This is a genomic window from Streptomyces sp. TG1A-8, assembly GCF_030499535.1.
Classification (GTDB): Bacteria; Actinomycetota; Actinomycetes; order Streptomycetales; family Streptomycetaceae; genus Streptomyces.
The window spans coordinates 6,355,964-6,468,725 of record NZ_JASTLB010000001.1; the positions used below are offsets into that span (position 1 = coordinate 6,355,964).

General features: G+C 74.8%; 103 protein-coding genes and 4 pseudogenes (1 of these 107 only partly in view). 62 read left to right on the forward strand and 45 right to left on the reverse strand.

Annotated elements, in window-relative coordinates:
• Positions 1-40: 40 nt before the first annotated feature.
• Positions 41-2,134 (reverse strand): SpoIIE family protein phosphatase, encoded by a 2,094-nt coding sequence (locus QQY24_RS28120; RefSeq protein ID WP_301975515.1) that lies wholly within the window; start codon positions 2,132-2,134, stop codon positions 41-43.
• Positions 2,135-2,406: 272 nt separating this feature from the next.
• Here QQY24_RS28120 and QQY24_RS28125 point away from each other — a divergent pair, with 272 nt between their 5' ends.
• The 4 genes from QQY24_RS28125 to QQY24_RS28140 all read left to right on the forward strand — a co-directional run bounded on the left by QQY24_RS28125 (position 2,407) and on the right by QQY24_RS28140 (position 6,626).
• Positions 2,407-3,285, forward strand: coding sequence for a hypothetical protein (locus QQY24_RS28125; RefSeq protein ID WP_301975516.1), 879 nt, complete (start codon positions 2,407-2,409; stop codon positions 3,283-3,285).
• 90 nt (positions 3,286-3,375) lie between these two features.
• Positions 3,376-3,744 carry a hypothetical protein gene (locus QQY24_RS28130; protein ID WP_301975517.1) on the forward strand — a complete coding sequence of 123 codons (369 nt, stop codon included), beginning with the start codon at positions 3,376-3,378 and terminating at the stop codon, positions 3,742-3,744.
• Positions 3,745-3,958: 214 nt separating this feature from the next.
• On the forward strand, positions 3,959-5,974 hold the full coding sequence (locus QQY24_RS28135; RefSeq protein WP_301975518.1) for an NADPH-dependent 2,4-dienoyl-CoA reductase: 2,016 nt from the start codon (positions 3,959-3,961) through the stop codon (positions 5,972-5,974).
• A gap of 31 nt (positions 5,975-6,005) precedes the next feature.
• Positions 6,006-6,626 carry a PadR family transcriptional regulator gene (locus QQY24_RS28140; protein WP_301975519.1) on the forward strand — a complete coding sequence of 207 codons (621 nt, stop codon included), beginning with the start codon at positions 6,006-6,008 and terminating at the stop codon, positions 6,624-6,626.
• A gap of 210 nt (positions 6,627-6,836) precedes the next feature.
• On the opposite strand, the gene QQY24_RS28145 is transcribed toward QQY24_RS28140, so the two are convergent.
• Both QQY24_RS28145 and QQY24_RS28150 read right to left on the reverse strand, forming a co-directional pair.
• Positions 6,837-7,376, reverse strand: coding sequence for a hypothetical protein (locus tag QQY24_RS28145; RefSeq protein ID WP_301975520.1), 540 nt, complete (start codon positions 7,374-7,376; stop codon positions 6,837-6,839).
• Between the two features lie 194 nt (positions 7,377-7,570).
• Complete coding sequence (locus QQY24_RS28150; protein ID WP_301975521.1) at positions 7,571-8,548, reverse strand: fibronectin type III domain-containing protein; 978 nt, start codon at positions 8,546-8,548, stop codon at positions 7,571-7,573.
• 382 nt (positions 8,549-8,930) lie between these two features.
• On the opposite strand from QQY24_RS28150, the gene QQY24_RS28155 reads away from it, so the two are divergent.
• Positions 8,931-9,635, forward strand: a complete 705-nt coding sequence (locus QQY24_RS28155) for a glycoside hydrolase family 75 protein (protein ID WP_301975522.1) — start codon at positions 8,931-8,933, stop codon at positions 9,633-9,635.
• A 55-nt stretch (positions 9,636-9,690) separates the two neighbouring features.
• Here QQY24_RS28155 and dhaM read toward each other — a convergent pair whose 3' ends face one another.
• From dhaM to dhaK, 3 genes are read right to left on the reverse strand one after another with little or no spacing between them, the layout of a single operon-like run.
• Positions 9,691-10,098, reverse strand: a complete 408-nt coding sequence (dhaM, locus tag QQY24_RS28160; RefSeq protein WP_301975523.1) for a dihydroxyacetone kinase phosphoryl donor subunit DhaM — start codon at positions 10,096-10,098, stop codon at positions 9,691-9,693.
• Positions 10,091-10,699, reverse strand: a complete 609-nt coding sequence (gene dhaL, locus QQY24_RS28165; protein WP_301975524.1) for a dihydroxyacetone kinase subunit DhaL — start codon at positions 10,697-10,699, stop codon at positions 10,091-10,093. The genes dhaM and dhaL overlap by 8 nt, the downstream gene beginning before the upstream one ends.
• 47 nt (positions 10,700-10,746) lie before the next feature.
• Positions 10,747-11,739 (reverse strand): dihydroxyacetone kinase subunit DhaK, encoded by a 993-nt coding sequence (gene dhaK, locus QQY24_RS28170; protein WP_301975525.1) that lies wholly within the window; start codon positions 11,737-11,739, stop codon positions 10,747-10,749.
• A 1,284-nt stretch (positions 11,740-13,023) separates the two neighbouring features.
• Between dhaK and QQY24_RS28175 the strand changes: the two genes are divergently transcribed.
• The gene (locus QQY24_RS28175) at positions 13,024-13,440 is read left to right on the forward strand and encodes a DUF3040 domain-containing protein (protein WP_301975526.1); all 417 of its coding nucleotides are present in this window, start codon (positions 13,024-13,026) and stop codon (positions 13,438-13,440) included.
• A 194-nt stretch (positions 13,441-13,634) separates the two neighbouring features.
• On the opposite strand, the gene QQY24_RS28180 is transcribed toward QQY24_RS28175, so the two are convergent.
• The 3 genes from QQY24_RS28180 to QQY24_RS28190 all read right to left on the reverse strand — a co-directional run bounded on the left by QQY24_RS28180 (position 13,635) and on the right by QQY24_RS28190 (position 15,185).
• A complete protein-coding gene (locus QQY24_RS28180; RefSeq protein ID WP_301975527.1) occupies positions 13,635-14,198 on the reverse strand; it encodes a hemerythrin domain-containing protein in 564 nt (187 codons plus the stop codon).
• Positions 14,199-14,292: 94 nt separating this feature from the next.
• Positions 14,293-14,661 carry a polysaccharide pyruvyl transferase family protein gene (locus tag QQY24_RS28185; RefSeq protein WP_301975528.1) on the reverse strand — a complete coding sequence of 123 codons (369 nt, stop codon included), beginning with the start codon at positions 14,659-14,661 and terminating at the stop codon, positions 14,293-14,295.
• Positions 14,658-15,185, reverse strand: coding sequence for a hypothetical protein (locus tag QQY24_RS28190; RefSeq protein ID WP_301975529.1), 528 nt, complete (start codon positions 15,183-15,185; stop codon positions 14,658-14,660). Before QQY24_RS28190 ends, QQY24_RS28185 begins: the two co-directional genes overlap by 4 nt.
• A gap of 304 nt (positions 15,186-15,489) precedes the next feature.
• Here QQY24_RS28190 and QQY24_RS28195 point away from each other — a divergent pair, with 304 nt between their 5' ends.
• The 13 genes and pseudogenes from QQY24_RS28195 to QQY24_RS28255 all read left to right on the forward strand — a co-directional run bounded on the left by QQY24_RS28195 (position 15,490) and on the right by QQY24_RS28255 (position 30,182).
• On the forward strand, positions 15,490-16,488 hold the full coding sequence (locus QQY24_RS28195) for an NAD-dependent epimerase/dehydratase family protein (RefSeq protein WP_301975530.1): 999 nt from the start codon (positions 15,490-15,492) through the stop codon (positions 16,486-16,488).
• Positions 16,489-16,520: 32 nt separating this feature from the next.
• A complete protein-coding gene (locus QQY24_RS28200; protein ID WP_301975532.1) occupies positions 16,521-18,155 on the forward strand; it encodes a carbamoyltransferase C-terminal domain-containing protein in 1,635 nt (544 codons plus the stop codon).
• Positions 18,152-19,153, forward strand: a complete 1,002-nt coding sequence (locus tag QQY24_RS28205) for a glycosyltransferase family 2 protein (RefSeq protein WP_301975533.1) — start codon at positions 18,152-18,154, stop codon at positions 19,151-19,153. Before QQY24_RS28200 ends, QQY24_RS28205 begins: the two co-directional genes overlap by 4 nt.
• Positions 19,150-19,677 (forward strand): annotated as a pseudogene (locus QQY24_RS28210) (D-glycero-alpha-D-manno-heptose-1,7-bisphosphate 7-phosphatase); the annotation flags it as partial. The gene QQY24_RS28205 and the pseudogene QQY24_RS28210, both read left to right, overlap by 4 nt.
• A 371-nt stretch (positions 19,678-20,048) precedes the next feature.
• Entirely contained in the window at positions 20,049-21,059 is a 1,011-nt protein-coding gene (locus QQY24_RS28215; RefSeq protein ID WP_301975534.1) for a glycosyltransferase family 9 protein, read from the forward strand.
• Positions 21,056-22,018: a glycosyltransferase gene (locus QQY24_RS28220; RefSeq protein WP_301975535.1), complete on the forward strand. Its 963-nt coding sequence runs from the start codon at positions 21,056-21,058 to the stop codon at positions 22,016-22,018. Before QQY24_RS28215 ends, QQY24_RS28220 begins: the two co-directional genes overlap by 4 nt.
• Entirely contained in the window at positions 22,015-23,247 is a 1,233-nt protein-coding gene (locus QQY24_RS28225) for a glycosyltransferase (RefSeq protein WP_301975536.1), read from the forward strand. The genes QQY24_RS28220 and QQY24_RS28225 overlap by 4 nt, the downstream gene beginning before the upstream one ends.
• Positions 23,248-23,303: 56 nt before the next feature.
• Positions 23,304-23,831: pseudogene (locus tag QQY24_RS28230) on the forward strand (SIS domain-containing protein); the annotation flags it as partial.
• A gap of 332 nt (positions 23,832-24,163) precedes the next feature.
• The gene (locus QQY24_RS28235; RefSeq protein WP_301975537.1) at positions 24,164-25,609 is read left to right on the forward strand and encodes a PfkB family carbohydrate kinase; all 1,446 of its coding nucleotides are present in this window, start codon (positions 24,164-24,166) and stop codon (positions 25,607-25,609) included.
• Entirely contained in the window at positions 25,606-26,598 is a 993-nt protein-coding gene (locus QQY24_RS28240; protein ID WP_301975538.1) for a glycosyltransferase family 9 protein, read from the forward strand. Before QQY24_RS28235 ends, QQY24_RS28240 begins: the two co-directional genes overlap by 4 nt.
• A complete protein-coding gene (locus QQY24_RS28245; RefSeq protein ID WP_301975539.1) occupies positions 26,588-27,526 on the forward strand; it encodes a glycosyltransferase family 2 protein in 939 nt (312 codons plus the stop codon). Before QQY24_RS28240 ends, QQY24_RS28245 begins: the two co-directional genes overlap by 11 nt.
• Positions 27,523-28,443, forward strand: coding sequence for a glycosyltransferase family 2 protein (locus tag QQY24_RS28250; protein ID WP_301975540.1), 921 nt, complete (start codon positions 27,523-27,525; stop codon positions 28,441-28,443). The genes QQY24_RS28245 and QQY24_RS28250 overlap by 4 nt, the downstream gene beginning before the upstream one ends.
• A gap of 212 nt (positions 28,444-28,655) precedes the next feature.
• Entirely contained in the window at positions 28,656-30,182 is a 1,527-nt protein-coding gene (locus tag QQY24_RS28255) for an ANTAR domain-containing protein (protein WP_301975541.1), read from the forward strand.
• 292 nt (positions 30,183-30,474) lie between these two features.
• Here QQY24_RS28255 and QQY24_RS28260 read toward each other — a convergent pair whose 3' ends face one another.
• Positions 30,475-30,840 (reverse strand): DUF6479 family protein, encoded by a 366-nt coding sequence (locus QQY24_RS28260; protein ID WP_301975542.1) that lies wholly within the window; start codon positions 30,838-30,840, stop codon positions 30,475-30,477.
• Positions 30,841-30,982: 142 nt separating this feature from the next.
• On the opposite strand from QQY24_RS28260, the gene QQY24_RS28265 reads away from it, so the two are divergent.
• From QQY24_RS28265 to QQY24_RS28280, 4 genes are all read left to right on the forward strand, one after another.
• On the forward strand, positions 30,983-31,357 hold the full coding sequence (locus QQY24_RS28265) for a ferredoxin (RefSeq protein WP_301975543.1): 375 nt from the start codon (positions 30,983-30,985) through the stop codon (positions 31,355-31,357).
• Between the two features lie 99 nt (positions 31,358-31,456).
• Positions 31,457-33,016 (forward strand): NAD(P)/FAD-dependent oxidoreductase, encoded by a 1,560-nt coding sequence (locus QQY24_RS28270; protein ID WP_301975544.1) that lies wholly within the window; start codon positions 31,457-31,459, stop codon positions 33,014-33,016.
• A 69-nt stretch (positions 33,017-33,085) separates the two neighbouring features.
• Complete coding sequence (locus QQY24_RS28275) at positions 33,086-34,582, forward strand: acyl-CoA synthetase (protein ID WP_301975545.1); 1,497 nt, start codon at positions 33,086-33,088, stop codon at positions 34,580-34,582.
• A 237-nt stretch (positions 34,583-34,819) separates the two neighbouring features.
• On the forward strand, positions 34,820-35,062 hold the full coding sequence (locus QQY24_RS28280; RefSeq protein WP_301975546.1) for a DUF397 domain-containing protein: 243 nt from the start codon (positions 34,820-34,822) through the stop codon (positions 35,060-35,062).
• A gap of 227 nt (positions 35,063-35,289) precedes the next feature.
• On the opposite strand, the gene QQY24_RS28285 is transcribed toward QQY24_RS28280, so the two are convergent.
• Both QQY24_RS28285 and QQY24_RS28290 read right to left on the reverse strand, forming a co-directional pair.
• Positions 35,290-36,492, reverse strand: a complete 1,203-nt coding sequence (locus tag QQY24_RS28285) for an IS110 family transposase (RefSeq protein ID WP_301970849.1) — start codon at positions 36,490-36,492, stop codon at positions 35,290-35,292.
• 288 nt (positions 36,493-36,780) lie between these two features.
• Entirely contained in the window at positions 36,781-37,983 is a 1,203-nt protein-coding gene (locus QQY24_RS28290; protein ID WP_301970849.1) for an IS110 family transposase, read from the reverse strand.
• A gap of 378 nt (positions 37,984-38,361) precedes the next feature.
• On the opposite strand from QQY24_RS28290, the gene QQY24_RS28295 reads away from it, so the two are divergent.
• Positions 38,362-38,859, forward strand: a complete 498-nt coding sequence (locus tag QQY24_RS28295; RefSeq protein ID WP_301975547.1) for a hypothetical protein — start codon at positions 38,362-38,364, stop codon at positions 38,857-38,859.
• A gap of 10 nt (positions 38,860-38,869) precedes the next feature.
• Here the strand turns inward: QQY24_RS28295 and QQY24_RS28300 are convergent, their stop codons facing one another.
• The gene (locus tag QQY24_RS28300) at positions 38,870-40,843 is read right to left on the reverse strand and encodes an N-acetylmuramoyl-L-alanine amidase (protein WP_301975548.1); all 1,974 of its coding nucleotides are present in this window, start codon (positions 40,841-40,843) and stop codon (positions 38,870-38,872) included.
• A 270-nt stretch (positions 40,844-41,113) separates the two neighbouring features.
• Positions 41,114-42,262, reverse strand: coding sequence for an aminoglycoside phosphotransferase family protein (locus tag QQY24_RS28305; RefSeq protein ID WP_301975549.1), 1,149 nt, complete (start codon positions 42,260-42,262; stop codon positions 41,114-41,116).
• Between the two features lie 270 nt (positions 42,263-42,532).
• Here QQY24_RS28305 and QQY24_RS28310 point away from each other — a divergent pair, with 270 nt between their 5' ends.
• Positions 42,533-44,023, forward strand: a complete 1,491-nt coding sequence (locus QQY24_RS28310; RefSeq protein ID WP_301975550.1) for a hypothetical protein — start codon at positions 42,533-42,535, stop codon at positions 44,021-44,023.
• A gap of 29 nt (positions 44,024-44,052) precedes the next feature.
• On the opposite strand, the gene QQY24_RS28315 is transcribed toward QQY24_RS28310, so the two are convergent.
• The gene (locus QQY24_RS28315) at positions 44,053-45,408 is read right to left on the reverse strand and encodes a SpoIIE family protein phosphatase (RefSeq protein ID WP_301975551.1); all 1,356 of its coding nucleotides are present in this window, start codon (positions 45,406-45,408) and stop codon (positions 44,053-44,055) included.
• 348 nt (positions 45,409-45,756) lie between these two features.
• On the opposite strand from QQY24_RS28315, the gene QQY24_RS28320 reads away from it, so the two are divergent.
• The gene (locus QQY24_RS28320; protein WP_301975552.1) at positions 45,757-46,170 is read left to right on the forward strand and encodes an SsgA family sporulation/cell division regulator; all 414 of its coding nucleotides are present in this window, start codon (positions 45,757-45,759) and stop codon (positions 46,168-46,170) included.
• A 56-nt stretch (positions 46,171-46,226) separates the two neighbouring features.
• Here the strand turns inward: QQY24_RS28320 and QQY24_RS28325 are convergent, their stop codons facing one another.
• Positions 46,227-47,249 (reverse strand): Gfo/Idh/MocA family protein, encoded by a 1,023-nt coding sequence (locus tag QQY24_RS28325; protein ID WP_301975553.1) that lies wholly within the window; start codon positions 47,247-47,249, stop codon positions 46,227-46,229.
• A 482-nt stretch (positions 47,250-47,731) separates the two neighbouring features.
• Here QQY24_RS28325 and asnB point away from each other — a divergent pair, with 482 nt between their 5' ends.
• Positions 47,732-49,573, forward strand: coding sequence for an asparagine synthase (glutamine-hydrolyzing) (gene asnB / locus QQY24_RS28330; protein WP_301975554.1), 1,842 nt, complete (start codon positions 47,732-47,734; stop codon positions 49,571-49,573).
• On the opposite strand, the gene QQY24_RS28335 is transcribed toward asnB, so the two are convergent.
• Positions 49,566-50,087 carry a DUF4232 domain-containing protein gene (locus tag QQY24_RS28335; RefSeq protein WP_301975555.1) on the reverse strand — a complete coding sequence of 174 codons (522 nt, stop codon included), beginning with the start codon at positions 50,085-50,087 and terminating at the stop codon, positions 49,566-49,568. The genes asnB and QQY24_RS28335 overlap by 8 nt on opposite strands.
• 128 nt (positions 50,088-50,215) lie before the next feature.
• Positions 50,216-51,832, reverse strand: a complete 1,617-nt coding sequence (locus QQY24_RS28340; protein ID WP_301975556.1) for an alpha/beta hydrolase — start codon at positions 51,830-51,832, stop codon at positions 50,216-50,218.
• Positions 51,833-52,112: 280 nt separating this feature from the next.
• Here QQY24_RS28340 and QQY24_RS28345 point away from each other — a divergent pair, with 280 nt between their 5' ends.
• The 3 genes from QQY24_RS28345 to QQY24_RS28355 all read left to right on the forward strand — a co-directional run bounded on the left by QQY24_RS28345 (position 52,113) and on the right by QQY24_RS28355 (position 54,870).
• Complete coding sequence (locus QQY24_RS28345) at positions 52,113-52,826, forward strand: chaplin (protein WP_301975557.1); 714 nt, start codon at positions 52,113-52,115, stop codon at positions 52,824-52,826.
• 343 nt (positions 52,827-53,169) lie between these two features.
• Positions 53,170-54,024 carry a GNAT family N-acetyltransferase gene (locus QQY24_RS28350; RefSeq protein WP_301975558.1) on the forward strand — a complete coding sequence of 285 codons (855 nt, stop codon included), beginning with the start codon at positions 53,170-53,172 and terminating at the stop codon, positions 54,022-54,024.
• 111 nt (positions 54,025-54,135) lie between these two features.
• A complete protein-coding gene (locus QQY24_RS28355) occupies positions 54,136-54,870 on the forward strand; it encodes a GNAT family N-acetyltransferase (protein WP_301976374.1) in 735 nt (244 codons plus the stop codon).
• 2 nt (positions 54,871-54,872) lie between these two features.
• On the opposite strand, the gene QQY24_RS28360 is transcribed toward QQY24_RS28355, so the two are convergent.
• Entirely contained in the window at positions 54,873-55,136 is a 264-nt protein-coding gene (locus QQY24_RS28360; protein ID WP_301975559.1) for a GlsB/YeaQ/YmgE family stress response membrane protein, read from the reverse strand.
• Positions 55,137-55,366: 230 nt separating this feature from the next.
• On the opposite strand from QQY24_RS28360, the gene QQY24_RS28365 reads away from it, so the two are divergent.
• The gene (locus QQY24_RS28365; protein ID WP_301975560.1) at positions 55,367-56,809 is read left to right on the forward strand and encodes a hydrolase; all 1,443 of its coding nucleotides are present in this window, start codon (positions 55,367-55,369) and stop codon (positions 56,807-56,809) included.
• A gap of 84 nt (positions 56,810-56,893) precedes the next feature.
• The gene (locus tag QQY24_RS28370; RefSeq protein WP_301976375.1) at positions 56,894-57,391 is read left to right on the forward strand and encodes a GNAT family N-acetyltransferase; all 498 of its coding nucleotides are present in this window, start codon (positions 56,894-56,896) and stop codon (positions 57,389-57,391) included.
• Between the two features lie 145 nt (positions 57,392-57,536).
• On the opposite strand, the gene QQY24_RS28375 is transcribed toward QQY24_RS28370, so the two are convergent.
• The gene (locus QQY24_RS28375) at positions 57,537-59,045 is read right to left on the reverse strand and encodes an SDR family oxidoreductase (RefSeq protein ID WP_301975561.1); all 1,509 of its coding nucleotides are present in this window, start codon (positions 59,043-59,045) and stop codon (positions 57,537-57,539) included.
• Between the two features lie 191 nt (positions 59,046-59,236).
• Here QQY24_RS28375 and QQY24_RS28380 point away from each other — a divergent pair, with 191 nt between their 5' ends.
• The 8 genes from QQY24_RS28380 (at position 59,237) to QQY24_RS28410 (ending at position 65,370) form a co-directional block, all read left to right on the forward strand.
• Complete coding sequence (locus tag QQY24_RS28380) at positions 59,237-59,413, forward strand: hypothetical protein (protein ID WP_301975562.1); 177 nt, start codon at positions 59,237-59,239, stop codon at positions 59,411-59,413.
• Between the two features lie 289 nt (positions 59,414-59,702).
• The gene (locus QQY24_RS34880) at positions 59,703-59,783 is read left to right on the forward strand and encodes a putative leader peptide (RefSeq protein ID WP_367658057.1); all 81 of its coding nucleotides are present in this window, start codon (positions 59,703-59,705) and stop codon (positions 59,781-59,783) included.
• Positions 59,784-60,064: 281 nt separating this feature from the next.
• Positions 60,065-60,619: an NADPH-dependent FMN reductase gene (gene ssuE / locus QQY24_RS28385; RefSeq protein WP_301975563.1), complete on the forward strand. Its 555-nt coding sequence runs from the start codon at positions 60,065-60,067 to the stop codon at positions 60,617-60,619.
• A 423-nt stretch (positions 60,620-61,042) separates the two neighbouring features.
• Positions 61,043-62,185, forward strand: a complete 1,143-nt coding sequence (locus QQY24_RS28390) for an LLM class flavin-dependent oxidoreductase (RefSeq protein ID WP_301975564.1) — start codon at positions 61,043-61,045, stop codon at positions 62,183-62,185.
• A 256-nt stretch (positions 62,186-62,441) separates the two neighbouring features.
• Positions 62,442-62,813, forward strand: coding sequence for a BlaI/MecI/CopY family transcriptional regulator (locus QQY24_RS28395; protein ID WP_301975565.1), 372 nt, complete (start codon positions 62,442-62,444; stop codon positions 62,811-62,813).
• Positions 62,810-63,739 carry a M48 family metalloprotease gene (locus tag QQY24_RS28400; protein ID WP_301975566.1) on the forward strand — a complete coding sequence of 310 codons (930 nt, stop codon included), beginning with the start codon at positions 62,810-62,812 and terminating at the stop codon, positions 63,737-63,739. Before QQY24_RS28395 ends, QQY24_RS28400 begins: the two co-directional genes overlap by 4 nt.
• 117 nt (positions 63,740-63,856) lie before the next feature.
• Complete coding sequence (locus QQY24_RS28405) at positions 63,857-64,264, forward strand: VOC family protein (RefSeq protein ID WP_301975567.1); 408 nt, start codon at positions 63,857-63,859, stop codon at positions 64,262-64,264.
• A 35-nt stretch (positions 64,265-64,299) separates the two neighbouring features.
• Positions 64,300-65,370, forward strand: a complete 1,071-nt coding sequence (locus QQY24_RS28410; RefSeq protein ID WP_301975568.1) for an adenosine deaminase — start codon at positions 64,300-64,302, stop codon at positions 65,368-65,370.
• Here QQY24_RS28410 and QQY24_RS28415 read toward each other — a convergent pair.
• Both QQY24_RS28415 and QQY24_RS28420 read right to left on the reverse strand, forming a co-directional pair.
• Complete coding sequence (locus QQY24_RS28415) at positions 65,352-65,867, reverse strand: DinB family protein (protein WP_301975569.1); 516 nt, start codon at positions 65,865-65,867, stop codon at positions 65,352-65,354. The genes QQY24_RS28410 and QQY24_RS28415 overlap by 19 nt on opposite strands.
• 27 nt (positions 65,868-65,894) lie before the next feature.
• Positions 65,895-66,821 (reverse strand): LysR substrate-binding domain-containing protein, encoded by a 927-nt coding sequence (locus tag QQY24_RS28420; RefSeq protein WP_301975570.1) that lies wholly within the window; start codon positions 66,819-66,821, stop codon positions 65,895-65,897.
• A gap of 110 nt (positions 66,822-66,931) precedes the next feature.
• Between QQY24_RS28420 and mgrA the strand changes: the two genes are divergently transcribed.
• The gene (mgrA, locus tag QQY24_RS28425) at positions 66,932-67,924 is read left to right on the forward strand and encodes an L-glyceraldehyde 3-phosphate reductase (protein ID WP_301975571.1); all 993 of its coding nucleotides are present in this window, start codon (positions 66,932-66,934) and stop codon (positions 67,922-67,924) included.
• A gap of 324 nt (positions 67,925-68,248) precedes the next feature.
• Here the strand turns inward: mgrA and QQY24_RS28430 are convergent, their stop codons facing one another.
• On the reverse strand, positions 68,249-68,632 hold the full coding sequence (locus QQY24_RS28430; protein ID WP_301975572.1) for a nuclear transport factor 2 family protein: 384 nt from the start codon (positions 68,630-68,632) through the stop codon (positions 68,249-68,251).
• Between the two features lie 345 nt (positions 68,633-68,977).
• Between QQY24_RS28430 and QQY24_RS28435 the strand changes: the two genes are divergently transcribed.
• Together QQY24_RS28435 and QQY24_RS28440 are read left to right on the forward strand one after the other, a co-directional pair.
• On the forward strand, positions 68,978-69,388 hold the full coding sequence (locus QQY24_RS28435) for a hypothetical protein (RefSeq protein WP_301975573.1): 411 nt from the start codon (positions 68,978-68,980) through the stop codon (positions 69,386-69,388).
• A gap of 302 nt (positions 69,389-69,690) precedes the next feature.
• Positions 69,691-70,143, forward strand: coding sequence for an ATP-binding protein (locus QQY24_RS28440; protein WP_301975574.1), 453 nt, complete (start codon positions 69,691-69,693; stop codon positions 70,141-70,143).
• 150 nt (positions 70,144-70,293) lie between these two features.
• Here QQY24_RS28440 and QQY24_RS28445 read toward each other — a convergent pair whose 3' ends face one another.
• Positions 70,294-71,181 (reverse strand): RNA polymerase sigma factor SigF, encoded by an 888-nt coding sequence (locus QQY24_RS28445; protein WP_301976376.1) that lies wholly within the window; start codon positions 71,179-71,181, stop codon positions 70,294-70,296.
• Between the two features lie 219 nt (positions 71,182-71,400).
• On the opposite strand from QQY24_RS28445, the pseudogene QQY24_RS28450 reads away from it, so the two are divergent.
• Positions 71,401-71,689: pseudogene (locus QQY24_RS28450) on the forward strand (helix-turn-helix domain-containing protein); the annotation flags it as partial.
• A 112-nt stretch (positions 71,690-71,801) separates the two neighbouring features.
• Here QQY24_RS28450 and QQY24_RS28455 read toward each other — a convergent pair.
• Positions 71,802-73,028: an epoxide hydrolase family protein gene (locus tag QQY24_RS28455; protein WP_301975575.1), complete on the reverse strand. Its 1,227-nt coding sequence runs from the start codon at positions 73,026-73,028 to the stop codon at positions 71,802-71,804.
• Positions 73,029-73,361: 333 nt separating this feature from the next.
• On the opposite strand from QQY24_RS28455, the gene QQY24_RS28460 reads away from it, so the two are divergent.
• The 6 genes from QQY24_RS28460 to QQY24_RS28485 all read left to right on the forward strand — a co-directional run bounded on the left by QQY24_RS28460 (position 73,362) and on the right by QQY24_RS28485 (position 79,508).
• Complete coding sequence (locus tag QQY24_RS28460; RefSeq protein WP_301975576.1) at positions 73,362-74,051, forward strand: ribonuclease H; 690 nt, start codon at positions 73,362-73,364, stop codon at positions 74,049-74,051.
• A gap of 221 nt (positions 74,052-74,272) precedes the next feature.
• Positions 74,273-75,481: an FAD-dependent monooxygenase gene (locus QQY24_RS28465; protein WP_301975577.1), complete on the forward strand. Its 1,209-nt coding sequence runs from the start codon at positions 74,273-74,275 to the stop codon at positions 75,479-75,481.
• Positions 75,482-75,578: 97 nt separating this feature from the next.
• Positions 75,579-77,072 (forward strand): MFS transporter, encoded by a 1,494-nt coding sequence (locus tag QQY24_RS28470; RefSeq protein ID WP_301975578.1) that lies wholly within the window; start codon positions 75,579-75,581, stop codon positions 77,070-77,072.
• 104 nt (positions 77,073-77,176) lie between these two features.
• The gene (locus QQY24_RS28475) at positions 77,177-77,791 is read left to right on the forward strand and encodes a TetR family transcriptional regulator (RefSeq protein WP_301976377.1); all 615 of its coding nucleotides are present in this window, start codon (positions 77,177-77,179) and stop codon (positions 77,789-77,791) included.
• Positions 77,792-77,948: 157 nt separating this feature from the next.
• Complete coding sequence (locus tag QQY24_RS28480) at positions 77,949-78,932, forward strand: aldo/keto reductase (RefSeq protein ID WP_301975579.1); 984 nt, start codon at positions 77,949-77,951, stop codon at positions 78,930-78,932.
• 84 nt (positions 78,933-79,016) lie between these two features.
• Positions 79,017-79,508: a DUF6328 family protein gene (locus QQY24_RS28485; protein ID WP_301975580.1), complete on the forward strand. Its 492-nt coding sequence runs from the start codon at positions 79,017-79,019 to the stop codon at positions 79,506-79,508.
• A 494-nt stretch (positions 79,509-80,002) separates the two neighbouring features.
• Here the strand turns inward: QQY24_RS28485 and QQY24_RS28495 are convergent, their stop codons facing one another.
• The 7 genes from QQY24_RS28495 to QQY24_RS28525 form a co-directional block, all read right to left on the reverse strand.
• Entirely contained in the window at positions 80,003-80,701 is a 699-nt protein-coding gene (locus tag QQY24_RS28495; RefSeq protein WP_301975581.1) for a DUF2238 domain-containing protein, read from the reverse strand.
• A 75-nt stretch (positions 80,702-80,776) separates the two neighbouring features.
• Complete coding sequence (locus QQY24_RS28500; protein WP_301975582.1) at positions 80,777-81,205, reverse strand: SsgA family sporulation/cell division regulator; 429 nt, start codon at positions 81,203-81,205, stop codon at positions 80,777-80,779.
• Positions 81,206-81,318: 113 nt separating this feature from the next.
• The gene (locus tag QQY24_RS28505) at positions 81,319-82,290 is read right to left on the reverse strand and encodes an LLM class F420-dependent oxidoreductase (protein WP_301975583.1); all 972 of its coding nucleotides are present in this window, start codon (positions 82,288-82,290) and stop codon (positions 81,319-81,321) included.
• Between the two features lie 127 nt (positions 82,291-82,417).
• Positions 82,418-83,380, reverse strand: a complete 963-nt coding sequence (locus tag QQY24_RS28510) for a pyridoxal-phosphate dependent enzyme (protein WP_301976378.1) — start codon at positions 83,378-83,380, stop codon at positions 82,418-82,420.
• Between the two features lie 161 nt (positions 83,381-83,541).
• Positions 83,542-84,573, reverse strand: coding sequence for a polyprenyl synthetase family protein (locus tag QQY24_RS28515; protein WP_301975584.1), 1,032 nt, complete (start codon positions 84,571-84,573; stop codon positions 83,542-83,544).
• Complete coding sequence (locus QQY24_RS28520) at positions 84,570-85,610, reverse strand: tetratricopeptide repeat protein (RefSeq protein WP_301975585.1); 1,041 nt, start codon at positions 85,608-85,610, stop codon at positions 84,570-84,572. The genes QQY24_RS28515 and QQY24_RS28520 overlap by 4 nt, the downstream gene beginning before the upstream one ends.
• A gap of 154 nt (positions 85,611-85,764) precedes the next feature.
• Positions 85,765-86,442, reverse strand: a complete 678-nt coding sequence (locus QQY24_RS28525) for an AIM24 family protein (RefSeq protein ID WP_301975586.1) — start codon at positions 86,440-86,442, stop codon at positions 85,765-85,767.
• Positions 86,443-86,868: 426 nt separating this feature from the next.
• Here QQY24_RS28525 and QQY24_RS28530 point away from each other — a divergent pair, with 426 nt between their 5' ends.
• Both QQY24_RS28530 and QQY24_RS28535 read left to right on the forward strand, forming a co-directional pair.
• A complete protein-coding gene (locus QQY24_RS28530; RefSeq protein WP_301975587.1) occupies positions 86,869-88,653 on the forward strand; it encodes a M4 family metallopeptidase in 1,785 nt (594 codons plus the stop codon).
• 383 nt (positions 88,654-89,036) lie between these two features.
• Complete coding sequence (locus tag QQY24_RS28535) at positions 89,037-89,903, forward strand: universal stress protein (protein ID WP_301975588.1); 867 nt, start codon at positions 89,037-89,039, stop codon at positions 89,901-89,903.
• Position 89,904: 1 nt separating this feature from the next.
• Here QQY24_RS28535 and QQY24_RS28540 read toward each other — a convergent pair whose 3' ends face one another.
• Both QQY24_RS28540 and QQY24_RS28545 read right to left on the reverse strand, forming a co-directional pair.
• Entirely contained in the window at positions 89,905-91,140 is a 1,236-nt protein-coding gene (locus tag QQY24_RS28540) for a DUF4032 domain-containing protein (RefSeq protein ID WP_301975589.1), read from the reverse strand.
• A 30-nt stretch (positions 91,141-91,170) separates the two neighbouring features.
• On the reverse strand, positions 91,171-91,917 hold the full coding sequence (locus QQY24_RS28545; RefSeq protein WP_301975590.1) for an MBL fold metallo-hydrolase: 747 nt from the start codon (positions 91,915-91,917) through the stop codon (positions 91,171-91,173).
• 439 nt (positions 91,918-92,356) lie between these two features.
• Here QQY24_RS28545 and QQY24_RS28550 point away from each other — a divergent pair, with 439 nt between their 5' ends.
• A complete protein-coding gene (locus QQY24_RS28550) occupies positions 92,357-92,977 on the forward strand; it encodes a TetR/AcrR family transcriptional regulator (protein WP_301975591.1) in 621 nt (206 codons plus the stop codon).
• Between the two features lie 19 nt (positions 92,978-92,996).
• Positions 92,997-94,670, forward strand: a complete 1,674-nt coding sequence (locus QQY24_RS28555) for an FAD-binding dehydrogenase (RefSeq protein WP_301975592.1) — start codon at positions 92,997-92,999, stop codon at positions 94,668-94,670.
• Positions 94,671-94,672: 2 nt separating this feature from the next.
• Here the strand turns inward: QQY24_RS28555 and QQY24_RS28560 are convergent, their stop codons facing one another.
• On the reverse strand, positions 94,673-95,029 hold the full coding sequence (locus QQY24_RS28560) for a DUF488 domain-containing protein (RefSeq protein WP_301975593.1): 357 nt from the start codon (positions 95,027-95,029) through the stop codon (positions 94,673-94,675).
• Positions 95,030-95,210: 181 nt separating this feature from the next.
• On the opposite strand from QQY24_RS28560, the gene QQY24_RS28565 reads away from it, so the two are divergent.
• Together QQY24_RS28565 and QQY24_RS28570 are read left to right on the forward strand one after the other, a co-directional pair.
• Complete coding sequence (locus QQY24_RS28565) at positions 95,211-96,638, forward strand: M1 family metallopeptidase (RefSeq protein ID WP_301975594.1); 1,428 nt, start codon at positions 95,211-95,213, stop codon at positions 96,636-96,638.
• 112 nt (positions 96,639-96,750) lie between these two features.
• Positions 96,751-97,200, forward strand: a complete 450-nt coding sequence (locus tag QQY24_RS28570; protein ID WP_301975595.1) for a DUF6098 family protein — start codon at positions 96,751-96,753, stop codon at positions 97,198-97,200.
• Between the two features lie 31 nt (positions 97,201-97,231).
• Here QQY24_RS28570 and QQY24_RS28575 read toward each other — a convergent pair whose 3' ends face one another.
• Positions 97,232-97,483 carry a WhiB family transcriptional regulator gene (locus QQY24_RS28575; protein ID WP_301975596.1) on the reverse strand — a complete coding sequence of 84 codons (252 nt, stop codon included), beginning with the start codon at positions 97,481-97,483 and terminating at the stop codon, positions 97,232-97,234.
• A gap of 182 nt (positions 97,484-97,665) precedes the next feature.
• Positions 97,666-98,547 (reverse strand): LysR family transcriptional regulator ArgP, encoded by an 882-nt coding sequence (locus QQY24_RS28580; protein WP_301975597.1) that lies wholly within the window; start codon positions 98,545-98,547, stop codon positions 97,666-97,668.
• Positions 98,548-98,617: 70 nt separating this feature from the next.
• Here QQY24_RS28580 and QQY24_RS28585 point away from each other — a divergent pair, with 70 nt between their 5' ends.
• Both QQY24_RS28585 and QQY24_RS28590 read left to right on the forward strand, forming a co-directional pair.
• The gene (locus QQY24_RS28585) at positions 98,618-99,232 is read left to right on the forward strand and encodes a LysE/ArgO family amino acid transporter (RefSeq protein WP_301975598.1); all 615 of its coding nucleotides are present in this window, start codon (positions 98,618-98,620) and stop codon (positions 99,230-99,232) included.
• Between the two features lie 74 nt (positions 99,233-99,306).
• Positions 99,307-100,629 (forward strand): MFS transporter, encoded by a 1,323-nt coding sequence (locus tag QQY24_RS28590; protein ID WP_301975599.1) that lies wholly within the window; start codon positions 99,307-99,309, stop codon positions 100,627-100,629.
• 8 nt (positions 100,630-100,637) lie between these two features.
• Here QQY24_RS28590 and QQY24_RS28595 read toward each other — a convergent pair whose 3' ends face one another.
• A complete protein-coding gene (locus QQY24_RS28595; RefSeq protein WP_301975600.1) occupies positions 100,638-101,093 on the reverse strand; it encodes a cyclic nucleotide-binding domain-containing protein in 456 nt (151 codons plus the stop codon).
• A 256-nt stretch (positions 101,094-101,349) separates the two neighbouring features.
• Complete coding sequence (locus QQY24_RS28600; protein ID WP_301975601.1) at positions 101,350-101,592, reverse strand: hypothetical protein; 243 nt, start codon at positions 101,590-101,592, stop codon at positions 101,350-101,352.
• 129 nt (positions 101,593-101,721) lie between these two features.
• Here QQY24_RS28600 and QQY24_RS28605 point away from each other — a divergent pair, with 129 nt between their 5' ends.
• The 3 genes from QQY24_RS28605 (at position 101,722) to QQY24_RS28615 (ending at position 103,597) form a co-directional block, all read left to right on the forward strand.
• Positions 101,722-102,156 carry an ATP-binding protein gene (locus tag QQY24_RS28605; protein ID WP_301975602.1) on the forward strand — a complete coding sequence of 145 codons (435 nt, stop codon included), beginning with the start codon at positions 101,722-101,724 and terminating at the stop codon, positions 102,154-102,156.
• A gap of 236 nt (positions 102,157-102,392) precedes the next feature.
• Positions 102,393-103,247: an RNA polymerase sigma factor SigF gene (locus QQY24_RS28610; RefSeq protein ID WP_301975603.1), complete on the forward strand. Its 855-nt coding sequence runs from the start codon at positions 102,393-102,395 to the stop codon at positions 103,245-103,247.
• Positions 103,248-103,279: 32 nt separating this feature from the next.
• Positions 103,280-103,597, forward strand: coding sequence for a DUF5133 domain-containing protein (locus QQY24_RS28615; protein ID WP_301975604.1), 318 nt, complete (start codon positions 103,280-103,282; stop codon positions 103,595-103,597).
• Between the two features lie 27 nt (positions 103,598-103,624).
• Here QQY24_RS28615 and QQY24_RS28620 read toward each other — a convergent pair whose 3' ends face one another.
• The 4 genes and pseudogenes from QQY24_RS28620 to QQY24_RS28635 form a co-directional block, all read right to left on the reverse strand.
• Positions 103,625-105,838 (reverse strand): FUSC family protein, encoded by a 2,214-nt coding sequence (locus tag QQY24_RS28620; RefSeq protein WP_301976379.1) that lies wholly within the window; start codon positions 105,836-105,838, stop codon positions 103,625-103,627.
• Between the two features lie 252 nt (positions 105,839-106,090).
• The gene (locus QQY24_RS28625; protein WP_301975605.1) at positions 106,091-107,467 is read right to left on the reverse strand and encodes an NAD(P)/FAD-dependent oxidoreductase; all 1,377 of its coding nucleotides are present in this window, start codon (positions 107,465-107,467) and stop codon (positions 106,091-106,093) included.
• Positions 107,468-107,665: 198 nt separating this feature from the next.
• A complete protein-coding gene (locus tag QQY24_RS28630; RefSeq protein WP_301975606.1) occupies positions 107,666-108,100 on the reverse strand; it encodes an ATP-binding protein in 435 nt (144 codons plus the stop codon).
• 150 nt (positions 108,101-108,250) lie between these two features.
• A pseudogene (locus QQY24_RS28635) lies at positions 108,251-109,249 on the reverse strand (long-chain fatty acid--CoA ligase); the annotation flags it as partial.
• A gap of 210 nt (positions 109,250-109,459) precedes the next feature.
• Here QQY24_RS28635 and QQY24_RS28640 point away from each other — a divergent pair.
• Positions 109,460-109,693: a DUF6480 family protein gene (locus QQY24_RS28640; RefSeq protein ID WP_301975607.1), complete on the forward strand. Its 234-nt coding sequence runs from the start codon at positions 109,460-109,462 to the stop codon at positions 109,691-109,693.
• A 54-nt stretch (positions 109,694-109,747) separates the two neighbouring features.
• On the opposite strand, the gene QQY24_RS28645 is transcribed toward QQY24_RS28640, so the two are convergent.
• Both QQY24_RS28645 and glgB read right to left on the reverse strand, forming a co-directional pair.
• Positions 109,748-110,836, reverse strand: coding sequence for a glutamate--cysteine ligase (locus QQY24_RS28645; protein WP_301975608.1), 1,089 nt, complete (start codon positions 110,834-110,836; stop codon positions 109,748-109,750).
• Between the two features lie 89 nt (positions 110,837-110,925).
• Positions 110,926-112,762 carry the 3' portion of a 1,4-alpha-glucan branching enzyme gene (gene glgB, locus QQY24_RS28650; protein ID WP_301975609.1) on the reverse strand. Its footprint extends 371 nt past the window's final position, so only the last 1,837 of its 2,208 coding nucleotides appear in the window; its start codon lies off the right edge, out of view — the gene reads right to left on this strand; it ends in the stop codon at positions 110,926-110,928.

Here is a 112,762-nt window from a genome sequence, read left to right on the forward strand (position 1 = left end):
TCCGGCACCTCCCCGCGCCCTACCAGCCAACAGCCTCACGTCACTGGTATTGGCCCTGGCCCAGTTCCTGCGCGCGGGCGATCAGCAGGGCCACGTCGTCGTGGTTGTCGGGGTGGTGCAGGGTGCGCAGCAGGAGGTCGCAGACCTCCTCCAGGGGGCGGGCCGGGTCGTCCAGCAGGGACAGCAGGAAGTCCAGGCGTTCGTCCAGCGAGTCGCAGCGGGTCTCGACCAGCCCGTCGGTGTAGAAGACCAGCTCGTCGCCGGGCTCGAAGCCGACCGTGACGGTGCGGAACCCGACGCCGCCCACGCCCAGGGGCACCCCGGTGGGCAGGTCGAGCAGCTCCGGCGGCCGGCCGGGGCGGACCCGGGCCGGGGGCAGGTGGCCGGCGTTGGCGATCCGGCACTGGCGCCGGTGCGGGTCGTGGACGGCGTACACACAGGTCGCGATGGAGTGGTCCAGGGCCGAGGCCGTCTTGTCCAGGTGTTCCAGCAGCAGCGCCGGGTCGAGGCCGAGCGCGGCCAGCGTGGTGGTCGCCGTGCGCAGCCGGCCCATGGCGGCGGCCGCGCCGATGCCGCTGCCCATCACGTCACCGACGACGAGCGCCGTCCTGCCGCCCTCCAGCGGGATGACGTCGAACCAGTCGCCGCCGACCTCGCTGGTGGCACCGGCCGGCTGGTAGCGGGAGGCCACCTCCAGACCGGTCGTCACCGGCGGGTGGCCGGGCAGCAGACTGTGCTGCAGGGTGAGCGCGGTGTTGCGGGCGTCCTGGTACCAGCGCGCGTTGTCGATCTGCACCGCCGCGCGCGCCGCCAGCTCCCGCGCCAGCAGCAGGTCGTCCCCGTCGAACGGCGCCGGGTTGCGGATGCGCTTGAGGTCGAGCGCGCCCAGCACCTGGCCCCGCGCGATCAGCGGCACGGCCAGGTACGAGTGCAGGCCCGCCAGGCCGAGCAGCGCGGCCGCCTCGGGGGAGCGGGCGATGCGCGGCAGGTCCGTGTCCTTCACCCGCGGCACCAGCACCGCCTCGCCCGTGCGCACGCACTCGGTGATCAGGCGGTCCGACGCGTACCGGGCGACCCGTCCGGGCGGGTCGGCCGCCCGGACGGCGTCCGAGTCGTCCTGCGGGCGCAGCGCCAGGGACCGGATCAGCGCGGACTGCGTCGGGCCCAGCGTGCTGCTCCGGCCCTCCGCCACCCCGTCCAGCAGGCCCACGGCGGCCACGTCGGCCAGCTCCGGCACGGCGACCTCGGCCAGTTCGCAGGCGGTGCGCTCCAGCTCCAGCGTCGTACCGATCCGGGCGGAGGCGTCGGCGATCACCGCGAGCCGGCGCCGGGCGGCCTCCGCCGCGACGGACGCCCGGTGCTGCTCGGAGATGTCGGCCACCGAGGCCGCCACGCCCAGCACGTTGCCCGTCGCGTCGTCGAGCCGGTACAGCGACACCGACCAGATGTGGTCCTCGTCCGGGTCGGCCACGGTACGGCCCCCGACGGGGTGGTCGATCAGCGGGGCACCGGTGTCGAGGACCTGCCGCGCCGCGTCCTCCAGCGCCTTGGCGTAGGGGTAGGGCAGCACGTCCCCCAGGGTCCGCCCCTGGTGCTGGGCGGCCGTGAGCCCGTTGATCCGCTCCAGCGCCGGGTTCACCGAGACGTACCGCAGCCGGGTGTCCAGGACGGCGAGCCCCATCGGCGACTGCTTCACCATCCGCTCGGACAGGGCCACGTCCTGCTCCAGCCGGCGCACCGTCGTCTGGTCGGCGGCGAGCCCCAGTGCGTAGAGGTCGCCCCGGTCGTCCAGCAGCCGCATGTTGCGGAACTCCACCAGCCGGGTGCTGCCGTCCTTGTGCCGGATCGGGAAGCCGCCGGACCAGCTCTGGCCGGTGCTCATCACGTCGGCGAACAGTTCGCCGACGAGCTGGATGTGCCGCTCGTGCACCATCAGCCGGGCCGCGTACTGGCCGAGCGCCTCGTGCGCGGTGTAGCCGAACAGCTCCTCGGCCTGGGGGCTCCACAGCACGATCCGGCCTTCGGCGTTCAGCACCACCGACGCCACCCCGAGCACGTCGAGCAGTCCGCCCGGGCGCACCGGCCCGCGCACCGGCTCGTCGCCCTCCGGTTCCGGAGCCCCGGCTGCAGTCATGCCACGCACCGCCTTCGCCCGTCGGCACGCCGTCCCCGTGCCGACTCCCCACGTTCCGCCGCGCTCACACCCGGCTCGTCGGGACGTCGCCGTACCTGTCCACCATCCCCACCGCGGCGGCGCACGTGCGGCGCCCGGAACCGCCCGGTACCGCACACGCGGGCCGTGAGAGTTCACGTTCGTGTTGCCCGGTTGGTCTGTACATGACCATCTGGACGGGCCAGACTGTCCGCCGACCGAACGCCCCGCCCCCGTTCCCCAGGAGCCGGCCCATGCCCGCGTCTGCACGGCAACGTTGTCACACCGTCCTCGCCGGACTCGTCACCCTCGCCACCGCCGCCGTCGTGTCCCTCGCCGTGACCGCCCCCGCCTCCGCCGCGGACAACTGGACCGAGACCGGTTCCGACCGCGCCGACCCGCTGACCGAGAGCCAGGGCCTGACCTCGGTCGAGGTCCCGGCGAACAGCCCCAACCACTACACCGGCATCGGCACCATCCCGGCCGGCGTCTCCAGCCGCGGCTGGAACCACGTCGGGGACCCCGACGCCTCGTACAACGGCTACTACATCGAGCCGTACCAGGAGGACTCCGGCAACGCGAAGATGTTCCGGGTGCAGGCGCCCGGCGGGGCCTGGTCGGAGTACGTGCACACGCTGGGCCCCGGTGAGGCGCTGAACAACTCCTGGGACGCCGTCTCGCCCGACGGCCAGTGGATGCTCGCGGGCGAGTGGGGCACGATGGACCGCCTGCTGGTCTTCCCGACCCCGGGCGTCAACCCCGCCACGTCGCCCTCGGCCGACCTGCCGCAGGCCTCCACGGTCCACCTCGACCACGCCGTGCGGGACGTCCAGGGCTGCGACTTCTCCGGCCCGACCACGCTCCTGTGCTCCTCCGACGACCCGGACGGCTCCCTCTTCGGCATGACCAAGCCGCTCCTGCAGGTCGACCTGTCGGCGGCACCCGGCACGGCGGACGTCACCGGACACGTCACGGCCCTGCGGCAGTTGCCGCTGCGCAGCTCGTGCTCGGGCACGTTCGAGGCCGAGGGGATCGACTACGACCGCCGGACCGGCGTGCTGCGCGTGATCGTCATGTCGCCGGGTTTCTGCATCCTGACCGACAGCAAGACGTACAAGTTCTCCCGCGGCTGAACCGCCGCCGGCGGGTGGTGATTCCCCGAGGATGGACGCGGTGCGGCGGGGTACTCCGTTCTCTGCAGCGCGGCCACGAAAGGAGTGATCATGGAGAACCCGGAGGGGTCGCACCCGGAGACCGTCTCGGTCGAGATCAGCGGGTCCAAGGAGGATGCCCGCCTCGTCTTCGAGGCGCTGGGCACGTGCTTCACCTCGGACCGCGGCACGGACGAGGTGCCGCAGCAGGCCGACGAGAGCCGTCCGATGGTGTGGCTCGGCACGTACAACGTGGCGGACGCCCACGAGGGGGCCTGTTCGCCGGTCCGCCTCCACTCGCCCGTCGACGCCGACGTGCAGGGCGGTTACTGGGCCGTGGACCGGTTCCGCACCACTTTGGACTCGATGTTCACCGTCCACGAGACGTCGGCGTCCGGCGACCAGGAACGGGACGTGCACCTGCGCCTGGAAAACCGCTGACCCACCGCACCGCCCCGGCCGGCCCGCCGTCGGCCGGGGCGGTGGTGTGTCGCCGGGGTTCCCGCCGGGCGGTGGCCGTCCCCCGCCCCGCGTCGCGCCCGTGCGCGGGTGCGGAGTGGCGGGACTCACCCGTGAGCGTTTGTGCAACTAGTTGCACAAAGATGGGTGCCTCCTCTACAACAAGAGGCGACCGCACCGCGCACGGAGGGCCCCGATGAGCCGTTACCCGCACCTGATGTCCCCCCTCGACCTGGGCTTCACCACGCTGCCCAACCGCGTGCTCATGGGCTCCATGCACGTCGGTCTGGAGGAGGCCGAGCGGGGGTTCGAGCGGATGGCGGCGTTCTACGCGGCCCGCGCGCGCGGGGGAGTGGGGCTCATCGTCACCGGGGGCATCGCGCCCAACGGGGAGGGCCGTCCGTACGAGGGCGGTGCCCGGCTCACCACGGAGGCGGAGGCCGAGCGGCACCGCACCGTCACCGACGCCGTGCACCGCGAGGGCGGCCGCATCGCCCTGCAGATCCTGCACTTCGGCCGGTACGCCCACCACCGCGACCTGGTCGCGCCGAGCCCGCTGCAGGCCCCGATCAGCCCCTTCGTGCCGCGCGAGCTGACCGACGCCGACATCGAGCGGACCATCGGCGACTACGCCCGCGCCGCCCGCCTGGCCCGGTGGGCCGGGTACGACGGCGTCGAGGTCATGGGCTCCGAGGGCTACCTGATCAACGAGTTCACCGCCGCGCGGACCAACCGGCGCACCGACCGCTGGGGCGGGTCGTACGAGAACCGGATGCGGTTCCCGGTGGAGGTCGTCCGGCGCGTGCGCGAGGCGGTCGGCGAGGACTTCATCGTCGTCTACCGGCTGTCGATGCTGGACCTGGTCCCGGACGGCTCCTCCCTGGAGGAGGTCGTCGCCCTCGCCCGGGCCGTCGAGGTCGCCGGCGCCACGATCATCAACACCGGCATCGGCTGGCACGAGGCCCGCATCCCCACCATCGCCACCCCCGTGCCGCGCGGCGCCTACACCTGGGTCACCAGGAAGCTCATGGGCGAGGTGTCCGTGCCGCTGGTGACCACCAACCGGATCAACACCCCCGACCTGGCGGAGGAACTGCTCGCCGGCGGCTGCGCGGACATGGTCTCCCTGGCCCGCCCGCTGCTCGCCGACCCCGACTTCGTCGCCAAGGCGGCCGCCGGCGAGCCGGACGCCATCAACACCTGCATCGGCTGCAACCAGGCCTGCCTCGACCACACGTTCAGCGGCCGGATCACCTCCTGCCTGGTCAACCCGCGCGCCTGCCACGAGACCGAGCTGGTGCTCTCCCCGACCCGCAGGCGCAAGCGCGTCGCCGTCGTCGGCGCCGGGCCGGCCGGACTGGCCTGTGCCGTCGGTGCCGCCGAACGCGGTCACGCCGTCACCCTGTTCGACGCCGCGAGCGAGATCGGCGGCCAGCTCGACGTGGCCCGCAAGGTACCCGGCAAGCAGGAGTTCGACGAGACGCTGCGCTACTTCCGCCACCAGCTCCGCGCCAACGGCGTCGAGGTGCGCCTGGACACCTGGGTCACCGCGGCGGACCTGGACGGCTACGACGAGGTCGTCGTGGCCACCGGCGTCATCCCGCGCACCCCCGACATCCCGGGCGTCGGGCACCCCCGCGTCCTCGGCTACCTCGACGTCCTGCGCGACGGCGCCCCCGTCGGCGACCGCGTCGCCGTCCTCGGTGCGGGCGGCATCGGCTTCGACGTCGCCGAGTACCTCACCGACGGCGGCGACAGGGCGAGCGAGGACCCGCGGACGTACTTCCGCCACTGGGGCGTCGACATGGACTACCGCGCGCCGGGCGGCCTCACCGCCCCGCGGCGGCCCGCCCCGCCGCGCACGGTCCACCTGCTCCAGCGCAAGACCACCAAGGTAGGCTCCGGACTGGGCAGGACCACCGGCTGGATCCACCGCACCGAGCTGAAGCACCGCGGCGTCACCATGGTCCCGGGCGTGCGCTACGACCGGATCGACGACGCCGGTCTGCACATCACCGTCGGCGGCGAGAGCACGGTCCTGGAGGTCGACACCGTGGTGCTGTGCACCGGGCAGGAACCGCGCCGCGAGCTCTACGAGGAGCTGGCCGCCGCAGGACGCAGCGTGCACGTGATCGGCGGTGCGGACGTGGCGGCCGAACTGGACGCCAAGCGGGCCGTCGGACAGGGCACCGAGCTGGCGGCGGCGCTGTAGGGACCGCGGCGGGCGTCCCTAGGATGAGCCCATGTCACTCCCGCACGCCATCCTCACCGCCCTGCTGGAGAAGCCGTCGTCCGGGCTGGAGCTGACCCGCCGGTTCGACAGGTCGATCGGTTACTTCTGGTCCGCGACGCACCAGCAGATCTACCGCGAGCTGGGGAGGCTGGAGGCGGAGGGCCACATCCGCGCCCTGCCGGCCGAACAGCCGGCCCGCGGGCAGAGGAAGAGCTACGAGGTCCTGCCCGCGGGCCGCGCCGAGCTGGCCCGCTGGACCGCCACCGCCCAGGACCCCAAGCCGCAGCGGGACGTCCTGCTGCTGCGGCTGCGCGCCGCGGCGGTGGTCGGCACGGCGGGCCTGGAGGCCGACCTGCGCCGCCACCTTGACCTGCACCGGCGGCAGCTGGCCGAGTACGAGGAGATCGAACGGCGCGACTTCCCGCCGGACCGGGACACCCCGCAGGACCGGCTGCGCCATCTGGTCCTGCGGGCCGGGATCGACCTGGAGACCTTCTGGACCCAGTGGCTCGCCCACGCCCTGGAGGAGCTCACCGGTCTCCCGGACCGGGCCCCGGCCGAGGGGCCCGGCCCCGCAGGCGGGCCCCTGCCCATGGGGCCGGCACCGGCCGGCGGGGCGGTGACCGGCTGAGGATCCGGGACCGGCCGACGGGCTCCGGCCGGCGGAGCGGCCGAACCGGCAGCACCGGGGCCGGCCGAGGCGCCGGGAGCCGCCGGGCGGCTGCGTCCGGGCGGCTGCGTCCGGGTGGGGGCCGGCCGGCGAGCGGGCCCGCGGCCGGCGGCGCCTGCGGGCCGGGGTCCGCGGACGGCCGCCGCGGGGCCCGTCCCCGGGCCGCCGTGCTCAGAGGCGGTGCGGCTTCGAACGGCGGCGCAGGAACCAGCCCGTGGCGACGACACCGGAGGCCACCAGGGCCGCGCCCACGCCCAGGGTGAGCGGGCCGTGGTCGCGGGCGGCACCGCCCAGGCCGCCCATCACGCCCCGGGACGGCGCGGGGGTGGACGTCGCCGAGATCGTGGGGGCGCTGGGCAGGGAGACGATGACGGACTGGGTGCCCGCGGTCGTGCCGTTGGAGCAGACCACGACGACCGAGTACGTCCCCGGGCTCACCGCCGACCAGGCCGCGGACTGGCTGACGGTCGTGCCCGAGAGCGCCGTCTGGCGGCCCTGGGCGAAACTGGTCTGGCTGCTGCTGAGCAGTGCGGCGTTGCCCCAGCTGCCGTTGTTCCGGGTGCACGCGCTGGTGACCACGGACACCGTGGACCCGGTGGTGCTCACCGAGATGCCCGAGACCGCGGCGGACGGTCCGGCGAATGAGGCCGGGAGCGCGGCAGCGGCGGCCAGGATCGGGCCGGAGCGGAGGAGAAGTCGGAAGATGCGCATTGGCTGGCCTCCGGCGGCACGGTTGGCGGTACGTCCCATGCGCCGCCGGGGGTCGGGAAACGTCCGTGCTGCCTCAACGGCAGCCAACGCGGACCCGTACCGGTCCGCACGCGGACGGCACCCGGTCAGGTGACGTGTTCCCTCGGCGGGAGCAAGCCGGCACGCCTCCGGGGTGCGGTCCTCCCCCGGACGTGTCAGCCGTCCGCGCCCGTGGTCACCGTCCGCTCCGCCGAGTATCCGCCCAAGGTGCCGTCCGGCAGCCGCGCCCGCAGCCGCACCCGGTGCGCGGTGCCCGCCTCCTTCCCGGCGTAGAAGCTGTGGTGGGCGCGGCCGCGCGGCGGGGTGCCGCCCCAGACCAGGGAGGTGGCCGCGGCACCGTCCAGCCGGATCTGGTACTCGGTGATCACCCCGTCGACGCGCGGCGGATCCCAGGACAGGTCGATGTAGTACGCGCCGGCGTCCCGGTGGACCGTCGCGGTGAAGCCGGTCGGCGCGGTGTCCCGGCCGTCGTCGCGGCCCGGCGTGGTGAGCCGGACCGGCGCGCTGGCCGGCGAGAGGTTGTCGGCCGCGTCCCGCGCCCGCACGGTGAACACGTAGCGGGTGCCGGGCCGCAGCCCGGTCAGCACGGTCGCGGTCTGGTTCCCGCCGACACCGTGGATCTTCGCTCCGCCCTGGTAGACGTCGTACGACGCCACACCCCGGTCGTCGCGGGAGGCGCCCCAGGACAGCTGGACCGCCCGGCTGCCGGCCGTCCGCCCGGCCGGACGCGGCGGGCGGGTCGGCGCCGAGCGGTCCGCCGCCACCGCGGCGGGCGTCCGCGCCCGGACCGCACGGCTCGGCGGGCCGAGGCGGCCGTCCGTGCCCCGGGCCCGCACGGTGAAGGCGTACGTGGTGGACGGCCTGAGCCTGGTGACGTCCACCATGTGCTGCGAGCCCGGTACGTCAGTGACTTTCGTGGAGCCGCGATACACCACATAGGTGCGGACGCCGGGATCCCGCGTCAGCGCGTTCCACATCACGTGCACGCTGGTGGCGCTGCCGGCCGCGGCGGTGACACCCGTCGGGGCGCCCGGCGCCCGGCCGTCGTCCCCGGCCGCGCCGCTTCGGCCGCAGGACACGACCAGGACCAGACCCGCGCACACCAGCGCGGTCGTGAGGGGAACGCGTCGCACGGCCCTGCCTCCCCGGGGACGGCTGTACGGTGGCATCACAAAGGTCCGGACCAATATGCCCGGCGGAGGCGGCCGCATCAAGGGGGCCGCATGGGCGACGGTGCCGGGACGTTACGTATGCTGAGATCTCCCAGCGGCTGAACCACCCCGGAAGACCGGGGAGTTCAGGCCTGAGGCGCGGACACGCTGTCGTCGCCGGACCCCGCGCCGACACGGGTGACCGGGGGCCCGGACCGGCGACGGTCCGGGCCCCCGGCCCCTGCTGATTACTCATGGAGCGTCAGGAACCTGCTCCATCCGGCCCCCTGGGGGTGGCCAGGCGCACGGACCGGCCTCAGTCTGACCCGGGTGTCCGCCCGTCCCCGACGAGAGGGTCCCCACCGTGCGTGCCCAGTCGCTGACGCTGGCCGTGGCCGGCGCCGCCCTGCTCACCCCGGCCTCGCTGCCCGCCCCGGCCGACGCCGCTCCGCCGCGGGTGCCGTCCGCGGCCGGCGGCCGGAGCGGTGTCACCGCCGCGGACCTGCTGGACCGGGTGCGCTCCTGCACCCGCATCTCCCGGGGCCGGTACCGTCCCGACGACGGCGCCCCCGCGACCGTCCCCGTGTGCGGGACCCGCGAGGCGGTGTTCTGGAAGGCGGACCTGGACGTCGACTGCGACGGCCGGCCCACCGCCCGCTGCAACCGCCGCACCGACCCATGGTTCTCCGCGGCCACGGCCTTCCCGCAGTCCGACGGCCGTCCGCTGAACGCCGCGACCCTGCCCTACATCGTGGTCCCGCCCCCGAGCGACCGCTGGGACGCCCCGGCCCACGGCGTCCGGGGCGGTTCGGTGGCCGCCGTGGTCTACCGCAACCGGGTGCAGTACGCCGTCGTCGCGGACACCGGTCCGCGGGACCTCATCGGCGAGGCCTCCTACGCCACCGCCCGGGGCCTCGGCATCCCGGCCGATCCCCGCCGCGGCGGGGCACCCTCCGGCGTCACCTACATCGTCTTCAGGAAGGCCCGGATCACCGCCCTGGAGGACCACGACGCGGCGGTGACGACGGGGGAGCGGCTGGCCCGGCTGTTCGTGCGGGGCGCGCGCTGATCCGGTCCGTCCGGGCTGCCGCATGGCCCGCGGCAGCCCGGACGGACCGGATCCCTCAGACCTTCCGGTAGTCGTACGCCTCCGCGGCCGCCGCCTCCACCGCGGCCAGGTCCGCGCCCGTGGCCGCCGTGACGACCGCGGCCACCGCGCCCTCGACGAACGGCGCGTCCACCAGACGGGTGCCCTCCGGGAGTTCGTCGCCCTCGGCGAGCAGCGCCTTCACGGTGAGCACCGCGCTGCCGAGGTCGGTGAGCACGGCCACCCCGGCGCCCCGGTTGACGGAGGCGACCGCGGCGGCGATCAGCTCGGCGCTGGTGCCCAGTTCGCCGCCCTCGGTACCGCCCGCCGGGGCGACGGGCACCGCCGCGCCGCCCACCAGGCCCTTCGCCAGCTCGGCGACGGAGGCCGCGACCGCCGCGCTGTGCGACACCAGCACTATCCCGACCCGCTTGCCGTCACTCACCGGAGCCCTCCGCCGCTTCCGCCAGTCCAGCGATCAGCAGGGCCGACGACGTCGCACCCGGGTCCTGGTGCCCGATGCTGCGCTCGCCGAGGTAGCTGGCCCGGCCCTTGCGGGCCCGCAGCGGGGTGGTGGCCACCGCGCCCCCCTCGGCGGCCGAGCGGGCCGCGGCGAAGCCGTCACCGAGCGCGTCCACGGCCGGGACCAGGGCGTCGATCATGGTCTTGTCGCCGGGAGCCGCGCCACCGAGCGCCCGCACGCCCTCGACGCCCGCCCGCAGCGCCTGGGCCAGCTGCTCCTCGCTGACCTCGGCGGCCTCCCCGAGGGCCTTCCCGGTCCGGCGCAGCAGGGTGCCGTACAGCGGTCCCGAGGCACCGCCGACCGTGGATATCAGCCGGCGTCCGGCCAGCGTCAGCACGGCACCCGGGGTGTCCGGCGCCTCCTTGTCCAGGGTCGCCAGGACGGCGGCGAACCCGCGCTGCAGATTGCTGCCGTGGTCGGCGTCCCCGATGGCCGAGTCGAGGGCGGTGAGCCGTTCCGCCTCACGGTCGACGGACGCGGCGGCCGCCGTCATCCAGCGGCGGAAGAAATCGGCGTCGAGCACTGCATCTCCTTGGGTGGTAGGGCCGTTGGTCACTGCGGTCGGGCCGGTCACATCCCCCAGCGCAGCGCGGGCGTCCTCACCGGCGCCTCCCACAGCCGCAGCAGCTCCTCGTCGACCTGGCACAGGGTGACCGAGGCGCCGGCCATGTCGAGGGAGGTGACGTAGTTGCCGACGAGGGTGCGGGCCACGGTCACGCCGCGCTCGGCGAGCACCCGCTGCACCTCGGCGTTGAAGCCGTACAGTTCCAGCAGCGGGGTGGCGCCCATGCCGTTGACCAGGACCAGGACCGGGTTGCGCGGGGACATGTCCTCCAGGACGGCGTGCACCGCGAAGTCGGCGATCTCGCCCGAGGTCATCATCGCCCGCCGCTCCCGGCCCGGTTCGCCGTGGATGCCGATGCCCAGTTCCAGCTCCCCGGCGGGCAGGTCGAAGGTCGGGCTGCCCTTGGCCGGGGTGGTGACGGCGCTCAGCGCGACGCCGAAGCTGCGCGCGTTCTCGTTCACCCGGCGCGCGATCGACTCCACCCGCTCCAGCGGCTGCCCCTCGGCCGCGGCGGCGCCGGCGATCTTCTCCACGAACAGGGTCGCGCCGGTACCGCGGCGCCCGGCGGTGTAGAGGCTGTCCGTGACCGCCACGTCATCGTTGACCAGGACCTTGGCGACCTGGATGCCCTCGTCCTCGGCGAGTTCGGCCGCCATGTCGAAGTTGAGCACGTCGCCGGTGTAGTTCTTGACGACGAACAGGACGCCGGCGCCGCTGTCGACGGCGGCCGCGGCCCGCGCCATCTGGTCCGGCACCGGGGAGGTGAACACCTCCCCGGGACAGGCCGCCGACAGCATGCCCGGACCGACGAACCCGCCGTGCAGCGGTTCGTGCCCCGACCCACCGCCCGAGACGAGCGCCACCTGACCGGCCACGGGAGCGTCCCGGCGGACGATCACCCGGTTCTCCACGTCCACGGTCAGATCCGGATGCGCGGCCGCCATGCCCCGCAACGCGTCCGCCACGACGGTCTCCGGGACGTTGATCAGCATCTTCATGGGGTACCTCCCACTGATCTCGGCAGGCATGGCTGCAACCTGCGTTCTGGCCGGTCGGAACAGATAGAAGCGGTTGTCGACACCGGCGGTACATGATGGTCCGAAGTGGCCTCCGGCGCCACTGGCACCTTCCGTCCGCGCCTTCCTCCGATGGGCCGCCAGGTGGACGAGTGCGGGGACGCGGGGCGGCCGGTGCACTCCTACCGGCAGTATCGACCTTGTCGCCGTGAAGGTCACGCGCGGCGAACTACGGGGCGTACGCCTCCGGCGCAACCGGCGCCGTGCCTGGTCGTGCGGCGGGTGCCGCCGCTGCCTCACGGGCCCGGGGCCCGCGGGGTGCGCTGATGCGGGCCCCTGCCCGTCCGGTGCCGGAGCCCCGGGCCGCCCCGGCGGCGGCCGTACCCGTCCCTCCGGCCGAAGCCGCCGCGCGGCCGGCGTTCCGCACCGCCGGAGCGCCGCCCCGCGACCCCGTGCGGCCGGACGACGGGGTCCGCGGGCAGCGCGGCCGCCGCGGCGGCGGAGCACGCGGCGTGCTCGTGTGAGCCCTGTACGCGCCCCCGCCCCGGTGGGGGGACTGCCGGGCAGGCGGGCGGCCGAGGCGGTACCACCCACCGCCCCCTCCGGCTTCCCGGGGGCGGCGGACCGGCCGCCGTGCTGTCGCGTCCGGCCGGGTCCGTCCCCCAGGCACGGGAGTGCCCGGTCCGGGGGCGTGCCGAGCGGTGGGGCGGCCCTCGTGCGGACCGCGCGGCTGCGGGACGGCTCGGCCGAACCGGCCGTGTCACCGCGGGAGTTCCCGGAGGGCGGGGTCAGGGAGCGCGGGAGACCGGGCGGCGCCGTGGTCGCGCCGCGTGGACCGCCTGCCCGCGGGGCGCCGTCCACGACGGCCGCGACGTGCCCAGCGGCAGCACCGCCGGGGGCACCGCCGGGGGCACCGCGCGGAGGAGGCCCCGCACGGATCGCGGCGACGGCCCCCGGCGGCCCGCGGCCACGGCCCGGGGCGCCGTCCGCGCACGGACCACCGGTCGTGCGGCGGCCGGTGTGCGGACCGGGGGCGCGGCCGGTCGCCCGGAGCACTCACGGGACGGGCGAGGCCGACGGTGACGGCAGCGATCACCTCACCGCCCACCAGGTCCGCATCCCGTCCGGTGCCGGTCCGCCCGGCGGGCCGGGCGCGGCGGGTGATCCGGGACGGGGCCGCTGCTTCGTCCGGGCGGTCCCGGGGAACCCGGCGGTCCGGGCAGGGAGGAGCGCGAAGGCCGCCGGCCGCAGGAGGTGCCGTTTTCCGTGGACGACTGGGAGACCCCCGACGACGTACGGCTCTCGCCGCGTGAGCGGATCACGCTGCTGGAGATCGAGGCGCGCCTCAGGCGGGACCGCCTGTTCACGTACCGGATGCGCCGGGCGGCGCGGCAGGGCCCGGCGCGTCCGCCGGGCCCTGCCCACGTGCCGGGCCGCGCCGGGCGCCCGGGACGGCTGTGCCGACTGGACCCGGGGCGGCGCGACGGCTGGCTGTGGCTGGCCGTCCTGCTCCTGGCGGTGGCGTCCGCGTTCGTGGCCGTCATGGGCATCCGCAGCCCGGGCCCCGCGCTGCTGTGGTGCTTCGCCCTGCTGTGGCCGCTGACCCTGCTCCAGGCCTTCCGGCTGCTCTGCCGCGCGACCCGGGGTTCCCGGCACGGCGGCCGGATCACCCCCTGGTTCTGAACCGCCGCACCACCCGCGGACGCCCGCGGCGCACGCCACGCCCCGGGTCGGCGCCGTGTCCGCAACCGGCCCCCACGGCTTCCGCCACCCGCGCAGGACGGCGGAAACCGCGAGGGGGGGCGGCCGGACCGCGGCGGGCCACGCACGCCCCGGCAAGCCGGCCGCGTTCGACGCGCCGGCCCCGGACCGCGCTCTCAGCCCTCCTTGCCGCGCCCCGACAGCGCGTCGCGCAGGCGGTCGACCAGGCCGGCTCCCGGCGCCATCATCTTGTTGGCCGGGGGCTTGTCCGGGGCGGCCGGGTGCGGGCGGGTCGGGGCGGTCTTCTTCGCGCGGCGCACCTTCTCGCCCAGCTCGTCCAGCGCCTCGGGCGGACAGGCGGCCTGCAGCTGCGGGAAGAGGTTCTCCTCCTCGTCCGCCACGTGGGACCGGATCTCGCTCATCAACCGGGCCATGAGCGTGTCGAACTGCGGGTCGTCGGCGTCCAGGCCCTCCATGTCCTTCATGATCTGTTCGGCCCGGGCGTGGTCCTGCAACTCCTTGTCGGCCAGGGAGTCCCCGCCCGACAGGTGCTCGCGCACCGACGGGTAGAGGTAGGCCTCCTCGGCCACCGAGTGGCGCACCAGCTCGATCGTGGCCCGGTCGGCCAGGACCTTGCGTTCCGGAGAACCGGACGGCAGCGACTCGAAACGGCCGAAGATCTCCTCGACCTCGCGGTGGTCGGTCGTCAGTTCCTGAATGACGTTCCCGCCGTGACCCATCTCGTTACCTCCTGCGCGTGCGTGGTGGCGGTCAGTGGCCGCCCTCGCGCCGAGTGCCCCCCGCCCGGTGCCCCACACGGCCGCGCCACGCCGCTCACCGCATCGAGTGGCGGGCCGCCGCCGTCCGGCCCACCCCGGACGGCGCCCACCCCCACCAGTGGTCCAGGGTGTCCCGGGACAGCGCGTCCGCGTCCACCAGCGCGGGCCACCCCAGGGCCGTCGCCTGGGCGCTCGCCTTCGCACCGCCCGCCACCGGGTCGACGGCGATCACCGGGGTGCCGGTGCGCAGGGCGAGCACCAGGCCGTGCAGCCGGGTGGTGACGACCACGTCGAACCGGGAGACGAGCGCCAGGAACTGCTCGGCCGTGGCGCACAGTCGCCAGTCGCCGGTGGCCAGGCGGGTGTCGGCGGTCAGCCGCGCGCAGTCCTTGGCGGCGAGCCAGCCCGTGAGGCACCCGTTCACCCGCTCGTGCCGCCGGCGGGCCCCGTACTCGCCCTGCCCGTACGACGGCACCATCCCGGCCACGGGCGGCAGCGCGCCCACCGGGCCCCCGCCGCGAGGTCGTGCCGGGCGGGCGCCGAGGTGCCGTCCCGGGGCAGGATCCCGTGGAAACCCGTCACCGCCGCGTCCGCCGGATCGACGACGGTGACACCGGCGGCCAGTCGTCTGCAGGACCCGAACCTTGCATGCAGCCTGGCCACTTGGGGCCCGTGCACCGGACCGCAGACGAAGAGCAGGGTGTCGTACGCCCGCGGGTCCGCCTCCTCCAGGGACAGCGCGCCCGGTCGGAAGCCGGGACTCCACGCCGTGTCGTGCGGGACGCCCACCCGGGCCAGTACCGCCGACGCGTGCCGCTGGGCGAGCACGTCGCCGGCCGTCGCCTCGCCGTCGAAGAAGCTGAACCAGCCGGTCGGCAGCAGCCGCCGGGGCAGGCGGCCGGGCGCCCGCAGGGCGCGCAGCAGGGCGGTCGCGAGGTCGTCGTCCATGGTCGTCTCCACCGTGGTCCGCGTTCCCGGAGTCGCGCGAGTACCCGGCCTTGCGGACAATAAGAACCGAAGCTGGATTCAACGTGTGAAAACAACTCGTACGGGAACCCAGTGCCAGTGCCGTCCAGCCAGTGGCGGCCGACCAGGGCGGCCCCCGGTCACCGGGGGCCCGGGCCCTGTCCTCCTCATCCCCAGCGGGCCGGCGCCGTCGGCCCGGTCGACGGCGCACGCCGGACGCCCCTGTGAGCTGCGGGCGCGGCGGCGGACGTGGACGACGCGGACGACGTGGACGAAGGAAAAGCCCATGACCGAGGACATTCCTCCCCTTCCCTGGCGGCGGGCCGTCGTGACCGGCGGCGCCGGCTTCCTGGGCTCCCACCTGTGCGAACGGCTGCTGGATTCGGGCATCGAAGTCGACTGCGCGGACAACCTGGTGTGCGGGCGGCGCGCGAACGTCGCCCACCTCGAAGGCCGGCCCGGCTTCCGGTACGTGCACTGCGACGTCTGCGCGCCCGGCTGCCCCGAGCGGCTGCCGGGACCGTACGACCTCGTTCTGCACTTCGCCTGTCCCGCGTCCCCCGCCGACTACCTGAGGCTGCCCCTGGAGACACTGGACGTGGGCAGCCTCGGCACCCGCAACGCACTGGCCGTCGCCCGGCGCGACGGCGCCCGGTTCCTGCTCGCCTCCACCTCCGAGGTGTACGGCGACCCCCTCGTGCACCCCCAGCACGAGGGCTACTGGGGCAACGTCAATCCCGTCGGGCCGCGCAGCGTCTACGACGAGTCGAAGCGGTTCTCCGAAGCCCTCGTCACCGCGCACGGCGCGACCCACGGCACCGACGCCGGCATCGTCCGGCTGTTCAACAGCTACGGGCCGCGCATGCGGGCCCACGACGGCCGGGCCGTGCCCACCTTCATCAGCCAGGCCCTCGCCGGGGAACCGGTCACCGTGACCGGCGACGGCAGCCAGACCCGCTCGCTGTGCTACGTGGACGACACCGTCGACGGGGTGCTGCGCGTGGCGGCCAGCAAGTCCGTACGGCCCGTCAACATCGGCGGCGGCGACGAGATCACCATGGCCGAACTGGCCCGCCGCGTGGTCGAGCTGACCGGCTCCCGTTCGCCGATCGCGTTCATCGACCGCCCCGCGGACGACCCCTGCAGGCGCCGCCCCGACACCACCCTGGCGCGCGAACTGCTCGGCTGGTCACCGCAGGTGCCCTGGGAGGAGGGGCTGAAGCAGACCATCGCCCACTTCGCCGCCCCGCCCCCCGGGGACGGGGAGCCGGCCCCGCAGTCCTGACCCCCGCCCGTCCGCCGCCCTGGAGACAGCGCATGCACGTCCTCGGTATCAACGCACTCTTCCACGACCCCGCCGCGGCCCTCCTCACGGACGGCAGGGTCGTGGCGGCGGCGGAGGAGGAACGCTTCTCGCGCCGCAAGCACGGCAAGCGGCCCCTCCCCTTCTCCGCCTGGGAACTGCCCGAGCAGTCGGCCCGCTGGTGCCTGGAGCGGGCCGGTCTGACCCCGTCCGACCTGGACGCCGTCGCCTACTCCTACGACCCCTCGCTCGCCCGCCCCGCCGGGCAACTGGGCCTCGACGACCCCTGGGACCACCTGCGGCAGGAGTACGCCCGCCGGGCGCCCGGCTTCCTCGCCGAGGCGCTGCCCGGCCTGGACCCGGCCAAGGTCCGCTTCGTGCCGCACCACGTCGCCCACGCGGCCTCGGCCGGACCGGTCTCGCCGTACCCCGACTGCGCCGTCCTCGTCCTGGACGGCCGCGGCGAGTGCGGTTCCCACCTCGCCGGCCACTACACCGACCGGGAGCTGACCGTCCTCGCCGCCCAGGAACTTCCCGACTCCCTCGGCCTGTTCTACGAGGACCTCACCCAGCACCTCGGATTCCTGCGCAGCAGCGACGAGTTCAAGGTGATGGCCCTCGCCTCCCACGGCACCCCCCGCTTCGCCGGGCGGCTGCGCCAGTACGTCCGGGCCGACGACCGGGGCGGCTTCCGGGCCCGCCCGGTGCCCTGGGCCGAGCTGGTGCCGCCGCGGCCGGCCGGCGCGGCCTGGCACCAGGACCACGCCGACCTCGCGGCCAGCGCCCAGCTCTGCCTGGAGGAGGCCTTGCTGGCCCTCGCCCGCTGGCTGCACGAGCGCACCGGTGAGGAGGCCCTCACCCTGGCCGGCGGCGTCGCCCTCAACTGCGTCGCCAACACCCGCCTGTACCGGGAGAGCGGCTTCCGGCACGTCTGGGTCCAGCCCGCCGCCGGCGACGCCGGCACGGCGCTGGGCGCCGCCGCGCACGTCGCCGGTCAGAAGGACACCGTCGAGCCGATGCCCACCGCCGCCCTGGGCCGCGGCTGGAGCGACGCCGAACTGCGCGCCTGGCTGGAGCGGGCGGCCGTGCCGTACGAGGAGCCCGCCGACATCGCCGAGACGGCCGCCGAGACCCTGGCCGCCGACGGGATCGTGGCCTGGTTCCAGGGGCGCAGCGAGTACGGGCCGCGCGCCCTCGGCCACCGCTCGCTGCTCGCCCACCCCGGGCGCGCGCAGAACGTGGAACGGCTCAACGCCGTCAAGGGGCGCGAGGAGTTCCGGCCGGTGGCGCCCATGGTGCTCGCCGAACGCGCGGCCGAGGTGTTCGACGGCCCGTTGCCCAGCCCCTACATGCTGTTCGTGCACGACGTGGCCCCCGGCTGGCGGGCCCGCATCCCCGCCGTCGTGCACGTCGACGGCACCGCCCGCGTCCAGACGGTGGACCGGGCGCGGGAACCCCTCGTGGCCCGCGTGATCGAGGGCTTCGAACGCCGGACCGGGCTGCCGGTGGTCGTCAACACCAGCCTGAACACCGCCGGTAGGCCCATGGTGGACGACCCGCGCGACGCCCTGGAGTGCTTCGGCTCGGCCCCCGTCGACCTGCTCGTCCTCGGCCCGTTCGCCGTCCGGCGGGGGAAGGCGTTCGCATGAGCCCCGCGCCCGCCTACACCGTCGTCGTCCCGACCATCGGCCGTCCCTGCCTCGTCGAGTGCCTGCGCGCGCTCGCCCGGGCCGAGGACCACCCGCCGCACGAGGTGGTCGTGGTGGACGACCGGCCCGCGACCGCCTCCGACGACGCCCTGCCCCTGACGGCCGCCGGGCAACTGCTCGACCGGGTACGCACCCTGCACACGGGCGGCAGGGGGCCGGCCGCGGCCCGCAACGCGGGATGGCGGACCGTCGAGACGCCCTGGACCGTCTTCCTGGACGACGACGTCCAGGTGCTCCCCGACTGGTCCCGGCGGCTCGCCGAGGACCTGCGGGAGGCCGGCGGGGACGTCGGCGGCATCCAGGGCCGGCTGCGCGTCCCCCTGCCCCCGGACCGCCGGCCCACGGACTGGGAGCGCAGCACCAAGGGGCTGGAGAACGCCGCCTGGGCCACCGCCGACATGGCCTACCGGACCGAGGCGCTCACCCGGGTGGGCGGCTTCGACGAACGCTTCCCGAGGGCCTTCCGGGAGGACGCCGACCTCGCCCTGCGCGTCGAGCGGGCGGGCTGGGTCCTGCGCCGCGGCACCCGCGTCACCCGGCACCCGGTCCGTCCGGCCCACTGGTGGGCCTCGCTGCCCGCGCAGCGCGGCAACGCCGACGACGTCCTGATGGGCCGGCTGCACGGACGCGACTGGTGGAGCCGCGCCCGGGCCCCCCGCGGCCGGCTCCCGCGGCACCTGGCGGTGACCGGCGCCGCCCTCGCGGCGGCCGCCTGCGCGCTCGCCGGCCGCCGGCGCACGGCCACGGCCTGCGCCGCCCTGTGGACGCTGGGCACGGCCGAGTTCGCCCTCGCCCGCATCCTGCCCGGCCCCCGCACCGCCCGCGAGATCGCCGGGATGCTCGGCACCAGCGTGCTCATCCCTCCCCTCGCCGTACGGCACTGGCTGTGCGCCGTCGTCCGCCACCGGAACGCCGCGCCCCTGGGGGAGTCCCGGTGAGCACCGGCCGTCCGCCCCTGCGCGCGGTGCTGTTCGACCGGGACGGCACCCTCGTGGAGGACGTGCCGTACAACGGCGATCCGGACCGGGTGCGCCTGCTGCCCGGCGCCGCGGAGGCCGTCGCGCTGGCCCGCTCGGCCGGCCTGGCCACCGCGGTGGTCAGCAACCAGTCGGGCATCGGCCGCGGCCTGCTCACCACCGCCCAGGTGCGGGCCGTCAACGCACGGGCGGACGAACTGCTCGGCGGCCTCGGCACCTGGGTCTTCTGCCCGCACGCCCCGGACGCCGGCTGTGCCTGCCGCAAGCCCCGGCCCGGCCTCGTCCTCACGGCCGCCGCCCGGCTGGGCGTGGCCCCCGAGCGGTGCCTGGTGATCGGTGACATCGCCGCCGACGTCCTCGCCGCCCGCGCGGCGGGCGCCCGCGGCCTGCTGGTTCCGAACGGGGCCACCGCGCCCGCCGAGGCCGAACGGTTCGCGGCCGTCAGCGCCCCCGACGTCCTCACGGCGGTGCGCACGGCGCTCACGACGCCGGCGGCCCACCCGGAAACCCGCACCGCGCCCGGCCCGGGGGACACCCCGGCGAGCGAGCACACGGCCTGCCGCCCGGACGGCGGCCGGCCGCGCGCCCCCGCGCCCCCGGACGCCGGCGGGAGCCGGCCGGGTGCGCGGCCGCCCTCCGGACCGGAGGGGGGCGGGCCGGGCGCACGGGCTCGCCCCCGTGCCCGTGGCAGCGGACCGGGTGCGCGGCCGGCCCTCGGCCCGCAGCAGGACCGGCCGGGCGTGCAGGTGCCCCGCGACCCGCGCGGGAACCGGCCGGCCGCGCACGCGCTCCTCGGCCCCGGCGGGAGCCGGCCGGGGGCGGACCCGCGGCCCGGGGGCGACGGGAGGCGGTCCGGATGAGAGCCCTGGTCGTCCGTCTCGACAGCTTCGGCGACGTGCTGCTCGCCGGGCCCGCCGTCCGCGCCGTCGCCGCGCACAGCTCGCACGTGACCGTGCTGTGCGGCCGGCGCGGTGCGGAGGCCGCGCGGCTGCTGCCCGGGGTCGACGACGTGCTGGTGTGGGACGCCCCCTGGGAGGGCTTCGCCCCGCCCCCGGTGAGCGCCGCCGACATCGACGGCCTGCTCGGGCGGCTGCGCGCCGGCGCCTTCGGCACCGCCCTGATCCTCACCTCGTTCCACCAGAGCCCCCTGCCGGCCGCCCTGCTGCTGCGCCTCGCGGGCGTCGGCCGCATCGGCGCCGACAGCGTCGACCACCCCGGCCGGCTGCTCGACGTGCGCCACCGCCGGCTGGAGGGCCGCCACGAGGCCCGGGCGGCCCTGGACACGGCCGCCGCCCTGGGATTCCCGCTCCCCGCCGGGGACGACGGCCGACTGCGCGTCCTGCCGCCGCCGGACACCGCCGGCCTCACCGGCCACGGCCCCTACGTCGTCCTGCACCCGGGCGCCAGCGCCCCCGCCCGCGCCTGGAGCCCCCACCGGTGCGAGGAGGCGGTCACCCTGCTCGCCGACGCCGGGCACCGCGTCGTCGTCACCGGCGGGCCGGACGAGACGGACCTGACCCGCAGGGTCGGCGCCGGCATCGCCGTCGACCTCGGCGGCCGGACCACCCCGCGCACCCTCGCCGGGGTGCTGCGCATGGCCGATGTCGTGGTCAGCGCCAACACCGGCCCGGCCCACCTGGCCGCCGCCGTCGGCACCCCCGTCGTCTCGTTGTTCTCCCCCGTGGTCCCGGCCGGCCGCTGGGCCCCCTTCGGCGTCCCCACCATCCTCCTCGGCGACCAGTCGGCGCCGTGCGCGGACACCAGGGCCCTGACCTGCCCGGTGCCCGGCCACCCCTGTCTGGACGAAGTCACCGGACAGGACGTCGTGCGCGCGGTGCACAAGCTCATGCAGGAGCGGCACTCATGAACATCCTCGTGTGGCACGTCCACGGATCCTGGCTCACCGCCTTCGTCCACGGTCCGCACACCTACCTCGTACCCGTCACCGACGACCGGGGACCCGACGGGCTCGGACGGGCGGTGACCTGGGACTGGCCCGAGACGGTGGTGGAGAGGACCCCCGGCGAACTGCGGGACTGCGACATCGACCTGATGGTCCTCCAGCGCCCGCACGAACCGGCCCTCGCCCTGCGCTGGACCGGCCGCCGGCCCGGCGTCGACGTGCCCGCCGTGTACGTCGAGCACAACAGTCCCGACGCCTCCCCGGAACACCAGCCGCACCCGCTGGCCGGACAGGACCGGATCCCGGTCGTCCACGTCACCCACTTCAACCGGCTGATGTGGGACAACGGCAGGGCCCCGACCGAGGTCGTCGAGCACGGCGTCGTCGACCCCGGCCCGCTGTGGACCGGCACCGGACGGCGGGCCGCGGTCGTCGTCAACGAGCCCGTGCGCAGGGGCCGCACCACCGGAACGGACCTGCTGCCCCGCTTCGCCCGGTGCGCACCCCTCGACGTCTTCGGGATGCGCACCGCGGGACTCGCCGGCCACCTGGGCCTGCCGCCCGGGCGGTGCCGCACCCGGGACCTGCCGCAGCACGAACTGCACCGGGCGATGGCCCGCTGCCGCCTGTACCTGCACCCGGTGCGCTGGACCTCGCTCGGTCTGTCCCTGCTGGAGGCCATGTTCCTGGGCATGCCGGTGGTCGCCCTGGACACCACCGAGGTCCGGGAGGCGGTCCCCGAGGGCGCCGGAGTGGTCTCCAACCGCCTCGACGTCCTGGAGGACGCGGTAAGGCGGTTCCTCGCCGAACCGGAGCACGCCCGCCGCACGGGGGAGCGGGCCCGGGCCGCGGTACAGGCCCGCTACGGAGAGCGGCGCTTCCTCGACGACTGGGAGCGCCTGATCAAGGAGGTCACCCGATGAGCCGCACTCCGCCCACGGCCGGCCGCGTCGCCATGGTCTCCGAGCACGCCAGCCCGCTGGCCGCGCTCGGCGGACCGGACGCGGGCGGCCAGAACGTGTACGTGGCCCACGTCGCCCGGCAGCTCGCCAGGAAGGGGTACCGGGTCACCGTGTACACCAGACGGGACTCGACGGGTCTGCCGGACCGGGTGACCCTCATCGACGGCGTCCAGGTGGTGCACGTGCCCGCCGGGCCGCCCGCCCCCGTCCCCAAGGACGAACTGCTGCCCCACATGGCCGAGTTCGGGTCCTTCCTGGCCCGCCAGTGGGCCCTGGAGCCGCCCGACGTGGTGCACGCCCACTTCTGGATGTCCGGCCTCGCCGCCCTCGTCGGCAGCCGCGGCCTCGGCCTCCCGGTCGTGCAGACCTACCACGCCCTGGGCACCGTCAAGAAGCGCTACCAGGGCGCCGACGACACCAGCCCCGCCGAGCGCCTCGTGGTCGAGGAGGCGATCGGGCACGAGTGCGCCGCGATCGTCGCCACCTGTTCCGACGAGGTGAGCGAACTGAAGGCCATGGGCCTGTCGGAGGACCGCATCACGGTCGTCCCCTGCGGGGTGGACCCCGACCACTTCGCCCCGGTCGGCCGGCCCCGCACCGCGGCCGGCCGCAGACGGCTGCTGGCCGTCGGCCGGCTCGTGCCCCGCAAGGGCTTCGACCGCGCGATCCGCGCCCTGGCCGGCGTACCGGATGCCGAACTCCTCGTCGCGGGCGGCCCGGAGGCCGACCTGCTCGGCGCCGAACCGGAGGCCGAGCGCCTCTGCGGCATCGCCGGCGAGTACGGCGTCGCCGACCGGGTGACCCTGCTCGGCGGGGTCGGCCGGGCCCGGATGCCCCGCCTGATGTCCAGCGCCGACCTCGTGCTGTCGCTGCCGCGCTACGAACCCTTCGGCATCGTGCCGCTGGAGGCCATGGCCTGCGCCACCCCCGTCGTCGCCACCGCGGTCGGTGGCCAGCTCGACACGGTCGTGGACGGCGCCACCGGCGTCCTGGTCCCGGCCGACGACGAGCACGACCTCGGCGCCGTCATCCGCGACCTGCTCGCCGACCCGGACCGGCTCGCCCGCTACGGGGCCGCCGGCCGCGAACGGGTGCTGGCCCACTACACGTGGGACCGGGTGGCCGACGGCGTGGCCGGAGCGTACGGCGCCGTGTCCTCGATCCCCTCGCTCTCGGGAGTCGTCCGATGAAGACCGTCACCGACAGCGGCACCGCCGCGCACGACACCGCGCACTGCGACGACCTGATGAAGGCCCTGGAGCCGTTCCGCGACTGCGGCCCCCTCGTCGAGCGCTGGGGCACCGAACTCGCCCGCCGACTGGGCTCCGGCGCCCGGCTGCTCGTCGCGGGCAACGGCGGCAGCGCGGCGCAGGCGCAGCACCTCACCGCCGAACTCGTGGGCCGCTACCGCGAGGACCGGGCGCCGTTCTCCGCGCTCGCCCTGCACGCGGACACCTCCTCCACCACCGCGATCGCCAACGACTACGGCGTCCGGGAGGTGTTCGCCCGCCAGACCGCCGCGCACGGCCGCCCCGGCGACGTCCTGATGCTGCTGTCCACCAGCGGCGCCAGCGCCAACCTGCTGGCCGCGGCCGAACGCGCCCACCGCCTCGGCATGACGGTGTGGGCGCTGACCGGCCGGCCCCCCAACCCCCTGCACCGCGCCGCCGACGAGGCGCTGTGCGTGGACGCCCCGGCGGCCGCCACCGTACAGGAACTGCACCTGGTCGCCGTCCACATGCTCTGCGAGGCCTTCGACGCTGCGGTGGAGCGCGGTGGGGCGTACGGAACCGGCCCCGCCCCCGGTCCGGACCGGGACGGCGGGCCTGGTGCGAGCGGAGCCCCTCTGAACGGAACCCGCGTGAACAGAACCCATGTGGACGGAACCCATGGGACCGAGACCCATGCGGACGAAACCCATGGGGGCGACGCACCCAGTGGGGATGCCCGGACCCCCGAACCGTCCACCGGCCGTCCCGGCTCTCCGGCCCCGCGTCCGTCCGCGGCCCCGGCCGGCCACCGGCGGGGACGGCAGGCTCGGCGGGAACAACAGGGTCGGCAGGGACAGCAGGGACAGGAAGGCCGCAAAGCACGGGAGGGAGGCGCATGAACAACGCCCGCACCCCTCTGCCCCCTCTGCTGGTCGTCGGGGACGCCCTGCTCGACCACGACCTGTGCGGCCGGGCCGAACGGCTCGCCCCCGACGCGCCCGTGCCCGTCGTGCACGGCACCCGGCGCAGCTCGCGGCCCGGTGGCGCGGCCCTCGCCGCCTGCCTGGCCGCCGCCGACGGCCGCCCGGTCACCCTCGTCACCGCCCTCGGCACCGACGGGGCCAGCGACACCCTGCGGGACCTGCTGGCCGACCGGGTGGACCTGGTCGAGGTGCCGCTGGACGGCGCGCTGAGCAGCAAGACCCGCGTCCTCGCCGGGGACCGGCCGCTGCTGCGCCTCGACGACGGCGAGGGACGTGCCCGCGGGGCGACGCGGGCCGCCGCCACCGCGGTCGCCGCGGCGGCGGCCGTCCTGGTCGCCGACTACGGCCGGGGCACCGCCGACGTCCTGCGGGAGGCCCTCGCCGAGGCCGCCGCGCGGGCACCCGTGGTGTGGGACCCGCACGTGCGGGGCAGGCCGCCGGTCCCCGGTGTCCGGCTGGCCACCCCCTCCGCCCAGGAGGCCCGCGCCTTCGCCCAGCAGCTCGGCCGGGACGGCGAACCCGGCGAGGAGGCCGGGCTGCGCTCGGCGGCCCGGGACGCCCGTGTCCTGATCGGCGCCTGGCAGGCGCAGGCCGTCGCGGTGACCCTCGGCGAGCGCGGCGCGCTGCTCTCGCACGGCGAGACCCCGCTGCTGGTGCCGACCCCGGCCACCGCTGCAGGCGATCCCTGCGGCGCCGGCGACCGGTTCGCCGCCACCGCCGCCGGCCTCCTCGCCGACGGCGCTCTGACCGAGGCCGCCGTCCAGGGCGCCGTCCACGCCGCCACCCGCTACGTGGCCGGGGGCGGCGCCCGCGCGGTCGCCGCCCCCGACGTGCGGGGAGCGCTCCCCGACCCGCCGGCCGACGGCACCGGGGACCCCACGGCCGACGCCCGGCGCACCGCCGCCCGGGTGCGGGCCGCGGGCGGCACCGTCGTCGCCGCCGGCGGCTGCTTCGACCTGCTGCACGCCGGTCACGTCGCCCTGCTGGAGGCCGCCCGCCGGGCCGGCGACTGTCTGATCGTCTGCGTCAACTCCGACGACTCGGTCCGCAGGCGCAAGGGCGGCGGCCGCCCCCTGGTCCCGGCCGCCGACCGGGTCCTGGTGCTGCGTGCCCTGGAGTGCGTCGACGCGGTCGCCGTCTTCGCCGAGGACACCCCCGAACGCGTCCTCGGCGAACTGCGCCCGCACATCTGGGCCAAGGGCGGCGACTACGCCCGCACCCGGCTGCCCGAACAGCCCCTGGTGGAGAGCTGGGGCGGACAGGTGCTGCTGCTGCCCTACCTGGACGGCCGCTCCACCACCGGCCTCGCCCGCCGCGCGGCCGAGGCGCCCGCACCCACGGGAGGAACCACCCGGTGACCCCCGCCCCGCACCCCCCGCGGGTCCTGGTGCTGCGCGCACTGGGTCTCGGTGACCTGCTGGCCGGCGTGCCCGCGCTGCGCGCCATCCGCCGCGCCTTCGCCGGCCACCGGGTCGTCCTCGCCCTGCCGCCCGGCCTCACCGAGGCCGCCCTGTCCACCGGCGCCGTCGACACCGTGCTGCCGGCCGAGGCGCCCGGACGGGCGGTGCCGTCCCTCGGCCACTGGAGTGGACCGCCCCCCGACGTGGCGATCGACCTGCACGGCAACGGCCCCGAGAGCCGCGACGCCCTGGCGGCCCTGCGCCCGTGCCGCCTGCTCGCCCACGCCCTCCCGGACTCCCCGCCCTGGCGGCCCGAGGACCACGAACGGGACCGCTGGTGCGCCTTCCTGCGCGCCCACGGCATCCCGGCCGACCCGCGCGACCTGCGCCTGCCCCGCCCCGCTGCGCCGTCCCCGGCGCCCGGCGCGGTGGTGGTGCACCCCGGCGCCGCGTCCGGGTCGCGCCGCTGGCCGGGCGAGCGGTTCGCCGCCGTCGTCCGGTGCCTGCGCGCCGCCGGACATCACGTGGTCCTCACCGGGGGACCCGGCGAGGACGCCCTGGTGCGGTCGGTCGCCGAGCGCGGCGGACAGCCCGCGTCCGGCGTCCTGGCCGGCGGCCTGCCCTTCGCCGACCTGTCGGCCCTGGTGGCCGGGGCGTCCCTGGTGCTCAGCGGCGACACCGGACTCGCCCACCTCGCGGTGGCGCACGGCACCCGTTCGGTCACCCTGTTCGGACCGGTCTCCCCGCGGCTGTGGGGCCCGCCGCCCGGCCCCGGCCACCTGGCCCTGTGGAAACCCGGCCCGCCCGGCGACCCGCACGGCCGCACCCCCGACGCCCGGCTGCTGCGCATCCGCACCGCGGAGGTCGCCGCCGCCTGCCTGACCCAGCTCCGGCGCGTGCGCCCCGGGCCGGGGCGCACACCCGCGGAGGCGGCCCGTGCCCACTGAACAGGTCCCCGGCACCACCCGCCCGGCCACCGGCGGACCCGATCCCCGGATCACGGTCGCCGTCATCACCCGTGACCGGTGCGCGAGCCTGCTGCGCACCCTCGACACCCTGGCCGCGCTGCCCGAGAAGCCGTCCGTGATCGTCGTCGACAACTCCCGCGACGACACCACGCGCGCGGCCCTGAACGGCCACCCGGCGGTCAGCCGCCTGCTGCGGCCCGGCGGGAACACCGGTGCCCTGGGCCGCAACCTCGCCGTCCGGCACGCCCGCACCCCCTACGTCGCCTTCAGCGACGACGACTCCTGGTGGACCCCCGGCTCGCTGCGGCGCGCCGCCGACCTCCTGGACCGCCACCCACGGCTCGGCCTGCTCGCCGCCCGCACCCTCGTCGGCGAGGAAGCCGCCGAGGATCCCCTGAACGCGGTCCTCGCGGCGTCCCCCCTGCCCCGCGACCCGGACCTGCCCGGCCGCCCGGTCCTGGGCTTCCTCGGCTGTGCCTGCGTGGTGCGCCGGGAGGCCTTCCTCCGCGTCGGCGGTTACCACCCGCTGCTCTTCTTCGGCGGGGAGGAGACCCTGCTCGCCTACGACCTCGCGGCCGACGGCTGGGGCGTCGCCTACGAACCGTCCCTGAGCGCCCGCCACCACCCGGGCACGGGTGACCGCACCGGCCGCTCCTCGCTCGTCCGGCGCAACCACGTGCTGACCGCCTGGCTGCGCCGTCCCTGGCCCGTCGCCCTGCGGGCCGGCACCGGCCTCGCGCTGGCCGCCGCCGCGGACCGGCCCGGCGCCCGCCGCGCCCTGCGGGAGACCCTCCGGCGGCTGCCGGCCGCCGTCGTCCGGCGCCGCACCCTGCCCCCGCACGTCGAACACGCGGCCCGCCTGCTCGACCACCCCGCAGCCGGGCGCCCGGAGGGAGAGGGCCGATGAGTCGCCCACCGCACCGGCAGGGCCAGGACGACCGTACGACGGTCGTCCTGATCACCCACGGCCGCCGCGCCGAACTCCTGCGCACCCTCGCCCTGCTGCGGCGGCTGCCCGAGCGCCCCCGCGTGATCGTCACCGACAACGCCTCGGCCGACGGGAGCGCCCGGGCGGTCGCCCGGGACTTCCCCGAGATGACCCTGCTGCGCCCCGGCCGCAATCTCGGGGCGATCGGCCGCAACCTGGCCGTCCAGCAGGTCCGCACCCCCTACGTCGCCTTCTGCGACGACGACAGCTGGTGGGCGCCGGGCAGCCTGCGCCGGGCCGCCGACCTGCTCGCCGCCCGGCCGCGGCTCGCTGCCGTCACCGCACGGATCGTCGTCGAACCGGGCGGCGCCGAGGACCCCGTCGTGCGCGAACTGCGCGAGTCGCCCCTGCCGGGCCCCGACTGGCTGCCTGGACCCGCCCTCGGCTCCTTCCTCGCCGCCGCCACCGTGCTGCGCACCGACGCCTTCCGCGCCGCCGGCGGTTTCCACCCCGGTCTGTGGCTCGGCGGCGAGGAGGAACTGCTCGCGTGCGACCTGCTCCGGCAGGGCTGGTGGCTCGCCTACGCCGAGGAGCTCACCGTCCACCACCAGGCCTCCCGGCTGCGCGACAGCACCGCGCGCCGTGTCCTCGGCATCCGCAACACGCTGTGGTTCACCTGGCTGCGCCGACCCCTGCTGCCGGCGCTGCACCGCACCGGCCACCTGCTGCGCACCGTGCCCCGCGACGCCGCCTCCGTGCGCGCGTTCGCCCACGCCACGGCCGGACTGCCCTGGGTGCTGCGCCACCGCGACCCGGTGCCGCCGGACCTGGAGCACCGGCTGGCCGCGCTGGAGCGGGCCCGCCGGACCTCACCCGCACGGCGGTACGTCGGATGAGCCGGCACGCCCGGCTCCGGCCGGCGCACGCCGGCTCGATCCGGCGCCCCGCCCCGCACGTCACCGGCACTGCCGGGGTCCGCGTGCCGGCGGGAACGGGTGCCGCGCCCGCGCGCGGCCCGGTTGAGAGTCGGGTCCCGGCCGTGCACTGTGGTGCGAGGTCGGGCAAAGGCCCTCGAGAGTTCCGTGTGACGTCCTGACTGGGTGATGCCATGAAATCCTCCCCCGACCGCCCGGTCGCACCGCCCCGCCTCGTCATCGAGCAGTCCGTGGTCGAGGGGCTGTCCGCCGAGGGTGCCCTGCTCCTGCGCATGTCCGGCAGCCCGGACCCGTACCGCGCCGAGGAGTGGTGCGAGGAACTGCGCGGCCACCTGGAGCGGGCCGACCGCGCCGGACTGCGGCCCGTCCTGGACATGGCCCACGTGCAGCTGGGCGGCGCCGCCGCCCTGCGCACCCTCGGCGAGACCGCCCGCTCGCGCGCCGGCCGTCCGGACCTGATCGTGGTCCGCGCCCGCCCGGGTGTCCGCGAGGCGGTGCACCTCGCGGGTCTGGACGGCGTACGGCTGTACGCCACCCTCGAGGAGGCGCTGCAGGAGCTGGCCCGCGCCGCCGCCCCGGTGGAGGACCTGCCCGCCTGGCGGTCGCAGATCGCGGACCAGCTGAGCCCGTCCTACGAGGACCTGCACAAGGAGGTCCGCGCCCTGCGCGCGCGGGTGCGCACCGCTCCGGTGATCGGCATGGCCCAGGGCACCCTCATGACCCGCTACGGCCTGCCCGACTCCGGCACCGCCTTCCGCGTGCTGCGCGAGACCTCGCAGCGGTTCAACGTGCCGCTGCGCGTCCTGGTGTCCGCGGTGGTCGCGGCCCGGCCGCCGGACGGCGAGGTGTGGTTCCCGGGACGGCGTCCGCTGCCCGTGCCGCCGTTGAGGTTCCTCCTCCGCGGCGGCACGGACCCGCGCTGCCGCCGCCGGATGACCGACGCCGTGCTGCACGGGGCGCTGGCCGCCGGCCGGGCCGCCGCGGGGTACGTGCGGTTCGTCGACCCCGCGGTGGACGCCTTGGTGCTGGAGACGCACCACGGCTGTGCGGAGACGTTCCTGGACCACCTCGTCCGCGGCGGCCGGGAGGAGGGAACGGCGGACGCCGCCGCCCGGACCGAGCGCCGCCAAGTGAGCGTGCCGGACGTGCGCGCCACCCCGCTGCTGACCGACGACAGCCGGCGCGTCCTGCTGGCCGCGGGCGTCCGGGCGCTGCAGAGCATCCCCGTCGTCTCCCCGGCCGGGCCCTGCACCGGCGTGATCACCCTGCACTGGCCAGACGCCGGGCACCGGCCGAGCGCCGAACGGGCCGGCGCGCTCGGCCTGCTGGCCGGTGACACGGCGGTCTGGCTGAGCTGGTACCACCGCTCGGTCCTCCTCGACGCCCTGGAGCACGTCCACCGGACGCTGACCCGGCCCGGACCCGGCACCCGCCGGTGTGCGCCGCCCGGCGTCACCGGGGAACCCGGACCGCGCACGCAGGACGCGCCACCGGCGACAGCCGGGCGCATGTCCGATCCGCAGCAGCCCGGACGGCGGCGCGGTGACAAGGGGGGCGCCACCCCGCAGGGCAGCGGCGAGCTCAGGACCGGCCGGCCCGCCGGCGGCACGGGCGGACGCCCCCGCGGCCAGGACAGGGGCGGCAGGGGCGGGGGAGGGGGCGGCGGGGTTCCGCAGGCCCAGTGGCCCGGCCACCCCTGATCCGCTGCGGAGCGGGCCGGCCCCGGGCATCCGCGGGACCGGCACGGCCGGGGACCCTCCCGGAGCCGGAGCCGGAGCCGGAGCCGGAGCCGGAGCCGGAGCCGGAGCCGTCCCGGAGCGGATGCCCGCCGAGCGGAGTGCCGTGGGCGACGCGAGGCGGCGGGCCAACGTGGCGCACGTTGTTCGTGCTCGTCGGGGAGTGGATGCGCGTACCGGCTGCCAAGGCGGAACGAGCCGTTCGGACGGGGCGGGGCCCACCGGCCCACCGGTCCGCAGTCGCTCTCCGTCCAATTCAGTGGGCGCCCAGTCCGCCGCCGCCGAACGAGCCGCTCGACCCCTTGTCCCAGCGCGGGCGCTCCTTGGAGTCGGTGGGCCTGGAGCGCATGTTGGTCAGTTCGTGCGGCAGGAGCGCGCGACCGCCCTTGGGAACACGGGGGATCTCCGCCGACTCCCGGTTCTGCCGCTCCTCGCGCACGGCGCCCTCGGGCGGCAGCTGCGTCTGCTCGTCGGCCCGCGGCCGGGGAGGCTCGCGGTACTTGACGCGGGAGTTCATCCACATGCCGCCGGCGAGCAGCGCCAGCACGGCCGCGGCCACCACGAAGAGGGCGAGACTCATGAGGCCGCTCGCCGCGGCCATCTGCATCGTTGCGGTGCTCATGCACCCCGGATACCCGCTCGAAAATAAGCAAATCAGGCATTTCGGGTTGCCGGGTGCGCGCACACGGCGACAGGACCCGCTCGCAGGCCCCCCCGTCGCCCCCGACGGGTTTGCCGCCCGCCGCCCCGGCTACCCGCCCGGTGTGACACCGCCGACTTCGCAACAGCAGCTCTACCAGTTCCTGGAGGACCGGTTCACGTGCGCCCAGGCGTGCACGGAGTGCGCCCGGGCCTGTGCGGTACGCGCGAGCCTGGTGGACCCGGACGGTACCGAGTGCCAGGAACGCGCGCGCCGGCTGGGCATCATGTGCGCGGAGGTCTGCGACGCGACCTGCCGCATGCTGTCCGAGCAGAACCGCCAGGACGAGGAGGCGATAAGGATCCAGTTGGAGTGGTGCCGCTCGGTCTGCCTGGAGTGTGCGCACGCCTTCGACGCGCAGCCCGGGGCCGAATCGGCCGCCGCGGCCTGCCGGGCCTGCGCCGCGGCCTGCACCGACTTCATGGCGACCTTGAACTGAGCCCCGGCGGGCGGGGCGCCGGCGCGCCGCGGCGGCCCGGTCCGCCGCCCCGCCCGGCACGCCCCTGGCGCGGTGGATCAGCGCGTGTTACGAAGGGCCATGCCTGTCAACGAGGGAACCCGGACCTACGACGTCGTCGTCGTCGGCGGTGGTCACAACGGCTTGGTGGCCGCCGCCTACCTGGCGCGGGCAGGCCGCTCGGTGCTGGTGCTGGAACGCCTCGGCCACACCGGCGGCGCCGCCGTCTCCACCCGCCCCTTCACCGGTGTGGACGCCCGCCTGTCGCGCTACTCCTACCTGGTCAGCCTGTTGCCCGCGAAGATCGTCCGCGACCTCGGGCTCGACTTCCGCGTCCGTGAGCGGACCATCTCGTCGTACACCCCGGCGGAACGGGGCGGACGGCCCACCGGGCTGCTCGTCGGCGGCGGGCGCCGGCGCACCCGGGAGGCGTTCGCCCGGCTGACCGGCGGCGACGCCGAGTACACGGCCTGGCAGCGCTTCTACGCCATGACCGGCCAGGTCGCCCGGCGCGTCTTCCCGACCCTCACCGAGCCGCTGCCGACCCGCGGGGAACTGCGCCGCCGCGTCGACGACGAGACCGCCTGGCGGGCCCTGTTCGAGGAGCCGATCGGCGTCGCCATCGAGGAGCACTTCGCCGACGACCTCGTCCGGGGGGTCGTCCTCACCGACGCGCTCATCGGCACCTTCGCCGACGCCCACGACCCCTCCCTCGCACAGAACCGCTGCTTCCTCTACCACGTCATCGGCGGCGGCACCGGAGCCTGGGACGTGCCCGTCGGCGGCATGGGCGCCCTCACCGACGCCCTCGGCGGCGCCGCACGCGCGGCGGGGGCCGTCCTCGCGACCGGACACGAGGCGGTCCGGATCGACACCGACGGACACCACGCCGAGGTCACCTACCGCACGACCGACGGCGAGGGCGTCGCCGCCGCCCGGCACGTCCTGGTGAACGCCTCCCCCCGGGAACTGGCCGCGCTGACCGGGGACCCGACCCCCGAGCCCGCCGAGGGCGCCCAGTTCAAGGTCAACATGCTGCTGAAGCGGCTGCCCAGGCTCCGCGACCCCTCCGTCGACCCCCGCGAGGCCTTCGCCGGCACCTTCCACGTCGCCGAGGGCTACCGGCAGCTGGCCGCCGCCCACGCCCAGGCCGCGGCGGGGGAACCACCCGCCGCACCGCCGTCCGAGATCTACTGCCACTCCCTGACCGACCCCACCATCCTCGGCCCCGGCCTCGCCGGGCGCGGCTACCAGACGCTGACCCTCTTCGGTCTGCACACCCCCGCCCGGCTCTTCGCGCGGGACCACGACGCCGTGCGCGAGGAACTGCTGGGGTCCACCCTCGCCCAGCTCGACGCCCACCTCGCCGAACCCCTCGCCGACTGCCTGGCCACCGACGCCGACGGCCGCCCCTGCATCGAGGCGAAGACCCCGCTCGACCTCGAACGCGACCTGCGCCTGCCGGGCGGCAACATCTTCCACCGCGCCCTGTCCTGGCCCCACGCGCAGGACGGCACCGGACGCTGGGGCGTGGAGACCCGGCACCCCAACGTCCTGCTGTGCGGAGCGGGCGCGGTACGCGGGGGAGGGGTGAGCGGGGTGCCCGGACACAACGCGGCGATGGCCGTGCTGGAGGCCTGAGGGGCGTCTTCCGGAACGGGCCGCCGGGTCCTTGACCCCTCCCGCCCGGCCGGTCGAGGATCGGCTCCCATGAGACAGGGACACGGCAGCACGGTCGACGGGGTACTGCGGCGCAGCGCCCGGCGCACCCCGGCGCGGATCGCGCTGGAGTACGGCGGGCGCACCTGGACGTACGGGGAACTGGACGACGCCGTGTCCCGGGCGGCCACCGTGCTGCTCGCCCAGGGCCTGGTCCCCGGCGACCGGGTCGGCGCCTACGGCCACAACTCCGACGCCTACCTCATCGCCTTCCTCGCCTGCGCCCGCGCCGGCCTCGTGCACGTGCCCGTCAACCAGAACCTGACCGGCGACGACCTCGCCCACATCATCGGCCAGTCGGGCAGCGCGCTCGTCCTGACCGACCCCGGTCTGGCCGGACGGCTGCCGGCCGGGCCGCGGTCCCTGGCACTGCGGGACGCCGACGGCTCGCTGCTCGCCCGGCTGGCCGGCGCACCGCCGTACGACGGGCCCGAACCGCGCACCGAGGACCTGGTGCAGCTGCTCTACACCTCCGGCACCACCGCCCTGCCCAAGGGCGCGATGATGACCCACCGGGCCCTGGTGCACGCGTACCTGAGCGCGATCACCGCGCTCGACCTCAGCGCCGGCGACCGCCCGGTGCACGCGCTGCCGCTCTACCACTCGGCCCAGATGCACGTCTTCCTGCTGCCCTACCTGGCGGTCGGCGCGACGAACACGGTCCTGGACGCGCCGGACGGGAACCGGTTGTTCGACCTGGTCGAGGCGGGGCGCGCGGACAGCCTGTTCGCGCCGCCCACCGTGTGGATCGCCCTGGCCAACCGGCCCGACTTCGCCGACCGCGACCTCGGCGGCCTGCGCAAGGCCTACTACGGCGCCTCGGTCATGCCGGTGCCGGTGCTGCGACGGCTGCGCGAACGCCTGCCGGGCCTGGCCTTCTACAACTGCTTCGGGCAGAGCGAGATCGGCCCGCTCGCCCTCGTGCTCGGCCCCGACGAGCACGAGGGCCGGCTGGACTCCTGCGGCCGGCCCGTGCTGTTCGTGGACGCCCGCGTGGTGGACGACCGGGGCGAGGACGTCCCCGACGGCACACCCGGTGAAATCGTGTACCGCTCACCGCAGTTGTGCGAGGGATACTGGGACAGGCCCGAGGAGACCGCCGAGGCCTTCCGGAACGGCTGGTTCCACTCCGGGGACCTCGCGGTCCGCGACGCGGAGGGCTACTTCACGATCGTCGACCGGGTCAAGGACGTCATCAACTCCGGCGGCGTGCTGGTGGCCTCGCGCCAGGTCGAGGACGCCCTGTACACCCACGAGCGCGTCGCCGAGGCCGCCGTGATCGGACTGCCCGACGAACGGTGGATCGAGGCGGTCACCGCGGTCGTGGTCCCGCGCGGCGAGGTGTCGGAGGAACAGCTCATCACCCACGTGCGGCAGAGGCTGGCGCCCTTCAAGGCACCCAAGCGCGTGCTGTTCGTGGCCGAACTCCCCCGCAACGCCAGTGGCAAGATCCTCAAGCGGGAACTGCGCGACCGCTTCCGCGGCTAGTGCTGCGAACCTTTCCGGCCACGGTACCGGCCGCGCCGTCCGGGGCGCCCCGGTACGTCGTCCGTGACGGCGGCGCGCTCACCGGCGGGTCCCGCCCCGCCGGGAGGAACCCCGTCCTTCCCCGCGCCGGGCGGAGGCTTCCGCCGGACCGCGGGGAGGCCCTTCCCGCGCGGCCTGTCCGCCGTCGGGGCCGGTCGCTAGGCTGGCCGCGGACGACGAACCGGGAGGAGCACGGACGTGGCCGAGACCACCACCCAGCAGAAGCCGCTCGCGGGCTGGGACAAGCCGGAGCTGGACCTCAGCGAGGCCGAGTGGCAGTCCAGCAGCCGAGGTCTGGGGGATGTCCAGATCGCCTTCGTCGAGGGCTTCATCGCGATGCGCAACAGCGACCGCCCGGAGAGTCCCTCGCTGATCTTCACGCCCGCGGAGTGGGGGGCGTTCGTCTCCGGCGCGCGCGAGGGGGACTTCGACCTGACCTGAGCGAGGAGTGCCCCGATCCGGCTTTCCGGGCACACGAGCGCCGGGGCCCGGACCGAGCGGGACCGGCCCCCGGGCGGCGTACCGCCGCACGGGACGCCGCGCGCCCGGTCGTCGTGCCCCCGCCCGCCCGCCGGACCCGGTCGCCCGGGCCGTCCTGCCGCACGCGGCGAGCCGGGCGACGGCCGTGCGGCCCGCGCCACCGGGAGGGGGTGCCTCTATGTCTTTCGTCAAGCGAGGCGTGGGGTTCTGGGTTCGTAGAAGGTGCCGTCGCGGAGCATGGCGAACAGCACGCTGGTGCGGTGGCGGGCCAGTCGGAGAAGCGCCTGGGTGTGGGTCTTTCCGCGGGCCCGGCATCGGTCGTAGTAGGTGCGGGAGGCGGGATCGTGCAGGGCGGCGAACGCGGACAGGAACATCGCGCGTTTGAGTTGCCGGTTGCCGCCTCTGGGTGCGTGTTCGCCGTGGATCGAGGTCCCGGACGACTTGGTCGTCGGGGCGAGGCCGGCGTAGGAAGCCAGGTGAGCGGCGGTGGGGAAGCTGGACCCGTCGCCGACGGTGACCAGCAGCGTGGCGGCGGTCCTGACCGCGACCCCGGGAATCGAGGTCAGGACCGGGGAAAGAGGGTGAGCCTCCAGCAGCTGTCCGATCTGCGCTTCCAGGGCTCGTCGCTGTTCGTGGACGGCCGCGAGGGAACGGGCCAGGGACGGGATCACGATGTCGAGGGTGCCAGTGCCCGGGACCACGACGGTCTGCTCGTCGAGCGCGTCGAAGACCTCGTCGATCAGCCGGGCGGCCATGCGCGGGGCCTTGGGCCGGATCACCTCAACGAGCCTGTGGCGACCGGCCTTTCGCAGCGCGGTGGGGGATCCATAGCGTTCCAGCAGCCAGGTCACGGCCTGGTGGTCCAGGCGTGGGCCAAGGACGCGTTCCAGGCTGGGGTGGAACTGGGTGAGCAGGCCGCGTATCCGGTTGGAGGTGCGGGTTGCCTCGGCGGCGAGGTCCTGGTCGAAGCCGACCAGCACGGTCAGCTCGGCGGTGATCTCGTCGGTCAACTGGAGCGAGCGCAGGGTGTGCGGCATGGTCCGTGCGGCGTCCGCGATCACCGCGGCGTCCTTCGCGTCGGTCTTCGCCTCGCCCGGGTAGAGATCGGCGATCCGCCGCATCGAGAGTCCGGGCAGGTAGGCGACCTTGCAGCCGGCGTCCCGGGCGACGGTCAAGGGCAGGGCTCCGATGGAAGCGGGCTGGTCCACGATGACCAGCACGGTGCCGAACTTCGCGGCCAGCTTGTCGAAGACAGCCCGCAGCTTCGGCTCGCTGTTGGGCAGCTGCTTGTCGAAGACTTTCTTGCCGGCCGGGGTGAGACCGTGCCCGTGATGGGCGCTCTTGCCGACGTCCAAGCCAAGGAAGACGCCCACGTCGTCGATGTCGTCCAACCCATCCTCCGGAACGGGGTTCGTGCGGTGCTGGCCAGGGCGTTGGCGTCGTATGCGCGCATCCACGTTATGCAGACCTGCCGCCTGCAAGCGGCCGGGCATTGCGCCAGGCCAGGCGGTAGTCGGACCTCTCATCAGCGTCTCCAACGGCGCCTCTCGGGCCCGGTGACACCACCCCCCAGGTCATCCGTTCGACAGGGGGAACAGTCATGCCGGGCCCGGAAGCCAGCGGCCCTCTTGCAGGACCGCGAAGAACATAACGGGGGGGGGGTGCCTCTATGTCTTTCGTCAAGCGAGGCGTGGGGTTCTGGGTTCGTAGAAGGTGCCGTCGCGGAGCATGGCGAACAGCACGCTGGTGCGGTGGCGGGCCAGTCGGAGAAGCGCCTGGGTGTGGGTCTTTCCGCGGGCCCGGCATCGGTCGTAGTAGGTGCGGGAGGCGGGATCGTGCAGGGCGGCGAACGCGGACAGGAACATCGCGCGTTTGAGTTGCCGGTTGCCGCCTCTGGGTGCGTGTTCGCCGTGGATCGAGGTCCCGGACGACTTGGTCGTCGGGGCGAGGCCGGCGTAGGAAGCCAGGTGAGCGGCGGTGGGGAAGCTGGACCCGTCGCCGACGGTGACCAGCAGCGTGGCGGCGGTCCTGACCGCGACCCCGGGAATCGAGGTCAGGACCGGGGAAAGAGGGTGAGCCTCCAGCAGCTGTCCGATCTGCGCTTCCAGGGCTCGTCGCTGTTCGTGGACGGCCGCGAGGGAACGGGCCAGGGACGGGATCACGATGTCGAGGGTGCCGGTGCCCGGGACCACGACGGTCTGCTCGTCGAGCGCGTCGAAGACCTCGTCGATCAGCCGGGCGGCCATGCGCGGGGCCTTGGGCCGGATCACCTCAACGAGCCTGTGGCGACCGGCCTTTCGCAGCGCGGTGGGGGATCCATAGCGTTCCAGCAGCCAGGTCACGGCCTGGTGGTCCAGGCGTGGGCCAAGGACGCGTTCCAGGCTGGGGTGGAACTGGGTGAGCAGGCCGCGTATCCGGTTGGAGGTGCGGGTTGCCTCGGCGGCGAGGTCCTGGTCGAAGCCGACCAGCACGGTCAGCTCGGCGGTGATCTCGTCGGTCAACTGGAGCGAGCGCAGGGTGTGCGGCATGGTCCGTGCGGCGTCCGCGATCACCGCGGCGTCCTTCGCGTCGGTCTTCGCCTCGCCCGGGTAGAGATCGGCGATCCGCCGCATCGAGAGTCCGGGCAGGTAGGCGACCTTGCAGCCGGCGTCCCGGGCGACGGTCAAGGGCAGGGCTCCGATGGAAGCGGGCTGGTCCACGATGACCAGCACGGTGCCGAACTTCGCGGCCAGCTTGTCGAAGACAGCCCGCAGCTTCGGCTCGCTGTTGGGCAGCTGCTTGTCGAAGACTTTCTTGCCGGCCGGGGTGAGACCGTGCCCGTGATGGGCGCTCTTGCCGACGTCCAAGCCAAGGAAGACGCCCACGTCGTCGATGTCGTCCAACCCATCCTCCGGAACGGGGTTCGTGCGGTGCTGGCCAGGGCGTTGGCGTCGTATGCGCGCATCCACGTTATGCAGACCTGCCGCCTGCAAGCGGCCGGGCATTGCGCCAGGCCAGGCGGTAGTCGGACCTCTCATCAGCGTCTCCAACGGCGCCTCTCGGGCCCGGTGACACCACCCCCCAGGTCATCCGTTCGACAGGGGGGAACAGTCATGCCGGGCCCGGAAGCCAGCGGCCCTCTTGCAGGACCGCGAAGAACATAACGGGGGGACGCGCCCCGGCGTCCGCCCGGTGCGCGCCGCGGCGGAGGCGGGTGAACGGGCGCCGTCGACCGGGCGCCCGCACGTCCTCGACCCCGGGCGGGCACGTACCATGGCCGCATGTCGTTCCTCCGCCGCCGCAGTGCCACCCCCGCCGGACCCGATTTCGACGTGCTGGCCATGGACCCGGGCGACTGGCCGGGCAACCTCGGCGCGGGCCTGCTGCCCGCCCCCGACGGCACCTGCCAGGGTGTCTTCCTGCGCTACGACCTCTTCGGCGGCCGCGGCCCCGCCATGATCATCGGCAACCTCCCCGAGGGCTCCCCGGCCCGCGACGTCGCCGAGGACGAGATCCCCTTCGAGGTGGGCCAGCTGCTGCTGGCGCTGGAGAACGACGAGGAGGTCACCGTCGTCGGTACCGAGGACACCCCGGTCCTGCAGGGCGACAACCTGCTGGTCGTGCGCCGGCTGAAGCTCTCCGAAAGCCGGATCTCCTGCGTCCAGTTCGACCGCAGCGACGGCGTCCTGGTGACCATCGCCGCCTGGGACCGGCCCATCACCGACGACCTGTACGCCCTGCTGAAGCCGCTCCCGGCGGAACTGTTCCAGCAGGGCTGAGCACCGGCGGCTAGCGGGCGGCCCGTCCCTCCACCCGGACGTCCGCGGCACGGACGAACGCCACCCGGTGGCCGTACTGGATCTCGTAGTACAGGTCCTCGCCGACCACGACCCGGTGCGAGTCGGGCGTGAAGGTGACGGCGTAGTAGTACTCGCCCGGCAGCGCGTCACCGACCACGTACTTCTGCCCGGCCGGGAGGGTGTACGGCAGCGGCACCACCGACTGCGCCGGGACGTCCGCCGGGTAGGCGTCCTTCTCCGGGTAGGCCCGGCCGTACACCGGGACGCTCGCGAGCCCGTCCTTCGGGGTGGCGACGAGACCGGAGGCCCGCACCGCCGTCGGCTGCTCGTGCGGGTTCTGGAACCAGGCCTTCTGCCCCAGGTACCAGATCGCCGTCCAGTCGCCCCAGCGGTCCGCGACCACGTACTGCTGGCCGGTGGAGACCCGCGAGGACAGGTCGTTGACCCCGTCGCTGGGCACCGTGCCCAGCCCGGCGTCCCCGATCAACGGCGCCGTGACGTCGTGGTCGGAGTACAGGCGCACCTCGCCGGAACCGTGCGCCGGGCACGGCTCGCCCTTGGCGGTGCAGCCCGTGTACACCGGCTGGTTCGAGGCGTAGTCCGGCAGGATCGTCACCAGCCCGGAGCTCTTGCCGCCCGTGCGCTTGAACGGGTGGCCGAGCAGCTGGAAGTAGTGCCGCCAGTCCCAGTACGGGCCCGGGTCCGTGTGCATGCCCGGGACGGTGGACGCGGTCGGGCCGGGCACGTTGTCGTGGCCCAGGACGTGCTGCCGGTCCAGCGGGATGCCGTAGCGCCCGGCCAGGTACCTCACCAGCCGTGCCGAGGACCGGTACATCGCCTCCGTGTACCAGGCGTCCGGACTCGTGAGGAAGCCCTCGTGCTCGATGCCGATGGACCGGGCGTTGATGTCCCAGTTGCCCGCGTGCCAGGCCACGTCCTTCGCCTTGACGTGCTGGGCGATCAGACCGTCGGTGGAGCGGACGGTGTAGTTCCACGACACGTACGTAGGGTCCTGGACCAGGTTCAGGACCCCGTCCCAGGCGCCCTCCGTGTCGTGGATGACGATGTACTTGATGCTCTGCGAGACCGGACGGTCGCCGGTGTCGTGGTTGCCGTAGTCGTTGTCCCCGAACTCCGCGTACGGCGCCGGGACCCACTCGCAGGACACCGAATCCGGGCATTCGGCGCCGTCCTCGGCGATCGTGCGCAGACCGGTCCGGCGGAGCTGCGCGGTGTCGGCGGACACACCGGGCCGGGCCGCCAGCGAGACCAGCTGGCCGTCGTCCGTGGTGCGCTCCTCACCCGTGCGCAGCACGTCGTACACGTCGTTCGCGTACACCGCCGCGGTCGCGGTGTCCTCCGCGCCGGAGAAGCGGGCCACCGCCCCGTACCAGTCGGCCGGGTCGGCGCTGAGCGGCTCGCCCAGGTCCTTCTGCGCGGCGGCGAGCAGGGCGGCGCCGCCGGCCACGTTCGCCGCCGGGTCGGTGCGCAGCCGGGCCGTCGGCAGACCGGTCAGTTCGGCCGCCCTGGGCAGTGTCCTTAGGCGGGCCGGCGGCTTCGTGCCCGCGGGCACCTCGGCGTCCGGGTGCAGCGCCGCCCGCGCGCCGTCCCCGCGCGCGTCCTCGTCGCCCTCGGCGAAGTGCTCGGTGGTGGCGAGCGCGGTGCGCGCGTCGGTCAGGTGCATCGGGCCGTAACCACCGGTCACGCTCGGTGCGCCGGCGTGCACGTCCCAGCGGGACTGGAGGTAGGAGACGGCCAGCAGGACACTCTGCGGCACGTGGTACTCCGCGGCCGCGGAGGCGAACGCGTGCTGGAGCCGGTCGGTGGGGGACGCGGCGGCGCTGTGGGAAGGGGCCGCGCCCAGCAGCGGGAGCAGCAGCACGGCGGAGCAGACGGCGACCGCCGTGCGGCGCGCGCGTCTGCCGCCGGGAGCGGGCGTGGGGTCGGTGGCGGATCCTCGCAATGCGGCCTCCTGGGACGGACGGGCGTGGCGGGGCGGGGCGTGCGGAGCCGAGTGTGGGTGTCAGTGGTACCGGCTGGCCGACGTCCCGTCAATCATGCCTGGAGGAAGGGGTTTTACCTTGTCATAAGGGGGCCCGGGAGTTTCGTGGCGGTGGTGGCCGGGCCTGCGGGGCGTCAGTGGCGTACACCAGTGGCCCGCCGGATGCCCCGTGCCCGACGGCTCCGCGGCGTGCCGCCACCCGGGCGCACCGCGGAGCCGTGGCCCCCGGGATCAGCGCGTGCCGACCGCCGCGCGCACGGCCCCACGGGCCAGCTGGCAGTCGTCGTGCAACCGCCGGAGCAGCAACCGCTGTTCCTCGCCGGACGGCGCGGCACCCCGGTGGGCGGTGCCCGGCACCGTCGGCGCCGCGTCGTGCATCGAACGCTGCACGGCCGTCTCGTAGGTACGGATCTCCCGGGTGAGCAGCAGCATCAGGTTCACCAGGAAGGCGTCCCGGGCCGCCGGGCCCGCCCCCTGGGCGAGCTGGCTGATCTGCCGCCGGGCCGCCGGCGCCTCCCCGAGGACCAGCCACAGCGTCGCCAGGTCGTACCCCGGCAGGTACCAGCCGGCGTGCTCCCAGTCCACCAGCACCGGGCCGGCCGGTGACACGAGGATGTTCGACAGCAGGGCGTCCCCGTGGCAGAACTGCAGCGTGCCGCCCTGGCGGCCCGCCGTGTGCGCGATGCCGTGCAGCAGCTTCTGCAGGTCCCCCAGGTCCCGGTCGGTCAGCAGGCCCAGCTCGTGGAACCGGGAGATGCGGGCCGCGTAGTCCAGCGGTACGTCGAAGGTGCCCGCCGGGGGCCGCCAGGCGTTCAGCCGGCACACCGCGCCGAGCACCGCCCGCAGGTCCGCCCCGGGCGGAGCGTCCAGCGGATGCCGCTGCAGCGCGCCCACCCGGCCCGGCACGCGCTCGATCACCAGGGTGCAGGTCTCCGGGTCCGCCGCGATCAGTCTCGGCACCCGGACCGGCGGCCGGTGCCGGACGAACGAGCGGTATGCCGCTATTTCGTGGCGGAGCCGCTCGGCCCGGACCGGCGAGTGGTCCAGGAGGCACTTGGCCACGGCCGTGCTGCGCCCCGTCGTCCCGACGAGGAGGACGGACCGCGCGCTGCGGCGCAGCACCTGCACCGGAGCGAACTCCGGGCAGATCCGGTGCACCGCGGCGATCGCGGCACGTAACCGAGTCCCCAAGGGGCCGGAGAGGTCGAGTCTCCCGCTGAGCTGGTGGGCGCCGGGCTGCCCCGGGACCCGCCGTGGGCGTCCCGCGACCGGCACGGGAACGCCCGGCCGCGCCGCGGGGTCGAGGTACGGCCCGCCGCCCGCGGTGCGGGAACGCAGCGGCCGGGGCGGAGCGGACACGGAGGACGATGCTGCGTACATGGGAGATCCAGATCCCTTCGCGTTCCTGCGGTGCATGCCTGTGAGTCCGTGCTCCGAGGAGCCTGCGCCCACCCGGCCCGGCCGCCCGGGCACACCCTGGGGAGTGTGTCCGTCCTGTCCGGTGGTGGCCAGGTCGGGGTGGCGCTTTCCTACCTGACACCCAACGCCCGGTGGCACACCATCTGGCGCGCCCTGGCGAACCATGGCGAATAGTCGCCCGGCACTCCCCACGGAGCTACTGTCAACTCAGCCGAGAACCTGGGGGCTTGTGTGAGCGGACAACCCAACACCCGCCTTGCGGACCTGTTCGGCCTGGCCGGCTGGTCGAAGGGTGAACTCGCGAGACTGGTCAACAAGCAGGCGGCGGCCCTGGGTCACCTCCAGCTGGCGACCGACACCTCCCGGGTTCGGCGGTGGATCGACCGGGGCGAGATCCCGCGCGATCCGGTGCCGCGGGTGCTGGCGGCGCTGTTCACCGAGCGTCTCGGTCGTGTCGTGACCATGGAGGACCTCGGTCTGGTACGGCAGGGGCGTGCGGGGAAACGGCGGGACGGCGGGAATGCGGAAAATCCCGACGGCGTGCCGTGGCCGCCCGAACGGACCGCCGCGGTCCTCACCGAATTCACGGGAATGGACCTCATGCTCAACCGACGCGGCTTGGTGGGCGCGGGCGCCGCGCTCACCGCGGGATCCACACTGAGCACCGCCATGTACGACTGGTTGCACACCGACCCTACGCTGAAGGCCGACGCCCCCGTTCTCGACGACCCCCTGCACGCCGACCCCGCCGGGTTCGACCGCTACGAGGCCGCCCCCATCGGGTCGCAGGAGATCGAGGAACTGGAGCGCTCCGTCGAGGTGTTCCGCGCCTGGGACGCCGCCCGCGGCGGCGGGCTCCAGCGCAAGGCGGTCGTGGGCCAGCTCAACGAGGTGGGCGGCATGCTCACCTACCGCCACCCACCCCACCTCCAGCGGCGCCTGTGGGGCGTCGCCGCCAACCTCGCCGTCCTCGCGGGCTGGATGTCGCACGACGTCGGCCTGGAGCCCACGGCCCAGAAGTACTTCGTCATCGCCGCCCATGCCGCCCGCGAGGGCGGTGACCGGCCGCGGGCCGGGGAGGCACTGTCCCGGGCGGCCCGTCAGATGGTGCACCTCGGCCGGCCCGACGACGCGCTGGACCTGATGGAGCTCGCCCAGTCCGGCTCGGGGGAGACCCTGCAGCCGCGTACGAAGGCGATGTTCCACACCATCGAGGCCTGGGCCCAGGCGTCGTCGGGCAGGGGCCAGGCGATGCGCCGCACGCTCGGCCGGGCGGAGGACCTCTTCGTCTCCGACCGGCAGGACGCCGAAACGCCGGACTGGATGCAGACCTTCAAGGACGAGGACCTGTACGGCATGCAGGCCCTGGCCTACCGCACGCTCGCCGAGTTCGACCCGGGGGCGGCCGTGCACGCCCGGCACTACGCGGAGAAGGCGCTGTCGCTGCGCGTGGACGGACGGGAGCGGTCGAAGATCTTCGACCACCTGTCCATGGCGTCGGCCTGTTTCATCGCCGACGACCCCGAACAGGCCGACCGCTACGCACGGCTGGCCCTGATGGCGATGGGCTCGAACTCCTCCCGGCGCACCTGGGACCGGCTGCGCCAGATGTACCGGCTGACCGCCGCGTACGCGGGCTATCCGAAGATCCACGAACTGCGGGAGGAGATCAGACTCGCCCTGCCCAAGCCCAGGAGGAGCGACGGCAGCGCGCCGGCGTAGGCGGGCCGTGCCCCCGTCCGCGGGGCGGGTCAGCCCACTCTGGCGACGAGCACGCAGGCGTCGTTCCCGCGCGGGGCTCCGTCGCACGCCTCGACGACCGTCATCAGGCAGTCCTGCGCGGTGCGTGCCGCGCCGAGGCGGGGGGCGAGGCCGAGCAAGTGGTCCACGGCCGCGGTCCCGCCGTGTCCGGGGAGCAGCCCGTCGGTGTGCAGCAGGAGCACGTCACCCGCTTCCAGGACGGCTTCGGCCTGCCCGTGAGCGGTACCGGGGGCGGCGCCGGGCGGGAGGCGGTCCGGCGCGCTCAGCAGGCGCCCGGTCCCGCCGCGGTACAGCAGCGGGGCGGGGTGTCCCGCCCGCGCCCACACCAGGGTGCGGGTTGCGGGCCGGTAGTGGCAGATGACGGCCCCGACGAGGGCGGGTTGCGCGGTGGCGTCGAGCAACCGGTCCAGTAAGTCGAGCAGTCGGCCGGGCCGGGTACCGCTCATCGCCATGCCGCGGACGGCGCCCAGCAGCATCGCCGTGCCGGAGGCGACGGCCGCGCCGTGCCCGGTGAGTTCGCCGGCGCAGAGCAGGGTCGTGCCGTCCGGCAGGTCCAGCGCGTCGTACCAGTCGCCGCCGGCCGGGGTGCCCGTCGTGGCCGGCAGGCGGTGGGCGGCCAGGTCGAGGTTCCGCGGTCCCGGGTGCGGGAGCCACGTGGAGCCGTACCGCGGCGGTGGCGCGGCTTCCCACGGCCCGGCCGCGGGACCCTGCCCGGGCCGCACCGAGGCACGGGTCTCGCGCACCGTCCGCCGGTGCCGGCGCAGTTCGCTGACGTCCCGCAGGACGGCCCACATGGAGGAGGTGCCGCCGTCCGCGCCGAGCACGGGCTCGCCCATCATGTGCACGGTCCGCACGGTGGCGTCGGGCCGCACGATCCGGAACTCGCCGTCGATCGGCTTGCCGTCGACCAGGCAGCCCGTCACCATCGCGGTCAGGGCCGACCGGTCCTCGGGGAGGACCAGGGAGGGCAGCTCGTCCAGGGTGAGCGCGGGGGAGCCGGGGTCGAGGCCCAGGATCCGGTACAGCTCGGCGGACCAGTTCGCCTCGTCCGTGAGCAGGTTCCACTCCGCGCTGCCGACCCGGCTCAGCAGCGCGCCGCGCGAGGTGCAGGCCGGCCCGTCCCGCAGCTGGGCCAGGTGGGCGTCGAGGTCGTCGAGCTGGTGGAGCGCGAGGTCGTACAGGGCGCGCTGCCAGCGTTCCTCCGGGTCCGACCCCCCGCCCTTCGCGTCCCGTCGCACCGCGTCCACGTCGCCCTTGAGCCGCCGCGTCTGCGAGATCAGTGCCTCGACCGGGCCGCGGCCGGGCGGCTGGGCGGCCGGACGGTCCGCGGAGACTGGGGACGGCATGACGCACTCCGGAGGGGGGACGGTGGGGCCGGCGGGGACGAAGGGACCGCTACGACTCTCGCACAGCCCGCCACCCCCTGTAAGGGATTCGGCGACACACGATACGGTGGTGCTTTCGGCATATGCCAGAGTCTTACCGGAGTGGTCGGGGCGGATGGACGGCGTACGCGTCCGGGCGCCCGGGGCGTAGGACGGCTACGGAATCCGACCCGTCCGGGCGGGGCTCTTCGCCGTAGCCGGCCACCCGTTCGGCACCGGTGCGCCCCCCGGGGCGCGGATCGGTCGGCGCGCACCGACTCTGTCCGGATCTGACGCCATGTGAAGCGCCCCCGGAGACTCTTCACAAGCATGGACTTCGTCATCGAGCAGCCCGCCCTCGCCCGTCTCGTCGCCGCCGGGGACCGGGAGTTCCCGGTGTCCGCCACCTTGCGCTACACCGCCGCCGACCCCCTGGCCGTCTTCCTGGACTTCCCGCCCGAGGCCGCGCTGGACGGCTCCGGGGTCACCTGGGCCTTCGCCCGGTCCCTGCTGGAACAGGGGCTGCGGACCCCGGCCGGCCGCGGGGACGTGCGGATCTGGCCGTACGAGCGTACGAGAACCGTCCTGGAGTTCCACTCCCCGCAGGGGCTCGCGCTGCTGCTGTTCCCCACCGCCGCGCTGCGCCGCTTCCTGCTGCGCACCCACGCCGTGGTGGCGGCCGGGCAGGAGGACGTGGCGGCGGTGGTGGAGCGGGGACTGGACACCCTGTTCGGCGGGGTCTGAGGGCCCGCCGGGACGGCTGTGCGGGCCGTGGCCCCCGTCCGCCGCCGCGCCGGGCGTCACCGGCCGGCGGCGTACAGGTCCGGGCGGGGGGCGAGGTCGACGGCCGTCCGGCCGCCGGTCCCGAGGGCCCGCACCCCCGCCTCGGCGACGGCGGAGGCCGCGTAGCCGTCCCACGCGTCCGGGCCGGTGACCTCGCCGCGCCGGGTGGCGTCGACCCATGCCTGCACCTCGCGGTCGTAGGCGTCGGCGAAGCGGACCAGGTAGTCCTGCGCCACCTCCTCGGCGGCGGTGCCCCGGGAGGTCACCACCATGGTGCGGCCGTCGCCGATCCGGGCACTGCCCGCCTCGCACACGGCCTCGCAGCGCACCTGGTAGCCGAATCCGCAGTTCACGAAGACCTCGACGTCGACCAGGGCGCCGCGCTCGGTCTCGAAGAGGACGAACTGGGGGTCGGCCAGGCCCTGCGGCGCACCGGCCGAAGGGGCGGGGCGCAGCACGGTCACCGCCGTCAGCTCCTGCCCGAGCAGCCAGCGGGCCGCGTCGATCTCGTGCGAGACGGAGCTGTTGATCAGCATGGCGCTGGTGAAGTGGGCGGGGGAGGAGACGTTGCGGTGGATGCAGTGCAGCATCAGCGGCCGGCCCAGACCGCCCGAGTCCAGCAGGGACTTCAGCCGCAGGTACTCGGCGTCGTAGCGCCGCATGAAGCCGATCTGCGCCAGTCGGCGGCCGAGCCGCGCCTCGGCCTCCACCACGCGCAGCGCACCCGTGGAGTCCGGCACCATGGGCTTCTCGCACAGCACGGGCAGACCCCGGGCGAAGGCCGCGAGCAGTGCCTCCTCGTGCGCGGGGCCGGGCGAGGCGATCAGTACGGCCTCGACACCGGGCGCGTCCAGGGCGGCCACCGGGTCCGCGTGCACGACGGCCCCGTCGATGCCCGCCACGGCCTCCTTCGCCCGGTCGGCGTCGGGATCGGCCACGGCGGCGACCCGGGCGCCGCTCACCGCCTGGTCGAGGCGGCGTATGTGGTCGGCTCCCATGTGTCCGGCACCCAGTACCGCCACACCCAGCAGGTCAGCCATGCGTGCGCTCCCTCTCGCCGACGATCACGCCGTAGCGTACGCCGGGAAGGAAACCGCAAGGAGGCGCCGGAGACGGCGCACGGGGGCAGGATGCCCCGGTGGGGCGGCACCCCGCGGGACCGGCCACCTGATCGGTGCGCCGCCGGGGACGGGGCGCGGGTCGCCGCCGGCAGCGCGGCCCGTCCGTTCACCCGCACGCCGTAGCGCACGACCGGCTTGGCGAAGTTTTTGCTGTTGGCCGGTTCCTGTCGCCCCGGGCCGGTGCGGCCCTGCTCCCGAGCTCCCGCGCGGGCAAAACGCGGCCGAAACCATGGGGGAGCGCGGTCCGTCCGCGTTACGTCCGCGTTGACCGCGACCGAGTGCCTGACAGAGGCTCGTCATATAGGTGCTTGATACAACTGGTTCGGCGGCCGTCTTCCTCACCAGCGGGAAACCGCAGGTGGAGAACGGGACGGCCGTGAGCCGGAGGCAGGAGGTAGCGCATGTGCGGCATCACCGGATGGATCTCTTTCGACCGCGACCTGACCGCCGAGGCGGCCACGTTGCATGCGATGACCGAGACGATGGCCTGCCGCGGCCCGGACGACCGCGGCACCTTCGCCGAGGGCCCCGCCGCCCTGGGCCACCGCCGTCTCGCCATCATCGACCTCCCCGGCGGCCGCCAGCCGATGTCCCTGCCCACGCCCGGGGGGACCGTCGCGCTGGTCTACTCCGGGGAGGCCTACAACTTCACCGAGCTGCGCCGCGAACTCACCGACCGCGGCCACCGGTTCACCACCGACTCCGACACCGAGGTCGTCCTGCACGGCTACCTCGAATGGGGCGACGCCGTCGCCGAGCGGCTGAACGGCATGTACGCCTTCGCCGTCTGGGACGGTCGCCACGACAAGCTCGTGATGATCCGCGACCGCATGGGCATCAAGCCGTTCTACTACCACCCCACCCCCGACGGCGTGCTGTTCGGGTCCGAACCCAAGGCGATCCTCGCCAACCCGCTCGCCCGCCGGCGCGTCACCCTGGACGGCCTGCGCGAGCTGTTCACCATGATCAAGACGCCCGGACACGCGGTGTGGGAGGGCATGCGCGAGGTCGAACCCGGCACCGTCGTCACCGTCACCCGCTCGGGCCTGGACACCCGCGTCTACTGGCAGCTGGAGACCCGCCCGCACACCGACGACCGCGACACCAGCGTCGCCGCCGTGCGCACGCTCCTCGACGACATCGTGCGCCGCCAGCTGGTCGCCGACGTACCGCGCTGCACCCTGCTCTCCGGCGGCCTCGACTCCTCCGCCATGACCGCGCTCGCCGCCCGCCAGCTCGCCGAACGGGGCGAGACGGTGCGCAGCTTCGCCGTCGACTTCGTCGGCCAGGCCGACAACTTCGTCGCCGACGAACTGCGTGGCACCCCCGACGCGCCCTTCGTGCACGACGTGGCCCGCCTCGCCCGCACCGACCACCAGGACATCGTCCTCGACGCCCAGTCCCTCGCCGACCCCGCCGTGCGCGAGAAGGTGATCCGCGCCCGCGACCTGCCGGCCGGCCTCGGCGACATGGACGCCTCCCTGCTGCTGCTCTTCCGTGCCATCCGCGACCAGTCCACGGTCGCCCTGTCCGGCGAGTCCGCCGACGAGGTCTTCGGCGGCTACCTGCAGTTCTTCGACGAGGAGGCCCGCCGCGCCGACAACTTCCCCTGGCTGGTCCGCTTCGGGCGCCACTTCGGCGAGGACGCCGACATCCTGCGCCCCGAGCTGTCCAAGTCCCTCGACCTGGGGAGCTACGTCGCCGACGGCTACCGCACCGCCGTCTCCGGCATCCAGCGGCTCGACGGCGAGAGCGACTTCGAGTACCGGATGCGGCGGATCTGCCACCTGCACCTGACCCGCTTCGTCCGCATCCTGCTCGACCGCAAGGACCGGATGAGCATGGCCGTCGGCCTGGAGGTCCGGGTGCCGTTCTGCGACCACCGGCTCGTGGAGTACGTCTACAACACCCCCTGGTCGCTGAAGTCCTTCGACGGCCGCGAGAAGAGCCTGCTGAGGGAGGCGACCGCGGACGTCCTGCCGCGCTCGGTGTACGACCGGGTCAAGAGCCCCTACCCCTCCACGCAGGACCCGCGCTACGCCCGCGCCCTGCAGGAACAGGCGAAGGACCTCCTGGCCCGGCCCTCGCACCCCGTCTTCGACCTCGTCGACCGGGAGCGGGTCCGCACGGCCGCCGAGCGCGACACCCCCGTCAGCACCCAGATCGCCCGGCGCGGTCTGGAGCGCACCCTGGACCTCGCCCAGTGGATCGACCTGTACTCCCCGGAGCTGGTCCTCAGCTGAGGCCCAGGACCCGGTCCGCGGCCCGCGCCGTCGGCTGCCACCACGTGGTCACCGGCTCCCACACCAGGACCTCGTCCCCGGTGCCGAGCTGCGCGGCGGTGAAGGAGCGGCCCCACTGGGAAGCCGACGGGGAGACCGCGATCCCCTGCGCCCGGCGGGCCTGCGGGTCCGCCGGGTCGGCGATGGCGCGCACGGCCGCGTAGGCCGTCGCGCCCCGGCCGAGCGCGTACGTCCCGGCGCCGCCCTCGGGCACCGGCAGGGCGGCCCCGTCCAGGTCGCCGAAGGTGATCGTCGGCACGCGGTCGACCACGCAGGCGCGGCCGCCCCGGTTGGTGACGTTCACCCGCACCACGGACGGCTCGGCGGGGACCGCCTTCGCCCGCACGGTCAGCGCCCGCTCCGCGCAGCGGGCGGGCTGGGCGGGCGCGGCGGCCCGGCTCTGCGGCGCGGTGAGCAGCAGGGCCGCGGCGGCGGCGCAGACGGCGGGTACGGCGAGGACGGCGTGGCTGCGCATGGCGGGGTTCCCCCAGTTCGAGGTGGTGTGCGGGTCCGGCGTGCCGCAGCACACCCGACCGGTGTGACGTCCGGGACACGTATGGGGTTGCCCCGGAATCGGGTCCGTCACCCGATTGCTCCCTCCTGTCATCGGCCGGCGGTGAGCGCGGTGGAGCTGCGGCCGGCCTCGTCCGCCGGGCAGGAACTGCCGCTCGGCGGCAGGGAGCCGTAGAGCAGGAAGTCGTTGACCTTGCGGTGGACGCAGGCGGACGAGGAGTAGCCGGTGTGGCCCTCGCCCCTGTTGTCGAGCACGACCGCCGACGGCCCGAGCCGCCCGGCCGTCTCCACCGTCCAGCGGTACGGCGTCGCCGGGTCACCGCGCGTGCCCACCAGCAGCATCCCGGCCGTGTGCACGTTCCTGACCCGCTCGCGGACGAAGTCCGTGCCCCTGGGGCGGCCGTAGCACATCAGCACCTGGGCGAGCCGGTAGCGGCCGAAGACGGGCGATGCCTGCTCGTAGGCGGCCCGCAGGCCGTCCAGGTCCCGGATGATCCGCGCGGCGGCGGGCCGGTCGGGGTCGTCCGCGCAGTCGATCGCCAGCAGCGCGGCCGGCAGGTTGTCCACGGGCACGTCCTGCGCGTCGACCAGCCCGCCGTCCTTCCCGCCGGGCCGCTCGTCCTCGAGGGGGAGGGCGACCCCGCCGGCGGCGAAGTTCAGCACGCCCCGCGCGTCGCCGTCCTCGACCAGCGAGGCCAGCGCCCGCTCCAGCGACGGCCACAGCTCCCGGCTGTGGAGGGCCTGCCCGAGGGCGCCCACCAGGTCCTGCCCGGTGAACGCGCCGCCGAGGTCGGTGAGCAGCGGGTCCTCGTCCAGCGAGCGCACCAGCCGGACGACCTCGTCCCCGGCCGCCCGCCGGTCCCGGCCGAACGGGCAGGCGATGTCCGCCGCACACCAGTCCAGGAAGCCCTCCAGCGCCCTCTGCTGCCCCTCGGCGCCCGCCAGCCCCTGCTCGGACAGCGGCTCGGTCAGCGTGTCCACCCCGTCGAGGGCCATCCGGCCGACCTTGCCCGGGAACTGCGCCGCGTACACCGCGCCCAGCCGGGTGCCGTAGGAGAAGCCGAGGTAGTTGAGCTTCCTGTCGCCCAGGGCCTGGCGGATGACGTCCATGTCCCGGGAGGCGTTGACGGTGCCGATGTGCGGCAGCACCGGGCCGGAGTGCCGCGCGCACGCCTCGGACACCTGCCGCAGCTGCTTGAGCAGCGCCTGCGGGCGGTCGGCGCCGACGTCCCCGGCCGCCGCGGCCGGCACCTCCTCGTCGCCCTCGCCGCAGCTGACCGGGGAGGACCGGCCGACACCGCGCGGGTCGAAGGAGACCACGTCGTAGCCGTTGGTCAGGTCCATGAACTCCTTGCCGGCCACCGCGAGTCCCGTGACGCCCGGGCCTCCGGGGCCGCCGAAGTTCAGCAGCACCGAGCCGCGCGACGCGCCGGTGGCGCGGTAGCGGGCCAGTGCCAGGTCGAGGGTGCCCGCGCCGGGCCTCGCGTAGTCCAGCGGGACGGTCACCCTGCCGCACTGCAGGTCCCCGGGCACGCCCGGACCCTCGCAGGCCGCCCACGCCACCTTCTGCCGGTGGAAGGGGGACAGACCGGGCTGCGGCCGGTCGGCCGCGGTCGCGGGCAGCCCGGCCCCGAGCAGCGTCAGGGTGAGGGCCCCGGCGCCCGCGCAACGCCGCACGACGGGCCGTGCGGACAGCTTGGCCAGCATCGATCGCCTCCTGGGGCGCACCCGCCGGGGACCGGGCCGACGCCCTCGAACACCATAAGCACGCCCCGGGGAGTCCGCCTCCGGACGAGCGGTGCGGCGCCGGACGCCCCGCTCCGCGCGCGGCCGGGCACGCCGGAGCGGCCCTGCGACCGCCGTGCGCGGCTCGGCCGACCGTGCCATCCGGCGCGATGGGAGGGCGACAAGCCATAACCCCGTCGGTTCCCCCGCGTTGTACGTGTCGCGGGCGAGTGCCCGCGACGATGTGGAAGGCAGGGAACCTATGAGACGGGCTACCCGTAACGGTGTGCTCGCCGTCGCCGCCGCCTCCGGCGCGCTGGCCGTGGCGATGCCGGTGTCCGCCGCGTTCGCGGCCGACGGGGCCGCCGCCGACGGCGCCGCGGTCGGCTCGCCGGGGCTGGTCTCCGGCAACACCATCCAGCTCCCGGTGCACGTCCCGGTGAACGTGTGCGGCAACACCGTGAACGTGGTGGGGCTGCTGAACCCCGCCGCCGGCAACACGTGCGTGAACGGCGGCGGTACCGACAAGGGCGGCACCCACAAGGACGGCGGCACCGGCAAGGACGGCGGCACCGGCAAGGACGGCTCGGCCACGTCCGGTGGCGCGTCGGCGCAGGGCGTCGCCGAGGACTCGCCCGGCGTGATCTCCGGCAACGGGATCCAGCTGCCGATCGACCTGCCGGTGAACATCAGCGGCAACAGCGTCAACGTGGTCGGCGTGGGCAACCCGGCGGTGGACAACCACTCGGCCAACACGGGCGACCGGCCCGAGGCGCCGAAGGCGCCCGCCGCGGAACCGCCGGCCCCCGTCAAGTCCCGTCCGGCACCGCGGCCCGTGCACGACACGCCGGTGGCGTCGTCCACCCTGGCCCACACCGGAGCGGACCTGACGGCCCCCGCGATCGCCGGCAGCGCCGTGCTCCTGCTCACCGGCGCGACCCTGTACCGCCGCTTCCGGCCCGACCGCACCCGCTGACCGGAGCACCGCGGGGCCCCCACCGGACGCCGGCCCGGTGGGGGCCCCGCGGCATGGGCGCGGCCCGTGCATCCCCCGGGGTGCGGCACGCAGGCCGACCGCGCGGGATCGGGCGGCGTGACGGGCGCCCCGGTGCGGAACTGCCGCCCCGAACGTGTGCCGGCCCGGTCCTGGCCCGGCCGCCGGTCCCCGCCCGGCCGCCGGCTCCGGTGCGGCGGCCGGTCCTCGCGCGGTCGCCGGTCCCAGCGTGGCGCGCCCGGGGCCGGATCGGCGAGGATGCGGCGGGCGCGGTCGACCGCCGTGCCCTTCCGTACGTCCGATCCCAGGGAAAGAGAGCGCACCGATGACCTCACCGGCTCCCCGGAACCTCGTCGTCACCCAGGCCACCCCCGCCGACTGGCCGGTGATCAGCGAGTGGGCGGCGGCGGAGGGCTGGAGCCCCGGACTGTCCGACGGACCCGTCTTCTTCGCCCAGGACCCCGACGGCTTCTTCCTCGGCCGGATCGGCGGGGAACCGGTTTCGGCCATCTCCGTCGTGAACTACGGCTCCGACTACGCCTTCCTCGGCTGCTACCTCGTCCGCCCCGACGCGCGCGGCCACGGTTACGGCCTGACCACCTGGAAGACCGCCCTGGCCCACGCCGGGAGCCGCACCGTCGGCCTGGACGGCGTCGTCGCCCAGCAGGACAACTACCGCCAGTCCGGGTTCGAACTCGCCTACCGCACCGTCCGCTTCACCGGCACCGCTCCCGCGGGCGGGACCCCCGCCCGGGTCCGCCCCGCCGGACCCGCCGACCTGGCGACCCTCACCGCCTACGACAGCGCCTGCTTCCCGGCCGACCGCCCGCGTTTCCTCGCGGAGTGGCTGACCGCCCCCGGCCACCGCGCGGTCGTCCGCCACGACGGCGACCGCGTCACCGGTTACGGCGTGATCCGCCCCTGCCACGGCTGCCTGCGCATCGGTCCGCTCTTCGCGGACACCGCCGACGACGCCCGGGCCCTGTTGGCGGCGCTCGCCGCCGGCGCCACCGGCCAGGAGGTCGCCCTCGACGTCCCCGAACCCAACGGGGCCGGCATCGCCCTGGTGGAGGAAGCCGGCTTCCGGGCCTCCTTCGAGACCGCCCGCATGTACACCGGCCCGGTCCGCGCCTACGCCCGGGAGCGGGTCTTCGCCGTCACGACCCTGGAACTCGGCTGACCCGACGGCTCACGGGCCGGCGGACGCCGCAATCCCCTTGCCCGGCCAGGGACCCGGGTGCTGGGGTGGGGGAGGGACAAGGAAGCGGTGCTCGCCCTGTACGACGCCGGGATGCGCCCGGGCGCACGGCCCGACGGCCCCGGAGCCCGTGTCGAACGGGCCGGGGCCGTGGTGCGCCAGACCGGTGACGCGCGGAGCTGGAACGGCGTCGTCCGGTCCGGTCTGGACGCGGCGGGCGCGGACCGGGCGATCGGCGAGCAGATCGCGTACTTCACCCGTCTCGGCCTCGCCTTCGAGTGGAAGCTCTACGGCCACGACCGGCCCGCCGGTCTCGGCGGACGCCTCACCGCCGCCGGGTTCCGGGCCGGTCCCAAGGAGACGCTGATGGCCGGTGAGACCGGCCGCCTGGCGCTGGGCGCCGTGCCTCCCGCGGGCGTCCGTCTGGTGCGGGCCACCGATCCGGCCGGCATCGGCCTGGTCGCGGACGTGCACGAGAAGGCCTTCGGCACCGACGGCACCCGGCTGCGGCACGGGCTGCTCGCCCGGCTGGCCGCCGATCCCGGCTCCGTCGTCGCCGTGGTCGCGCTCGCGGACGGCGAACCCGTCGGCGCCGCCCGGATGGAACTGGTGCCCGGTGCCCGCTTCGCCGGCCTGTGGGGCGGCGGCACCCTCGCGGCCTGGCGGGCCCGGGGCGTCTACCGCGCCCTGGTCGCCCACCGTGCCCGCGTGGCCGCCGCCCACGGCTGTCGTTGCCTCCAGGCCGACGCCTCGGCCATGAGCCGTCCGGTCCTGGAGCGCATCGGTTTCCACGCGCTGGGCACGACGCCCTACGCGTACGGGGACTGAGGTCAGCGACGGGCCTTCGCCCGGTCCAGGGCGACCACGCCGACGGCGGCGAGGGCGACCTGGATGAGCCACTCGATCCAGTCGGGTCCGTCGGTGTCGGCGACTCCGAGCCCGGCGGCTATCGCCGAGCCGATCAGCGCCGCCACGATGCCGACCACGAGGGTCCACAGGACGCCGATGTGCTGCCGCCCGGGAACGACCAGCCGGCCCAGCAGGCCGATGATGATGCCGATGATCAGCGCACTGATGATGCCGGAGATCTCCATGCCCGTCCCTCTTCCTCTCGTCCTCCGTCGGTGTCCGAATCTTGCTGAACAGGCATGTGCCCGCTGAAACCGGAGGCAGTCCGGCCGGTTCGTGCCGGAACCCTCTGTTCACCGGACTGTTATGCCATGTACCTTTCAGGTGATCGACGCGTGTAGAACGCTGGACGGGTTCTCCACGCGGACGTGGCGCCCGCACCGCCTCTCCCCACCCCCTCATGGAGGTACGCCGGATGCTCGGATCCAGCAGATCCCGCCGCACAGTCACCACCGCCCTGACCGGACTGGGGCTGCTCGCCGCCACGGCAGCCCTGCAGGTCGGCACGGACGCCACTCCCGCCCGTGCGGCCACCACGCACCGGATCCTGTTCGACAACGCCCACGCCGAGACGGCCGGCAACGCCGACTGGGTCATCTCCACCAGCCAGCCCGACCCCCTCGGCCAGGACTCCACACCGTCCGCCGAGACGGACTGGACGGGCGCCCTGTCCTCATGGGGCGTGGCCCTGCAGAAGGCCGGCGGCTACAGCCTGAAGACACTGCCCTCGGGTTCCAGCCTCGGCTACGGCGGCTCGTCCGCCACCGACCTCGCCAACTTCGACACACTGGTCCTGCCGGAGCCCAACACGCTGTTCACGGCCGCCGAGAAGACGGCGATCATGAACTTCGTGAAGAACGGCGGCGGCCTGTTCATGATCTCCGACCACACCGGCGCCGACCGCAACAACGACGGCGAGGACGCGGTCGAGATCTTCAACGACCTCATGACGAACAACAGCGTCGACTCCACCGACCCGTTCGGCTTCTCCATCGACGCGCTCGACGTCGGTTCCGGTTACCCGGCCGCCATCAGCGACAGCACCGACCCCGTCCTGCACGGTTCCTTCGGCACCGTCACCAAGAGCCTGATCGCCGACGGCACGACCGCCACCCTCAAGCCCGCCGACAACTCCGCCGTCAAGGGCCTGGTCTACCGCAGCGGTTACTCCGGCAACACCGGGGCCTTCTTCGCCACCAGCGCCTTCGGCAGCGGACGCGTCGCCTTCTGGGGCGACAGCTCGCCGGTCGACGACGGCACCGGCCAGTCCGGCAACACCCTGTACGACGGCTGGAACGACACCGGCGCCACCAATGCCGCCCTCGCCCTCAACGCGACCGCCTGGCTTGCCGGTTCGGGCAGCAGCAGCGGCGGCACCGGCACCTGCGCCGCCGCCCAGCTCCTCGGCAACAGCGGGTTCGAGTCCGGCAGCTCCACCTGGAGCACCACCGGCGGCGTCATCACCAACTCCAGGGGTCAGTCCGCGCGTTCCGGTTCGTACTACGCCTGGCTCGACGGCAGCGGCGCCGCCACCACCGACACGCTCTCGCAGACGGTGACCATCCCGTCCGCCTGCTCGACGGCCACGTTCGGTTTCTACCTCCACGTCGACACGGCCGAGACCACGACCAGCACGGCCTACGACACCCTCAAGGTCCAGGTGCTCAACGGCTCCGGCACCGTCCTGAGCACCCTGGCCACGTACTCGAACCTCAACGCCGCCGCCGGCTACACCCAGCGCAGCTTCAGCCTCGGCGGCTACGCCGGGCAGACCGTCACCCTGAAGTTCACCGGTACCGAGGGCTCCAAGCTCCAGACGTCGTTCGTCGTCGACGACACCGCGCTGAACGTCTCCTGAGAGTAGGGTGGGGGACCATGACACGGCCTTCCCCGACCGGATCCGCTCCGGCCGGGGAAGCTTTCGTTCATGACCGCAACCAGCATGCCGGACGTGTCCGTCCGCCCCGCGACCCCCGAGGACCGGCCCGCCGTCGAACGGCTGTGGCTGATGTTCCGCCACGACCTCTCCGAGTTCCGCGGCGTCCTGCCCGCCGCCGACGGTACGTTCCGCAACGACCGCGTCGGGTGCGCCTTCGCCGGACCCGGCTGGGCGCCGTACCTGCTGACCCTGGGCGAGCGCCCCGCGGGTCTCGCCTTCGTCCGGGGGCTGGACGGTCCGGCCCGGGTGCTGAACAGCTTCTTCGTCGCACGCGGAGCACGGCGCAGGGGGATCGGGCTGCGCTGCGCGCGCGAGGTGCTGGTCCGGCACCCGGGTCCGTGGGAGATCGCGTTCCAGCACGACAACCCGGCCGCCGTCCGCTTCTGGCCGCGCGTGGCCCGGGAGCTGGCCGGCGACGCCTGGACGCGGGAACAGCGGCCGGTACCCGGCCGGCCCGAGCTGCCCCCGGACGTCTGGATCTCCTTCACCGTGCGCCCCTGACCCCGTGGCCGGCGGTGCCGTGCCGGCCACCGGCGCAGGCACGGCGCGAACACCTCGAAGTAGGCCGGGACGGCCGGGCCACCGCTGCGGGCAGGGGGGCGGACGCCGGCTGGTTCCGGCCGGGCACGGACGGCGGGCGCACGCGTCAGCGGGTGGACGCGGCGGCCCGCGCGATGTTGCGGGCCATGCCGCCGAACACGACGGCGTGGAAGGGCGAGACGGCCCACCAGTAGGCGTGGCCGAGCAGCCCGCGCGGATGGAACACGGCGCGCTGGCGGTACCGGCTGCGGCCCTCGCCGGCCGGTTCGGCGCACATCTCCAGCCAGGCCCGGCCGGGCAGCCGCATCTCGGCCCGCAGCCGCAGCAGCCGCCCGGGCTCGATCTCCTCCACCCGCCAGAAGTCCAGGGAGTCGCCCACCCGCAGCCGCTGCGCGTCCCGGCGGCCCCGGCGCAGCCCGACCCCGCCGGCCAACCGGTCCAGCAGCCCCCTGGCGTTCCACGCGAGGGGGAAGGAGTACCAGCCGTTCTCGCCGCCCACCCCCTCGATCACCCGCCACAGGTTCCCCACCGGTGCGTCCACCGCCGCCTCCCGCCGGTCGGTGTACAGGCTGCCGCCCGCCCAGGCGGGGTCGGTGGGCAGCGGATCGCTGGGCGCCCCCGGCACCGCGGCGGACGACCAGCGGGTGACCACCTCCGCCTGCCGCACCCGGCGCAGGGCGAGCCGCACCGCCTCGTCGAAGCCGAGCGGATGGCCGGGAGGGTCGGGCAGGTAGCGGGCGATGTCGTGCTCGTGGCAGACGACCTCGTGGCGCAGGGATTCGGCCAGCGGCCGGGCGATGGCCGCCGGGACCGGCGTGACCAGGCCCACCCAGTGGCTGGACAGGCCCGGGGTGAGCACGGGCACCGGCAGGATCACCCGGCGGGGCAGCCCCGCCACGCGCGCGTACCGGATCATCATGTCCCGGTACGTCAGCACGTCCGGCCCGCCGAGGTCGAAGGTGCGGTTGACGTCCCCGGGCAGGCGCGCGCTGCCGACCAGCAGCCGCAGGACGTCCCGCACCGCGATGGGCTGGATGCGGGTGTGCACCCAGCTCGGGGTGACCATGAGGGGCAGCCGCTCGGTGAGGTACCGCAGCATCTCGAAGGACGCCGAGCCGGAGCCGATGATGACGGCGGCGCGCAGCACGGCGGCCGGCACGCCCGAGGCCAGCAGGATGCGGCCCACCTCGGTCCGGGACCTCAGGTGCGGCGAGAGCTCGTGCTCGGGCACGCCGGCCGGCGTGAGACCGCCGAGGTAGACGATGCGGCGCACGCCGGCAGCCTTCGCCCGCTCCCCGAAGATCCGGGCCGCGCGGCGGTCGGTCTCCTCGAAGCCCTTGCCGGTGCCGAGCGCGTGGACCAGGTAGTAGGCCACGTCGACGTCCCGCATCGCCGCGGCGACCGAGTCCGCGTCCGTGACGTCGCCCCGCGCCACCTCCACCTCGCCCGTCCAGGGGTGGTCGCGCAGCTTGCCGGGGAAGCGGGCCAGGCAGCGCACCCGGTGTCCGGCGGCCAGCAACTCGGGCACGAGACGGCCGCCGATGTAACCCGTGGCACCGGTCACCAGGCACCTCGGTCCGTCCGCCGGCACCCCGCCGTGCATCGCTTCGTCCATCGCTCCGGTCCTCCAGGTCGGTGCCCCCCGGCGGTCCCCCCGAACGATCACTTCCCGCCGCGGGCCGCGCGCGGATGCGCGGCGGCCCCGACGACCCGGTCGGGTGACATGCCCGGACCGTTCCCGGGCAAGCGGGGAGGTACAGGATGTACGTTCCGTGCGACTGCCGACGCTGGAGGTGACCGACCGTCATGAGCGCGAAGGTGCTGGAGAGGTTTCCCGCGGGATCGCCGCGTGGATCGTGGCCCGCGGAGGAGTACGCGGCTGCCCGCCGTGCCGAGGGCGAGCCCGCGACCGTGGTGATGGATCTGAACTCGGACGCGTTCCTCGTGGTGGTCGAGGGGCCGGACGGCGACGGCAGGGCCTGACCCGGTCCCGCCCCGACCGGTTCCCGGGCCGCCCGCGAACCGGCTCGGCGCGCCGGCGCCGCGGCCCCGGCAGCACCGGCGCCCTCCCCGGCGAGCGGCGCGACACGTGTTCGTGCCGCGCCGCTCCAGCCGGTCACCGGCACCGCCCGCGCCGGGCCGCGATGTCCTCCAGGCCCCGGTGGCCAGGTCTTTCCCGGCGCTCCTCCCCGCCGCGCAGCGGTCCGCGATGCGAGACCGGCCGGGTTCTCCTTGACGGTGGTCGCGCACGGCTGCCACGATCGACGGCATGATGACGCGACTGGACCTCACGCGGCGACGCCACGTCGACCTCGCGCGTGTCTCCAGCGCCTCCTGTCGCTCCGCCCTCTGACGCGCCGCCTCCCGGCCGCCGTCCCCGGCGTTCTCCCCGGCCCGCCCGGATCCCCGGCGTTCTCCCCGACCGGCGTCCCGGGTGCCCGGCCCTTCCCGTACGCGTCCCGCGACGCGGCCTCCGCCCGCCCACGGCGTCCCTGACCCGTTCCCGGGGCCGATCGCCCCGCCGGCGGACCGGCTCTCGCGGTTCCGGGCCCGCGTCCGCCCCCGCCCATGCCCGGCCGATCCCTCCGGGGCGCCCTGTGCGCACCCGCGTCCGGTCCCCAGAAAGAGGCACCCATGGCCACCGTCCTGTCCGTCTCCGGCAGCCCCTCCCCGTCCTCGCGCACCGGCCGCCTGCTGCGCCACCTGGACCAGCGGCTGATCGCCCAGGGCCACGAGGTGGTTCCGCTCGACGTCCGCACCGTTCCGGCCGAGGCCCTGCTGGGCGCGGACTTCCGGCACCCGGCCATCGCCGGGGCGGCCGAGCTGTTCGCCCGCGCCGACGGCGTCGTGGTCGGCACCCCCGTCTACAAGGCGTCGTACTCCGGGGTCCTCAAGGCGCTCCTCGACCTGCTGCCGCAGTACGCGCTCACCGGCAAGACGGTGCTGCCGCTCGCCACCGGCGGCTCCACCGCGCACGTCCTCGCCATCGACTACGCGCTGCGTCCGGTGCTCACCTCCATGGGGGCCGCGCACATCGTCCAGGGCTGGTTCACCCTCGACCAGGACATCGCCGTGCACGAGGACGGTTCGCTGACGATCGCCCCGGCCGCCGCCGGGGCCCTGGAGCAGGTGGTGGACCACTTCTCGGCAGCCCTGGGCCGTACCCCCCTCCTGGCGGCGGCGGGCTGAGCGCCGTGGCCGCCCGTGTCACCGCCGACGGCGCGCAGGCGCTCGGCCCGCCGCCGCGGCCCCGGCCGACGGGTTCCGTACGGGTGCCGCCGAGCGGGACGCCCGGCGCCGGCTCCCGCGTGCCGGACCGGCTGTCCGCGTCGGGGCTGCTCGCCGTGACCGGGCCCGCCGGCCGGGCGCTCCCCCACCGCCTCACCTGCCGGGGACCGCGACCGCACGGGGCCACCGCCCGGTCGCTGCACGCCGCCATCGGCACCGGCACCGCTCGGCAGGCGCTGCCGGAGGCGGCGCGGTCCGCGCGCACCCGCACCCTGCACGATCCGGCCCGCTGGAAGGTCCGGCACATCGGCCGGCACGTGCCCGGCGGGGCCCGGCCGCCCCGCCACGGCCTCCTCCGGCGCACGACCCCGAACGGAGACCCAGGTGTCCCTCACCTTCCACTGGTTCCTGCCCACCAACGGCGACAGCCGGCACGTCGTCGGCGGCGGCCACGGCACCCCGGCCACCGCCTCCGGCCGGGACCGGCCGCCGACGGTCGCCTACCTGAGCCAGATCGCCCGGGCCGCCGAGGGCCTCGGTTTCACCGGCGCGCTGACCCCGACCGGTGCCTGGTGCGAGGACGCGTGGCTGACCACCGCCATGGTCAGCCAGAACTCCGAGCGGCTGAAGTTCCTGGTCGCCTTCCGGCCGGGCTCCGTCTCCCCGACCCTCGCCGCGCAGATGGCGTCCACCTTCCAGCGGCAGACCGGCGGACGGCTGCTGCTCAACGTGGTCACCGGCGGCGAGAGCCACGAGCAGCGGGCCTACGGCGACTTCCTCGACAAGGACGCCCGTTACCGCCGCACCGGCGAATTCCTGCAGATCGTGCGGGCCTTGTGGGAGGGTCGGAGCGTCGACCTGCACGGGGAGCACCTGCGGGTCGAGGACGCGCGGCTGAGCCGGGTGCCCGATCCGGTGCCCGAGGTGTACTTCGGCGGTTCCTCGCCCATCGCCGCAGAGGTCGCCGCCCGGCACGCCGACGTCTACCTGACCTGGGGTGAGCCGCCCGCGCAGGTGGCGGAGAAGATCGCCCGGATCCGGTACCTGGCCGCGCGGCACGGCCGTGCCCTGCGCTTCGGCATCCGGCTGCACGTCATCACCCGGGACGGTGCCGGGCAGGCCTGGGCAGAGGCGGAGCGCCTGCTCGACGGATTCGACGCGCAGACCGTGCGTTCCGTGCAGGAGGGGCTGGCCCGCAGCGAGTCCGAGGGACAGCGGCGCATGCTCGCCCTGCACGGCGGCAGCAGGGACGGCCTGGAGATCCACCCCAACCTGTGGGCGGGCATCGGCCTGGTGCGCGGTGGCGCGGGCACGGCGCTGGTCGGCAGCCACGACGAGGTCGCCGAGCGGATCAAGGAGTACCACGCCCTCGGCATCGACGAGTTCGTGCTCTCCGGCTACCCGCACCTGGAGGAGGCGTACTGGTTCGGCGAGAACGTCCTGCCGAGGCTGGCCGCGCAGGGCCTGTGGACCCACCCCGCCGCCCCGGCGGCCGTCCGCACGTCCCGGGTGCCGTTCGCCGGCTGAGCGCCGCGCGCCCGGGGCCGGCCGGACCCCGGCCGCGGGCGCGCGGGACGCCCGGCCCACCGGCGCGGCACCGGCCCGGCGGAACGCGCCGCGCCCGGGCGGCCCGCCGGACGGGCCACGCGGCCCCCGCGGCGCGACCCGGCCCTGCCATCATGGGCGTGCGGGCGCAACGGGCGGGCAGTGGCCCCGCGCCGACTACGATGGTGTAGACGGTCCGCCGGCAACCGCGCACGAGGACGGGGTGAGGAACGCTCCCATGACCGACGCCAGGGACGAACGCCGGCCGGCCGGCGAGCTCGAAGCCAGCGTCATGGCCGCCCTGTGGGCCGCCGGCGCGCCCCGGACACCCGGCCAGGTCCAGCTGAGCCTGGGCACCGGCCTCGCCCGGACGACGGTGACCACGATCCTCACCCGGCTGCACGACAAGGGCGTGGTGGCCCGGCAGCGCCAGGGCCGCGGCTACGCCTACTTCCCGGTCCAGGACGCCCAGGGCCTCACCGCCCGCCGGATGCACAGCGAACTCGACCGGGACGCCGACCGGGAGACCGTTCTCGCCCGCTTCGTCGCCCAGCTCAACCCGGACGACGAGCGCATCCTGCGGGACCTGCTGGAATCCGGCGACCGGTGACCGCGCTGCTCCTGCTGCCCCTGCTGCTGCCGTGTGCCCTGCCGGCCCTGGCCCGGCGGGCCGTGGGCCGGCTCGCCCCGGTCGCCGCGCTGTGGACGGTCACCTGCTGCGCGGTCGCCCTGGCGGGCTGCTCGCTGGCCGCGCTCGGCGCGTTCGTGCTCACCGGACTGCTCAAGCTGCCCGTCTTCGCCGCGCTCGGCGAACTCGTCCACCCGCTGCGCACCGCCTCCGACCTGTTCGTGCTGCCGTCCGCCGCGACCTCCGTGGGCGCCCTCGCGGTGTGCGGCTGGAGCCTGGTCCGTTCCGTCCTGCACCAGACCCGTGCCTTCCGCGCCGCCCGCACCGAGGCCGGGCACCGACCCGCCGCGGGCGACCTGTGCGTGGTGGACTCGCCCCGCCCGGACGCCTACGCCCTGCCCGGGCGCCCGCACCGCGTCGTGGTCACCACCGCCATGCTGCGCAGCCTCGACGGCCCCGAGCGGGAGGCGCTGTTCGCACACGAGCGCGCGCACAACGAAGGCGGTCACCACTACTTCCTCGCCGCCGCCGAACTCGCCGCCCACTGCCATCCCGCCCTGCGCCCGGTACGCGCCACCGTCCGGCTGGCCGCCGAACGCGCCGCCGACGAGGCCGCCGCCCTGCGCGTGGGCGACCGGCGCCTGACCGCCCGCGCCATCGCCCGCGCCGCCCTGGCCGGCCGGGGCGGCGCGGGCGACCGCCCCGGGTTCGCCGCCGCCGCGACCACCGGGCCCGTCCCGCAGCGCGTCCAGGCGCTCCTCGCCGTCCCGCGCGCCCCCCGCCGCGCCGGCCGCGCCGCGGCCGTCCTCCTGCTGGCCTGCACCGCCGTCTCCTGCGCGGCCTCGGCCACCGGCGTGGCCGACTTCCACCACCGCGTCGAGGTCGCCCAGGGCGAGGAGCGCCCCTGACGGGACGGCCGCCCCGGCTCCCGTGCCCCCCACCGGCACGCCCGTGCGAAGGTGACTGGCGTTCGTCAAGTTTTACGTATAACCTCACCGGCTAACCACCCCCACCGGAAGGCTCCGATGCGCCGCGTCGCCCTGGTCACCCTCGTCGTCGGCGACTACGACGAGGCCATTCGCTTCTACACCGAGGCCCTCGGGTTCCGGCTCGCCGAGGACACGCCCCGCCCGGACGGCTCCCGCTGGGTCGTCGTGGAGGCGGACGCCGCGCCCGGCGCGGACGGGCCCGGCACCGGCCTGCTGCTGGCCCGGGCCCGGGACGGGGCCCAGCGCGCCCGGATCGGGGACCAGACCGGCGGACGGGTCGGGTTTTTCCTGCACACCGACGACTTCGCCCGCGACCACGCCCGCATGACCGCCGCCGGCGTGACCTTCCTGGAACAGCCGCGCCACGAGCCGTACGGCACCGTCGCCGTCTTCCAGGACCTCCACGGCAACCGCTGGGACCTGCTCCAGCCCGCCGCCCACTGACACCCGCCCGCACCACCAGCCGAGGAAGACCGCACATGACCGCGCCCCGCATCGACACCGACACCCTCCGCCGGCTCCCCAAGGCCGTCCTGCACGACCACCTCGACGGCGCCCTGCGCCCCGCCACCGTCGTGGAGCTCGCGGCCGCGGTCGGCCACACCCTGCCCACCACCGACCCCGCCGAGCTGGCCGCCTGGTACGTCGAGGCCGCCGGCTCCGGCGACCTGGTCCGCTACATAGCCACCTTCGAGCACACGCTCGCCGTCATGCAGACCCGCGAGGGCCTGCTGCGCACCGCCGAGGAGTACGTGCTGGACCTCGCGGCCGACGGTGTCGTCTACGCCGAGGTGCGGTACGCCCCCGAGCTGATGCTGAAGGGCGGCCTGACGCCGGCCGAGGTCGTGGAGACCGTGCAGGAGGGCCTCGCCGCCGGCATGGCGAAGGCGGCCGCCGCCGGCACCCCGGTGCGCGTCGGCACCCTGCTGTGCGGCATGCGCATGTTCGACCGGGTCCGCGAGGCCGCCGACCTGGCCGTCGCCCACCGCGACGCCGGTGTCGTCGGCTTCGACATCGCCGGCGCCGAGGACGGCTTCCCGGCCGCCGACCACCTGGCCGCCTTCGAGCACCTGCGCCGCGAAAGCGTCCCGTTCACCATCCACGCCGGCGAGGCCCACGGCCTGCCCAGCATCCACCAGGCCGTGCAGGTGTGCGGTGCCCAGCGCATCGGCCACGGCGTGCGCCTCACCGAGGACATCGCCGGCGGCAAGCTCGGCCGCCTGGCCGGCTGGGTGCGCGACCGCCGGATCGCCCTGGAGATGTGCCCCACCTCCAACCTGCAGACCGGCTGCGCCACCTCGATCGCCGAGCACCCGATCACGGCCCTGAAGGACCTGGGCTTCCGGGTCACCCTCAACACCGACAACCGGCTCGTCTCCGGCACGACGATGACCCGCGAGATGTCCCTGCTGGTGGAGGAGGCCGGCTGGACCCTGGAGGACCTGCGCACGGTCACGGTGAACGCGGTCAAGAGCGCGTTCGTCCCGTTCGACGAGCGCAAGGCCCTCATCGAGGACGTCGTCCTGCCGGGCTACGCCGCAGCGCTCTGAACCAGCCCCTTCACGTAGGCGGCCTGTCCGACGTGCTGGAGGTCGTCGGACAGGACGCTCACCAGGCGCACGCCCAGCGTGACCGGGGGGTCCCAGCGCTCGTCCACGATCCGCTCGAGGTCTCCGGCCCCGAGGGAGCCCAGCACGCCCAGGGTCTGCTCGTGCACGGCGTCGTAGTACCCGGCCAGCAGTCCGGCCGACCCGACCCGCACCTCGGCGACCTGCGCGGGGCGGTGCCCGTAACCGGTGTCGTGCCGCGGCAGGCCGAGGCCGAAGCGTTCGTCCCAGCCCTGGGACAGCCACACCTGGTCGAGGCCGAAGGCGTCGGCGACGTGATCGTCCTGCACCCGTGCGAGGTGCCAGACCAGCCAGGCGACGGGGTTGGCGTCGCCGGCCGGACGCGCGTGCAGCTCGTCCGGTCCGAGGCCGTCGAGGACGGCGTGGACTTCTTCCCGGATGCGGCCGTAGCCGTCGATGAGGATGTCCTTCACATGCATACGACCACCATCGCGCACGGCGCGCGCTCACGCGTCCGCAATCCAGCTTTCCGCGGCCCGGTCCGCCGCGGTCGCGGTGCCCTCCTCCAGGAGCGCGAGCAGCGCGCGGGCCGCGGGGCTGGTGGCCCGCTCGGGCGGCAGCAGGGCGACGGTCTCGTACTCCGCCTCGGCCGTGCCCTTCAGCGGGAGCGCGGTCAGTGAGGGCCGCTTGTGCCGGAAGTGGCGGGGGACGACCGCGACGCCGAGGTTCTCGCCGACCAGGTCCAGCAGGCTGTGCACGTCGTTGACCTCCAGCGCGACCGTGCGCCGCACACCGGCCGCGGCGAAGGCGGCGTCCGTGCTGCGGCGCGGTCCCCAGTCCGGGTGGAAGTCCACGAACACCTCACCGGCGAGGTCGGCCGGTGCGAGAACGGCCCCGGCCGAGGCGAGCCGGTGGCTCGGGTGGCACAGCGCGGTCATCGGCTCCCCGGCCAGCGGCACCGAGCGCAACTGGTCGTTGTCCGCCCGGGTGCGGTAGGCGAAGGCGAGGTCGAGCCGTCCGGCGGCCACCTCCTCGGCCAGCGCGCCCGAACCCGCCTGCCGCAGCCGGATCTCCACGTCCGGGTGGCGCCGCCGGAACCCGGCCAGCAGCCGGGCCACGTGCACCCCGGCGATGCACTGCTCGGTGCCCAGCGCCAGCGTGCCCCGCAGCACGCCCTGCACCGCGGCCACCGCCTCGTGCGCCGCGCGCACCTGTGCGAGGATCCGCTCGGCCTCCGCCAGCAGGGCGCGCCCCGCCTCGGTCAGCGTCACCCTCCGGGTGGTGCGCACGAACAGCGGCGCCCGCAGCTCCCGCTCCAGCGTCCGGATCGACGCCGACAGGCCGGACTGGGACACCATGAGGCGTTCGGCGGCCCGGGTGAAGTGCCGGTCCTCGGCGACGGCGACGAAGTGCTGGAGGTGGCGCAGTTCCATGACCGAGAAGCCTATCCGCTGAATTCCATCGGATTCTCCTGTTGGACCGCTGTACGCATCCGGGCGAGAGTGGGACCGGTAGACCGTGTGCCAACCCCTCTGGAGTCGCGTTGTACACCGCACATCCCGACCGTTACGCCGACATGCCCTACCGGCGCACCGGACGCAGCGGCCTGAAGCTCCCCGCGCTGTCCCTCGGCCTGTGGCACAACTTCGGCCCCGACCGGCCGGCCGAGACCCAGCGAGCCGTCCTGCGCCGCGCGTTCGACCTCGGCGTCACCCACTTCGACCTGGCCAACAACTACGGTCCCCCGCCCGGCGCCGCCGAGTCGGCGCTCGGTGAGGCCCTGCGGGCCGACTTCGCGCCGTACCGCGACGAGCTGGTCATCTCCACCAAGGCCGGCTACCTGATGTGGCCCGGCCCGTACGGCGAGTGGGGCTCGCGCAAGTACCTGCTGTCCTCGCTCGACCAGAGCCTGCACCGGATGGGCCTGGACCACGTCGACATCTTCTACTCGCACCGCCCCGACCCCGACACTCCGCTGGAGGAGACGATGGGCGCCCTGCACTCGGCGGTGCAGCAGGGCAAGGCGCTCTACGTCGGCGTCTCCAACTACTCGGCGGAGCAGACCCGTGAGGCGGCCCGCATCCTCGGTGAGCTCGGCACCCCGCTGCTCATCCACCAGCCGCGCTACTCGATGCTCGACCGCCGTCCCGAGGACGGGGGCCTCCTGGACGCCCTGGACGACCTGCGGGTCGGCTCCATCGCCTACTCCCCGCTGGAACAGGGGCTGCTGACGGGCCGTTACCTCGACGGCATCCCCGAGGACTCCCGCGCGGCGAGCGACAGCCCCTTCCTGAACTCGGACGCGGTCACCGAGGACCTGGTCGGCCGGCTGCGCGCCCTGGACGAGGTCGCGAAGTCCCGCGGCCAGACGCTGGCCCAGCTCGCCCTGGCCTGGGTGCTGCGCGGCGGCCGGGTGACCTCCGCCCTGGTCGGCGCGAGCAGCCCCCGGCAACTGGAGGACAGTGTCGGGGCCATCCGGAACCTGGACTTCGACGCCGGTGAACTGGAGCGGATCGACGCGATCGTGCGGGGCTGAGGCCTCCCGCCGGGCGGCGGGCGCGGCGCCGGCGGACCGGCGGTCTAGGCCCGGCCGGAACGCGGACCGGTGAATTGGGGAAACGCGGCCGGGCCACCGAATGGTCCGTTACCTTTCCCCAAGGCTTCACACGGTGTTGCCGGATTGCCGTGCCGGGCATTTCCCGCACCGCCCGTGTTCCTCGCCGTGCCGCCTTTCCCGCACGTGCCGGCCGGGCCGGCCGTCGTCCGTGGTGATCCTTTTCCGTGTGCCCCGGGGCCCAGTGCCCCGGGGCTTTCCGCGTGGAAGGGCCACCGTGGGCCGGGAACGCGTCGGGGAACGGTGTCAGGCCTGGGCGGGCATGCGGTCCAGGAAGCCCGTCACCGGCCGGATCCGGCCCTCGCCGTCCAGCGTGAGCACGTCGGACCCGGCCACCGGGGCCGGCCCGTCCGCCTGGTTCACCAGCTCCCAGCCGAACCGCGCGATGTCGTGGCGCCCGTCCACCGTGCACAGGAGGCGGAAGGCGAACCCCGGGAACTGCTCGTGGACCGCCGCGATCACGGCCGCGATCTGCTCGTGCCCGCGGACGTCGGCGAGCGGGTCGGTGTGGGAGCCGTCCGCCGTCCAGGCCGCGGCGACCGCCTTCCGCAGGGCCTCGGGCTCGGTGGCGTTCCAGGCCTCGAGGTAGCGGGCGACGGCGCTCTCGTGACGCTCGGTGCTCCCGGACATGCCGCATCAGCCTCCACCGGGGGCGTACCTGCCGGTCGGGATCCGGATCGGGGGTCCGCCCGTCCCGGTGGCACCACCATGCCCGGGCGGTGAGGGGCGGTCGATCACCTCCCGCGTAATGTGAAGCCGCCGTCCGGGAAACGTGGAGCATTCGTCACCTCGCGGCGTTCCGTTCGATTTCGGCCAGGGCCGACGGCGGATATGCCGGGAGACTGGCCGGAAAGACGTGGTGACAGTGTTTCCGGAGTGGCGATACTCAAATATCAGGGGCATTTAACCGCACAGGAACCACACGGAATCGCGAGGGTCCGCCGGCATACCGGCGACGCGTTCGGGGAGGTGATCGTGCACGACGAATTCCTGTGCCACGTCACGGCGTACGGAGTGTGCGGCGGGCAGCGCATCGGCGTACCGCTCGGCACCTATCGCGCGCCGACGCTGGCACTCGCCCTGTGGTGGCTGCGCGACCGGGCGTCCTGGATCGCCGAGCGGCTCGACCCGACCCCGGAGCACACGGCCTTCCCGGCGGGCGCGCTCGTCCCGGTCGCGGACACCGTGGCGGACGTGCCGGCGCTGCTGCGGGCCTGGTGCGCCGACACCGGCCGACAGGAACTGGTCGCCGAGGAACTGGCCGGCGGGCGACTGGTGCGGGTCGCCGCCAACGACGACACCACGGAGTACGAACTGCTCGCCGAGTCCGTCGACGCCCTGCGCATGCAACGCGTCCTGCCGGCGCTCGTCGTACCCGTCGGCTGACCCGCGCCACGGCACCCCGCACGGCTCCTCCCGCCCCTCGTCAGGACGGACGCGCCCACGGGCGGACCGGTGAGAACGGGCCACGGCGCACCGGCCGGTCGGCGCCCGGTTCCGTCCCGCGGCCCGCACGTCGCCACCGGACCGCCGGCCCGGCGGTGTGGGCGACGGCACGGCCCGGCGCGTCCGGCCGTGACACCATCGGCGTGCGCGGTCGGCGAACGCACACGGGGGACTGTACGGTCCGGCCCGGGGTACGAGGATGGGTGCGCAAGCGACGGGCCGGGCTTCCTAGAGGGACACGCATGACCGATCACCTGGGCGGGGCAGTGATAACGACTGATTTCGACGTACCCGTGGAACCACTCAGACGCGCCGTGCACTTCGCCGGCGAACCCGGCTGCATCGCCGAGGCGCGCGCGTTCACCGGGCAGTTCCTGGAGCAGTTGAGGACCGAGTGGTGCGCCGCCGTCGACAGCCGTACCGACGGGGGACTGCTCCTGGTGGTGAGCGAACTGGTCACCAACGCCGATCAGCACAGCGACGGCCCGTACATCCTGGAGCTGGAAGGGACCGACAGCGCGGTCGTCGTCAGCGTGTACGACAGCAGCGCCGCCCTGCCCCGCCGCTTCGCCAAGGACCCGCGCCGCGTCGGCCGACACGGTCTGGAGATCGTGCACGCCGTGGCCGAGGAGGTCACCGTGGAGCGCGTGCCCGTCGGCAAGCGCGTGCGCGCACGGGTGCGGCTCGCGCGCTGAAGGGCTCCGGGGACCGACCGCGCCCGGGGGACCGGCACCGGCCCGGGCCGTCCACCGCCCTGGTACGGCCGCGGTGCCCGCTCCCGAGCGGCGAAGCGGTACGACGCCACCGCTCGGGAGCGGGCACCGCGGCACGGGGGCGCATCCGCCTCAGGCGCAGCCGAGCTCGCCCAGCATGCCCTGGCGCAGCCGGGTGATGATCCGCTTGATCAGGCGGGAGACGTGCATCTGGGAGCAGCCGAGCCGCTCGCCGATCTCCGCCTGGGTGGCCTCCTCCACGAACCGCATGTGGATGATCTGCCGGTCGCGCTCGCTCAGCTCGGCCATGAGCGGCGCCAGCGCGTGGAAGTCCTCCACGAGCCGCAGCCCTTCCTCCTCCACGCCGATGAAGTCCGCGAGCACCGCCTCGCCGTCCTCGGGGCCGTCCCCGGTGAGGGCGGCGTCCAGCGAGGCGGAGTTGTAGCCGTTGGAGGCGAGCTGCGCCTCGACCACCTCCTTCTCGGAGAGGTTCATCAAGGTGGCCAGCTCGGCGACCGTCGGGTTCCGGTCCAGGCGGCTGGACAGCTCCTCGCGGGCCCTGGCCAGCTCCACCCGGAGCTCCTGCAGCCGCCGCGGTACGTGCACCGCCCAGGTGGTGTCGCGGAAGAACCGCTTGATCTCGCCGACGATGTACGGCAGCGCGAAGGAGGTGAACTCCACCTCGCGCGTCAACTCGAACCGGTCGATGGCCTTGATCAGACCGATCATGCCGGTCTGGACGATGTCCTCCATGTCGTCACCGCGGCCCCGGAACCGTCCGGCCGCGAACCGCACCAGCGACATGTTCATCTCGATGAGGGTGTTGCGCGCGTACTGGTACTCGTGCGTGCCCTCCTCCAGCTCGGCCAGCCGGCGGAAGAACTGGCGGGACAGCTCGCGTGCGTCACGCGGGGCCACGGAGGTCGGGTCCTCGATGCCCGGCAGTGACTCCTCGGCCGTGCCGTTCCGCACGGCTCTCCCGGCGACCTCTGCTTCCGACCGGATCCCGGCGGTGATCATTACCTCTCCCACGAAAGTCACGGTTCGACGTCTGCTCCTGCGGGTCTGGGTGCCGATGCCGATCCCTGTCCACATGTGCGTGACCGGCGCGTACCCGCAATCCGGCGTCTCATGCGCCCGCGTGCCGTTCTTCACCGGACGGGTGCCGCCGGTGACGCCCCGCATGCCGCCTCCGGCCGTGCCGGAGCCCCACCTCAGGCGGAACGGGTGAGCAGCCGGATGAGCGACGAAGCCCCTGTCCTCCCGCCGCGTCCCGGGCCCGCGGGCCCGGGGGCGCCCGCTCCCGCGTCCGGGGAACCGCTGTGGCGGGAGACCTGGTCGGCGACGTGCTGCGGCACGAGCGGCTCGCGCAGGAGCGCACGCTGGAGGACGTGGCCGACGCCGCCCGGATCCCCCTGCCCCACCTGTCCGGATCGAGCGCGGCCGGAAGGAGGCATCCGCCGAGGTCCTCGCCGCCGCGGCCCACGCCCTCGGCCTGGACCCCGGCGACCTGCTGTCCCGCGCCCAGGCCGAGCCGGGCCGCCGCACCGGCACGGCCCGCCGTGCGGTCGCCGCACCCGCCCGGCCCGCCCACCGGCCGGCCGACGGGCGGGCCTGGCGGTCCGAGGCCGCGGCCGCCGTCAGCCGGCGCCCCGCTCCCGCAGGTCGCGGAAGAAGGCCCGGACGTCGGCGACCAGCAGGTCCGGTTCCTCCATGGCCGCGAAGTGCCCGCCCCGGTCGTACTCCGTCCAGCGCACCAGGTTCTCCGTGCGGTCCGCGTTGTGGCGCAGCGCGAGGTGGATCTCGGCCGGGAACAGGGCCAGCGCGGTCGGCGCCGCCGACGGCTCGGCCGGACGGGCGGTGCGGCCGGTGGCGTGCGCCCGCTCGTAGTAGATCCGGCCCGACGAGGCGGCCGTACCGGTCAGCCAGTACAGCATCACGTTCGTCAGCAGCCGGTCCCGGTCGACCGCCTCCTCCGGCAGCTCCGCGCAGTCGCTCCACTCCCGGAACTTCTCCACGATCCACGCCAGCTGTCCGACGGGGGAGTCCGTCAGGGCGTAGCCGAGGGTGTGCGGCCGGGTGGACTGCTGGACGGCGTAGCCGGTGCCCTCGCGCGACCAGTCGGCCCACCGGCGCCACGACAGGAGGGTCCGCTCGCGCTCTTCGGGATCGAGCGGGGCCAGTTCCTCCTCGGTGGGTTCGGTCAGCGCCTGCGCGTTCGGCAGCAGGTTCAGGTGGACGCCGATCACCCGGTCCGGGTGGGCGCGGCCCAGCTCGCGGGAGATCCCGGCGCCCCAGTCGCCGCCCTGCGCACCGAACCGCCCGTAGCCGAGCCGCCGCATCAGCTCCGCCCAGGCGTCGGCGACCCGGCCCGCCTCCCAGCCGGGCTCCCCGGTGGGCCCGGACAGCCCGAAGCCGGGGATGCTCGGGACCACGACGTGGAAGGCGTCGGACGCCGGCCCGCCGTGCGCCACCGGGTCGGCCAGCGGCCCGGCCACGTCCAGGAACTCGACGATCGAGCCCGGCCAGCCGTGGGTCAGGACCAGCGGGACGGCGTCCGGCTCCGGGGAGCGCAGGTGGGCGAAGTGGACGTGCGCCCCGTCGACGGTGGTGGTGAACTGCGGCCACGCGTTCAGCTCCGCCTCGGCCGCGCGCCAGTCGTACTCGTGCCGCCAGTACCGGACCAGTTCGCGCAGGTAGCCGGCCGGCACGCCGTACTCCCAGCCGGCCCCCGGCAGCTCGGCCGGCCAGCGGGTGCGGTCCAGGCGGTCGTGCAGGTCGTCCAGGTCGCTCTGCGGGACCGACAGCCGGAAGGGCGCGATGCCGTCCCCGGCGCTCTCGGCGGACTCGCCGGGTGAGGGGATCATGTCCTGGATGCTAATGCGGATGCCGCACGCCCGCTCGGATTATTCGGCGGAGGCGCCGATGAGGTCCGGGGGAGAACCAGTCGGTACGCCCGCGCCGTGCGCGGTACGGGCGAGCTGGACGTGGCCCGGCTGGAGGAGGCGCACGGGGCGCGTGCCCTCCCCGGCCGCCCGGCGGGCGACGGGGCGCCCGGGGAGGGCACCCCGTGGCCCGCACGGCGCCGGATCCGGTACGGGATGGCGCGCCGTCCCGGGAGGGACCGGACGGGCCCCCGGCCGGGAGGGTCGCGTTCGCCCGGGGCGGGACGCCGACCCGGCGCGGCGCGCGGCCATGGCATGATCGGCCGTATGCGTGAACGTGTGGTGGCCGCGTGCGACGGGGCTTCGAAGGGGAACCCCGGGCCGGCCGGATGGGCGTGGGTGGTGTCGGACGACGAGCGGACCCCGGCCCGCTGGGAGTCGGGCCCGCTCGGCCGGGCCACCAACAACGTCGCCGAACTGACCGCGCTGGAGCGCCTGCTGGCCGCCGTCGACCCGGACGTGCCGCTCGAGGTCCGGATGGACTCGCAGTACGCGATGAAGGCGGTCACCACCTGGCTGCCCGGCTGGAAGCGCAACGGCTGGAAGACGGCCGCCGGCAAACCGGTCGCCAACCAGGACCTGGTGGTGCGCATCGACGAACTCCTCGACGGCCGGTCCGTCGAGTTCCGCCACGTACCCGCCCACCAGGTCGACGGCGACCCGCTCAACGACTTCGCCGACCGCGCCGCCAGCCAGGCGGCCTCCGCCCAGGAGGCGGCCGGCAGCGCGCTCGGTTCCCCGGAGCCGCCGGCGTCCGGCGTCCCGGCGGCCAGGGCCCCGCGCAAGAAGGCGCCCCGCCGCACCGGCGGCGGGGCGTCGACGCGCACGCTCAAGGCGAAGTTCCCCGGCCGCTGCCTGTGCGGCCGCTCCTACGCGGCCGGTGAGCCCATCGCGAAGAACGCCCAGGGCTGGGGCCACCCGGAGTGCCGCACCGCCGAGGCCTGACCGCCGGGGCCCGGACGGGACGTGCGGGCCGGACGTCGGGCGCCCGGTGACCGCGGTTCGTCCGGCGGGCCGCCCGGGAGTCGGCCGCCGGGAGTCGGCCGGCCACCGCCCCGGCCCGGCGCGCCGTGCCGACGCGATCCGCCGTTGCGCTCTCGCCGCAACGGTTGCTGCTACCGTGCGTTGTCGATCGGCTACGTTCGGTGAGCGTCAGGGGTGTGCGCGTGAAGGTCGTCTGTGTCGGAGGCGGGCCCGCGGGCCTGTACCTCGCCATCCTGCTCAAGCGGCAGAACCCGTCCCACACCGTCACCGTCCACGAACGCAACCCCGAGGGCTCCACCTACGGGTGGGGCGTCACGTACTGGCAGGGCCTGCTCGACACGCTCCGGGCGCACGACCCCGAGTCGGCGCGCGCGGTCGAGGAGCACTCGGTGCGCTGGAGCGACGGCGTCGCCCACGTCCGGGACCTGACCACGCGGCACCGCGGTGACCAGGGCTACGGCATCGGCCGCCACCGGCTGCTCGAGCTGCTCGCCGCCCGCGCCCGGTCCCTGGGCGTACGGCTGGAGTACGGCAGCGAGATCACTCGACCGCCCGCCGGCGCCGACCTCGTCGTGGCCGCCGACGGCGTGCACAGTGCCCTGCGCGGCCGGCACGCCGGGCACTTCGGCACCGAGATCACCGCCGGGCGCAACCACTACGCCTGGCTCGGCACCACCCGGGTCTTCGACGCCTTCACCTTCGCCTTCACCGAGACCGAACACGGCTGGATCTGGGCCTACGGCTACGGTTACAGCGGCGACCGCAGCACCTGCGTCGTCGAGTGCTCCCCGCAGACCTTCACCGGCCTCGGCCTGGACCGGGCGGACGAGGGCGAGGGGCTCGCGCTGCTGGAGAAGCTCTTCGCCGGTGTCCTCGACGGCCACCCCCTCATCAGCCGCTCCCCGGCCGCGGCCGGCGCCGGCTCCCCCTGGCTGAACTTCCGCACCCTCACCAACCGCCGCTGGCACCACGGCAACCTGGTCCTGATCGGCGACGCCGCCCACACCACCCACTACTCCATCGGCGCGGGCACGACCCTCGCCCTGGAGGACGCGATGTGCCTCGCCGCCGCCCTGCGCGAGCACCCCGCCCTGCCCCGGGCCCTCGCCGCCTACGAGCGGCGGCGCAGCACCGCCCTGCTCTCCGCGCAGAGCGCGGCCCGCTACAGCGCCCGGTGGTACGAGAACTTGCCCCGCTACATCAACCTGCCCCCGCACCGCATGTTCGCCCTGCTCGGCCAGCGCCACTCACCCCTGCTGCCGTACGTCCCCCCACAGCTGTACTACGGAATCGACAAGGCGGCCGACCGCCTGGAGGTGCTCCGCAGGCTCAAGCGCTGGCTCGGTCCCCGCGCCGCGCGCGCCCTGCACGCGCGCTCGTCGCGCGGGTGAGCGCCCGGTGGTGCGTTGGTGAATGGCCATTCACTCGATAAGGTGAATTGTCATTCACCTCCGTGCCGCCGCGCCGCCACCGTCCGCAGGAGTGCCCATGGACCAGCCCGCCCCGATACCCCAGCCGTCCGGCACCCCCGCCGGCGCGACCCGGTTGCGGGACCGTCTCACCATCCCGGTGCTGGCGTCGGGCGGCATCCTGATGGCCGTCATGCAGACCGTGGTCGTCCCGCTGCTGCCGGACCTGCCCCGGCTGACCGGGGCGTCGGCGGCCAGCGTCTCCTGGATGGTCACCGCGACCCTGCTCGCCGGCGCGGTGCTCACCCCGGTGCTCGGACGGGCGGGCGACATGTACGGCAAGCGCCGCGTGCTCACCGCCGCGCTCGCCCTGATGACCGTCGGCTCGGTGATGTGCGCGCTGTCCTCCGACATCGGCGTGCTCATCGCGGCCCGCGCGCTCCAGGGAGCCGCCGCGTCCGTCGTCCCGCTGTCGATCAGCATCCTGCGGGACGAACTGCCGCCCGAGCGCCGCGGGTCGGCCGTGGCGCTGATGAGTTCCACGGTCGGCATCGGCGCGGCCCTCGGCCTGCCGCTGGCCGCGCTGGTCGTCCAGTACGCCGACTGGCACACCATGTTCTGGCTGACCAGCGCCCTGGGCGCGCTCGGGGTGACGGCCACCTGGTGGGCGGTGAAGGAGTCGCCCGTGCGCGAGCCGGGCCGCTTCGACGTCCTCGGCGCGCTGGGGCTGGCCGCCGCCTTGGTGTGCCTGCTGCTCGGCGTCTCCCAGGGCGGCCAGTGGGGCTGGGGGAGCCCCCGGATCCTCGGGCTGTTCCTCGCGTCCGTCGTCGTGCTGGCCCTGTGGTGGCGGTGGCAGCTGCGCGTGCAGCGGCCGCTGGTCGACCTGCGCCTGGTCACCCGGCCGCGGGTCGGGCTGTCCCACGTGGCGGCCCTGCTGACCGGGTTCGCCTTCTACGCCAACACGCTCGTGACCGCCCAGCTGGTGCAGGCGCCGAAGGCCACCGGGTACGGCCTCGGGCTGTCGCTCGTGGCCACCGGTCTGTGCCTGCTCCCCAGCGGCGTCACCATGCTGCTCTTCTCGCCCCTGTCCGCCCGCATCTCGGCCTCCCGGGGCCCGCGCATCACCCTCGCCGTCGGTGCCGCCGTCATCGCCTGCGGTTACGTGCTCCGCATCGCCGACAGCCGCGACCTGTGGATGATCGTCCTGGGGGCCACGGTGGTGGCCACCGGCACCACCCTCGCCTACTCCGCGCTCCCCACCCTCATCCTGCGCGCCGTCCCGGCCGGGCAGACCGCCTCCTCCAACGGCGTCAACGTCCTGATGCGCACCATCGGGCAGGCCACCTCCAGCGCCGCCGTCGCCGCCGTGCTCGTGCACCACTCCAGCCCGGTCGGCGGCGTCCCGGTACCGACGCTGCGCGGCTACCTGCTGGCGTTCGCGATGGCGGGCGCGGTCGCCGTCGCGGCCTGCGCGGCGGCCCTGTCCATCCCGGGCGACGCCTCCTCCGACGGCACCCGGCGTCTGCGCGGGGCCGCCCGGGGCGCCCGCGACGAGGCGATGGAGGGAGCATGAGGGCCGTGAGCACCCCACCCGGCCCCCGGCCGGCGGCCCCCGGCGCCCCGGCCCCGGAACCCGCGCCCGGCACGGACGCCCCCGCACACCGCGATTCCGCCCCCGTGCCCGGCGGCGCCCCCGCAGACCGCGGGACGACCGGGGCCGCCGCTCCCGGCCGCCGGGACGCCGAGGCCACCAAGGCGGCCATCCTCAGGGCCGCCCGGTACTTCCTGGCCCGGCACGCGCACGCGGACATCACGCTCAGGGCGGTCGCCGAACGGGCCGGTGTCAGCCCGCCGCTGGTCCTGAAGTACTTCGGCAGCAGGGACGCCCTCTTCGCCCGCGTGATGTCCTTCGACACCGACGCGGACGAACTGCTGGCCGCACCCCTGGAGGACCTGGGCCGGCACATGGTCCGGCACGTCCTGACCAGCCAGCGCGACCGGGGTGCGGACCCGCTGCTGCGCATCGCCTTCGCCCCGCTGCACGGCGCGCACGGCGACGTCCTGCGCGCCAACTTCCGCGCCCAGGTGACCGACCGGCTCGCCGCCCGGCTCACCGGCCCGGAAGCGGCCCTGCGCGCCGAACTGGCCGTCGCCGCCCTGCTGGGCCTCGGCGTCATGTACGGCATCGCACGCGGACCCCGGTTGCGGGAGGCCGACGCGGAGGCTCTCGCCGACCGCTACGGGCCGCTCGTGCAGGCGCAGTTGACGCCCGGGCCTGACGCCCGGGCCTGACGCCCGGGCCTGACGCCCGGGCCTGACGCCCGGGCCTGACGCCCGGCGGCCGGCCGGCGCCCGCCGGTGACCTCCGGCACCGTGATCGCCCGGCCGGGCGGCCCGGGCACCGGGAGGGCCCGCCCCCCCGCACCGGGCGGGATGACACACTGACGCCATGGACGAACGCGTAATCGGCAGGTCGGGGCAGTGGGTATCCGTCGTCGGGCTCGGCACGTGGCAGTTGGGCGCCGACTGGGGCGACGTGGACGACACGGAGGCCCTGTCCGTACTGGAGGCGGCGGCCGAGTCGGGGGTCACCTTCTTCGACACCGCCGATGTCTACGGAGACGGGCGCAGCGAGCAGACCATCGCCACCTTCCTGCGCAGCCGGCCCGACCTGCACGTGCTGGTGGCCACCAAGATGGGCCGCCGGGTCGACCAGATCCCCGGGAACTACGTCCTGGACAACTTCCGGGCCTGGAACGACCGCTCCCGCCGCAACCTCGGCGTGGACCGCCTCGACCTGGTGCAGCTGCACTGCCCGCCCACCGCCGTCTACTCCTCCGACGAGGTGTTCGACGCCCTCGACACCCTGGTGGCCGAGGAGCGGATCGCCGCGTACGGCGTGAGCGTGGAGACCTGCGCCGAGGCGCTGGCGGCCATCGCCCGGCCGAACGTGGCGAGCGTGCAGATCATCCTCAACCCGTTCCGCATGAAGCCCCTGTACGAGGTGCTGCCGGCGGCCCGGGAGGCCGGCGTCGGCATCATCGCGCGCGTGCCCCTGGCCTCCGGCCTGCTGTCCGGCAAGTACACCGAGGACACGGTCTTCGCGGCCAACGACCACCGCACCTTCAACCGGCACGGGGAGGCCTTCGACCAGGGCGAGACCTTCGCCGGCGTCGACTACGCGACCGGCGTCGAGGCCGCCGCCGAGTTCGCCGCGCTCGCCCCCGAGGGTTACACGCCGGCCCAGCTGGCGCTGCGCTGGATCATCGAGCAGCCCGGCGTGACCACGGTCATCCCCGGCGCCCGCAACCCCGGGCAGGCCCGCGCCAACGCGGCCGCCGCCAAGCTGCCCGCGCCGCCCGGGCAGACCCTCACCGCGATCCGCGACGTGTACGAGCGCCGCGTCAAGGACCAGGTCGAACACCGCTGGTGAGCGCAGGGTGCGGCCGGGGCGGGCGCGCCACCGCCGGCGACCGTCCCCCGTTTGAACGAACGTGCGGGCGGTTACACGCACCGCATGACGCAGCAGGACACGCGCAGGGGGCGGAACGAGACCGCGGAGGAACGGGCCGACCGGATGTGGGGTGAACTCATCCAGGAGGTCCGGGTGGCCCAGACGGGCGTGCAGATCCTCTTCGGTTTCCTGTTGACGGTCGTCTTCCAGCCCAAGTACGCCCAGCTCGCCCAGGTGGACCAGGTGATCTACATCGTGACCGTGGTGCTGGGCGCGTGCGCCACCGGCGCCCTCATCGGCCCGGTCTCCCTGCACCGCCTGGTATCCGGCCGCAGGGTCAAACCGCAGGCGGTGCGGCTGGCGTCCCGGATGACGTTCGTCGGCCTGGTCCTGCTGCTCGCCACGATGACCTCGTCCCTGCTGCTGATCATGCGGGTGGCCACGCACGACGGCTACGTGCCCTACCTCGTCACGGCCGTCGTCGCCTGGTACCTGACCTGCTGGTACGGGCTGCCGCTGTGGGCCCGCCGCAAGTACAGCCGGTCGGGTGACTAGCGCTCCGGCCGCAACGGGTTCGCCGGACCGGACGATCAGGGCCGTGACGACGAGCGGCCGGCCTCCCCGTCGCAGGCCCCGTCCGCCACGGCCCTCGGCGCGTTCGCGCCGCCGGCGGACGGCTCCGGCGGCGCGGCGCACGGCGGGCACCCCGGACCCCCAGGGCCGGGTCCACCCGCGGAAGGGTGTGCCTGGACCTGTCCCAGGTGATCGTGGAGCATCCGGTCGTCGCCACGCAGCCGCGGCTCGGAACCGGCGGGGCCGGGATCACGGTGCCTCGCGACGCGGTCGTCGACGCCGAGAGCCTGCGCACGGGGTGGCGGGACCCGCGCTACGGGTCCCGCGGCGCTCCGGCCCCGGCGGGCCGAGGATCCGCATCCCCCGGACCATGGGGTCCGGACGACCGGGGGGATCCGCCACGCCCGGCGCCGGGGCTCCCCTGTCCCCGGACGGGACGGGCCCGGTCACCGCGTCTCCAGCGGTCGGACCGGACGTCACCGCGCGTCCGGTCGCCACGACCACCGGCCCGGCGAACCCGCGCGCTGACGGTACCCGCCGGCCGTGCGGGACGCCAGGGACGCCAGCTGACGGTCGTGCGCCCTGCTGAGCAGCAGCAGCGAGAGCACCGCGCCGACCAGCGCGCAGCACATGTCCCACTGGGTGTCCCACACATCGCCCTGGGTGGCGAGGAACGCGTCGGCGCCGTGTCCGGCGGTCTCGGCCGCCAGCCACTCCAGCAGCTCGAAGCAGGCGCTGAAGGCGAGGCAGGCGCACACGGTGAGCGGGGCGAGCCAGCGGCTGCCGCGCAGCGGCGAGGTGCGGGAGAGTAGTTCGCGCACGAGGACGGCGGGCACGAAGCCCTGCATCAGGTGCCCGAACCTGTCGTAGGGGTTGCGGGACAGACCGAGGGCGTCCCGCGCCCAGTCGCCCGCCGGCACCTGAGCGTACGTGTAGTGGCCGCCGATCGCGAGGACCAGCGCGTGCGCGGCCAGCAGCCCGCACAGCAGCCCCGTCAGCGGGAAGCGCCGCCAGGCCAGCACCGCCACGGGCAGCCCGGCCAGCGCCCAGAACGTCTCCAGGAACCAGGTCGTACGATCACGCGCGCCCCACGCCGACACGGCGAGGCCCACGGCCACCACGGCGGCGAACAGGGCGGGCGGCACGCGGCGCGGGACGGAATGCAGTGCGGTCATGCGGGGCTCCTCGGCCGTGCGGGTCTGCGGAGCCCTCATGCTGGTGCCGCCGGGCGGGCACGGGCATGAGTACCGCTACTCAGCCCGCGAGAGGATTTCCGCCAGGAACGCGTCCACGCGGACCTGCTCCCGGCCGGGGGGCACCAGCTCGCGGGTCTCGCGCAGGAACGCGGCGATCGCGGGCGCCCAGGCGGACACCACGGCGTGGTGCCGGCTCCCGTCGGGCCGGAAGTCCCCGAGGAACTCGATGCGCAGCTCACGCCACGGTCCGGTGGCGACCGGGCGCAGCCGCACGTCGCCGATGCCGACCGGCCTGGTCAGACCGTCCTGCAGCATCTCCCGGTCCAGCCGCCACTGGGCCAGCACGTGGCCGTCGTGGCCGAACACGGCGGTGACGGCGAACGGGTCGTCGGCGTCGTAACTCAGGTGGGCGAGCACGGGGCACCGTTCGGTGCCTTCCGCGCTCAGCTGCACCACCAGGGTCTTGTGCACGAGGGGGTTCACGCGAGGCCTCCGGGAACGTGGGCGTAGGGCGCTCTAATACCCCGGTACCGGCCAAGATGCTCCCTCGCGCGGCCGAATTTCGTTCCTGCCGGGACGATGCCCGCCGCCGGCGGTCAGTCGAGCGCCTCGCGCAGGGCGGGCAGCAGGGTCTTCGCCGACCAGTCCAGGAACTGCGGCTGCGAGTCGCCGCCGATCTGCACCAGCGCGATCTCGTCGAACCCCGCCTCGGCGTAGGGCCGCACGGCCTCGACGAAGGCGTCCGGGTCGTCGCCGCACGGGATGGCGGAGGCGACGTCGTCGGGGGTCACGAACCGGGTCGCCGCCTCGAAGGAGTCCGGGTGCGGCAGCTCGGCGTTCACCTTCCAGCCGAGGCCGAACCAGCGGAACTGGGCGTGCGCCCGTTTGACGGCCGTGTCCCGGTCGGTGTCGTAGCACACCGGCAGCTGGCCCACGCGGGGCTTGCCCGTGCCGCCGTGCCGGTCGAAGGACTCCAGCAGCCCCGCCTTCGGCTCGGTGGCGATGACCAGGTCCGCCAGCTTCCCGGCGAGCGCGCAGGACCGTTCGCCGGAGACGGCGATACCGATCGGCACGGGCTGGTCCGGCAGGTCCCACAACCGGGCCGACTCCACGTCGTAGTGCGTGCCGTGGTGGGTGACGTGCCCGCCGTCGAACAGCGCGCGGATGATCTCCACCGCCTCCTCGAGCATCTCGTGGCGCACGTCCACCGGGGGCCAGCCGCCGCCCACCACGTGCTCGTTGAGGTTCTCACCGGCGCCCAGCCCGAGCCGGAACCTGCCCTCGGACAGCAACTGCATGGTCGCCGCCTTCTGCGCCACCACCGCCGGGTGGTAGCGGACCAGGGGACAGGTCACGTACGTCATCAGCGGAATCCGCGAGGTGGCCTGCGCGGCGGCGCCCAGCACGCTCCACGCGTAGGGCGCGTGGCCCTGGGAGCGCAGCCAGGGGAAGTAGTGGTCCGAGGTCACCGAGAAGTCGAAGCCCGCCTCCTCGGCCCGCACCACGTGGTCGACGAGGTCACGGGGACCGGCCTGCTCGGTCATCATCGTGTATCCGATTTGCACCATACCGAGCGGGTCCCCGGACTTCCGCCCGGAAAACGGCCGCGGGAGGGGTCCGGCCCTCCGGTCCCCGGACGGCGGCCGCCGCGGGTCCGGTTCCGCGTCGTCGCGCGCCCCGGGGCGGACCGGGCGGTCAGACCGGCAGCCGGAGGCGGCCGGCCCAGCCGAGGAGTTCCCCCGGGGTCACGTTGCCCCCGCACACCACGAGTCCCAGCCGTGCGGTGCCGCCGACCCGTTCCACCACCTGCCGGGCGGCCGGCAGCAGACAGCCGGCGGCGGGCTCCGCCCACAGCTTGGCGTGCACGGCGAGGTCCAGGCACCCCTGAACCGCCTCCCGGTCCGGCACCACCAGGACCTCCTCGACGAGCGCGGACGCGTGGTCGTACGTCAGCCGGGAAACGGACGGGGCGCTGAGCGTGCTGACCAGTGAGGACACCGGCACGGGCACCGGCCCGCCCGCCGCGAGCGCCGCCGACATGGCCTCGGCGCCCCGCGTCTCCACGCCCCACACCCGCACGCCCGGGCGCCGGGCGCGCAGCGCCGCCGCCACCCCGGCGATCAGCCCCCCGCCGCCGACGCTGACCACCACGTCCGTCAGCTCGCCGGCGTCCTGCGCCAGCTCCAGCCCCACACCGCCCTGCCCGGCGATCACGACCGGATCGTCGAACGGGTGGACCAGGGTCAGTCCCTCGTCCCGCAACTCGGCCACCAGCGCGAAGGCCCGGTCCATGCCGTCGGTCAGGCGCAGCGCCGCCCCGGCCCGCTCGGCCAGCTCCAGCGAACGCGCCGGCGCGGTGCGCGGCATGACCACGGTCGCCTTCACGCCGAGGGCCGCCGCCATCGCCGCGACGGCGACGCCGTGGTTGCCGCCGCTGACCGCCACCACGCCGGCCGCCCGCTCGGCCCCGCTCAGCGACAGCAGCTTCGCCGCCGCTCCGCGCGCCTTGAACGACCCGGTGTGCTGGAGCAGTTCGAGCTTGACCGTGACCGGCACGCCGAGCAGCGCGCTCAGGCCGGGGCTCGGCGTGGTGGGCGTGCGCACCACGTGTGCGGCGATCCGCCGCGCGGCCGCTTCGATGTCCGGGATGCCGATCAGGTTGGTCACGGTGGTCCGTCCCTTCCGGCGCGGGGGCTGGGAACCGCGTCTGCGGCACCCTGACCCGCCGGGGCGGGTGAGGTCAACACGCTTTCGAAGCGCGGCCCGCGGCAGCGTCCGCGGGGCACCGGCGGGCCGCCGGTGCCCCGCGGACGCGATGCTCACAGATCGCGGCCCACCAGGTGGTCGACCAGGCACCGCAGCTCGGCGGCGGCCCCGCCGGCCGACGGCAGCCCCGCGAGCAGCGCCCGTGCCCCGGCCGTGTGGCGGCGGGCCTCGGCCACTGCCGCCGCACGGCCGCCCGCCGCCTCGACCAGCGCGGCCGCCTCCACGGCCCGCCCCGGGGAGTCCAGGAGGGCGGGCAGGTGGCGGGCCCCGGGGGAGTCGAGCGCGGCCAGGACCGGGAAGGTCTTCTTGCGCTCGCGCAGATCACCGCCGACGGGCTTGCCGGTGACGGCCGGGTCGCCCCACAGCCCCAGCACGTCGTCGACCAATTGGAAGGCGACGCCCAGCTGCCGCCCCGCCCGGTCCAGCGCGGTGACCACCGGCTCGGGCGCCCCGCCCAGCGCGGCTCCCAGCGCGGCGGCGCAACCCAGCAGCGAGCCCGTCTTGCGCCGGGCCATCGCCCGGTACTCCGCCGGCGTCACCCGTTGCGGTCCGCTCCACGGCCGGGCCGCGAACAGCAGGTCGTCGGCCTGCCCGCGCACCAGGTCGGCCAGTGCCGAGGACAGCAGCCGCAGGGCGCCGGGACCTCCGGGCGCGGCCGTGAGCGCCTCCACGGCCAGTGCGAACAGGGCGTCACCGGCGAGGACCGCCGGGCCGGTGCCGTAGGCCTTCCAGACCGCGGGGCGGCGGCGCCGGATCGCGTCGCCGTCCATGACGTCGTCGTGGAGCAGGGAGAAGGCGTGCACCAGTTCCACGGCGACCGCCGCCGGAACGCCGGCCCGCCCGTCGGCGCCCGCCGCCTCGGCGCCGAGCACCGCCAGCGCCTGCCGTACGCCCTTGCCGCCGGGCGCGGTGGCGGGCGTGCCGCCGACCTCGCACCAGCCGAAGGAGTACGCGGCCATCTCGGCCAGCCACGGGTGCAGCCGTCCCACCGCGTCCACCAGGGCCGGGCGGACCAGTTCGCGGCAACGGGAGAGGACGTCGGAAGCGGAGGGCGGCGCCTGCACCGCCCGCGGCGGCGCGGTCACCGGGCGGCCTCCTGGTCGAGACCGAACTCCCGCTGCGCCCGGGTGACCATCTCCCGCGCGTGCCGCAGTCCGCCGCGCTCCAGTATGCGCGCCAGCTCGGCGAGTTCGGCCGCGGTCTCGGCGCGGTCGCGGCCCAGCCGGGCCCGTGACTTGGCGAGGCCGAGTCGGGCCAGTGCCTCGCCGCGCGGCTCGCTCATCGCCCGGAACTCCGCCAGCGCCAGTTCGTACAGGTCCCGGGCCTCGGCGTACCGGCCGGCGCGGTAGAGGACGTTGCCGCGCATCTTGTGGTTGTAGGCGAGCGCGCTGGACAGGTGCATGTCCCGGCAGGTGGCCTCCGCCCGGGACAGCAGTTCCAGTGCCTGCTCGGTGTCCCCGTCCCGCACGGACAGCACGTCGGCGAGCCCGCGCAGCGCCCAGGCGTGGCCGCGCCGGTCGTCGGCCCGCTCGGCGGTCAGGGCGGCCTCTTCGAAGAGGGCGTGGGCCCGGTCGTAGTCGCCGGTATTGCGGTACATCTGCGCGATGCCCTCCAGCGCCCACACCGTGTGCCGGGCCTCGCCGCGCCGACGGGCCTCGGCCAGCAGCTGTTCGTGCAGCCCGCCCACCGCCTCGTAGTCGCCCTGGATGCGCCCGGTCTCCGCCAGGCCCGCCAGCGAGTAGCCGCGGACCACGACGTCACCGCCCTGTTCGCCGAGTTCGGCCGCCAGGGACAGGAGCCGCCGGGCCAGCGGGAAGGCCCCGCGCTGCCGGGCGAGGGTGCCTCCGCTCCACAGCGCCCACGCCCTCGCGGCCGTGTCACCGGCCTTGCGGGCGGCCCGGTAACTCGCCTTCCAGGCCCGGTCCGCCTCCCGCACCTGGCCGAGCCGCCGGTGCGCCTCGGCCACGGCGAGCCCGCAGCGGGCCACCTCGCCGGGCCGCCCGGAGAGTTCGGCCTCGCGCAGCCGTTCGGTGCCCTCGCTGAGCACGTCGACCAGCGAGGAGTTCACGGACAGGGTGGTCAGGGCGCCCTGGTACTCCGGGGCGAAAGCCTTGCGGTACATGCGAGCCTTTCTATACACGACGTGTATACACAATGTGTATAGTGCGCCGAAAATGTGCCCCGGCCCACGGGCCAGGGCTTGGTCTGCCATGGGTCAAGACGCCGGTGCGGCGCGCCGGGTTGCCCGTGAGGCGCGGATCACTCCCCGCGGCGCGTCAGTGCTGCTGCGCCTTCTGCGGCGTCGCCTCGCTCGGCCGCACCACGACGAACCCCTCGCCCTGCAACATCAGTTGGACGGCCTCCCCGGAACCGCCGCGCAGCATCGAGCCGATGGACTGGGAGCGGTGCAGCGAGGTCTGCATCTGCGTGGTCCAGCCGACCACCGCGTCGGTGTCGACGTACACCGGGTGCTGCGCCGTGACCGGGATGACCAGCGGGTTGCCCTCGCAGACCAGGCCGAGCCGGCCCTGCCCGCCGAACACGCTGTTGAACAGGCCGCCCCCGGCTATGCCCGAGCCCTTCACCGTCCTGATCCCGTACGACAGCGTCGGGTCGAAGCACAGGACGTTGCGGCCGTTGACGGTGAACTGGTCGCCGGGCTCCACCTCGACGACGAAACAGTTCTGCGCCTCGTGCGCGAACCAGGCCTCGCCCCGTCCGCGCACCGCCATCAACGGCAGCCCCTCGCCGGTGACCGCGCGCTTGAGCATGCCGCCCACGCCCTGGCCCTTGCGCTCGAACCGGAGGTCGCCCCGGTGGGCGATCATCGCGCCCTGGCGGGCGTACATCTCGCCGTCCACCGCGTACCTGACGCACCTGGCGTTCTCGACGGACATGCCCGGTGCCGCGGCCGGCCGCACCACGTGCTCGCTGGAAAAGAGGTCACCCTTCATGCGGGCAGGGTGTCCCGGACGGTGCCGTTCCGCCAAGATCACGGAACGTGCCGCCCCGTCCGCCGTGGCGGTCGGGCGGCCGCCGCGGGGTTCCGCGCCCCCGTCCACGGGCGCGGAACCCCGCCGGCTCCCCCCGTGCGCGCGTTCCCCGGTGCGACATCGGTCACATCCCGGCCCGGAACCCGGGGAGCCCGGACGGCGTCTTCACAGCCGGTACACAGGTGATCGTCTTTTGATCACTCTGCGGCGTGCATTTGTAAAGGATTGTCATAGAAGTTTGCGTAATGGGCCATTCCGGCTTTACGTGCTCATGACTAATCCGCAAGGGTTCCCCCGGGGCCCGAACAGCCCCTTTGGCGCCCAACGGCGCCATGTCTCAAGGCGGTTGGTCATCCCGGCCGTCTTCGAACGAAGGAACCCCCATCAGTGCGTAGACCGCACATACGCAGCGTGGCGGTCGCCGTCGCAGTGACGACGGCTGCCACGGGCCTGGCCGGCACGGCTTTCGCAGGTTCCGCCACGGGGACGGAGCGGACCGCCGCGCCCGCCGCCACGACGGCCGCGGCGGTGGTGGAGGCGGCGCGCACCGCGGCCCTCGCCCACACCGCCGCGACCGGAGTCTCGCCGGGCGACGAACTCCACGCCCGGGACGTCCTGATCGACCCCGAGGGGGCGCGCCACGTCCGCTTCGCCCGCAGCCACGACGGCCTGCCGGTCCTCGGCGGCGACCTCGTCGTCCACCTGAACCGGCAGCTGGCCTACACGGGTGCCACCCGTGCGACCGGCCACGCCGTCGAACCCGCCGCCGGGCGGGCCGTGCTGACCGCGCGGCAGGCCGCCGCCCGGGCCGCCGGGGCCGCCCGGGGCGACGCGGGCGGCGCCGAACCGGTGGTGGACGCCCGCGCGGGCACCGCCGCCCTCGCCTACCGGGTGACGGTGACCACCGGCGCCACCTCCCGCACGGTCGTCGTCGACGCCGTCAGCGGCGCGGTGCGCAGCAACACGCCCGACGCGGAGGGATTCGTGTCGCCGAAGCTGCTCGGCACGCTGCGCGGGCGCGGCGAGAGCGCCGACCCGGCCACCGGCGTCGGCACCCCCACCGGCGCCGGACTGTCCGGCCCGGGTGCCTTCGGTGTCACGCACTACCCGGCGACCGCGCACGGCACCGGCAGGACCCTCTTCGTGGGCAGTGTCGGCCTGACCACCACGGCGACCTCGCGCGGGCACTACCAGCTCAAGGACCCGAGCCGGTACGGCACCGAGACGCGCGACGCCAAGGGCGGGTACACCGAGAGCTTCGGGGCGGGCACGAAGTTCACCAACACCACCGACGTGTGGGGCAACGGCAGGACCACCAGCCGGGTCAGCGTCGCCGCCGACGCCCAGTACGGCGTCACCAAGACCCTGGACTTCTACAGGAAGACCTTCGGCCGCAAGGGCATCGCCGGCAACTCCAAGGCCGCCCGCGCGATGGTCCACTGGGGCAGCAAGGTCGGCAACGCCTTCTGGGACCCGGCCTGCGCCTGCATGCTCTACGGCGACGGCGACGGCCGGACGTTCAGGAAACCGCTCGTCGTCCTCGACGTCACCGGTCACGAACTGACCCACGGCGTGGTCGAGTCGACCGCCGCGCTGGAGCCGACCTTCGTCGACGAGGACGGCAACCAGTACGGCGAGCCGGGCTCGCTGAACGAGTCGCTCGCGGACATCTTCGGCTCCGGCGTGGAGTTCTACGCCGGCAACACGAAGGACGCGCCGGACTACCTGATCGGTGAGAAGCTGGGCCTGGCCCAGAAGTTCCTGCGCCGCCTGGACCGCCCCTCGCTCGACAAGCTCGAGGGCACGGTCGACTACTGGTCGCCGGACACGTACTACACCGAGGTGCACGCCGGTTCCGGTGTCTCCTCGCACGCCTACTACCTCCTCGCCGAGGGCAGCGGCAAGAAGAGGATCGGCGGCGTGGCCTACGACTCGCCGACCTACGACGGGTCCGCGGTCAAGGGCATCGGCCGCACCAGGGCCACGGCCGTCTTCTACCGCGCGCTGACCCGCTACATGGTCTCCACGACCGACTTCCACGGCGCGCGCGTCGCGACGCTGAAGGCGGCCAAGGACCTGTACGGCGCCACCAGCACCGAGTACAAGGCGGTGGACAGGGCGTGGGCCGCGGTCAACGTGACCGCCGCCAACACGCCGGCCGCCCGCCACTGAGGGACGGCAGCACACCGGCACACCGGACGCCCCGCCCCGTGCGGGGCGTCCGGTGTGCCGGGCTCCGCGTCCCCGCGGTGCCTTCGCGCACCCGGCCCCGGCGGCCCGTTCCTCGGGCCGGAAGCCGGGGCGCAGCCGGTCCTTGACCGCCTTCCCCCCGGGTACGGGGTACGAGGAGCGGTCCCGGCGGCCGGTCCGGAGCGCGCCGGCCGCCGGACCCGTCGCCGGCGTCACCGGCCACCACTCACCCGGGTGCCGGGCCCACCGGCGTCCGGGTGCCACGGGACCGGCGGCATCGGTGATCAACTGTTCCCACAGCAAGGACGGCACCGCGGTCCGGCGAAGACGTCGCCCGGCGGCGGGGAGGAAGAGGAGGCCCACGCATGACACGCCCGATCACGGCAGGGGTGGACGGTACCGGGGAGAGCCTGGCCGCGCTGGACTGGGCCGCCCGGGAGGCCGTACGGCGAAAGCTGCCGCTGCGCGTGGTGCACGCGTGGCGCTACGAGGAGTCGCTCGCCGGGGCCGACCGCGACACCCAGCACGGCTGGGTGTCGCGCGGGGTGGCGGACGCCGTGCACGCCGTGCGCGGACGGCACCCCGGCCTGACGGTCACGGCCGACGTGGCCGAGGACGGGGCCGTGGAGGCACTGGCCGGGGCCGCGGCGGACGCCGAGATGCTGGTGCTCGGCTCGCGCGGGCACGGGCCGGTGCTCGGGTTCCTGCTGGGCTCGGTCGGCCGGCAGGTGATCGCGGAAACCCGCCGGCCGGTGGTCCTGGTGCGTGCCGGGGACCGGCCCCCGGCCGAGGCCGCCGGACGGGACGTCGTGGTCGGCCAGCACGGCGGCCCCGGGGACAGCGCGGAGGCGCTGTGCTTCGCGTTCGAGACGGCCGCGGCCCGGGGCGCCGCCGTCCGGGCCGTCCGCGCCTGGGAGCTGCCCCCGGTCTTCGCCTACAGTCCGGGCTCCCTCAAGCTGCTCGACGACGCGGGGGGCCTGGAGCCGCACGAGAAGCGGGCGCTGGCCGAGGCGCTCGCACCGTGGCGCGAGCGCTTCCCGCAGGTGCCCGTGGCCGAGCACGTGGAGATGGGCAGCGCGGGACAGGTGCTGCTCGCGGCGGCCGGCCGGGCCCAGCTGGTGGTCGTCGGCCGCCGCGCCCACCGCACGGCCGTCGGCGCCCGCATCGGCTCGGTCGCCCACGGGGTGCTGCACCACGCCCGGTGCCCGGTGGCCGTGGTCCCGCACGCGTGACCTACTCGGACTCGGCCGGCTCCAGCGCCGCACGGGCCCGGGGCAGGACGTTGGCGATGTAGTCCCGGACCGCCGCGTCCAGGCCCGTGTCTCGCCGCGCCCGCTCGGACAGGTACCAGCGGTGCTCCAGGAGCTCGTGGTAGATCTCGGCCGGATCCATGGAACCGCGCAGCTCCGGCGGCACCGCGCGCACGGTGGGCCGGAAGACGTCCCGGACCCAGCGGTGCGCCAGCACCTCGGGACGGGCGGCGAGGGGATCGCCGGGGGCGTGGTCGTCCTGGGTGGCCATCCAGGATTCCAGGTCGTTGAGCAGCCGCCGGGCCTGGTTCTCCTCGGCGTCCAGACCGGTCAGCCGCAGCAGCTGGCGCTGGTGGTGGCCCGCGTCGACGACCTTGGGCACGAAGGTGACCGTGTCGCCGTCGGCGGAGTGCTCGATCTGCATCTCGGCCACGTCGAAGCCGAGGTCGTTCAGACGGCGTATCCGGCGTTCCATGTAGTGGTACTTGTCCGCCGGGTACACCGAGGTGCGGGTCAGCTCCTGCCACAGGCCGCCGTAGCGGGCGCAGATCTCGTGCCCGAACGCGACCGGTTCGACCGAGGGGTGCAGCGCGCCGGAGGCCTCCAGGTCCAGCAGCTCGCCGCTGATGTTCACGCGGGCCAGGTCGAGGTCGTACTCCCGCTGCCCCGGGCTGAGCCGGGGGTGCAGTTCACCGGTCTCGGCGTCCACCAGGTACGCGGCGTAGGCGCCCGCGTCGCGCCGGAAGAGCGTGTTGGACAGCGAGCAGTCGCCCCACGCGAACCCGGCCAGGTGCAGGCGCACCAGCAGCACCGCGAGGGCGTCCATCAGACGGTGCATGGTCGCCGGGCGCATCGTCGTCTCGAACATGGAGCGGTACGGCATCGAGCCGCGCAGGTGCCGGGTGACCAGCACGGGCTCCAGCGGGGCGCCGGCCCGGTCGGTGCGGCCGGTGACCACGGCGAGCGGGTCCACGGCGGGGATGCCGATCCGGTCCAGGTCGCGCAGCAGCCCGTACTCGCGCAGCGCGGGCCGTTCCGCCAGCTCCTTGACGGCGATCACCTCGTCACCGGCGCGCGCGTAGCGCACGACGTGCCGGGAGATGCCGCGGGGGAGCGGCACGAGGTGTTCCCCGGACCACTCCTCCAGGGGGACGTTCCAGGGCAGTTCGAGCAGGAGCGCGGGGTGCTCCGGGTTCGTGGCGCTGATCTGCAAGGCCATGGGACGAACCCTAAGGCAGTGGCCGCCCGGCTAGAGCGCCCGCTCCCTCGCCTGCGCGGCGGCGGCGCGCACGGAGCCCCGGTGCAACGGGCCGTGGCCGGGCAGCAGGACGTCGCCGTCGAGTGCCCCGATCAGCTCCAGCGAGGCCACGGTCCGCCCGCGCTCGTGGTGGAAGAAGTCCGGGAGCAGCTGGGGGCCCCGCAACCGCGCGGTCGCGTGACCGCTGACCAGGGCGTCACCGGAGATCACGGCCCCGATCCCGGGCAGGTGGTAGGCGCAGTGGCCGTCGGTGTGGCCGGGGGTGTGCACGGGGACCGGGTGCCCGGGCAGGTCGAGCGGGCCGTCCTGGGGGAACGGCTCGGGGTCGGTGACGGGGTGGTGCTCGGTGCCGCCCACCCGCAGCACGTGCGCCGCCCACCGGACGACACCCGGCCGCCAGGCGTTGCGCACCACGTCCGCGATGGTGGCCTGCTGGAGGAACTCCCGGCGCGCGTGCGGGACCTCCGCCGGGTGCAGGTAGACCGGGGTGCCGTGGGCCGCGCGCAGGTACTCGGCCGAGCCCAGGTGGTCGTTGTGCGCGTGGGTGATGAGCACGGCGGCGACCGCCTGGGGCGAACTGCCCACCGCGGCCAGTGAGTCGAGGACGCCTTCGCGGTCCCCCGGGTACCCGGTGTCCACCAGGGTGACGGCGTCGCCCTCCTTGAGGATCACCCAGTTGGTGTGGTGGCCGTGCACCAGATAGGTGCCGTCGGCGACTTGGTGCACCTCTGCCCGCATGATCTCCCCGGCTCCCGAACGTCCGATCGTCGGGTACAGCCAATCAGATGGCCCACGGGCGGCCGCAAGGGGTCCGCCGGACGAGCCGGCGGAGAGGTCGCGGCCGCCCGTGTCCTCGTGGCCGCCCGCCCGACCGGGTCGCCGTGCCGGGCGCCGCCCCGGCCGTCGCGGTGGGGACACGGCCCGATGGGGGCGACGGCTCGCCCGGCTCCCGGCGCAGCGCCGGGACAGGGCCTCGCGGGCCCCGGGCGGGGCGAGTGCGCGCCGCCGTGGAAGGCGGGCGGACGCGGTACGGCCACCCCGTCGGTCCGGTTCCGGGGACAGGTCTCCCTCCGGCCCTCCTGCGCCTCCCCGCTCCGGACCTTTCGATACAGCGGTGTACCGGATACATTCCCGTATCGAAACGGGCCGACGACGCGGACGAGGGGTGGTGCCGCCGGTGGAGACGGCCAAGCGGGTCACCCGGCGCCGGGTCCGCACCCGGGCGCGGCTGCTCGACGCCGCCTTCGAGGTGTTCGCCGCCAAGGGCTTCGGACGGGTCTCCATCGAGCAGGTCTGCGAGGCCGCCGGCTACAGCCGGGGCGCCTTCTACTCCAACTTCGCCACCCTGGACGAGCTGTTCTTCGCCCTCTACCGGGAGCGTGCCGACCTCCTCGCCGGCCAGGTGGCCGAGGCCCTCGCCCAGGACGGACCCGGCCTCGACGTGCCCGCCTCCGTGGACCGGGTCACCGAGGCGCTGCTGCTCGACGTGGACTGGTTGCTGGTGAAGACCGACTTCCTGGTGCACGCGGCCCGCGACCCGGCCGTCGCCCGGACCCTGCTGGAGCACCGCGCCCGGCTCCGGGAGGCCATCGCCGGCCGGCTCGGCCGGGCCCGGGGCCGCACCGCCCCGCCCGCCGTCCTCGGCGGTGCCGACGGCGCCGCCCGGGCCGTGGTCGCGGCCTACGACGGCGTGACCACCCAGCTGCTGCTGGACAAGGACGTGGACGCCGCCCGTAGCTGGCTGAAACAACTGCTCACTGCCCTGCTGACCGGCGGCGGCACCCCTGACGAGTCGTAGACGGAAGGAACCGGACGCCATGGACGCGGACGCCATCATCGTCGGAGCGGGTCTCGCCGGCCTGGTCGCGGCCCACGAACTCACCAGCCGGGGCCGGCGGGTGGCCCTGGTCGACCAGGAGAACGCCGCCAACCTCGGCGGCCAGGCGTACTGGTCCTTCGGCGGGCTCTTCCTCGTCGACTCCCCGGAGCAGCGCCGCCTGGGCGTCAAGGACTCCTTCGACCTCGCCTGGAACGACTGGCAGGGCAGCGCCGGCTTCGACCGGACCGAGGACGAGGACTCCTGGGCGGTGCGCTGGGCGCGCGCCTACGTCGAGTTCGCGGCCGGCGAGAAGCGGTCCTGGCTGCGCGGCCACGGCATCGAGCTGCTGCCCACCGTCGGCTGGGCCGAGCGCGGCGACCTGCGGGCGGGCGGGCACGGCAACTCCGTGCCCCGCTTCCACATCGCCTGGGGCACCGGCACCGGCGTGGTCGGCCCCTTCGTGCGCCGCGCCCGCCAGGCCGCCCGGGACGGGCTGCTCACCTTCCACCACCGCCACCGCGTGGACGAGCTGGTCGTCGAGGGCGGCACGGTGCGCGGGGTGCGCGGCACCGTCCTCGTCCCCGACGACGCGCCGCGCGGCGCCGCCTCCAGCCGCGAGCGCGCCGGCGACTTCGAACTCACCGCCCAGGCGGTGATCGTCACCAGCGGCGGGATCGGCGCCGACCACGACATCGTCCGCCGCCACTGGCCCGAGCGGCTCGGCACGCCCCCCGCCGAGATGGTCACCGGCGTTCCCGCCTACGTCGACGGCCGCATGCTCGACATCAGCGCCGGGGCCGGCGTGCGCCTGGTCAACCGGGACCGCATGTGGCACTACACCGAGGGCCTGCGGAACTGGGACCCCGTCTGGGCCGGGCACGGCATCCGCATCCTGCCCGGACCGTCCTCCCTGTGGCTGGACGCCCTCGGCCGCCGCCTGCCCGACCCGTGCCTGCCCGGCTACGACACCCTCGGAACCCTCAAGCACCTGCGCACCACCGAGGACATCGCCGGGTACGACCACTCCTGGTTCATCCTCAACCGGAAGATCATCGAGAAGGAGTTCGCGCTCTCCGGCTCCGAGCAGAACCCCGACATCACGGCCAAGGACCGCAAGGCCGTGCTGCGCGACCGGCTGCTCGGCAAGGGGGCTCCCGCGCCGGTGCGGGCCTTCCTCGACAAGGGCGCGGACTTCGTCACCGCGTCCACCCCGGAACGCCTGGTGGACAGGATGAACGGCCTGACGGACGAGCCGCTGCTGGACCCGGCCGCGGTGCGCCGCCAGATCGAGGCCCGCGACCTGCAGATCGCCAACCCGTACAGCAAGGACTCTCAGATCCAGGGCATCCGCAACGCCCGCCGCTACATCGGCGACCGCCTCGGCCGGGTCGCCGCCCCGCACCGCATCCTCGACCCGGCCGCCGGCCCCCTGATCGGCGTCCGGCTGCACATCCTGACCCGCAAGACCCTCGGCGGCATCCAGACCGACCTCGACTCCCGCGCCCTGGGCACCGACGGCAGGCCCGTCGCCGGGCTGTACGCGGCGGGCGAGGTGGCCGGGTTCGGCGGCGGCGGCGTCCACGGCTACAACGCCCTGGAGGGCACCTTCCTCGGGGGCTGCCTGTTCTCGGGCCGGGCGGCGGGCCGGGCGGCGGCGCGGCAGACGGGCTGACGTCAGCCCGTGCCCCGCAGCAGTTCCGCCAGCACCGAGGCGTGGCTGCGCCCGGGCGTCCTGGACGCCGTCAGCAGGGTCACCCGGCCCCGGCGCGCCGAGGCCCGCAGGCCGTCGAGCGGTTCGGCGGCCCGCGCAGCGGCCAGTTCGGCCCGGTAGCGGCGCCGGAACTCCCCGTAGGAGCCCTCCGCACCGTGGAACCACCTGCGCAGTCCGGTCGACGGCGCGAGCCCCTTCGGCCACTCGTCCACCCGGGCCTCCTCCTTGGACAGCCCGCGCGGCCAGAGCCGGTCCACCAGCACGCGCAGTCCGTCGTCCGGTTCGGGCGGGTCGTAGATCCGGCGCACGCGCACGCTCACGGTCGGGCCCCTCGTCGGAAGTTCGCGGACGGTGCCGCGAGCGTACGTCCGGCGGCTCGCCCCGCCGGAAAGTGACGCGGCGCGAGTTGACCTGAATGAGGGGAGAACAGGCCACTCGTGCTTCTAGTCTGTGGGCGAAACGACCAGAAGCGATCATTCCGTCATCCTTCGAGGAGCGCCCGTGACGCCACCGCCCCGGCAGCCCGCCCGACGACGCACCACCGTCCCGCGCCGCGAGGCCGTCCTCGCCGCCGTCCCCGTCGCCGTCGCGGCACTGCTCGGGGCCGCGGGGCCCACGGCGACCGGCACCACCGGCGCGCCCGGCGCCGGCGACCCCTACTTCCCGCTCAGCGGCAACGGCGGCTACCACGTGAGCCACTACGACCTGACGCTCCGTTACGACACCGCCTCCCGGCACCTGGACGGCAAGGCCGTCCTCACCGCCCGCGCCACCCAGCGGCTCGGCCGCTTCGACCTCGACCTCGAGGGCCTGGAGGTCACCGGCGTCACCGTCGACCGCACCGCCGCCCGCTTCCGCCGCAACGGCCAGGAACTCGTCGTCACCCCCCGCCACACCCTGGGCGCGGGCCGGGAGTTCCGCGTCACCGTCGCCTACGCGGGCACCCCGACGCCGGTCACCGACCCGGACGGCTCGGCCGACGGCTGGATCCCCACCGACGACGGGGCGTTCGTCGCCGGGGAGCCGCAGGGCGCGATGACCTGGTTCCCGGCGAACGGCCACCCCGGGGACAAGGCGTCGTACGACATCACCATCACCGTCCCCGAGGGCCGCACCGCCGTGGCCAACGGTGTCCTGCGCGGGCGGCACACCGCGCACGGCCGCACCACCTTCCGCTGGCACCAGGCCGAACCGATGGCCGCCTACCTGGCCACCGCCACCGTCGGCAGGTTCCGGACGGAGTCCTACACCACCGCCGACGGCATCCGGGTCTACAACGCCGTCGACGCGCGGGAGGCGGCCGCCGCGGCCCCGGTGCTGAAGAAGCTGCCCTCCGTCCTCGCCTGGGAGAGCGGGCTGTTCGGCCCGTACCCGTTCCGCGCCGCCGGGTCGGTCGTCGACCACGCCCCGGACGTCGGCTACGCCCTGGAGACCCAGACCCGGCCCGTCTACGACTCCGCGCCCGACCTCGGCACCCTCGTCCACGAGAACGCCCACCAGTGGTTCGGCGACTCCGTCTCGCTGACCTCCTGGCAGGACATCTGGCTCAACGAGGGCTTCGCGACCTACGCCGAGTGGCTGTACAGCGAGCAGCACGGCGGTGACAGCGCCCAGAAGACCTTCGACGCCCTCTACGCCCGCCCCGCGGACGACGGGTTGTGGGCCTACCCGCCCGCCGACCCGGGCAGCGGCGCCCGTATCTTCGGCACCCCCGTCTACGCCCGCGGCGCCATGGCCCTGCACGAGCTGCGCACGGCCGTCGGCGACCGGACCTTCTTCCGCGTCCTGCGGGCCTGGGCGGCCGGACACCGCGCCGGGCACGGTACGACGGCCCAGTTCGTGCGGCTCGCCGAACGGCGGTCGGGAAAGGACTTGACGGGGCTGTTCCGCACCTGGCTCCGCACCAAGGGCAAGCCGGGCGGCGCCTGAGCCCGTCCGGTGCGGTGCGCCGGCCCCGCGAAGCCCGGGACGCCGGCCCGATTCCCGGGGCGTGGCGCGGGTACTCCGGTTCGCGCGAGACAGCAGTGGAGGAGGCGTCGTCATGAGTGCACCGCAGGGCCTGCCCGTCGTGTCCGGGCTCGCCGATCTGGCCCGCTTGGTGGAGCGGCGGCAAGGGCTGTACGTGCGCTGGTCCAAGGGGCCCGGGACCGACCTCGGCAAGGTGTCCAGCACGGACGAGCTCACCGGCGTCCCCATGCCGGGGCTGTCCGCCAACCCCCTCGACGTCGAGGAGTGGTGGGAGGGCCGGTCCGTGGAACTGTGGGTGGCCCGCCGTCTGTACGACTACGCGCACCTGCCGCACGAGAAGGGCCCCGGCGTGCGTCCCTGGGTCCTGCGCGGGCGCGAGACGGGCCGGGGCCCCGACAACGAGCCGCTCGTGGTGGACGTGGAGCCGGTGTGCTGGATCGCGGACGAGGTGATCCGCGCGGCCCGGGCGGCGGTGGCCCGGCAGGAACGCGACTGGGGGACCCTGCGCCGTTCCGGCCGCTGAGTCCCCCGGGTCCCGCCGCTCGTGTCCGGGCTCAGCCCGAGCGCGGACGCGAGCTGGCGCGACGCCGCAGCGTCCGCCGTTCCGTCTCGGTCGTCCCGCCCCAGACACCGATGGTCTGCCCCGTGTCCAGCGCCCAGTCCAGGCACTGCTCACGTACCGGACAGCGTCCGCACACCGCCTTGGCCTGCTGGGCCTGGACCTGCGCCGGCCCGGTGGTGCCGATGGGGAAGAACAGGTCGGGATCCTCATGACGGCACGCGGCATGTTCGCGCCAGTTGTCCATTCGAAGTCTCCTGCGTTCGTCGTCGTCCGTACCTGCCGAATGCGTTCCTCGGTTGCGGGTGACCGGCCCCGGGCGCATGAAACAGGGGGAACCGGCACGGGAACGGCGGGCGACGACGGGAGGCGGCGGGAAACGGGCGACGGTGGCGGCCGCCGCGGCCGCCGACCGCGGCGCCCGGGGGCTCAGCGGCGCAGGGCCCCGGCGGCCGTGACCGCCACCGCCTCGGCCACGGCCGCCAGCGCGGGGGAGTCGAGTTTCCACTGCTGCCAGTACAGCGAGAGGTCGGTCCACAGGCGAGGGGCGAGGGGCACGAGCCGGCCGGCGCGCAGCAGCGGGCGGGCCTGGGCCTCGGGGACCAGGCCCCAGCCGAGCCCCGCGGCCACCGCCTCCACGAACCCCTCCGAGGTGGGCACCTGGTGCCGCAGCGGGCCGGCGCCGTCACGGCCCAGCCGCCGTACGAAGCCGTCCTGGAAGTCGTCCTTGCGGTCGAAGACCACGACCGGAGCCCCGGTCAGGACGTCCCGCAGGGGCCCGTCCAGGTACCGCTCGGCGAACCCGGGCGCGGCCACCGGCAGGTAGCGCATCCGGCCGAGCGGACGGACCGAGCAGCCGGGCACCGGGCCGGGGGAGGAGGTCACCGCCGCCATCACCAGCCCCTCCCGCAGCAGCGCCGCCGTGTGGTCCTCGTCCTCCCGGTGCAGTTCGAAGCAGAGTCCCGGCACCCGGGTCAGCGCCCCGAGGAACCAGGTCGCCAGCGAGTCCGCGTTCACCGCCACCGACACCCGCGTCGGCTCCCCGGCGCCGCTCAGCCCGAGCTCCCCGCGCGCCTCCCGTTCCAGCCGGGCCAGCTGCCGGGCGTAGCGCACCAGGACCGCGCCGGACTCGGTGGGCCGCACCGGCTTGGTGCGCTGCAGCAGCACCCGGCCGGTGCGCTGCTCCAGCGCCCTGATCCGCTGGCTGACCGCCGACGGCGTGACGTGGAGGACCGCCGCCGCCGCGTCGAACGTGCCTTCGTCCACCACGGTGAGCAGTGTGCGGACCTGGTCCAGGGGAAGCTCCGGCATCACATCGGCTAACGATACGTAAGAATCATTAGCTGTACGCCCGGTCGGCCGTCCGCCTAGCGTCGGGCGCATGAACCACGCCCTGACCGCCACGGCCGCCGGCTTCGGCACCGGCCTGTCCCTGATCGTCGCCATCGGCGCCCAGAACGCCTTCGTCCTGCGGCAGGGGGTGCGCCGCGACGCCGTCCTCGCCGTCGTCGGCATCTGCGCCCTGTCCGACGCGGTGCTCATCGCGCTGGGCGTCGGCGGGGTCGGCGCGGTGGTGACCGCCTGGCCCGGCGCGGTGCGGGTGGTCGGGATCGTCGGCGGTGCGTTCCTGCTGTGCTACGGCGCCCTCGCCGTGCGCCGGGTCCTCAGGCCCGGCGCCGGCCTGCGCGCACAGGGCGAGGCGTCGGGCTCGCGCAGGAGGGCGGTCCTCACCTGCCTGGCGATGACCTGGCTCAACCCGCACGTCTACCTGGACACGGTGTTCCTGCTCGGTTCCCTCGCCGCCGACCGCGGCCCGCTGCGCTGGACCTTCGGGCTCGGCGCCGCGCTCGCGAGCCTGTGCTGGTTCGCGGCCCTCGGCTTCGGCGCCCGGCTGCTCGGCCGGGTGCTGGCCGGACCCACCGCCTGGCGGGTCCTGGACGGCCTCGTCGCCGCCACCATGCTCGGCCTCGGCGGCATGCTCGTCGCCGGATCCTGAGCCGGACCGGATCCCGGGACGGCCGGTTCCGGCGCCCGCGGGAGGTGCTGAGATAGTGGACCGCGAATCGAAAGATGTATCGAGCAACCAGGGATCCCGTGGACACGAGCGAGAGCAGTACCGCCCCCGGCACCGGCGACGCCGAGGCACCGGACCCGCCCCGGCACGGCTGGCGGCGCTGGGCGATGGACACCCGCCCGCTGCAGATCCCCGCCTTCCGCCGCCTGTGGTCCTCCACGATCGTCACCGCCGTCGGCAGCCAGCTCACCGCCGTCGCCGTCCCCAAGCAGATCTACGACATCACCCACTCCTCGGCCTGGGTCGGCTACGCCAGCCTCGCCGGACTGGTGCCGATGGTGGTGTTCGCGCTGTGGGGCGGGGCGGTCGCCGACACGGTGGACCGGCGCAAGCTGCTCCTGGTCACCAACTGCGGCATCGCGGTGACCTCGCTGCTCTTCTGGGCCCAGGCCGCCGCCGGCCTCGACTCCGTCGTCGTGCTGATGGTGCTGCTCGCCGCGCAGCAGGCCTTCTTCGGCCTGAACGCCCCGGCCCGCAACGCCTCCATCGCCCGCCTGGTCCCGGCCGGACAGCTGCCCGCCGCGAACGCGCTCGGCTCGACGGTGATGCAGACCGGCTTGGTGGCGGGGCCGCTGCTGGCCGGCGTGCTCATCCCCGTCATCGGGTTGCCGGAGCTGTACCTGATCGACGCCCTGGCCCTGTGCGTGACGGTGTGGGCGGTGTTCCGGCTGCCCGCCCTGCCGCCGCTCGGCGAGGGGCCCGCCCGCCGGGCCGGGGTCCGGGAGATCGCGGCCGGGTTCCGCTACATCTCCGGGCGCAAGGTGCTGTTGCTGTCCTTCCTCGCCGACATCGTCGCCATGGTGTTCGGCATGCCCCGCGCCCTGTTCCCGCAGTTGGCCGCGCAGACCTACGCCTCCTGGGGCGAGGGGCTCGCGCTCGGCGTGCTGTTCGCCGGCATCCCGGTGGGCGCGGTGCTCGGCGGCCTGTTCTCCGGTGTCTTCTCGCGGGCGCGGCGGCACGGCTGGATGGTCATCGGCGCGGTCGTCGGCTGGGGCGCGGCCATCGCCGGCTTCGGTCTGAGCGGGAACCTCTGGGCGGCCCTGTTCTTCCTCGCCGCCGCCGGGGTGGCCGACATGATCTCCATGGTCTTCCGCGGGGCGATCCTGCTGTCCGCCGCGACCGACGAGATGCGCGGCCGGATGCAGGGCGTGTTCACGGTGGTCGTCGCGGGCGGCCCGCGCCTGGCCGACGTGCTGCACGGCACCGCGGGCTCGGCGTTCGGACCCCGTGCCGCCGTGGCGGGCGGCGGAGCGCTGGTGGTCGTGGTGATGCTGGCGCTGGCCTTCGCGGTCCCGGCGCTGCGCCGGTACCGGATCTGAGGCGGGGCCTACAGCGGCCCGCGGCGGCGCAGCGCGTACTGGTCCATCAGTTTGCCGCGGGTCGCCTCCAGCCGGTGGGCGAGGATCTCGGCGACCGTCCGCACCAGGGACAGGCCGAGCAGCGGGTCCTCCACGCACAGCGCGAGCACCGACGGCCCGTCGAACTCGTAGGCCCGTACGTTGCTGAAGGCCACCGCCCCGAAGTCCCACCGGTACGGCGGGAACAGCCAGGACCAGCCGAGCAGGTCCCCCGCCCCGAGGGTGGCCACCGTGAGCCGCTGCCGTGTGGTGACCTCCTGGTCGAGGGAGACGGCGCCCGAGCGGATCACCCAGAAGCGGTCGGCGGTGCCGCCCGACTCGAAGATCCGGGCGTCCTCCGCGAAGGAGACCTCCTCGGCCAGTTCCATGAGGCGCTCGCGCTGCGCCTGGGGGAGGGCGGTCAGCAGTTTGATGGCTTGGGTCATGGGACGGGGCTCCTCGCCGGCGGCGGTCCGGGTGCATTCCCTTGCGTCCATTGGAGCCGCTGCCGGCGTCCCGGGCACCTCGGGGCGGAGCGCTTTTCGCAGGAGGGCCGTGCGGGCGGGAGAAAGCCCTGGCTGGACGGGGGAAACCAGCCAGGGCCGCAAGCGGTGGTGAGGGAGGACGGTTCCGGCCGACCCCGTCACCACGTATGGATGAAGAATAAACCACCCCGCGGGAAGGCGCGCAACCCGAAACGGGTCACATGGCCCGGTTTTCGCCGGTGTCCGTGCCGGACGTCCTCCCCGGCGAGACGATCTCCTCCAGCACCCGCAGCACCGCCTCGTAGGCCCGCGCCCGCGTGAGCGCCTCCCGCGCCCCTTCGGGGTCGGTCGCCACAAGGCCCTGTGCCCGTTCCTGCCAGGCCCGTTCCTCCTGGGCCGCGCGGTCCCTGCCCCGCCGGATGCGCCGCAGGAGTTCGTCGGAGTCCACCACATCGCTCATGTCCCGCGGATACCCGGTCCGCGCCCGGTGATGGCAGCGGTACCCACGGTGTTTGACGACGCCCCCAGGGGTCAGTCGAAAAGGAGGGACCCGGCAAAACGGGCACGACTCGGGAAGGGGAGGGAAGGGATGTGCGAGCACCAACGGGCCGGCGCGGCGGCGGACGCTCGCGAGCCGTGCCGGACGCTGTCGTGGCGGCCCGCCGACGCGCGCAGGGCGGTCGAGCACGAGGTGGCCGAGCACTGTACCGCCTGTGCCATTCCCTGCGGCGCGCAGGCGCTGGAGGACGCCCTGCTGGTCGCCTCTGAGCTCACCACCAACGCCATCCTGCACGGCGGCGGGATCACCGGCTTCGACGTCGACGTGGACCCCGGCGGCGTCCGCGTGTCGGTGTGCGACCGCAGTGACGACGTGCCGGTGGCCGCCGCCCCCGTGGACGAGCGGGGCCGCTTCCGGCCCGGTGGGCGCGGCTGGCCCATCGTGTGCCGGCTGGCCCGGGACGTCAGGGTGGCCGGCCTGCCCTGCGGCGGCAAACGGATCACGGCCGTCGTGCCGCTGCGCTGAGAGCGGTGGCGGAAGTTCCGGATGCGGCGTTTGCCGCTTGGGGGCAAGGGCAGACGGAATTTCGTGCTTCGGACCGGAGGCGCGCGCCCAGCGGGACGGCGAGACCTGCTGCGGGCCCCCTTCCGGCGGGCCCGGCAAGTCCCCTCCCGCGGCGAACCCTGACAGCACCGTTCGGGCCGTGCCCGGAACCCCCGTTCCGGCCGTGCCCTGAAACCACCGTTCAGGAGCGATTCCGCATGCTGACCGACATGTCGACAAACCGTCCCGGCACGCCTGACCGCACCGCCCCCGCCGCCTCCCCGCGGCGGACGCACGACGACGCCCCCGACACCGCGACGCTCTTCGCGCGGATGGCGGAACTGGAGGACGGCCCGGAACGGGAAGCCGTGCGCGACAAGCTGGTGACGGCCTGGCTGCCCATGGCCCACCGGATCGCCGGCCGCTTCCGCGACCGCGGGGAGTCGGTGGAGGATCTGCGGCAGGTGGCCGCCCTCGGACTGGTCAAGGCCATCGACCGGTTCGACCCCTCCCGCGGCGCCTTCGAGAGTTATGCCGTGCCCACCATCACCGGTGAGGTCAAGCGGCACTTCCGGGACCGCATGTGGGCCCTCCGGGTGCCCCGCCGCGTCCAGGAACTGCGCAACCGCGTCCGCGTGGCCCGCCGTGAACTGACGCAGAACCCCGGCTCCCCCGAACCCACCGCCGCCGACATCGCGGCCCACACCGGCCTCACCGAGGAGGAGGTCGCCGCGGGCCTGGAGGCGCTGGAGAGCTTCAGCACCCTCTCCCTGGACGCCGAGCTGGCCGGCGGCGACGACGGCTACAGCCTCGCCGACACTCTCGGTGCCGCCGACTCCTCGTTCGACACCGTCGTGGACCGCGAGGCCGCGAAGGAGGGTCTGCGCCGGCTGCCCGAGCGGGAGCGGGCCATCCTCTACATGCGCTTCTTCGAGGACATGACGCAGAGCCGGATCGCCGACCGGCTCGGCATCTCCCAGATGCACGTCTCCCGCCTCATCAGCCGCAGCTGCGCCCGCGTCCGCGACGAGGTGCTCGGCCAGCGGCCCGGCGGCGGCCGTACCGCCCCCTGACCACCGTCGTCCGACCGAGGAGTCCCCACCAGATGCTCAAGCCGCACCCCGCCACCCTGCGCACACTCGTCGAGGCCTACGAGACGCTGCTCGCCGAGGAGACGCTCGCCGGAGTGGCGGAGCCCAGCCCCCGCCTGCGCGACCTGGCCTACACCCTGTGCGTGTCCACCGGCACCCGCGAGGTGACGGACGCCCTGGACACCGCCCACGCCCACCTCGCCGCGACCACGCCGGCGCACCGGTCCGCGCCGCCGGTCACCGCGGTCCGGCCCCGGCGCGCCACGGCCGTGCGGCGGACCGGGCCCGTCGTCGCCGCGGGCCTCGCCGCGTCGGCCGACGCGACGGACTGACCGCCCCGCCGCGGCGTCCCCGCCTTCCTACTTCCCCGGCTCCGGTCCGGCACCCAGCGGCCGGGCCAGGCCCGAGACCGCCTCGTCCAGACGCTGCAGGTGCCGCAGCACCCGGTCGGTGACCCGGCCGTAGCGCGGGGCGCGCAGGGTTCCCGGCTCCAGCATCGACGCGATGCTGGGGCCGGTCTCGATCACGGCGGTGGACCCCGGGTCGGCGACGTGCGCGGCGATCGTCCCGATGTTGTGCACGATCCGCCCGCCGGCACCGCGCAGCCGCGGATCCGCCGCTATCGAGGGGTGCGCCGGCAGCAGTTCGGCGGTGGCCGCCAGCGAACGCCCGTGGTACGCGCACGTCTCCAGCAGCGCCACGACGTACCGGGCGGTGTCCCGGCGCGAGCGCAGCGGTGTGATCGGGTGGGTGAGCGGCTGGGTGGCGGCGCGCAGGTCGGCCAGCGCCTGATCCAGGTGGCGCGCCCTGTCCACCAGGTCGCCCGGCGCCCCGCCGCTCAGCTGGTCCACCGAAGCCCGCGTCACGTCCGCCAGCCGCTCCAGGACGTCGACGAGGAGGTCGTTGGTGCGCCGGTCGGTGCGGACCGGCAGCACCACCGCGGCCGCGATCACCCCGCAGGCCGCGCCCAGCGCCGTCTCCTCCACCCGCAGCAGCAGCACCGCCGTGCTGTAGGTGTGCAGCAGCGTGTACAGCAGCCCCAGCATCGCCGTCACGAAGAACGACATCAGCGTGTAGGACAGGGGAGCGGTGTAGAACATCGCGAAGATGAACACCAGCACCAGCGCGAACGCCGTCCAGGTGTGGTGCCCGACCAGTCCCGCGAGCACGATGCCGGCCGCCACGCCGAGGACCGTGCCCACCAGCCGGCGGTAGCCCTTCACCAGGATCTCGCCGGTGGAGGCGGTGTTGATGAACACGATCCAGCACGTGAGGACCGCCCAGTACCAGCGCTGGCTGGACAGCAGTTCACCGCCGACGATGGCCAGCGAGGAGCCGACCGCCACCTGCACGGCGGCCCGGGTGGTGGGCCGCCGCAGCCCGGTCTCCTCCGGCTGCCCGTCCCCGCCGTCCTCGCTCACCTCGATGGCGGCGTCCTCGGCGTCCAGTTCCTCCCGGGAGCGGGCCGTCGCGGGGGTGTCGTCGGACTCGTCCTGCGGCCCGTCCATGGCGATCCGCAGCCCGAGCACGGCCCGCGCGGCCTCACCGAGACCCCGGAAGACGTCCTGCACGGCCGGTGAGGCCTTCGGCAGCCTGTCCTCCTCGCGGTAGCCGAGCAGCCGGTTGCGGATCTGCGCCAGCGCCGTGCCCGAGGCCTCGCCGGACGGTCGCAGCACCAGCAGGCGCAGCGCCCGCAGGTCCCGGCACAGGACGGCCGACGCCTCGTCCCGCAGGGGCAGTTCGCCGCCCGAGGGCAGGGGAGCACCGGGCAGGTGCAGGGTGAGCGTGTCCGTCCGCTCGGCACTGCGCGCGGTGAGCAGCAGCAGCACCAGGCGCTCGGCGGCGATCTCGGCGTCCGCGATCCGGCGCTGCAGCAGCCGGGCCACCGCCCCGTCGGAGGTGCCGTCCTCCAGCCTGCCCTGGATCATCAGTGCCGTCTCGTGCAGCCGGGCGGTACCCGTGCGCAGGTCCTCCAGGACCTTCTCCACGTCGTCCGGGCCGGCGTCCAGCAGCGCGGCCTGGGCGGCGATCAGCTGGCCGAGCCGGGCGCGGAAGGCCCGCCGCAGCCGGTCCAGGGTGCCGGCCGGGGTCTGCGGCAGCAGCACGAAGCGGGCGGCGGCGCTGCAGCCGAACGCCACGGCCACCACGCCGTACAGGGCCGGCAGCACCGAGGTGGTCGCCTGTACGAACAGGGACAGGAAGTAGACCTGGAAGCCGATCAGGCCCAGTGCCGTTCCCCGGTCACCGAAGCGGCGGCCGTAGACCGCGCAGAAGATGAGGCCGACGAAGAACAGGTCGCCCGCGACGACCCGTTGGTTCAGCAGCGCGCCCACCGTCACCGAGGCCAGCGCCACGGGCAGGCCCAGGGCGAGGGTGACGGCCTGCCGGGAGGGCTGCTTCTCGCGGACGGCGAAGGTCGCGACCATCGCCGCCATCGCCCCCGCCACGAGCTGCGGCACCGGGACCCGCAGCAGGGCCAGCACCGCCAGCGCCAGGGCGATGGCGACCACCGTGCGCAGCCCGGCGGTGAGCCGGAGCAGCCCGGGATCGGACGCCGCGAGCCGGTCCCACATCCGTACCCGTGCCGTCCGTCCCACTGTCCTCACGCCGCCGCGCTCTCTCCCGTGCCGGAAATGGATCTGGGCCCAGCATCGCACGGTGCCGCCGGGCGGCCGGGGCCGGTCCGGTCGGGGAAGCAGCCCGCCGGGCCCGGCACGGTCCCCGCGGCCGTGTCCGGGTGGTCCCTTCGCGGGACGTCCTCGTGGTCACCGGCCGGAACCGCCGGTCCGGCGGCGGTTCCGGCGGACCGGACGGTCCGGGTCGCATCAGGGGCTCTCGACGGCCGCGCCCCGCACCCGGGCCCGCACCTCCTCCGGCGTCAGGTAGGCGTCCGTGAACTCGAAGTCCTTCAGCCGGGCGGGCTTGCGGGCCTGGAAGCCGGTGCGGACGAAATCGTCGCCCGCGACCGCGTTCAGCATCCAGTTGGTCATCACACGGGTCTTGGCCACGTTGGTGCGCAGCGCCGACCAGTGGTAACCACGGGCCACCGCCTGGGCCGGCACCCCGCGCAGTTCCAGGCCGAGCGGCTTGGACACGGCGTCCTTGCCGCCGAGGTCGACGACGAGCCCCAGGTCCTTGTGGACGTACGGCTGCATCGGCTGGTTGCGCAGGGTCGCGATGACGTTGTCGGCGACCTTCCGGCCCTGACGCATGGCGTGCTGGGCGGTGGGCGGGCAGACCGCGCCCTCCTGTCCCTTGGCCTGGTCGGGCACCGCCGCCGCGTCGCCGAGCGCGAACACCCCGTCGTGACCCGGCAGACACATCCTCTCGGTCACCGCCAGCCTGCCGCGGACGGTCTCCGCGCCCAGCGTGGCGATCAGCGGGCTCGCGACCACACCGGCCGTCCAGATCAGGGTCCGCGTCGGCACCACCCGGCCGTCGGTGAAGGTGACCTCCTCCGGGCCCGCCTTGGCGATCGAGACGCCGAGCGAGATGTCGATGCCGCGCCGCCGCAGGATCTCCTGGGCGCTGCGGCCGAGCTTGTCGCCCAGTTCGGGCATCAGTTTCGGCGCGACGTCGATCAGGTGCCACTTGATGAGGCCCGGGTCCAGCCGCGGGTAGCGCTGGACCGCCGCATGGGTGAGCCGCTGCAGGCAGGCCGCGGTCTCGGTGCCGGCGTATCCGCCGCCGACCACCACGAACTGCAGCCGCGAGGCCCGCTCCGCCGGATCGTCACTGGCGTCGGCCAGGTCGAGCTGGGCGATGACGTGGTCGCGGATGTACGCCGCCTCGGCGAGCGTCTTCATCCCGAAGGCGTGCTCGGTCAGCCCCGGGATGTCGAAGGTCCGGGTCACGCTGCCCGGCGCCAGCACGATGTAGTCGTACCGCTCGTTGACGATCTTGTCGGTGATGGTGCGGACGACGCAGACCTTGGACTTCAGGTCCACGCCGATCGCGCCACCGGGGATGATGCGGGTGCGGTACCTGCTGCTGCGCCGCAACGACAGGGCGATCGACTGCGGCGTCAGCACGCCGGAGGCGACCTGGGGCAGCAGCGGGAGGTAGAGCTGGTAGGCGAACGGCGTCACCAGGGTGACGTCCGCCTCGTCGGGGCTGAGTTTCCGCTCCAGACGGCGGACGCACTCGACTCCGGCAAAGCCTGCGCCCACCACCAGGATCCTGGGTCGTGTCACGGTGTTCATCCCTTTCTGCGGCTCCGGGCGGTCCGACTCGACGCCGTCCGCATGCCCGGGAAAGCGCTGCGCACCACACCGGTGCCACCGCGCCCCGGGCCGTTGCGCCGGCCGGACGCGGCAGGCGGACGGACGTGCGGGCACCGGCCCGTTCCTGCACGGACGGGAGTAACCCGATTCCGCACGGATACACGCGGGCCGGACGGGTCACCAGGGCAGGAAGACGTGGATGTCCTTGCCGTGGTCCTCCACCACCACGCTGACCTGGTCGCACAGGGTGTGCACCAGGTGCCAGCCGATGCCGCCGCCGCCCGTGCTCGGGTGGAAGGGCCGCGGCTCGGGCCGGGCGGTGCTGGTGTCGTGCATGGTCACGTGCACGCCGTCGAAGGTGCGGCGCATCTGCAGACCGAAGGGCCCGGGGGCGTACTGGACGGCGTTGGCGGCCAGTTCCGTGACGACCAGGAGGATGTCGTCCCAGTACTCGGGCTGTCCGGGCGGCGAGTCCCGTGCGAGGGCACCGAGGAACTCCTCCGCGGCGAGCCGCGCGCCCGTGACGTTGCGCAGTTCGCCCGGGAAGGAGAATGCGCGCTCATAGCTCTCCTCCGAGGGCGGTGTGTCGTCCCAGCGCGGCTCCGTCGGCATCTCGCCTTCCCCGGCCCCGGACGGTGCCGGGCCGGCGGGGCCCGTGCGACCGGAGCGGTCGTCGTTCCTGATCACTTCAAGGCTGCGGGTTCCCACAGCCGGGCCGGCTTACTCGTCCGCGTTGGCGACCCGGTCCGTTCCCGGCGCCGTTCACCGGAACATGTCGTCCGGTTCGTCCCGGTCGGTCGGTTCCCACCGGGCCGGACGCCGCCCGGCGCGGGGCCGGGCTTCGTACATCGCGTCGATCTCGGCGGCGTGGTGGCGCACCACGGCGCCCCGGCGCACCTTCATGGACGGCGTCAGCAGTCCGCCGTCCGGGGCGAACGGTTCCCGCAGGACGCGGTGGACCCTGATGGACTCCGAGCGGGACACCGCGCTGTTGACCGAGGCGACCGCCCGCGCGCTCTCCTCCCGCAGCGCGTTGTCCTCGCGCGCCTCCCGCCCCGCCGAGTCACCCTGCAGCGCCAGGGCGGCCCGCCAGTGGGCGAGGAAGTCCGGGTCGAGGGTGATCAGGGCCCCCACGCACGGCCGACCGTCGCCGACGACAACCGCCTGGTGGACCAGCGGGTGCATGCGCAGCCGCTGCTCCAGCGGGGCCGGCGCCACCGTCGTGCCGCCGCTGGTGACGAGGACGTCCTTCTTGCGGTCGGTGATGGTCAGATGGCCCTCGGCGTCCAGCCGCCCGATGTCCCCGGTGGCCAGCCAGCCGCCGCGCAACGCGGCCCGCGCCCGGCCCTCGTCGCCCAGGTAGCCGTGGAACACCGACGGGCCGCGCACCAGGATCTCCCCGTCCTCGGCCACCCTGATCTCGGTGCCCGGCAGCGGCCGGCCCACGGTGCCCGATTTCTCCCGGCCCAGCGGCTGCGTGGTGATCCCGCCGGACGTCTCCGTCAGCCCGTACCCGTCGTGGAGGTACGGGCCGATGCCCTCGAAGAACAGGGACAGCTCCCGGCCGAGCGAGGAGCCGCCCGACGTGCCGCGCACCGCACGCCCGCCGAGCGCCGCCCGCAGCCCCCGGTACACCGTCCGTTCGTACAGGGCGTGCTGCAGCCGCAGGTCCAGCCCGGGTCCCGGCCCGGTGCCCAGCCGGCGGCGCTCCTCCGCCCGGGCGAAGTCCCGCGCGGTCCGCGCCGCCCGCTCGAAGAGGCTGTCGGCCAGCGCGCCCGTCAGCGGCGGGACGGCCGCCGGAGCGAGGGCGTCGTCGCGCATGCGCTGCTCCCGGGGGTACGGAGGGTGGCTCCGCCGGCCGACTCCGCCGTCGGCGGCTCGAATGTGGCCCAGCCGGGTGCGATCGGCGCGGGGATGGGGAGAAGTCGTGATCGACTGATGATCCCGGCGTGTTCGGGGGACTCGGGGGCCATGACCCACGTCAATCCCGATCCGGAGCCCGAACGCACCACCGGCCTGGAGCCCGGCGGCGGAGTCCCGCCCGGCGAAACCCCGCCCGCCGAGAGCAGCATGCCCGAGGCCGGCCCCCGCGAGACGCACAATCCGCCCAAGGGCTGGGCCAAGGCGCCGCTGACGCTGATCCTCGTCCTCGTCGTCCTGGTCGCGGCCTTCTTCCTGGTCTACGCCCTGACCCTGATCATGTGACCCGGCGGGGCGCACGATCAGGCGTCCCCGCCCGCCGGACCGCCCGGAAGGACCTCACTCCTGGGTGTTGCGGACGCACTCGGTGACGACGTCCCGCAGGCTGCCGGTGCGCTCCAGCAGGAGCCGCTGCTCCCGGGCGCCGTTGCCGCGCCGCAGCAACTGCGCCACCGCCTCCTCGGCCCGGGCCGCGTCCCCGCTCCCGCCGAGCGCGTCCCCGGTGTGCTCCAGCAGCGAGCGCAGCACCTCGGAGGCGGGCCGGGGCCGCATGGTCACCGGGTCGAGCAGGTCCTGCTCCAGGCCGCAGCGGTGGGCCTGCCAGGCGGCCAGCCGCAGCAGGCTCACGCTGTGGTCGAGCGGCGGGCGGCCGGCCCGCCAGTCCCGCGCGGCCGTCTCCACCAGGGCGCGGGCCAGCGTGGCCACCAGGACGGCGGTGTCCGCGCGCAGGCACACGTCGGCCACCCGGATCTCCACCGTCGGATAGGTGGCGGACAGCCGGGCGTCGAAGTACACCATCGCCTGGTCCAGGATGACGCCGGTGCCGACCATGTCCGCCACCTGCCGGTGGTACCGCTCGGCCGTCTGGAACAGCTCCGTCGGCCCGGCCGACGGCCAGCGCCCCCACACCCGGCTGCGGTAACTGGCGTACGAGGTGTCCCGCCCCTGCCAGAAGGGGGAGTTGGCGCTGATCGCCGCCAGCACCGGCAGCCACGGGCGGATGCGGTCGACGACCGCGACGCCCTCCTCGTCGGACTCCACGGACACGTGGACGTGGCACCCGCACACCAGTTGCTCCTGGGTGGCGATGCCGTACTGCTCGGCCATCCACCGGTAGCGGTCGTTCATGCTGATGGAGGGGCTGACCGGCAGCGGGGAGGTGGCGAGCGCGGCGACCGTGCAGCCGAGCTCGCCGGCGTGCCGGGCCGCTTCCTTGCGGCAGCGCACGATCTCCGCGCCGAGGTCCGCCATCTCCGACTGCGGATGCGTGGCGAACTCCAGCATCTGCCCGTACAGCTCCTTCTCGAAGACGTCCTGCTCGGGGTCGTCCTGGGCCGCGCGGGCCAGGACGGCCGCCGACAGCGCCTTCGGGTCGCCGCTGTCCGGATCGACCAGGAGGAGTTCCTCCTCCACTCCGACGGTGCGCACGTGGTCCCGCCCTTCTGTCCGTGCCACGGGGGCAGTCCGGTCTGTACGACCCGCCTGCCCCCCGCGGGGCGCGCGACACCTGGACGGGATCAGGGCGGGGGCGCCAGCCAGACCGTGGCGAGCGGCGGCAGGGTGAGCCGGAGGAACCCGTCCTCGGGTTCGAGCGCCCCCGGCCCGCCGACGGCGACACCGCCGCCGCCGTAGCGCGGGTCGTCGGTGTTCAGCGCCTCCTGCCAGGCGGGGGCCTCTTCGGGGACCCACAGGCGGTAGTCCTCGCGGACGACGGGGGAGAAGTTCGACACGGCCAGGACCGGGGAGCCGTCGGTGTCGAACCGGAGGAAGGCGAACACGTTGTCGTCCGCCGCGTCGCACAGCACCCACCGGAAGCCGCCCGGATCGGTGTCGCGCCGCCACAGCGCCGGTGTCGCCCGGTACACCGTGTTCAGGTCCCGCACGAGATCCCGCACGCCCCGGTGGTCACCCGCGGCGCAGTGGCCCCCGTCGAGCAGCCACCACTCCGGTCCGTGCACCTCGGACCACTCGGCGCCCTGGGCGAACTCCTGGCCCATGAAAAGCAGTTGCTTGCCCGGGTGGGCCCACATGAAGCCGAGGTAGGCGCGCTGGTTGGCCCGCCGCTGCCACCAGTCGCCGGGCATCTTCGACACGAGGGACCGCTTGCCGTGGACGACCTCGTCGTGCGAGATCGGCAGGACGTAGTTCTCGCTGTGGGCGTACACCATCGAGAAGGTCATCTCGTGGTGGTGGTACCTGCGGTGCACCGGCTCCTTCCGGACGTACCGGAGCGAGTCGTGCATCCAGCCCATGTTCCACTTCAGGCCGAACCCGAGCCCGCCCGCGTCCGTCGGCCGGGTCACCCCCTCCCACGCGGTGGACTCCTCGGCGATGGTCACCACGCCCGGGCAGCGCCGGTAGACGGTGGCGTTCATCTCCTGCAGGAAGGCGACCGCGTCCAGGTTCTCCCGGCCGCCGAACTCGTTGGGCGCCCACTGGCCCGGCCCGCGCGAGTAGTCGAGGTAGAGCATGGAGGCGACGGCGTCCACGCGCAGCCCGTCGATGTGGAACTCCTCGCACCAGTAGACGGCGTTGGCGACCAGGAAGTTGCGCACCTCGGTGCGGCCGAAGTCGAACTCGTACGTCCCCCAGTCCGGGTGCTCCGCCCGCCGGGAGTCCCCGGGCTCGTACAGCGGGTCCCCGTCGAACCGGGCCAGCGCCCAGTCGTCCTTGGGGAAGTGCGCGGGCACCCAGTCCATGATCACGCCGATGCCGGCCCGGTGCAGCGCGTCGACGAGGTACCTGAAGTCGTCCGGGGGACCGAGCCGGGACGTCGGCGCGTAGTAGGAGGTGACCTGGTAGCCCCAGGAGCCGCCGAAGGGGTGCTCGGCGACCGGCATCAGCTCCACGTGCGTGAAGCCCATCTCCTTGACGTACGCGGGCAGCTGGTCGGCGAGCTGGCGGTAGGTCAGGCCCGGCCGCCAGGACGGCAGGTGGACCTCGTACACCGAGAACGGCGCCTCGTGCACGGGCGTGTCGCCCCGGTGCGCCATCCACCGCGCGTCGCCCCACTCGTAGTGCGACGCCGTGACGACGGACGCCGTGGCGGGCGGCACCTCCGTGCGCCGGGCCATCGGGTCCGCCTTCAGGAACCGGTCGCCGTGCCGGGAGGTGATCTCGAACTTGTAGCGGGCGCCCTCGCCGACCCCGGGCAGGAACAGCTCCCACACGCCGGACGCGCCGAGCGATCGCATCGGGTGCTGCGTGCCGTCCCAGTACGTGAAGTCCCCGGTCACCCGCACTCCCCGGGCGTTCGGCGCCCACACGGTGAACCGGGTGCCCGCCACGCCCTGGTGCGTCATGGGCTCGGCGCCGAGCGCCCGCCACAACTGCTCGTGCCGGCCCTCGCGGATC

Coding starts and splice junctions, on each gene's coding strand:
- QQY24_RS28305 (WP_301975549.1), bottom strand. CDS start 42,262: ATGTACGCAGCATCGTCCTCCGTGTCCGCTCCGCCCCGGCCGCTGCGT.
- QQY24_RS28615 (WP_301975604.1), top strand. CDS start 103,280: ATGCTCAAGCCGCACCCCGCCACCCTGCGCACACTCGTCGAGGCCTAC.
- QQY24_RS28125 (WP_301975516.1), top strand. CDS start 2,407: ATGCCCGCGTCTGCACGGCAACGTTGTCACACCGTCCTCGCCGGACTC.
- QQY24_RS28485 (WP_301975580.1), top strand. CDS start 79,017: ATGACGCAGCAGGACACGCGCAGGGGGCGGAACGAGACCGCGGAGGAA.
- QQY24_RS28320 (WP_301975552.1), top strand. CDS start 45,757: ATGGACTTCGTCATCGAGCAGCCCGCCCTCGCCCGTCTCGTCGCCGCC.
- QQY24_RS28555 (WP_301975592.1), top strand. CDS start 92,997: ATGGACGCGGACGCCATCATCGTCGGAGCGGGTCTCGCCGGCCTGGTC.
- QQY24_RS28140 (WP_301975519.1), top strand. CDS start 6,006: ATGTCACTCCCGCACGCCATCCTCACCGCCCTGCTGGAGAAGCCGTCG.
- QQY24_RS28470 (WP_301975578.1), top strand. CDS start 75,579: ATGGACCAGCCCGCCCCGATACCCCAGCCGTCCGGCACCCCCGCCGGC.
- QQY24_RS28130 (WP_301975517.1), top strand. CDS start 3,376: ATGGAGAACCCGGAGGGGTCGCACCCGGAGACCGTCTCGGTCGAGATC.
- QQY24_RS28535 (WP_301975588.1), top strand. CDS start 89,037: ATGACACGCCCGATCACGGCAGGGGTGGACGGTACCGGGGAGAGCCTG.
- QQY24_RS28340 (WP_301975556.1), bottom strand. CDS start 51,832: ATGCTGGCCAAGCTGTCCGCACGGCCCGTCGTGCGGCGTTGCGCGGGC.
- QQY24_RS28315 (WP_301975551.1), bottom strand. CDS start 45,408: ATGCCGTCCCCAGTCTCCGCGGACCGTCCGGCCGCCCAGCCGCCCGGC.
- asnB (WP_301975554.1), top strand. CDS start 47,732: ATGTGCGGCATCACCGGATGGATCTCTTTCGACCGCGACCTGACCGCC.
- QQY24_RS28225 (WP_301975536.1), top strand. CDS start 22,015: ATGAGCCGCACTCCGCCCACGGCCGGCCGCGTCGCCATGGTCTCCGAG.
- QQY24_RS28480 (WP_301975579.1), top strand. CDS start 77,949: ATGGACGAACGCGTAATCGGCAGGTCGGGGCAGTGGGTATCCGTCGTC.
- QQY24_RS28525 (WP_301975586.1), bottom strand. CDS start 86,442: ATGAAGGGTGACCTCTTTTCCAGCGAGCACGTGGTGCGGCCGGCCGCG.
- QQY24_RS28595 (WP_301975600.1), bottom strand. CDS start 101,093: ATGACCCAAGCCATCAAACTGCTGACCGCCCTCCCCCAGGCGCAGCGC.
- QQY24_RS28605 (WP_301975602.1), top strand. CDS start 101,722: ATGTGCGAGCACCAACGGGCCGGCGCGGCGGCGGACGCTCGCGAGCCG.
- QQY24_RS28205 (WP_301975533.1), top strand. CDS start 18,152: ATGAGCCCCGCGCCCGCCTACACCGTCGTCGTCCCGACCATCGGCCGT.
- QQY24_RS28325 (WP_301975553.1), bottom strand. CDS start 47,249: ATGGCTGACCTGCTGGGTGTGGCGGTACTGGGTGCCGGACACATGGGA.
- QQY24_RS28430 (WP_301975572.1), bottom strand. CDS start 68,632: ATGTCCGGGAGCACCGAGCGTCACGAGAGCGCCGTCGCCCGCTACCTC.
- QQY24_RS28235 (WP_301975537.1), top strand. CDS start 24,164: ATGAACAACGCCCGCACCCCTCTGCCCCCTCTGCTGGTCGTCGGGGAC.
- QQY24_RS28195 (WP_301975530.1), top strand. CDS start 15,490: ATGACCGAGGACATTCCTCCCCTTCCCTGGCGGCGGGCCGTCGTGACC.
- QQY24_RS28625 (WP_301975605.1), bottom strand. CDS start 107,467: ATGAACACCGTGACACGACCCAGGATCCTGGTGGTGGGCGCAGGCTTT.
- QQY24_RS28410 (WP_301975568.1), top strand. CDS start 64,300: ATGACCGCGCCCCGCATCGACACCGACACCCTCCGCCGGCTCCCCAAG.
- QQY24_RS28620 (WP_301976379.1), bottom strand. CDS start 105,838: ATGTGGGACCGGCTCGCGGCGTCCGATCCCGGGCTGCTCCGGCTCACC.
- QQY24_RS28180 (WP_301975527.1), bottom strand. CDS start 14,198: ATGGGTCACGGCGGGAACGTCATTCAGGAACTGACGACCGACCACCGC.
- dhaK (WP_301975525.1), bottom strand. CDS start 11,739: ATGAAGATGCTGATCAACGTCCCGGAGACCGTCGTGGCGGACGCGTTG.
- QQY24_RS28420 (WP_301975570.1), bottom strand. CDS start 66,821: ATGGAACTGCGCCACCTCCAGCACTTCGTCGCCGTCGCCGAGGACCGG.
- QQY24_RS28355 (WP_301976374.1), top strand. CDS start 54,136: ATGCGCCCGGGCGCACGGCCCGACGGCCCCGGAGCCCGTGTCGAACGG.
- QQY24_RS28610 (WP_301975603.1), top strand. CDS start 102,393: ATGCTGACCGACATGTCGACAAACCGTCCCGGCACGCCTGACCGCACC.
- QQY24_RS28135 (WP_301975518.1), top strand. CDS start 3,959: ATGAGCCGTTACCCGCACCTGATGTCCCCCCTCGACCTGGGCTTCACC.
- QQY24_RS28505 (WP_301975583.1), bottom strand. CDS start 82,290: ATGGTGCAAATCGGATACACGATGATGACCGAGCAGGCCGGTCCCCGT.
- QQY24_RS28520 (WP_301975585.1), bottom strand. CDS start 85,610: ATGTACCGCAAGGCTTTCGCCCCGGAGTACCAGGGCGCCCTGACCACC.
- QQY24_RS28270 (WP_301975544.1), top strand. CDS start 31,457: ATGCCTGTCAACGAGGGAACCCGGACCTACGACGTCGTCGTCGTCGGC.
- QQY24_RS28255 (WP_301975541.1), top strand. CDS start 28,656: ATGAAATCCTCCCCCGACCGCCCGGTCGCACCGCCCCGCCTCGTCATC.
- QQY24_RS28640 (WP_301975607.1), top strand. CDS start 109,460: ATGACCCACGTCAATCCCGATCCGGAGCCCGAACGCACCACCGGCCTG.
- QQY24_RS28260 (WP_301975542.1), bottom strand. CDS start 30,840: ATGAGCACCGCAACGATGCAGATGGCCGCGGCGAGCGGCCTCATGAGT.
- QQY24_RS28455 (WP_301975575.1), bottom strand. CDS start 73,028: ATGATCCCCTCACCCGGCGAGTCCGCCGAGAGCGCCGGGGACGGCATC.
- QQY24_RS28370 (WP_301976375.1), top strand. CDS start 56,894: ATGCCGGACGTGTCCGTCCGCCCCGCGACCCCCGAGGACCGGCCCGCC.
- QQY24_RS28375 (WP_301975561.1), bottom strand. CDS start 59,045: ATGGACGAAGCGATGCACGGCGGGGTGCCGGCGGACGGACCGAGGTGC.
- QQY24_RS28570 (WP_301975595.1), top strand. CDS start 96,751: ATGAGTGCACCGCAGGGCCTGCCCGTCGTGTCCGGGCTCGCCGATCTG.
- QQY24_RS28345 (WP_301975557.1), top strand. CDS start 52,113: ATGAGACGGGCTACCCGTAACGGTGTGCTCGCCGTCGCCGCCGCCTCC.
- QQY24_RS28445 (WP_301976376.1), bottom strand. CDS start 71,181: ATGATCACCGCCGGGATCCGGTCGGAAGCAGAGGTCGCCGGGAGAGCC.
- QQY24_RS28575 (WP_301975596.1), bottom strand. CDS start 97,483: ATGGACAACTGGCGCGAACATGCCGCGTGCCGTCATGAGGATCCCGAC.
- ssuE (WP_301975563.1), top strand. CDS start 60,065: ATGGCCACCGTCCTGTCCGTCTCCGGCAGCCCCTCCCCGTCCTCGCGC.
- QQY24_RS28350 (WP_301975558.1), top strand. CDS start 53,170: ATGACCTCACCGGCTCCCCGGAACCTCGTCGTCACCCAGGCCACCCCC.
- QQY24_RS28145 (WP_301975520.1), bottom strand. CDS start 7,376: ATGCGCATCTTCCGACTTCTCCTCCGCTCCGGCCCGATCCTGGCCGCC.
- QQY24_RS28600 (WP_301975601.1), bottom strand. CDS start 101,592: ATGAGCGATGTGGTGGACTCCGACGAACTCCTGCGGCGCATCCGGCGG.
- QQY24_RS28495 (WP_301975581.1), bottom strand. CDS start 80,701: ATGACCGCACTGCATTCCGTCCCGCGCCGCGTGCCGCCCGCCCTGTTC.
- QQY24_RS28215 (WP_301975534.1), top strand. CDS start 20,049: ATGAGAGCCCTGGTCGTCCGTCTCGACAGCTTCGGCGACGTGCTGCTC.
- QQY24_RS28440 (WP_301975574.1), top strand. CDS start 69,691: ATGACCGATCACCTGGGCGGGGCAGTGATAACGACTGATTTCGACGTA.
- QQY24_RS28190 (WP_301975529.1), bottom strand. CDS start 15,185: ATGGACGACGACCTCGCGACCGCCCTGCTGCGCGCCCTGCGGGCGCCC.
- QQY24_RS28460 (WP_301975576.1), top strand. CDS start 73,362: ATGATCGGCCGTATGCGTGAACGTGTGGTGGCCGCGTGCGACGGGGCT.
- QQY24_RS28540 (WP_301975589.1), bottom strand. CDS start 91,140: ATGGCCTTGCAGATCAGCGCCACGAACCCGGAGCACCCCGCGCTCCTG.
- QQY24_RS28405 (WP_301975567.1), top strand. CDS start 63,857: ATGCGCCGCGTCGCCCTGGTCACCCTCGTCGTCGGCGACTACGACGAG.
- QQY24_RS28545 (WP_301975590.1), bottom strand. CDS start 91,917: ATGCGGGCAGAGGTGCACCAAGTCGCCGACGGCACCTATCTGGTGCAC.
- QQY24_RS28335 (WP_301975555.1), bottom strand. CDS start 50,087: ATGCGCAGCCACGCCGTCCTCGCCGTACCCGCCGTCTGCGCCGCCGCC.
- QQY24_RS28580 (WP_301975597.1), bottom strand. CDS start 98,547: ATGCCGGAGCTTCCCCTGGACCAGGTCCGCACACTGCTCACCGTGGTG.
- QQY24_RS28250 (WP_301975540.1), top strand. CDS start 27,523: ATGAGTCGCCCACCGCACCGGCAGGGCCAGGACGACCGTACGACGGTC.
- QQY24_RS28395 (WP_301975565.1), top strand. CDS start 62,442: ATGACCGACGCCAGGGACGAACGCCGGCCGGCCGGCGAGCTCGAAGCC.
- QQY24_RS28295 (WP_301975547.1), top strand. CDS start 38,362: ATGTCGTTCCTCCGCCGCCGCAGTGCCACCCCCGCCGGACCCGATTTC.
- QQY24_RS28360 (WP_301975559.1), bottom strand. CDS start 55,136: ATGGAGATCTCCGGCATCATCAGTGCGCTGATCATCGGCATCATCATC.
- QQY24_RS28590 (WP_301975599.1), top strand. CDS start 99,307: ATGTATCGAGCAACCAGGGATCCCGTGGACACGAGCGAGAGCAGTACC.
- QQY24_RS28630 (WP_301975606.1), bottom strand. CDS start 108,100: ATGCCGACGGAGCCGCGCTGGGACGACACACCGCCCTCGGAGGAGAGC.
- QQY24_RS34880 (WP_367658057.1), top strand. CDS start 59,703: ATGACGCGACTGGACCTCACGCGGCGACGCCACGTCGACCTCGCGCGT.
- QQY24_RS28365 (WP_301975560.1), top strand. CDS start 55,367: ATGCTCGGATCCAGCAGATCCCGCCGCACAGTCACCACCGCCCTGACC.
- QQY24_RS28220 (WP_301975535.1), top strand. CDS start 21,056: ATGAACATCCTCGTGTGGCACGTCCACGGATCCTGGCTCACCGCCTTC.
- QQY24_RS28585 (WP_301975598.1), top strand. CDS start 98,618: ATGAACCACGCCCTGACCGCCACGGCCGCCGGCTTCGGCACCGGCCTG.
- QQY24_RS28200 (WP_301975532.1), top strand. CDS start 16,521: ATGCACGTCCTCGGTATCAACGCACTCTTCCACGACCCCGCCGCGGCC.
- QQY24_RS28415 (WP_301975569.1), bottom strand. CDS start 65,867: ATGCATGTGAAGGACATCCTCATCGACGGCTACGGCCGCATCCGGGAA.
- QQY24_RS28120 (WP_301975515.1), bottom strand. CDS start 2,134: ATGACTGCAGCCGGGGCTCCGGAACCGGAGGGCGACGAGCCGGTGCGC.
- QQY24_RS28275 (WP_301975545.1), top strand. CDS start 33,086: ATGAGACAGGGACACGGCAGCACGGTCGACGGGGTACTGCGGCGCAGC.
- QQY24_RS28380 (WP_301975562.1), top strand. CDS start 59,237: ATGAGCGCGAAGGTGCTGGAGAGGTTTCCCGCGGGATCGCCGCGTGGA.